At 59.5% G+C, this 115,343-nt stretch carries 95 protein-coding genes and 1 tRNA gene (1 of these 96 running past the window's edge); 68 read left to right on the top strand and 28 right to left on the bottom strand.

What is annotated here, in order from left to right:
• The 3 genes from dnaE to HMPREF2547_RS09125 all read left to right on the top strand — a co-directional run.
• Positions 1 to 2,662, top strand: partial view of a DNA polymerase III subunit alpha gene (gene dnaE / locus HMPREF2547_RS09135; protein ID WP_016422978.1) — the 3' portion only. The gene continues 896 nt to the left of window position 1, outside the view; the window shows 2,662 of its 3,558 coding nt (coding positions 897-3,558); its start codon lies off the left edge, out of view; its stop codon occupies positions 2,660 to 2,662.
• Positions 2,663 to 2,718: 56 nt separating this feature from the next.
• On the top strand, positions 2,719 to 4,014 hold the full coding sequence (ilvA, locus tag HMPREF2547_RS09130; protein WP_049190440.1) for a threonine ammonia-lyase IlvA: 1,296 nt from the start codon (positions 2,719 to 2,721) through the stop codon (positions 4,012 to 4,014).
• A gap of 106 nt (positions 4,015 to 4,120) precedes the next feature.
• A complete protein-coding gene (locus tag HMPREF2547_RS09125; RefSeq protein WP_070566026.1) occupies positions 4,121 to 7,801 on the top strand; it encodes a hypothetical protein in 3,681 nt (1,226 codons plus the stop codon).
• Here HMPREF2547_RS09125 and treZ read toward each other — a convergent pair.
• A complete protein-coding gene (gene treZ, locus HMPREF2547_RS09120; RefSeq protein WP_070605622.1) occupies positions 7,798 to 9,714 on the bottom strand; it encodes a malto-oligosyltrehalose trehalohydrolase in 1,917 nt (638 codons plus the stop codon). The genes HMPREF2547_RS09125 and treZ overlap by 4 nt on opposite strands.
• A gap of 128 nt (positions 9,715 to 9,842) precedes the next feature.
• Between treZ and HMPREF2547_RS09115 the strand changes: the two genes are divergently transcribed.
• Entirely contained in the window at positions 9,843 to 10,544 is a 702-nt protein-coding gene (locus tag HMPREF2547_RS09115) for a YigZ family protein (protein WP_187401577.1), read from the top strand.
• Between the two features lie 6 nt (positions 10,545 to 10,550).
• Here the strand turns inward: HMPREF2547_RS09115 and HMPREF2547_RS09110 are convergent, their stop codons facing one another.
• Positions 10,551 to 11,297, bottom strand: coding sequence for a helix-turn-helix domain-containing protein (locus tag HMPREF2547_RS09110; protein ID WP_048734728.1), 747 nt, complete (start codon positions 11,295 to 11,297; stop codon positions 10,551 to 10,553).
• A 152-nt stretch (positions 11,298 to 11,449) separates the two neighbouring features.
• Here HMPREF2547_RS09110 and HMPREF2547_RS09105 point away from each other — a divergent pair, with 152 nt between their 5' ends.
• Both HMPREF2547_RS09105 and HMPREF2547_RS10655 read left to right on the top strand, forming a co-directional pair.
• The gene (locus HMPREF2547_RS09105) at positions 11,450 to 11,695 is read left to right on the top strand and encodes a hypothetical protein (protein WP_005510313.1); all 246 of its coding nucleotides are present in this window, start codon (positions 11,450 to 11,452) and stop codon (positions 11,693 to 11,695) included.
• Entirely contained in the window at positions 11,696 to 12,088 is a 393-nt protein-coding gene (locus HMPREF2547_RS10655) for an RNA-binding S4 domain-containing protein (RefSeq protein ID WP_016422972.1), read from the top strand. It begins immediately after the preceding gene.
• Here the strand turns inward: HMPREF2547_RS10655 and HMPREF2547_RS09100 are convergent.
• The 3 genes from HMPREF2547_RS09100 to HMPREF2547_RS09090 form a co-directional block, all read right to left on the bottom strand.
• Entirely contained in the window at positions 12,036 to 13,202 is a 1,167-nt protein-coding gene (locus tag HMPREF2547_RS09100) for a GTP pyrophosphokinase (RefSeq protein ID WP_070605620.1), read from the bottom strand. The two genes, HMPREF2547_RS10655 and HMPREF2547_RS09100, sit on opposite strands and share 53 nt — an antisense overlap.
• Complete coding sequence (treY, locus tag HMPREF2547_RS09095; RefSeq protein WP_070605618.1) at positions 13,192 to 15,654, bottom strand: malto-oligosyltrehalose synthase; 2,463 nt, start codon at positions 15,652 to 15,654, stop codon at positions 13,192 to 13,194. The genes HMPREF2547_RS09100 and treY overlap by 11 nt, the downstream gene beginning before the upstream one ends.
• 113 nt (positions 15,655 to 15,767) lie before the next feature.
• Entirely contained in the window at positions 15,768 to 17,417 is a 1,650-nt protein-coding gene (locus HMPREF2547_RS09090; protein ID WP_070605616.1) for an exonuclease domain-containing protein, read from the bottom strand.
• A 323-nt stretch (positions 17,418 to 17,740) separates the two neighbouring features.
• Here HMPREF2547_RS09090 and HMPREF2547_RS09085 point away from each other — a divergent pair, with 323 nt between their 5' ends.
• On the top strand, positions 17,741 to 17,983 hold the full coding sequence (locus HMPREF2547_RS09085) for a HigA family addiction module antitoxin (protein WP_070605614.1): 243 nt from the start codon (positions 17,741 to 17,743) through the stop codon (positions 17,981 to 17,983).
• A 173-nt stretch (positions 17,984 to 18,156) separates the two neighbouring features.
• Here HMPREF2547_RS09085 and glgX read toward each other — a convergent pair whose 3' ends face one another.
• The gene (gene glgX, locus HMPREF2547_RS09080; RefSeq protein WP_048734718.1) at positions 18,157 to 20,298 is read right to left on the bottom strand and encodes a glycogen debranching protein GlgX; all 2,142 of its coding nucleotides are present in this window, start codon (positions 20,296 to 20,298) and stop codon (positions 18,157 to 18,159) included.
• 274 nt (positions 20,299 to 20,572) lie between these two features.
• On the opposite strand from glgX, the gene HMPREF2547_RS09075 reads away from it, so the two are divergent.
• From HMPREF2547_RS09075 to HMPREF2547_RS09055, 5 genes are all read left to right on the top strand, one after another.
• Entirely contained in the window at positions 20,573 to 22,069 is a 1,497-nt protein-coding gene (locus HMPREF2547_RS09075) for a methylmalonyl-CoA carboxytransferase subunit 5S (RefSeq protein WP_042388769.1), read from the top strand.
• Between the two features lie 23 nt (positions 22,070 to 22,092).
• A complete protein-coding gene (locus HMPREF2547_RS09070; protein WP_070545597.1) occupies positions 22,093 to 23,706 on the top strand; it encodes an acyl-CoA carboxylase subunit beta in 1,614 nt (537 codons plus the stop codon).
• The gene (locus HMPREF2547_RS09065; protein WP_016422965.1) at positions 23,706 to 24,011 is read left to right on the top strand and encodes a hypothetical protein; all 306 of its coding nucleotides are present in this window, start codon (positions 23,706 to 23,708) and stop codon (positions 24,009 to 24,011) included. Before HMPREF2547_RS09070 ends, HMPREF2547_RS09065 begins: the two co-directional genes overlap by 1 nt.
• Positions 24,012 to 24,082: 71 nt before the next feature.
• Positions 24,083 to 24,442, top strand: a complete 360-nt coding sequence (locus HMPREF2547_RS09060; protein WP_016422964.1) for a biotin/lipoyl-containing protein — start codon at positions 24,083 to 24,085, stop codon at positions 24,440 to 24,442.
• Between the two features lie 89 nt (positions 24,443 to 24,531).
• A complete protein-coding gene (locus HMPREF2547_RS09055) occupies positions 24,532 to 25,896 on the top strand; it encodes a Na+/H+ antiporter family protein (protein ID WP_016422963.1) in 1,365 nt (454 codons plus the stop codon).
• Between the two features lie 40 nt (positions 25,897 to 25,936).
• On the opposite strand, the gene HMPREF2547_RS09050 is transcribed toward HMPREF2547_RS09055, so the two are convergent.
• Positions 25,937 to 26,605 (bottom strand): TetR family transcriptional regulator, encoded by a 669-nt coding sequence (locus HMPREF2547_RS09050; protein WP_224784224.1) that lies wholly within the window; start codon positions 26,603 to 26,605, stop codon positions 25,937 to 25,939.
• 191 nt (positions 26,606 to 26,796) lie between these two features.
• Between HMPREF2547_RS09050 and bioB the strand changes: the two genes are divergently transcribed.
• The 6 genes from bioB to nadC all read left to right on the top strand — a co-directional run bounded on the left by bioB (position 26,797) and on the right by nadC (position 32,574).
• Entirely contained in the window at positions 26,797 to 27,804 is a 1,008-nt protein-coding gene (bioB, locus tag HMPREF2547_RS09045; protein WP_049190419.1) for a biotin synthase BioB, read from the top strand.
• Positions 27,791 to 28,093 carry a biotin synthase auxiliary protein BsaP gene (locus tag HMPREF2547_RS09040; protein WP_016422960.1) on the top strand — a complete coding sequence of 101 codons (303 nt, stop codon included), beginning with the start codon at positions 27,791 to 27,793 and terminating at the stop codon, positions 28,091 to 28,093. The genes bioB and HMPREF2547_RS09040 overlap by 14 nt, the downstream gene beginning before the upstream one ends.
• A gap of 75 nt (positions 28,094 to 28,168) precedes the next feature.
• Positions 28,169 to 28,747, top strand: a complete 579-nt coding sequence (locus tag HMPREF2547_RS09035) for a hypothetical protein (RefSeq protein ID WP_069359173.1) — start codon at positions 28,169 to 28,171, stop codon at positions 28,745 to 28,747.
• Between the two features lie 292 nt (positions 28,748 to 29,039).
• Positions 29,040 to 30,116 carry a quinolinate synthase NadA gene (nadA, locus tag HMPREF2547_RS09030; protein ID WP_070605612.1) on the top strand — a complete coding sequence of 359 codons (1,077 nt, stop codon included), beginning with the start codon at positions 29,040 to 29,042 and terminating at the stop codon, positions 30,114 to 30,116.
• A 10-nt stretch (positions 30,117 to 30,126) separates the two neighbouring features.
• The gene (gene nadB / locus HMPREF2547_RS09025) at positions 30,127 to 31,686 is read left to right on the top strand and encodes an L-aspartate oxidase (protein WP_083296882.1); all 1,560 of its coding nucleotides are present in this window, start codon (positions 30,127 to 30,129) and stop codon (positions 31,684 to 31,686) included.
• Positions 31,687 to 31,692: 6 nt separating this feature from the next.
• Positions 31,693 to 32,574: a carboxylating nicotinate-nucleotide diphosphorylase gene (nadC, locus tag HMPREF2547_RS09020; protein ID WP_049190033.1), complete on the top strand. Its 882-nt coding sequence runs from the start codon at positions 31,693 to 31,695 to the stop codon at positions 32,572 to 32,574.
• Positions 32,575 to 32,608: 34 nt separating this feature from the next.
• Here nadC and HMPREF2547_RS09015 read toward each other — a convergent pair whose 3' ends face one another.
• From HMPREF2547_RS09015 to HMPREF2547_RS09005, 3 genes are all read right to left on the bottom strand, one after another.
• Positions 32,609 to 33,184: a hypothetical protein gene (locus HMPREF2547_RS09015; protein WP_016422955.1), complete on the bottom strand. Its 576-nt coding sequence runs from the start codon at positions 33,182 to 33,184 to the stop codon at positions 32,609 to 32,611.
• Positions 33,185 to 33,234: 50 nt separating this feature from the next.
• Positions 33,235 to 35,025: a hypothetical protein gene (locus tag HMPREF2547_RS09010; protein ID WP_016422954.1), complete on the bottom strand. Its 1,791-nt coding sequence runs from the start codon at positions 35,023 to 35,025 to the stop codon at positions 33,235 to 33,237.
• A gap of 77 nt (positions 35,026 to 35,102) precedes the next feature.
• A complete protein-coding gene (locus tag HMPREF2547_RS09005) occupies positions 35,103 to 36,809 on the bottom strand; it encodes a hypothetical protein (protein ID WP_016422953.1) in 1,707 nt (568 codons plus the stop codon).
• A gap of 296 nt (positions 36,810 to 37,105) precedes the next feature.
• On the opposite strand from HMPREF2547_RS09005, the gene hisD reads away from it, so the two are divergent.
• From hisD to HMPREF2547_RS08980, 4 genes are all read left to right on the top strand, one after another.
• Positions 37,106 to 38,455: a histidinol dehydrogenase gene (hisD, locus tag HMPREF2547_RS09000; protein WP_016422952.1), complete on the top strand. Its 1,350-nt coding sequence runs from the start codon at positions 37,106 to 37,108 to the stop codon at positions 38,453 to 38,455.
• On the top strand, positions 38,455 to 39,597 hold the full coding sequence (locus tag HMPREF2547_RS08995) for a histidinol-phosphate transaminase (protein WP_070605608.1): 1,143 nt from the start codon (positions 38,455 to 38,457) through the stop codon (positions 39,595 to 39,597). Before hisD ends, HMPREF2547_RS08995 begins: the two co-directional genes overlap by 1 nt.
• Before the next feature lie 45 nt (positions 39,598 to 39,642).
• Entirely contained in the window at positions 39,643 to 40,281 is a 639-nt protein-coding gene (gene hisB / locus HMPREF2547_RS08990; protein WP_005510321.1) for an imidazoleglycerol-phosphate dehydratase HisB, read from the top strand.
• 284 nt (positions 40,282 to 40,565) lie between these two features.
• Positions 40,566 to 41,987, top strand: a complete 1,422-nt coding sequence (locus HMPREF2547_RS08980) for an MFS transporter (protein ID WP_016422949.1) — start codon at positions 40,566 to 40,568, stop codon at positions 41,985 to 41,987.
• 105 nt (positions 41,988 to 42,092) lie between these two features.
• On the opposite strand, the gene HMPREF2547_RS08975 is transcribed toward HMPREF2547_RS08980, so the two are convergent.
• A complete protein-coding gene (locus HMPREF2547_RS08975) occupies positions 42,093 to 42,716 on the bottom strand; it encodes an arsenate-mycothiol transferase ArsC (RefSeq protein WP_016422948.1) in 624 nt (207 codons plus the stop codon).
• A 189-nt stretch (positions 42,717 to 42,905) separates the two neighbouring features.
• Here HMPREF2547_RS08975 and hisH point away from each other — a divergent pair, with 189 nt between their 5' ends.
• From hisH to pyk, 12 genes are all read left to right on the top strand, one after another.
• Entirely contained in the window at positions 42,906 to 43,604 is a 699-nt protein-coding gene (hisH, locus tag HMPREF2547_RS08970; protein ID WP_016422947.1) for an imidazole glycerol phosphate synthase subunit HisH, read from the top strand.
• Between the two features lie 147 nt (positions 43,605 to 43,751).
• The gene (gene priA / locus HMPREF2547_RS08965; protein ID WP_016422946.1) at positions 43,752 to 44,486 is read left to right on the top strand and encodes a bifunctional 1-(5-phosphoribosyl)-5-((5-phosphoribosylamino)methylideneamino)imidazole-4-carboxamide isomerase/phosphoribosylanthranilate isomerase PriA; all 735 of its coding nucleotides are present in this window, start codon (positions 43,752 to 43,754) and stop codon (positions 44,484 to 44,486) included.
• 103 nt (positions 44,487 to 44,589) lie between these two features.
• A complete protein-coding gene (locus HMPREF2547_RS08960) occupies positions 44,590 to 45,402 on the top strand; it encodes an inositol monophosphatase family protein (RefSeq protein WP_049170313.1) in 813 nt (270 codons plus the stop codon).
• Between the two features lie 83 nt (positions 45,403 to 45,485).
• Positions 45,486 to 46,262 carry an imidazole glycerol phosphate synthase subunit HisF gene (gene hisF / locus HMPREF2547_RS08955; RefSeq protein WP_070429588.1) on the top strand — a complete coding sequence of 259 codons (777 nt, stop codon included), beginning with the start codon at positions 45,486 to 45,488 and terminating at the stop codon, positions 46,260 to 46,262.
• Positions 46,259 to 46,657 carry a phosphoribosyl-AMP cyclohydrolase gene (gene hisI, locus HMPREF2547_RS08950; RefSeq protein WP_048734633.1) on the top strand — a complete coding sequence of 133 codons (399 nt, stop codon included), beginning with the start codon at positions 46,259 to 46,261 and terminating at the stop codon, positions 46,655 to 46,657. Before hisF ends, hisI begins: the two co-directional genes overlap by 4 nt.
• Positions 46,658 to 46,768: 111 nt before the next feature.
• Positions 46,769 to 48,313: an anthranilate synthase component I gene (locus HMPREF2547_RS08945; RefSeq protein ID WP_070566043.1), complete on the top strand. Its 1,545-nt coding sequence runs from the start codon at positions 46,769 to 46,771 to the stop codon at positions 48,311 to 48,313.
• Between the two features lie 7 nt (positions 48,314 to 48,320).
• A complete protein-coding gene (locus HMPREF2547_RS08940; protein WP_070600841.1) occupies positions 48,321 to 48,971 on the top strand; it encodes a TIGR02234 family membrane protein in 651 nt (216 codons plus the stop codon).
• Positions 48,972 to 48,975: 4 nt separating this feature from the next.
• Entirely contained in the window at positions 48,976 to 49,782 is an 807-nt protein-coding gene (gene trpC, locus HMPREF2547_RS08935) for an indole-3-glycerol phosphate synthase TrpC (RefSeq protein WP_049170320.1), read from the top strand.
• Between the two features lie 147 nt (positions 49,783 to 49,929).
• A complete protein-coding gene (gene trpB / locus HMPREF2547_RS08930; RefSeq protein ID WP_083296881.1) occupies positions 49,930 to 51,219 on the top strand; it encodes a tryptophan synthase subunit beta in 1,290 nt (429 codons plus the stop codon).
• Positions 51,220 to 51,999 carry a tryptophan synthase subunit alpha gene (gene trpA, locus HMPREF2547_RS08925; protein WP_070600842.1) on the top strand — a complete coding sequence of 260 codons (780 nt, stop codon included), beginning with the start codon at positions 51,220 to 51,222 and terminating at the stop codon, positions 51,997 to 51,999.
• 7 nt (positions 52,000 to 52,006) lie between these two features.
• Positions 52,007 to 52,930, top strand: coding sequence for a prolipoprotein diacylglyceryl transferase (gene lgt / locus HMPREF2547_RS08920; protein ID WP_070605606.1), 924 nt, complete (start codon positions 52,007 to 52,009; stop codon positions 52,928 to 52,930).
• 33 nt (positions 52,931 to 52,963) lie between these two features.
• A complete protein-coding gene (pyk, locus tag HMPREF2547_RS08915) occupies positions 52,964 to 54,379 on the top strand; it encodes a pyruvate kinase (RefSeq protein ID WP_016422938.1) in 1,416 nt (471 codons plus the stop codon).
• 140 nt (positions 54,380 to 54,519) lie between these two features.
• Here pyk and HMPREF2547_RS08910 read toward each other — a convergent pair whose 3' ends face one another.
• Positions 54,520 to 55,797, bottom strand: a complete 1,278-nt coding sequence (locus HMPREF2547_RS08910) for an amidohydrolase (protein WP_070605604.1) — start codon at positions 55,795 to 55,797, stop codon at positions 54,520 to 54,522.
• A gap of 43 nt (positions 55,798 to 55,840) precedes the next feature.
• The gene (locus HMPREF2547_RS08905; RefSeq protein WP_070605602.1) at positions 55,841 to 57,190 is read right to left on the bottom strand and encodes a DUF4921 family protein; all 1,350 of its coding nucleotides are present in this window, start codon (positions 57,188 to 57,190) and stop codon (positions 55,841 to 55,843) included.
• Between the two features lie 110 nt (positions 57,191 to 57,300).
• On the opposite strand from HMPREF2547_RS08905, the gene HMPREF2547_RS08900 reads away from it, so the two are divergent.
• The 3 genes from HMPREF2547_RS08900 (at position 57,301) to HMPREF2547_RS08890 (ending at position 60,130) form a co-directional block, all read left to right on the top strand.
• Positions 57,301 to 57,684 (top strand): hypothetical protein, encoded by a 384-nt coding sequence (locus HMPREF2547_RS08900; RefSeq protein WP_042388759.1) that lies wholly within the window; start codon positions 57,301 to 57,303, stop codon positions 57,682 to 57,684.
• A gap of 255 nt (positions 57,685 to 57,939) precedes the next feature.
• The gene (gdhA, locus tag HMPREF2547_RS08895) at positions 57,940 to 59,283 is read left to right on the top strand and encodes an NADP-specific glutamate dehydrogenase (protein WP_070605600.1); all 1,344 of its coding nucleotides are present in this window, start codon (positions 57,940 to 57,942) and stop codon (positions 59,281 to 59,283) included.
• Positions 59,284 to 59,368: 85 nt separating this feature from the next.
• Entirely contained in the window at positions 59,369 to 60,130 is a 762-nt protein-coding gene (locus HMPREF2547_RS08890) for a sulfite exporter TauE/SafE family protein (RefSeq protein WP_042388756.1), read from the top strand.
• A gap of 8 nt (positions 60,131 to 60,138) precedes the next feature.
• On the opposite strand, the gene ehuA is transcribed toward HMPREF2547_RS08890, so the two are convergent.
• From ehuA to HMPREF2547_RS08870, 4 genes are all read right to left on the bottom strand, one after another.
• Positions 60,139 to 60,912: an ectoine/hydroxyectoine ABC transporter ATP-binding protein EhuA gene (ehuA, locus tag HMPREF2547_RS08885; protein WP_016422932.1), complete on the bottom strand. Its 774-nt coding sequence runs from the start codon at positions 60,910 to 60,912 to the stop codon at positions 60,139 to 60,141.
• Positions 60,913 to 61,830, bottom strand: coding sequence for an amino acid ABC transporter permease (locus tag HMPREF2547_RS08880; RefSeq protein WP_369707174.1), 918 nt, complete (start codon positions 61,828 to 61,830; stop codon positions 60,913 to 60,915).
• 63 nt (positions 61,831 to 61,893) lie between these two features.
• On the bottom strand, positions 61,894 to 62,787 hold the full coding sequence (locus HMPREF2547_RS08875) for an ABC transporter substrate-binding protein (RefSeq protein ID WP_016422930.1): 894 nt from the start codon (positions 62,785 to 62,787) through the stop codon (positions 61,894 to 61,896).
• 126 nt (positions 62,788 to 62,913) lie between these two features.
• The gene (locus HMPREF2547_RS08870; protein ID WP_070605598.1) at positions 62,914 to 64,233 is read right to left on the bottom strand and encodes an NAD(P)-dependent malic enzyme; all 1,320 of its coding nucleotides are present in this window, start codon (positions 64,231 to 64,233) and stop codon (positions 62,914 to 62,916) included.
• Between the two features lie 757 nt (positions 64,234 to 64,990).
• Between HMPREF2547_RS08870 and HMPREF2547_RS08865 the strand changes: the two genes are divergently transcribed.
• Both HMPREF2547_RS08865 and HMPREF2547_RS08860 read left to right on the top strand, forming a co-directional pair.
• Positions 64,991 to 65,749 carry an Ltp family lipoprotein gene (locus tag HMPREF2547_RS08865; protein ID WP_080969583.1) on the top strand — a complete coding sequence of 253 codons (759 nt, stop codon included), beginning with the start codon at positions 64,991 to 64,993 and terminating at the stop codon, positions 65,747 to 65,749.
• Positions 65,750 to 65,897: 148 nt separating this feature from the next.
• Positions 65,898 to 66,107: a hypothetical protein gene (locus HMPREF2547_RS08860; RefSeq protein ID WP_049190013.1), complete on the top strand. Its 210-nt coding sequence runs from the start codon at positions 65,898 to 65,900 to the stop codon at positions 66,105 to 66,107.
• A 366-nt stretch (positions 66,108 to 66,473) separates the two neighbouring features.
• Here HMPREF2547_RS08860 and HMPREF2547_RS08855 read toward each other — a convergent pair.
• The 3 genes from HMPREF2547_RS08855 to HMPREF2547_RS08845 all read right to left on the bottom strand — a co-directional run bounded on the left by HMPREF2547_RS08855 (position 66,474) and on the right by HMPREF2547_RS08845 (position 68,375).
• Positions 66,474 to 66,547, bottom strand: a tRNA-Leu gene (locus HMPREF2547_RS08855).
• Between the two features lie 50 nt (positions 66,548 to 66,597).
• Positions 66,598 to 67,575 carry a DUF368 domain-containing protein gene (locus tag HMPREF2547_RS08850; protein ID WP_049190011.1) on the bottom strand — a complete coding sequence of 326 codons (978 nt, stop codon included), beginning with the start codon at positions 67,573 to 67,575 and terminating at the stop codon, positions 66,598 to 66,600.
• 209 nt (positions 67,576 to 67,784) lie between these two features.
• Positions 67,785 to 68,375 carry a TetR/AcrR family transcriptional regulator gene (locus HMPREF2547_RS08845; protein ID WP_049190009.1) on the bottom strand — a complete coding sequence of 197 codons (591 nt, stop codon included), beginning with the start codon at positions 68,373 to 68,375 and terminating at the stop codon, positions 67,785 to 67,787.
• A gap of 444 nt (positions 68,376 to 68,819) precedes the next feature.
• Here HMPREF2547_RS08845 and polA point away from each other — a divergent pair, with 444 nt between their 5' ends.
• From polA to coaE, 4 genes are all read left to right on the top strand, one after another.
• Positions 68,820 to 71,465: a DNA polymerase I gene (gene polA / locus HMPREF2547_RS08840; RefSeq protein ID WP_070605683.1), complete on the top strand. Its 2,646-nt coding sequence runs from the start codon at positions 68,820 to 68,822 to the stop codon at positions 71,463 to 71,465.
• Positions 71,466 to 71,747: 282 nt separating this feature from the next.
• Positions 71,748 to 73,211, top strand: coding sequence for a 30S ribosomal protein S1 (rpsA, locus tag HMPREF2547_RS08835; RefSeq protein ID WP_005510285.1), 1,464 nt, complete (start codon positions 71,748 to 71,750; stop codon positions 73,209 to 73,211).
• A 378-nt stretch (positions 73,212 to 73,589) separates the two neighbouring features.
• A complete protein-coding gene (locus HMPREF2547_RS08825) occupies positions 73,590 to 74,699 on the top strand; it encodes a glutathione S-transferase family protein (RefSeq protein ID WP_370548613.1) in 1,110 nt (369 codons plus the stop codon).
• 33 nt (positions 74,700 to 74,732) lie between these two features.
• Positions 74,733 to 75,374, top strand: coding sequence for a dephospho-CoA kinase (gene coaE, locus HMPREF2547_RS08820; protein WP_069359775.1), 642 nt, complete (start codon positions 74,733 to 74,735; stop codon positions 75,372 to 75,374).
• Here the strand turns inward: coaE and HMPREF2547_RS08815 are convergent.
• The 3 genes from HMPREF2547_RS08815 to HMPREF2547_RS08805 form a co-directional block, all read right to left on the bottom strand.
• Complete coding sequence (locus HMPREF2547_RS08815) at positions 75,307 to 76,521, bottom strand: aminotransferase class I/II-fold pyridoxal phosphate-dependent enzyme (protein ID WP_070605594.1); 1,215 nt, start codon at positions 76,519 to 76,521, stop codon at positions 75,307 to 75,309. The genes coaE and HMPREF2547_RS08815 overlap by 68 nt on opposite strands.
• A 104-nt stretch (positions 76,522 to 76,625) precedes the next feature.
• Positions 76,626 to 77,315, bottom strand: a complete 690-nt coding sequence (locus tag HMPREF2547_RS08810) for a hypothetical protein (RefSeq protein ID WP_240593373.1) — start codon at positions 77,313 to 77,315, stop codon at positions 76,626 to 76,628.
• Positions 77,316 to 77,409: 94 nt separating this feature from the next.
• Positions 77,410 to 78,294: a DUF559 domain-containing protein gene (locus HMPREF2547_RS08805; protein ID WP_049193954.1), complete on the bottom strand. Its 885-nt coding sequence runs from the start codon at positions 78,292 to 78,294 to the stop codon at positions 77,410 to 77,412.
• Between the two features lie 397 nt (positions 78,295 to 78,691).
• Here HMPREF2547_RS08805 and uvrB point away from each other — a divergent pair, with 397 nt between their 5' ends.
• Positions 78,692 to 80,824: an excinuclease ABC subunit UvrB gene (uvrB, locus tag HMPREF2547_RS08800; protein WP_070605592.1), complete on the top strand. Its 2,133-nt coding sequence runs from the start codon at positions 78,692 to 78,694 to the stop codon at positions 80,822 to 80,824.
• Positions 80,825 to 80,956: 132 nt separating this feature from the next.
• Positions 80,957 to 81,397 carry a universal stress protein gene (locus HMPREF2547_RS08795; RefSeq protein WP_005511992.1) on the top strand — a complete coding sequence of 147 codons (441 nt, stop codon included), beginning with the start codon at positions 80,957 to 80,959 and terminating at the stop codon, positions 81,395 to 81,397.
• 68 nt (positions 81,398 to 81,465) lie between these two features.
• On the opposite strand, the gene HMPREF2547_RS08790 is transcribed toward HMPREF2547_RS08795, so the two are convergent.
• From HMPREF2547_RS08790 to HMPREF2547_RS08775, 4 genes are all read right to left on the bottom strand, one after another.
• Positions 81,466 to 82,560 (bottom strand): DNA glycosylase AlkZ-like family protein, encoded by a 1,095-nt coding sequence (locus HMPREF2547_RS08790; protein WP_070605590.1) that lies wholly within the window; start codon positions 82,558 to 82,560, stop codon positions 81,466 to 81,468.
• A 34-nt stretch (positions 82,561 to 82,594) separates the two neighbouring features.
• A complete protein-coding gene (locus HMPREF2547_RS08785) occupies positions 82,595 to 85,096 on the bottom strand; it encodes a HelD family protein (RefSeq protein WP_070605588.1) in 2,502 nt (833 codons plus the stop codon).
• A gap of 133 nt (positions 85,097 to 85,229) precedes the next feature.
• The gene (locus tag HMPREF2547_RS08780; protein ID WP_070605585.1) at positions 85,230 to 86,099 is read right to left on the bottom strand and encodes a DoxX family protein; all 870 of its coding nucleotides are present in this window, start codon (positions 86,097 to 86,099) and stop codon (positions 85,230 to 85,232) included.
• Positions 86,100 to 86,265: 166 nt separating this feature from the next.
• On the bottom strand, positions 86,266 to 86,973 hold the full coding sequence (locus tag HMPREF2547_RS08775) for an MBL fold metallo-hydrolase (protein WP_070605583.1): 708 nt from the start codon (positions 86,971 to 86,973) through the stop codon (positions 86,266 to 86,268).
• A gap of 139 nt (positions 86,974 to 87,112) precedes the next feature.
• Here HMPREF2547_RS08775 and uvrA point away from each other — a divergent pair, with 139 nt between their 5' ends.
• The gene (gene uvrA / locus HMPREF2547_RS08770) at positions 87,113 to 89,965 is read left to right on the top strand and encodes an excinuclease ABC subunit UvrA (protein WP_070605580.1); all 2,853 of its coding nucleotides are present in this window, start codon (positions 87,113 to 87,115) and stop codon (positions 89,963 to 89,965) included.
• Between the two features lies 1 nt (position 89,966).
• On the opposite strand, the gene HMPREF2547_RS08765 is transcribed toward uvrA, so the two are convergent.
• Positions 89,967 to 92,435, bottom strand: a complete 2,469-nt coding sequence (locus HMPREF2547_RS08765) for a DUF2339 domain-containing protein (RefSeq protein WP_070605579.1) — start codon at positions 92,433 to 92,435, stop codon at positions 89,967 to 89,969.
• A 411-nt stretch (positions 92,436 to 92,846) separates the two neighbouring features.
• Here HMPREF2547_RS08765 and infC point away from each other — a divergent pair, with 411 nt between their 5' ends.
• From infC to HMPREF2547_RS10795, 22 genes are all read left to right on the top strand, one after another.
• Positions 92,847 to 93,398, top strand: a complete 552-nt coding sequence (gene infC / locus HMPREF2547_RS08760; RefSeq protein ID WP_005511730.1) for a translation initiation factor IF-3 — start codon at positions 92,847 to 92,849, stop codon at positions 93,396 to 93,398.
• A 76-nt stretch (positions 93,399 to 93,474) separates the two neighbouring features.
• Complete coding sequence (gene rpmI, locus HMPREF2547_RS08755; RefSeq protein WP_005511726.1) at positions 93,475 to 93,669, top strand: 50S ribosomal protein L35; 195 nt, start codon at positions 93,475 to 93,477, stop codon at positions 93,667 to 93,669.
• Between the two features lie 77 nt (positions 93,670 to 93,746).
• Positions 93,747 to 94,130, top strand: coding sequence for a 50S ribosomal protein L20 (gene rplT / locus HMPREF2547_RS08750; protein WP_016422904.1), 384 nt, complete (start codon positions 93,747 to 93,749; stop codon positions 94,128 to 94,130).
• A gap of 183 nt (positions 94,131 to 94,313) precedes the next feature.
• Positions 94,314 to 95,144, top strand: a complete 831-nt coding sequence (locus HMPREF2547_RS08745; protein ID WP_070605577.1) for a TrmH family RNA methyltransferase — start codon at positions 94,314 to 94,316, stop codon at positions 95,142 to 95,144.
• A 98-nt stretch (positions 95,145 to 95,242) separates the two neighbouring features.
• Positions 95,243 to 96,292 (top strand): phenylalanine--tRNA ligase subunit alpha, encoded by a 1,050-nt coding sequence (pheS, locus tag HMPREF2547_RS08740; protein ID WP_049170371.1) that lies wholly within the window; start codon positions 95,243 to 95,245, stop codon positions 96,290 to 96,292.
• A 32-nt stretch (positions 96,293 to 96,324) separates the two neighbouring features.
• On the top strand, positions 96,325 to 98,817 hold the full coding sequence (gene pheT, locus HMPREF2547_RS08735; RefSeq protein WP_070605575.1) for a phenylalanine--tRNA ligase subunit beta: 2,493 nt from the start codon (positions 96,325 to 96,327) through the stop codon (positions 98,815 to 98,817).
• A 27-nt stretch (positions 98,818 to 98,844) separates the two neighbouring features.
• Positions 98,845 to 99,681 (top strand): trypsin-like serine protease, encoded by an 837-nt coding sequence (locus HMPREF2547_RS08730; protein ID WP_070605574.1) that lies wholly within the window; start codon positions 98,845 to 98,847, stop codon positions 99,679 to 99,681.
• Positions 99,682 to 99,865: 184 nt separating this feature from the next.
• Entirely contained in the window at positions 99,866 to 100,906 is a 1,041-nt protein-coding gene (argC, locus tag HMPREF2547_RS08725) for an N-acetyl-gamma-glutamyl-phosphate reductase (RefSeq protein ID WP_187403959.1), read from the top strand.
• Positions 100,903 to 102,111, top strand: a complete 1,209-nt coding sequence (argJ, locus tag HMPREF2547_RS08720; RefSeq protein ID WP_070605570.1) for a bifunctional glutamate N-acetyltransferase/amino-acid acetyltransferase ArgJ — start codon at positions 100,903 to 100,905, stop codon at positions 102,109 to 102,111. Before argC ends, argJ begins: the two co-directional genes overlap by 4 nt.
• A 21-nt stretch (positions 102,112 to 102,132) precedes the next feature.
• Positions 102,133 to 103,026, top strand: a complete 894-nt coding sequence (gene argB, locus HMPREF2547_RS08715; protein WP_016422897.1) for an acetylglutamate kinase — start codon at positions 102,133 to 102,135, stop codon at positions 103,024 to 103,026.
• Positions 103,027 to 103,084: 58 nt separating this feature from the next.
• A complete protein-coding gene (locus HMPREF2547_RS10805) occupies positions 103,085 to 104,290 on the top strand; it encodes an acetylornithine transaminase (RefSeq protein WP_070605568.1) in 1,206 nt (401 codons plus the stop codon).
• 6 nt (positions 104,291 to 104,296) lie between these two features.
• Positions 104,297 to 105,238 (top strand): ornithine carbamoyltransferase, encoded by a 942-nt coding sequence (gene argF, locus HMPREF2547_RS10800; RefSeq protein ID WP_070595570.1) that lies wholly within the window; start codon positions 104,297 to 104,299, stop codon positions 105,236 to 105,238.
• 4 nt (positions 105,239 to 105,242) lie between these two features.
• The gene (locus HMPREF2547_RS08700) at positions 105,243 to 105,725 is read left to right on the top strand and encodes an arginine repressor (RefSeq protein ID WP_005511719.1); all 483 of its coding nucleotides are present in this window, start codon (positions 105,243 to 105,245) and stop codon (positions 105,723 to 105,725) included.
• Positions 105,726 to 105,774: 49 nt separating this feature from the next.
• The gene (locus HMPREF2547_RS08695) at positions 105,775 to 106,974 is read left to right on the top strand and encodes an argininosuccinate synthase (RefSeq protein ID WP_016422894.1); all 1,200 of its coding nucleotides are present in this window, start codon (positions 105,775 to 105,777) and stop codon (positions 106,972 to 106,974) included.
• Between the two features lie 45 nt (positions 106,975 to 107,019).
• A complete protein-coding gene (argH, locus tag HMPREF2547_RS08690) occupies positions 107,020 to 108,459 on the top strand; it encodes an argininosuccinate lyase (RefSeq protein WP_049170381.1) in 1,440 nt (479 codons plus the stop codon).
• Positions 108,460 to 108,986: 527 nt separating this feature from the next.
• Positions 108,987 to 110,138, top strand: a complete 1,152-nt coding sequence (locus tag HMPREF2547_RS08685) for a hypothetical protein (RefSeq protein WP_069359382.1) — start codon at positions 108,987 to 108,989, stop codon at positions 110,136 to 110,138.
• Positions 110,139 to 110,144: 6 nt separating this feature from the next.
• Positions 110,145 to 111,776 carry a VWA domain-containing protein gene (locus HMPREF2547_RS08680; protein ID WP_083229242.1) on the top strand — a complete coding sequence of 544 codons (1,632 nt, stop codon included), beginning with the start codon at positions 110,145 to 110,147 and terminating at the stop codon, positions 111,774 to 111,776.
• Complete coding sequence (locus HMPREF2547_RS08675) at positions 111,763 to 112,410, top strand: hypothetical protein (RefSeq protein ID WP_049189983.1); 648 nt, start codon at positions 111,763 to 111,765, stop codon at positions 112,408 to 112,410. The genes HMPREF2547_RS08680 and HMPREF2547_RS08675 overlap by 14 nt, the downstream gene beginning before the upstream one ends.
• Positions 112,400 to 112,573 (top strand): Trm112 family protein, encoded by a 174-nt coding sequence (locus tag HMPREF2547_RS08670; RefSeq protein ID WP_016422889.1) that lies wholly within the window; start codon positions 112,400 to 112,402, stop codon positions 112,571 to 112,573. Before HMPREF2547_RS08675 ends, HMPREF2547_RS08670 begins: the two co-directional genes overlap by 11 nt.
• Positions 112,574 to 113,224 carry a DNA-3-methyladenine glycosylase gene (locus tag HMPREF2547_RS08665; RefSeq protein ID WP_049189982.1) on the top strand — a complete coding sequence of 217 codons (651 nt, stop codon included), beginning with the start codon at positions 112,574 to 112,576 and terminating at the stop codon, positions 113,222 to 113,224.
• A 48-nt stretch (positions 113,225 to 113,272) separates the two neighbouring features.
• A complete protein-coding gene (gene tyrS / locus HMPREF2547_RS08660) occupies positions 113,273 to 114,541 on the top strand; it encodes a tyrosine--tRNA ligase (RefSeq protein ID WP_187403960.1) in 1,269 nt (422 codons plus the stop codon).
• A 244-nt stretch (positions 114,542 to 114,785) separates the two neighbouring features.
• Positions 114,786 to 115,160 (top strand): hypothetical protein, encoded by a 375-nt coding sequence (locus HMPREF2547_RS10795; protein ID WP_126108062.1) that lies wholly within the window; start codon positions 114,786 to 114,788, stop codon positions 115,158 to 115,160.
• Positions 115,161 to 115,343: the final 183 nt, after the last annotated feature.

Raw genomic sequence — 115,343 nt, 5'->3', positions numbered from 1 at the left:
CCCGCACGATCGCATGCCGAAGGCGGACGTTCCGGAAGGGGAGACGCCGACGACATGGCTGCATCACAACGTGATGGAGGGGCTGCGCAAGCGCTTTGAAGGGCGCGAGGTACCGGAGGAGTACATCCGGCGCGCGGAGTACGAAATTGAGGTGATTGACGGTAAGGGCTACCCGTCGTACTTCCTTATCGTGGCGGAGTTGATCCGCCATGCCCGTGAGGTGGGCATCAAGGTCGGTCCGGGGCGTGGTTCCGCTGCCGGTTCTTTGGTTGCATACGCGACGTGGATCACCAATATCGACCCGATTGAGCACGGTCTTCTCTTCGAGCGATTCCTGAACCCAGAGCGCCCGTCCGCGCCGGATATCGATATCGACTTCGATGACCGCCGCCGCGATGAAATGATTCGCTACGCCGCCGATCGCTGGGGCGAAGACAAGGTGGCGCAGGTGGTCACCTTCGGTACGGTGAAGACCAAGCAGGCTCTGAAGGACTCGGCGCGTGTGCAGTTCGGTCAGCCGGGTTACCAGATTGCAGACCGCATTACTAAGGCGCTGCCACCTGCGATTATGGCTAAGGACATTCCGCTGAGCGGCATCGTCGACCCGGAGCACCCACGCTACGGCGAGGCCGCCGAGGTTCGTCAGCTTATTGAAACCGACCCGGATGTGGCTCGAATTTACGAGACGGCTCGTGGTCTCGAGGGCGTCGTTAGGCAGACCGGCGTGCACGCCTGTGCCGTGGTGATGGCGTCGGTGCCACTCTTGGATCACATCCCGATGTGGAAGCGACAGGCTGACGGCGCGATTATCACTGGCTGGGACTATCCGGCGTGTGAGGCCATCGGTCTGTTGAAGATGGACTTCCTGGGTCTTCGAAACCTGACGGTTATCGGTGACTGTATTGAGCACATCAAGTCCAACCGAGGCGAGACAGTTCTGCTCGATGACCTTCAGACCGATGATCCGAAGGTCTATGAGCTGCTGTCGCGCGGTGACACCCTCGGTGTGTTCCAGCTCGATGGTGGCGGAATGCGTGAGCTGCTCAAACGCATGCAGCCAACGGGCTTCGACGACATCGTGGCATCGCTGGCGCTGTACCGTCCGGGGCCGATGGGTGTGAACGCGCACTTTGACTACGCGGATATTAAGAATGGTCGCAAGCCTTATAACGCCATCCACGCGGAACTGGATGAGCAGCTGAAAGAAATCCTGGAAGAAACACACGGCCTGATCGTGTACCAGGAGCAGATCATGAAGATCTCGCAGAAGCTGGCGAATTACACCGCGGGCCAAGCAGATGGTTTCCGTAAGGCCATGGGTAAGAAGAAGCCCGAGGTGCTGGCCAAGGAGTTCGTGAACTTCGAAGGCGGCATGTTGGAAAATGGTTTCTCTAAGGATGCTGTCCAGAAGCTGTGGGATATTATTCTGCCCTTCGCCTCGTACGCGTTTAACAAGTCTCACGCGGCGGGCTACGGCCTGGTGTCCTACTGGACCGCGTATCTGAAGGCCAACTACACCGCTGAGTACATGGCGGCGCTGTTGACCTCGGTGGCGGATGATAAGAACAAGCTGGCTATTTATCTGTCGGACTGTCGACACCTTGGCATTAAGGTGCTGCCGCCGGATGTCAATGAGTCGGGTATGGACTTCGAGCCGGTCGGTGAGGATATTCGCTTCGGCCTTGGCGCTATCCGCAACGTCGGCCATGATGTGGTCGCGTCGATTGTGAAGACGCGCGAGGAGAAGGGCAAGTTCACGTCGTTCTCGGACTACCTGGACAAGATTGAGACGCTGCCGTGTAACAAGCGCATCACCGAGTCGTTGATTAAGGCCGGCGCTTTCGACTCGCTGGGGCACCCACGAAAGGGCCTTGCGCTCATTCACGAAGAGGCCATTGACTCGGTGCTGTCGACCAAGAAGGCTGCAGACAAGGGACAGTTCGACCTGTTTGCGGGCTTCGGTGGGGAAGAGGACACCGGATCGGAGAGCATCTTTGAAATCCGTGTGCCGGATGAAAAGTGGGATCGCAAGCACGAGCTGACCCTGGAACGAGAAATGCTGGGCCTCTATGTCTCCGGTCATCCACTCGATGGGTTCGAAGAATCGCTGGCCGCGCAGACCGATACCGCTTTGACCACGGTCGTCGGTGGGGAAGTCGCTAACAACACCGAAATCACTATTGGTGGCATTGTCTCTAGCGTTGACCGTCGCGTGAATAAGAACGGCCAGCCCTGGGCGATTATCGGTATTGAGGACCACAACGGCGCGCGCGTGGAAGTTATGGCTTTTGCGAGAACCTACGCGATGATTGCCACCAGCATTGCTGAAGACGCCATCGTGCTTATTCGTGCCCGCGTTCAGTACCGCGATGACCGCATGAGTGTGGTCTGTGATGACCTGAAGCTGCCGGACCTTGGTCGCAATGGCTCCACTTCGGCGCCGCTGCGTCTGACCATGCGCACTGATCAGTGCACTCCGGAGATGATTGCCAAGCTGAAGTCAGTACTGCTGGACAACCCAGGCGACTCCGACGTTTACCTCAAGCTTGTCGACGGCGATTCCCACACCACTTTGGTTCTCGGCGAGCACTTGCGGGTCGACCGGGACGCCAGCTTGATTGGTGATCTGAAGGCGACGATTGGGGCCAGCATTTTGGGGTAGCTTATCGCGGCCCTGATTGTCGCAACCGGTTGTATGACCGAGTAGAGTCATAGCTCATGAGTGAGAATTCTGTGCCTGCTTCCCAGACCGAACGCCGACTTGTTCACGCGGCCGATATTCAGATTGCGCAGGCACGAATTTCTTCGGTTATTGCGGCCACTCCGCTGCAGTTCAGCCCACGTCTTTCCGAAATCACCGGTGCAAAGGTATTCCTCAAGCGGGAAGACCTCCAGGACGTGCGCTCGTACAAGATTCGCGGTGCCTACAACGCCATGGTTCAGGTTACCGACGAAGAGCGAGCAGCAGGCGTCGTTGCGGCATCTGCAGGAAACCACGCTCAAGGCGTGGCATATGCCTGCCGCCAGCTGGGTATTAAGGGGCGCATCTATGTGCCCAATGCCACGCCGAAGCAGAAGCGCGACCGTATCGCTTACCACGGCCGCGATGCCGTTGAGATTGTCGTTGTCGGGGACTCCTTCGATGAGGCCGCCGCTGCGGCGCGTGCTGACGCACAGCGCACTGGTGCCACCATGGTGGAGCCATTCGACTCCTTCAACACCATCGTCGGACAAGGCACTGTCGCAGCTGAAATTATTGCGCAGCTCTCCGGTCAGGGGTTGACTCTGGATACCATCTGCGTACCGGTCGGTGGCGGTGGTCTGCTCAGCGGTGTCACCTCTTACCTGTCGGATATGTCGCCGAACACCCAGGTCATGGGTGTGGAACCTGCGGGTGCGGCCTGCATGCGCGCAGCCCTGGAGAACAATGGCCCGATTACGCTGGGGCACACCGATCCGTTCGTCGATGGCGCCGCGGTGGCCCGTTTCGGTGACCTGCCATGGCACATCCTGGAGGCCAACCGCAACCGCGTTCATCCGATGATTGCGCCGGAGGGCGCGGTCTGTGAGGCGCAGCTGGATCTCTATCAGAACGAAGGGATCATCGCTGAGCCGGCCGGTGCGCTGTCTGTGGCAGCTCTGGAGCAGATGCAGTTTGAACCGGACGAGGTTGTTGTCTGCATCATCTCGGGCGGTAATAACGACGTGCTGCGCTATGCCGAGATCATGGAGCGCTCGCTGGTCTACCGCGGCCTCAAGCACTACTTCCTGGTCAACTTCCCGCAGAAGCCCGGCCAGCTGCGTATGTTCCTCAGCGATGTTCTCGGCCCGGATGACGACATCTCGCAGTTCGAGTACCTCAAGCGCAACAACCGCGAAACTGGCGCGGCTCTTGTCGGTATTGAGCTACGTCGTGCCTCTGACCTCGAGGAATTGCTGGCACGCATGGATGCCTCGCCGCTGAAGTGCCGCCGACTGGTACCCGGCACACCAGAGTATGACTTTTTGACCTAGACTTGCTGGGTCCAGCTGGGAAACCTCCGAGGAAGTCCTCCCAGCTTCGTTAATTAAATGAATCTTTTCGAGCAAGCTTTGTAGCGAAGGGGAGCGTCCACCCACTATGACTGGGGCAAGCAGTGTCGACCAGGGTGTCCGAGTGGAAAATACCGTGATTGTCGAAATGTGGCTGGCTGCCGCAGAGCAGGACCTGGCCACCCGGATTCCGGGTCTGCTGGAATCCGCCACACAGGCCAAAGTTGAGCCACTGTTTGTCTGGTCAGGGCTGGCGATGGACGAGGTTGAGCGTATCGACCGCTTCCTGGGAACGCTCCTGGCCCATCATCTGGTGGGTGGTACTGCTGCCGATATTGAAGCTGCGAAGAGTGTCGTTGACAATCACCCGCTGGTCACCCTTGCCTCGCTGGTAGGACGCGCCGCGCGTGTTGCGTCGGCAAGCGAAATGTGGCTGGACTGGCCAGCCGCTCTGCAGCTGGATCCAGACGCTGACACTACCGGCGCGCTCATCGAGCACCTCGCCGCCGCAGTGCCGACAATGCTGGCCAATGCTGGTTTGCCTAACGACGTCGACAGCAGCCAGGCCGACGCGGATCCGCTGCAGCGGGCAGCGCAGGTGCTTCTTCTGCACGCGGGTGTGCAGCTATCAGTGATGCCACTGATTATCGAGCGCTGTGAGGAGCTTGCGGGCGTATCGGAGCTATCCGACCCTTCATCAAATGACCTGGTACAGGCGCTGTCGAAGGTTCATCCGCTGCTCGAGGAGCTGCTGACCGAAATCGCAGAGGCGGAAGATGGTGTCTACCCACTGGCGCTGCGTCAGTTGGCCAGGACGGCACCTCGTCAGGCGCACAAGTTGTTTAAGGCAACCCTCGGCTATGCCATTGCCACCGCCGCTGATCCGGCCAACTGGGAGGCTCGGGAAGAACTCGGCCAGCTCGATGCGGGGCTGCCGCCTATTCTGGTGGCCGCTGCGCGTGAAGAGCTGCGTATGCGTCCGGCGGGTACTGCGAATCGTCGTGAAGCCGTGGGCGTGGTGGCAACGACCGGCCGCCCGCAGCTGTACTTCGATGAGCTGACGCAGACCGTTGGCGTACAGCTACCGACGCCGCTGGATCCGGCGGGACGGACCTGGCGTGTCACCTTCGGCGGCACGGTAGCAACGACGCCGGTGGTGGGCCTGCAGGATTCGCTGCCGCGTCCAGTGGTGACCATCGATGAGCCGGTGCGCGATGTGCTGGTGGAAATCGGCGATGAGAAGCACTGGCGAGTCCCCGCGATTAGCACTGAGGACCCGATTCTCATTTTCGGTGCCGACGGTCAGTCAGTCACAGACAAGGTCTCGCTACACTCGACGTCCGCTACGGTGGTCTACCCGGTTGATGCCACACTCGTTGACCCCGTCACAGGCGCTGAGGTGCCATTGCTATCGGACCCGCGCCCATTTAACTGGGAGCTGTGGCAAGTCGCTGAGATCGACCTTCGCGATGTTCATGCAGTTCAGGTTCGTCGGTCCGGGGCGGCTGGCGAGGTTCGCTCGGCATCACCGCAGCGGCAACCGCGAATGACCATGCCCCACGCACGTCTCGACGGCACGGTGTCTGCCTACGGCACCCCGGTTTACGCCGGTGGGCCGGTCGCTGTGTTCCCGCCGACGCTGTCCGGTAAGGACGAGTCCTGGCGCGCCATTGTCACCGATTTTGGTGGCTATGGTGCGTTTACCACGGATTCCGTCATGGTCTATGACCTCGAGGTGCCCGCCGCGGGTGGCGAGGTTGAGATCCTTACCGATGATGATTATCCGTGGGTCGGCGAGTTCGTGGTTCGCCTGGTCAATCCGCGTGGCCGCAGCTTCCAGAAGCACTTCGCCATTGCCGAGCAGGCAGACCTCACGATTACTTACAGCGGTGGTGGCGACGGCTTCCGCATCCCAACCATCGACGGGCTGAGCCCCGCCGACATCCGCGTTGTCTCGGGTGACAAGCCGCTTGACGCCGAGCCCGCTATCGTACGCCTCGGGGCAGACGAAGTCACAGGTACCGTCGAGCTTTCCACCGAAGAAGGCGCATGGCTGCAGTTGCAGGTCACGCCAGGCACGCTGCAGTTTGAGGTTCCGCTTGCCGACGAATCCGTCGCCCGCCGCACCACTACATTGGTCACCCGCCCGAAGCGTGTCGATGCCTTCGGCAAGATTGTCGTCAATGCCCCGGGCGAGTTGCGCCATGCGCATGTTGCAGTTTCCAGCGGTGAGCGCGACATCTGTCGTGTCCCCATCAAGCGTTTCGGCGATACTGGCTACGCGGAGTTCGGCAAGTTTGCCGACCGTATCTCCCTGCTGAAGGCCCTGCGCATCAGTTTGGACTGGACACGTGTGACGGGACGGAAGCGCCTGTCTGTACCACTGGTGGAGGCTTCCTCCCGCGATGCCATCCGCCAGATTGCCTTCAACGATGAAGCCACTGACATCATCGAGGTTGATGTCGCTGACGACGTTTCGCACTTGCCGATGACCCTGTGGCTCTGGGCCGCCGGTCAGCCGTGGCGCGAACCCGTCGCCCTGGAAGTCGTAGAGGGCGAATGCGAGCTTCCCGCCGAACTCCGCGGCCTTGGCCCATTTGTCGCGCAGGTGACTCTCGGTGTGGAAAAGGAACGCCACCCGCAGTGGCCGGCGGCCGGGTCGACCATTCTGAATCATGTCGATGATGCAGAGGCTATCGACCTCGATGGCGAGGACACCGATCCCGTTGCTCGCGCGCAGGAACTGTGGGGCGAGCTAAATCAGGATCAGCTCGCACGTTTGTGGACACTACTGGCGACCTTGCGGGCTGGTCGTGCAACCGACATGGTGCAGGCGAATCCGCTGCTGGCCGCACCTAGGTTGGGTGCGATCTTGTGTGCCGAACCACGCGCCGGTCTGGCAGCGTTGAACCGTTCAGTCATCGCGCTCGACGATCAGCCGGGTATGTTTATCGCCTCCGGACTCGTGCTGGGAGACTTCAGCGCTACTAAGCCAGTGCCGGGGCGTCGCCGTGTGCCGTGGCTCGGTGCATTGGCAGCATTGGCGGATCTCACTGATGAGAGCGTGGACCGTTCTCGTCAGCTGGATTACCTGCGCACAACTGGTGGCCAGGGACTGCTGGACATTGCTGCCAGCGGCCAGGACACCACCCTGGAGTCCGCTACTATCGACCAGAGCTCGGTGCAGATTACCTCGCTGCCGGAAGCACAGGCCAGCGCTATTCTGTCGCAGGTCTTTGATCCTTACCGCATGGTCCCGGGTCCGCTGACCGACGATGACGCTCGCTTCACCGCAATCTACGAAGTGGTACGCAATCGTGCTGAGATTGTGGAATCCGGTGTCATGACCCAGCTTGCCGCCGCCTCTCGGGTGTTGTTTAAGACGGTATCGAAGGCGTCTCCACGACTGCGCAAGGCGGTCAATGTGCGCTTCCACAAGCTCGACGGCATCGATGCGGATGATCCTTCGCTGCACTGGACTCTGGTGCCGGGAACGTCACTGCTTATTGCAGTGGCTGCCCGCGTATTGGCTCGTACTCAGGCTGAGAACTCTGATGCCAGTGTCGCCGCTGTCCGTGAGCTGATTCCGATGTGGGCTCAGCTGGCGGACCTGGTTCCGACGTTGGTGATGAGCGATATTCTCATCGCAGACGCGTTGGTGGCTCACGTCCTCCACGGTGATGTCACCGAGTTGCCGTGGCCAGCACCCGAGTCGGGTGCAGCGGATGAGGAAGAGTCCGACACCGAGGCTGAAAATCCGGCTGACTAGCTGAGCGAGACGACAGCGTAGCCCCACGCTGGAAGCGAGATTTCGGGACCGGCAGCTTCGTCATTGACGATGCTGGCTGCTGCGTCTTCAAAAGTGTGCAGCAGGTGGGCGGAACCGAACTCGGAATCCAGGCTGACGCTGGTTTCGGCGTCGGAGAAATTCGCCACCAAAGCGACAGTTTCAAAGGCATCCGAGTTTCGGGCACCCATTTCGCGCTCATCCTGGCTGCGCACAACGACGAGGCAACGATTGTCCTCGTCATACTCAGTCACCACAGATGCCGACCAGGGAGTGCGAAGCGACGGGTGGGACTTCCGCAGCGCGAAGAGATCGCGGTAGGCCGCCAGAATAGTGGCGTGCGAGCCCTCCGAGACCTCCTGCCAATTGAGCTTCGAGTGGTGGAAGGTCTCTGGATCCGATGGGTCGGATACCTCCTTCGGATCCCACCCGGCACGGGCAAACTCACGTAGGCGTCCCTCGCGCGTGAGCCGTTGCAGCTCCGGATCTTCATGGGAACAGAAGAAAGCAAACGGGGTAGAGGCGCCCCATTCCTCACCTTGGAAGAGCATCGGGGTGAAAGGACTGCAGGCGATAACTGCTGCCTTTAAAACCTGCTGCGCCGGAGTGAGGTTCATCGACGGACGGTCACCGACAGCGCGGTTTCCCGTTTGATCATGTGTGGTCGTGTACGTTACGAAAGCATGCATGGGCTGTACAGACAGGTCGAAGAGACGACCATGAGTGCGACCACGGAACGTCGACATTGTGCCCGTATGCCAGAAGCCAGTTTCCAAAGCACTAGCTAGCGCTTCCACCGACCCAAAGTCTGAGTAGTAGGCGTGGTCCTCGCCAGAGACCAGCGTGTGCAGTGCATGGTGGACGTCATCATCCCACTGAGCGTTGAGGCCAAAGCCACCTGCAGCGCGCGGGCGGACCAAACGCGGATCATTCTGGTCGGACTCTGCAATCAAAGAACGCGGAATACCAGTCTCGGCTGCGACAGTGTCTGCGACAACCTGCATCTGCTCCAGAATGTGGAATGCCCCCTCGTCATGCAGGGCATGGACCGCGTCCAGACGAAGACCGTCGACGTGGTAATCCACCAGCCATTGGCGCACTGCATCCAAAATATACGCACGCACCTCATCAGAGTTGTCGCCAGTGAGATTGACAACCTCACCCCAACCCGTCGAACCACCAGCGGTGTAGGGGCCGAAAAATCCCACATAGTTGCCGTCTGGACCAAAGTGGTTAAAGACCACATCCAAGATGACAGCCAAACCCTTTCGGTGACACGTATCAATCAGCTTCTGTAGACCCCGCGGGCCACCGTAGCCCTCGTGCACGCTGTGCCAGGACACACCGTCATAGCCCCAATTACGGTCACCACCGAAAGGCTGCACTGGCATCAGCTCAATATGTGTTACCCCCAGCTCAATCAGATGGTCTAGATGTTCCACCAAACCTTCGAAATCACCAGAATCGCTGAAGGTGCCCACATGCAGCTCATAAATCAGACCTCCTGGCAGAATCCGGCCCGACCAGGCCGAGTCCTTCCACTTATAGGCACCCAGGTCAACGACCTCGGAGAAACCATGCGGACCATCCGGCTGGGACTGTGAACGCGGATCCGGCAGCGGTATTGTCCAGTCACCGACAGCGGGGGAGGAGCCGTCCCCCGATTCGCCATCAGGCGCGCCGTATCCCGCATGTGCCCGCAGCGAAAAGGCGTAGCGATCCCCCGGTGTGCGAGCCACGTCAGCTTCGAACCAACCGGAGTTGGCGCCGTAGCCATTGGTGGCATCAGCGATTGGATGCATATCAAAAATCGCAGGCGCGTCAGGATTACCCAACAGCAGACGGACTTCGGAAGCGTACGGGGCCCAGACTCGGTAGTTGCTCATGAGCACCATGGTAGGTCAGTCAGCGGATTGACACAGTGAAACTTTTTCGACCACTGCGGATTTGAGGTGAGCCCAAGGTGAGGTCGAGATAGTAGCGACCGACGGTGATTGGGTGTGCACGAAGCCCATACGCAACAATGGACACTATGACCACCGAGCCATCCACTTCGACCGAAGCGACGCAGAATCAGCGTGACATCGAGCTGATTGTCCCCGCCGACGGTGACATCGTCACGAATGAAATCGAGATTAAGAAATCGCGCTTCATTACGTGGATTGCGCGTGCCGACGACGAAGATAGCGCCCGAGAGGTCATTAATTTGGCCAAGGCGGAGTACCCGGATGCTCGCCACCACTGCAGCGCATACATTCATGAGGTCGTCGGAGGAAATCGGGTGGAGCGATCCTCAGATGACGGTGAACCTGGTGGCACGGCAGGGCGCCCGATGCTCGATGTGCTCCAAGGCTCTGGAATGACGAATGTCACCGCCGTAGTAATCCGCTATTTTGGCGGCATCAAATTGGGCACGGGCGGGCTTGTAAGGGCTTATTCGGATTCGGTCTCAGAGTGTCTAGAAAAAGTCACGCGCATGCGTCGAGTGCAAAGAGCCCTGAGAGTAGTGAGTGTCTCCGCTGCAGATGCCGGTCGCATCGAGGCAGAATTGCGTGCTCGCGGCTATGAGATTGTGGAAACGCGGTGGGGGCAGCACGTGGAGTTTTCCATCGCAGTGACTGCCGATGGGATTGCCCAGCTTGACGGCGAAATGCAGGCGCTGACTAAGGGAGCTAGCGAGCCGTCTACGGACGGTGGCGAAATCTGGTGGGAGCTGCGCGCCTAACAGCCACTAACCCTGGTTCGGGGACTCCTCGCCGTTGTGTGCGCCGCGATGACGCTTGAGAATTTCCACCAGTTCGTCCTTGTTTTCCGCAATCTTTTCCGGCCGACCGAAGACACAGACCGCTGCCACAGTAGCGCCGTCTTCCTCCACTGCGATAGAGACACCATCGACGCCACCGCCTTCGGCAATACCCGGGGCAGCACAGACGCCGGTCTCTGCGATTTCCCCAGCCTGGCGGAGGAAATCATCCACATAAACCTGGTCTTCCGGTCGCGCGGAGTTCAGGTAGGACCACAGTTCGCGCTTTTCAAACCGACTCATCAAAACCCAACCTGCAGAGGTGCGCAGCAGCGAGCGTGGCAGGAAGTTCTCCGTCAGGTACTGGTAGCGCATGGATTCACCGACGGTTTTGAGGTAGAAAAGCTTGCCACCAACCGGCAGTGCCAGCACGGTAATCAAGCCAGTTTCGTTGTGAATCGCCTCAAGCTCGGCCGTCGGAACGTGGACCATGCGACGACCGGCCATGACATTGAGCAGAAACGGCGCCATGCCGAGCGTGTAACGCTTGTTGGACTCGTCAAGGTAACCTGTCACAGTCAGACCGTTGACAAGGCCCTGCGTGGTACTGAGCGGATAGTTCAACGTGTGGGCGATGTCTGTGAGGGTTAGACCTTCGTTAGAGCGCGCAACGAGTTCGAGGATCGCCGCAACGCGGTCGACCATACGGTGGCGGGGGCGGACAGTTTCTGTCATAGCGCTAACTCTAGCAACCTAGCTACGCCATTGTATTAATTACCTACTCAAATAGGAATATTTAGCAGGCTTGCTATATCTGTCGGGATTTTTCCCGAATTGTACGCCCTATCGACCTATGCGATGCGTCAGGGTGACCAGAACGCTCTAATATGTACTCCATGAGCTATCTTCAGCCCCAACCTCAGAACCCCATTGAGCTCCGCAAGAACGCGGTGCGAAAGTACTCCCGCAATGCCGTTGTATGGGCAGGCAGCGGTGTCGTCGGCGGTGCAGTGCTCGGACTTCTAGCCGGAAGCATGTCGCTATTCCTCATCCTGGCAGTAGTCGGCCTGGTCGGTGGTTTTCTCAATTGGCAAAAGGTTCAGCGGATCGTCAACTACAAGGATCCGCAGTAAGTGCCTGCTCAGCAGCAATTGTCTACCGAACCAGTGCGTATCGATGCCTGGATCTGGGCGGTCAGGTTGCTGAAAACTCGCTCATTGGCCGCAGATGCGTGCCGTGGCGGCCACGTCAAAGTCAACGGCGAGGCCGTGAAACCCTCAGTTCTAGTCGTCCCAGGGGACAGAGTGCGATTGTGGGCAAACCACCGCGAACACATTGTTGAGGTCACCAAGACTGTGAAGAAGCGGGTCGGAGCTCCGGTGGCCAGGCAGTGCTATATCGACCACTCTCCGCCACCGCCTCCGAGGGAGATTCTCGCATCGATGCCGATGCGCGACCGCGGTGCCGGGCGGCCTACGAAGCGCGATCGCCGTCAGCTCGATCGTCTTCGGGGACGTCGCTCATAGGCATCCCGGCCTCAGCTAGTTGCTGCAATCGTGCGCGCAAACGAGCTGGTCGGCGCTTCGGGTTATGGCTGGTATCCGCAGTGGCCTTGATGTGCTTGTCGCCGCGAGCCGCTAGTAGCAGGTCATCGATAACACGCACATGACCTGGGTTAAAGCGGTACTTCATGGCCTTGCTTACCGCGCTGAGACGCTGCGGATTAAGTAGCTCTCGCAGCTGCCCGACAGTGCGAATGCCATTGCGCTCCAGCAGTTCTTCTGCCCAGCCGTAATGCTCTGATTTCGAGCGGGGTGCATCGGGAAGCAACATCGTCAGCACTCCGGGTAGGGTTTCCTCAGTCACCACAATGTCATCGGCTGTGGTCTTTGCCGGAACTGAGGGCTGTTCGCCCTCTCCTTGCGCGGAATCGTCTGGCGTAGATTCCTCCAGCACGGCAACGACTTGGTCGAACTGCTGATCCGCGAGCTCAATAAGGCCAGCGGCCAGCGCAAAAGCTCTATCAATCCGCGGGTCTGTCGCTCCCTCAGGGGCCTTGTAACGAATATCGTGCTCAAACTCCGCCCACGCATGCTGCAGCACAGTGCGCAGTTGCACCTCAAACTGCATATCCGCATATGGAGCTAGCTCTGACGGCGCCGCCGTCGACACCTTGCAGATCAAGTGCTGGGAGCCGTATCCCAACCGGCCGCTGATTCGTGTCTCCGCGGTCTTGTCGATCGTGCGCAGCACAGTCAGCGAATCTCCCAGCGCATCCATAATCGCGGGAATCTCCGTCGAATGGTACGTGGTTACACGCACACCGATGATGTCGTGGATATCGTGCCACGGGTCAGGGTAGACGTAGCTGCCATCCGCTTCACGACGCAGGGCCTTCTGCCGCAATGAGCGGAAAGACTTCACCCGCGCCGTGACATTGTCAAAGGCCAAACCGGCATCGGAGAGAATCTCTTTAATCGCATCGACAAAGTCCTGCGCGGCGGTGGGGTGCCGAGTTGCCCACGAGTCGTACTTCGACTGCAGCGCACGTGTAACCTCTCGATCCTCCGCCAACTGAGCCTTGCGGGTTTGGTCGCGGGAATCGTCGGGAAGCGAATCCTTCATGCGCTTAGTCGTCATCGTCCTCGCGTACCAGCAGTGCTACTGGGAAGGAGCTGAACAGAGAAGCCACGGCGATGGTGCCTGACCAAGTATGGCCGGTGAAACGGTCGGTCCAGAATCCCTTGGGAAGTGTCACTGTAGTGTCGCCCCAACCGCCTTCGCGTTGCAGCCCCAGCGGACGCCGCGTCACCAGCGCGATAACATCTTCCGGCTCGCCCTTCGGTCCACGTGCTGCACCGACCAAATGACGCTCGCCGACACCCACGGCGAATACTGGCTGGTAGGCGCCGCCGACGAAGGACTCCGGGCGTTCCGCACGCAGCTTCACTCCGTGGTGAGTCACCATCAGCTTTGCGACGTCCGCATCGGCATCCGTAAAGTCCTCCGGCAGCTCAGCTGGGTGCTCTGGACTCTTAGTTACCGACGTGACCTCATCGCGAGCAACCTTATCCAGCGCCGCGACGCGCGCATCGTAGTCGACGAACCGGCGGTTGTCAGGATCAACCAGGGAGTCCTCTGTGAACTCCGTCCCCTGGTAGGTATCGGGGATGCCGGGGCCGACAAGCTGGAGGAGTTTGCGCGACAGTGACGTGGTCAGGGCAGCTGGCGCAATGGAGCGGACGAACTCTGTGATGGAGTCGGTCAGGGGGCCGTCGAGAAGCGCGTCGATCCAGCTGCGAATGCCGAGTTCGAACTCCTCGACCGGCTCCGTCCAGGAGGTGTGCACATCTGCCTCGCGGATGGCCTTAATGGCGTAGTCGTGGAGGCGTTCACGCAGTTCATCGGTAATTACGCCGTCGGTCGGCCAGACTCCGATGATGTTCTGCAACAGGAAGTAGCCGGTGGCATCGTCCGGGGCGGGGGTGATGGCCATCCAGTTGCGGACATTTTCAGCCCAGTCGCCGGAGACATCGGAGAGCTGGAGAATGCGGGCTCGGACATCTTCGCCGCGCTTGGTGTCGTGCGTGGACAGCGTGGTCATGGTTCGTGGCCAGAGGCGAGCACGTTCCGACTGCAACAGGTGGAACTCCGCCGCCGACATGCCGTAGCGACCCAAATCACCGCCGACTTCGTTCAGGCTGATCAGGCGGCAGGCGCGGTAGAAGGTGGTGTCTTCGACACCCTTTGCCATGACCGCACCACAGACCTGCGCGAACCGCGTGGCGGCCTCACCACCGGCTACCAAACCTGCCGAAATGAGGTCGAGGGCAAAGACACGAGAGGGGAAACGCGCTGCCATTTCACCAATGACCGTGGAAGCCACTCGTGACAGGGAGACATAGTCCGAACGATAGACAGGCATGGCAGCGACCAGCTTGCAGATGGTGTCGATAAGTACCTCATCGCTGACGCTGGTACCGCTGATAGACCAGTTATCGCGGCGCAGGGCACGTGCTAGACGACGGACCTCCGCAGCCAGCTCGTGAGCCGCGACATCGTGCTTGAGGGCCTGCGCAGTTGCCTGCACGGCAGTCTTGTCCCAGGTTGAGCCGGACTGCTGCAGAGCCAACATACTCATGGCGTCTCGGGAGTCGCGGTTGACGAAGACATTGTCGAACTCACGCAGGGCGTCGTAACCCGTGGTGCCGTCAACCTGGAGCCTCGGATCCAGTGGCTCTTCGGCACCCAGAATCTTCTCGATAACCAGCCACTTGTCATCGCCGAGTAGACGGCGCAGCTCACTGAGATATCCGAATGGGTTGCTGAGGCCATCTGGGTGGTCAATGCGGACACCGTCAATGATGTCCGCAGCTAGCAGCTCGCGGATGATGCGGTGTGTGTGCTCGAATACCACCGGGTTTTCCTGGCGGATGCCGGCCAGGCCGTTGACGCTGAAGAATCGACGGTAGCCAATGACCCCGTCCTTCCAGTACATCAGGCGATAGGCCTGGCGATCATGTACTTCCTGCGGGGTGCCGTCCTCGGTGCCCGGGCGCACCGGGAATGTGTTGTCGTAGTAGCGCAGAAGTGGCTCGTCGCCAGAGGTGTCGAGCTCCAGCTTGTCGATATCCTCCGGGGAGCCCAGAATCGGCAACCCCATCTTGCCGTTGGCACCGTTGTCCTCGTGCCAGTCGATATCGAAGTATGGCTCGAACTGAGAATCCTTGCCATAGGTCAGAACGTCCCACCACCAGGCATTGAGCTTGGGCTCCTCAACACCGAGGTGGTTCGGTACCAGGTCGATAATGATGCCCAGACCGGCCTTGTGCGCCACCTGCGCGAGCTTCTGCAGCTCTTCCATGCCGCCGAGCTCCGGGTTCACCGTCGTCGGATCGATGACATCGTAGCCATGGTTAGACTCCGGTACGGAGGTGAGGATAGGCGACAGATACAGGTGTGAAATTCCGAGGTCTGCCAAGTAGCCGACCTGTTCAGCCGCGTCAGCGAACGTGAAAGCGCGCCCGTTTGGGTCGGCCTTGGGGCCACGGAGTTGGAGACGGTAGGTGGACGTAATTGGTCGGCGACTCATGTTCCCCTTTATACCGCCCACCAGGAAAAGCTGCTGCCTGACCGCTGTGGCAGCAGCTAGCCCCAGAGTCTGCGCCCGCCGTCCGAATGCGAATTTCTTCTCGTGAACGTGGCCTAGAAGGGTGGCATTCCGTCATCGCCGGGCAGGGAAGTAGAACCGAACAACGGAACCGACTCACTGGAGTTGTTTCCGGCGCTGGCGCTAGGTGTCCCTTCCGCAGTGTCTCCTGCTTCGGACGCGCCATCCTCTTCCGGATTCAGCCCGAGTGCGGTGAAGAGCTCCTTCTCAGTCCAAATCTGGATTTCCTGGCCTTCGGCCTGCAGCTGTCGAGCCCTCTTCTCCTTCGACGTCGCCGAATCCCACGGACCGGCGACCAAAATTGTCGTCTTCTTCGTGACACCCTTATTGATATTCGCACCTGCAAAGGCAATCTTGTCCCACAGAAAGCCCTTGTCATACGGGGCAAAATCACCGGTCAGTGTCACCCGCTGCTGGTACAGCAGGCCGCTTGGATCCGCGTCCGGATTCGGGTCTGGAATGGTGTCCGGTGTCTTTGCCGCATCCCATTTCGCATTGCGACGCGGCCGACGTGACGGCGCGGAACTGCCGGACTGCGCACCAGCACCAGCACCAGCACCAGTTCCCGCGTTGGTCCCGGCACCAGTGCTGGCGACACCAGACGGGTCATAGCGCACCATCCGCACTCGTCCACTGCCAATCTGGCCCAAGCTCAGCGAGACCTTCTGGCTCAAATCAGCCACCGATGTCGCGCGCTGCTGCTCCATCAACCACAGCGCTACCTCAGCACATGCGACCGCATCTGCCGTCGCATCATGATGATTCTCCAGCGACGCCCCCGCGGCCTCCGCCAACGTCGGCAGCTTCAAGTTGGGCAGCCCCAACTGCATCTGCCGAGCCCACATATAAGTACACGCAAAATTCAACTTCGGTGCTGGAATGCCTTCCGCCCGGCACGCCCGCGACAGGGCTGTGAAATCAAACCGCGCATTGTGAGCAACTACGTCCAAATCCCCAACGACGTCAACAAACTTCGCCAGCTGCTCCGGAAATGACGGCTCACCGGCCACATCCGCCGCCGTGATGCCATGAATCGCGACATTGGCTTCATCAAAATACTCCAGACCCTTTGGCGGACGGCACATCCAGGAATAACGATCCGTCACCTTCCCGCCACGCACGACCGCAACACCAAGCTGAATAATCGAGCCGGTGTCTTCGTTCGCTGTCTCTACATCGAACGCTGCAAACGGTGCGATGTCCGACGCCGCAACCTCATCCCCAGTAGGAAGCGGTGCAAAAGGCACAGACTGCTTTACGACGTCGCCCGCGCCCTCAACCACACTCACGCCTTCGGTGACTGCCGCGCGCTGTGCCACCCACGGCATCAACGTGGAAGTAAAAGCATCTGCTGAATTGTAGAACTCCGGATTCTTGGCCATCTCCGCCATGAGGTCAGCCAGCAACTGCGCTGCTGCCTGACGATGAGACATCACACGGGCCTTTGGCAAAGCTACTCCGAGGTCTACCGTGCCGGGGAAGAAGCGGTTGGCCGGAGTGTAGACACCGTTTTTACTTGCCGATGCGACCTCGGCAACGTCGGCAAGCGGGAGGGGCTTCGCGGGGTCGGTGCTAGCCGTGTTGATGGTGTGGGTAAGGCGGAGCCCATCTGCGGTAATAGTCACCGTGTCGCCGGTGAGCTCGAAGACGACGGCGGGCTCGGAGGATGGCGTGGTCGTAGTCATGCACTAGATGGTAGCGCCGATGGCGGATTGAGCCCCATAGAGGCTGCGGTACCTGCGGTTCTCGCCGAGTACACATGGCTTCCGACAATGTGGAAATGTCCACAGAAATAGGAATATTTATGGAGTGTTCGGACAGTGGGGGTGTCTGTACCCCTGAAAACCACATGTTTTGGGAGGTTAAATGTCCGGATGCATTTTGAGCGGGCGCTCCTTATACTTTTCGACGAACGGCGGTAACTGGTCGTTCGAGCTTTCGAGCTCAAGCGAAGGGCAAAGCGGAAACAACGTATGCCAGTGAAGCGATGAAATAAGGAGTAAACATTTTGAGCACGCATTCTGTGCACCCTGGTTCTATCTTGAACGATAATTTCCTCGAGCCGCGACACCTCTCTATCTACCGACTGGCTCTTGCCATCGGCGTGCCAAGCTCAACTCTGGAGCGCTTTCGCACCGGCCGCACTGCGGTCACCACTGACCTCGCAAATCGACTGTCCGACTACTTTGACACCGAGCCGGAGTACTGGTTGAACTCTCAGGCGGAGTTTAATATGCGCGCATCTGCGTAAGAAGACTTCACGCCAGCTCGGCTCCCGCAGTGCTGTGTTGACCCAAACCCTGTTTTGAGTTGAACTCAGAGCCGAAAATCCCCTGTCAGTGGAAGAAAAGTCTTCCGCCGACAGGGGATTTTTTGTGTAGGATCCAACCCAGGCCCAGGCCCCTACACCCAACGCGGACGCGGCTAGTGTCGCTCGATCAGCACGATGGTAGAACGGGCTGGCACGCGGAGCTCGCCTTCTGGCTCAACGATGCGCTCGCGGGTCGGGCGACCCGTGATCTCTGTGGTGTCGATGATGACTTCCCAGCTGTGTGCGTATTCGGTGCCCGGAATTTGGAACATGATGTCCTCGTGGTGGGCGTTGAAGCACAGCAGGAAGGAGTCATCCTCAATCCTGTGACCTCGGCGATCAGGCTCAGTGATGGCATCGCCGTTGAGCCAGACCATCAACGACTTGCCGAAGTCGAAGTTCCAGTCATCGGTCGTCATGACACGACCCTCATAGGTCAGCCAGGCAATGTCACGATCGTCGGTTTCCGCACCGAGCGGGCCACCGCGCAGGAAGCGGCGGCGTCGGAAGACTGGGTGTTCCGCACGCAGCTCAGTCAGGAACTGGGTGTATTCGACCAGTTCAGAGTTGGTACGAGTCTGATTCCAGTCGACCCAGGCCAAACGGTTGTCCTGGCAGTAGACGTTGTTGTTGCCCTTCTGGCCACGTCCCATTTCGTCACCGTGGCTAATCATCGGAGTGCCCTGGGACAGCAGGAGAGTGGTCAGGAAGTTACGATGCTGGCGAGCGCGCAGCGAAATGATGCGCTCGTCGTCGGTCGGGCCTTCCACACCGCAGTTCCACGAACGGTTGTGGGACTCGCCATCGCGGTTGTCCTCGCCGTTGGCCATATTGTGCTTCTCGTTGTAGCTGACCAAGTCATTGAGAGTAAAACCGTCATGCGCGGTCACGAAGTTAATCGACGCAGTTGGGCGGCGGTCATTGTTTGCATACAGGTCCGAGGAACCGGTGATACGTGAAGCGAACTCGCCGAGCGTGGATGGCTCACCGCGCCAGAAGTCGCGGATAGTGTCGCGGTACTTACCGTTCCATTCAGTCCACTGCGGTGGGAAGTTACCGACCTGGTAGCCACCTTCGCCGACATCCCACGGTTCTGCGATGAGCTTGACCTGGCTGACAATCGGATCCTGCTGCACCAAGTCAAAGAAGGCAGAGAGGCGATCCACATCGTGGAATTCTCGAGCCAGGGTGGATGCCAAATCGAAGCGGAAGCCGTCGACATGCATCTCGGAGACCCAGTAGCGCAGCGAATCCATGATGAGCTGCAGCGAGTGCGGGTGGCGCACATTCAGGGAGTTACCGGTGCCGGTGTAGTCCATGTAGTGCTGGCGATCGCCTTCGACCAGGCGGTAGTAGGCCTCGTTGTCGATGCCTCGGAAGCAGATGGTTGGGCCCATGTGGTTGCCCTCGGCGGTGTGGTTGTAGACCACGTCGAGGATAACCTCAATGCCGGCATCGTGAAATGCGCGCACCATGCCCTTGAACTCGCTGACTGCTCCGCCTGGCTTTTGGGAAGCCGAGTAGTCCTGATGTGGTGCTAGGAAACCGAAGGTGTTGTAGCCCCAGTAGTTGCGTAGCCCCTTTTCGCGCAGGTGGTCGTCCTGGAGGAACTGGTGGACCGGCATCAGTTCGATAGCCGTGACACCAAGGTCCTTGAGGTAGTCAATAATCGCCGGATGCGCGAGACCGGCATAGGTACCACGTAGCTCCTCCGGAATATCCGGGTGAGTCATGGTCATGCCCTTGACGTGGGCCTCGTAAATCACGGTCTCGTTGTACGGCGTGCGAGGTGCGCGGTCAGCGCCCCAGTCGAAGAATGGGTTGATGACCACGGAGGTCATGGTGTGTCCCAGGCTGTCCTCGGTGTTGCGCTTCGAGTGGTCATGAATGTCATAGTTGAACAGTGATGGGTGACCGTCGAATTCGCCGTCGAAAGCCTTGGCGTATGGGTCGACCAGCAGCTTGTTGGGGTCGCAACGCTTACCGTTGGCCGGATCGAATGGGCCGTGTACGCGGTAGGCGTAGCGCTGGCCCGGCATGATGGACGGGATGTAGCAGTGCCAGATATGCGCATCGACTTCTTCCAACTCAATGCGTGTTTCTTCGCCTTCGGCGCTAATCAGACAAAGCTCAACCTTTTCCGCAACGTCGGAAAAGAGTGCAAAGTTGGTGCCAGCGCCGTCGTAGGTAGATCCGAGCGGGTAAGGCTCACCCGGCCATACTTGATAATCGCCGACTGTATTTGCTTGGTTCATGTGACTACCTTAACCGTTTTGTAAAAAACATGAGCCTTTTTCGGTCCCGTGTGGGCGCGCCATCCGTCCCATCTGTCGAGCGCAATTCGCAAAAACGACCCCCAAGGAAAAATTCGAGTCGAACGATTAAGAGCATAAACTTCGCGTGAAAATAAGTATTTAACCCTGCAAGTGGGCAATTTGACACTCTAAACGCACCTTGGCGGGCGCCGAATCCCCAATATTCGCGGTCACCAACGCGCGAAGATCCCCAAAGGCCTTTACTTTTGGAGTTATGAGTCCACGAACCATTGGTGTAACGGAAGTAGCGTTCCGAGACGCTCATCAGAGCCTCATGGCAACGCGAATGGCTATGGAAGACATGGTCGATGTCTGTGAAGAAATGGACAAGGCCGGTTTTTGGAGTGTGGAGTGCTGGGGCGGCGCAACCTTTGACGCCTGCATCCGCTTCCTTAATGAAGATCCCTGGGAGCGCCTGCGGACATTCCGCAAGCTGATGCCGAACAGTCGCCTGCAGATGCTGCTGCGCGGCCAGAATCTTCTCGGTTACCGGCACTACGAGGACATGGTGGTTGACAAGTTCGTCGAGAAGTCCGCTGAAAACGGTATGGACGTATTCCGTGTTTTCGACGCGCTCAACGACCCACGCAATCTCGAGCACGCCATGCGCGCGGTCAAGAACGTCGACAAGCATGCGCAGGGCACGATCTGCTATACGACGTCTCCGCTTCACGACGTCGACGGGTACGTTAAGCTCGCTGGTCGTCTACTGGATATGGGGGCGGACTCCATTGCGTTGAAGGACATGGCAGCGCTGCTGAAACCTCAGCCGGCTTACGACATCATCCGCGGCATCAAGGAAACTTACGGCGAGGACACCCAGATTAACGTCCACTGTCACTCGACCACCGGTGTCACGATGGTGACTTTGATGAAAGCCATCGAAGCTGGTGCGGATGTCGTGGACACGGCAATTTCGTCGATGTCGCTGGGCCCGGGGCACAACCCGACCGAGTCGCTGGTGGAAATGTTGGAGGGAACCGACTACACCACCGACCTGAACATGGATAACCTGATCACCATTCGTGACCACTTCCGCAAGGTGCGTCCGAAGTACGCAGAGTTCGAGTCGAAAACCCTGGTCAATACCGACATTTTCATGTCGCAGATTCCTGGTGGCATGTTGTCGAACATGGAAAACCAGCTCAAGGCCCAAGGCGCGGGTGACCGCGTCGAAGAGGTTATGCGTGAGGTACCGATTGTCCGAAAGGACGCCGGTTACCCGCCGCTGGTGACTCCGAGCTCGCAGATCGTCGGCACGCAAGCTGTGTTTAACGTGCTGATGGGACGCTACAAGGTTATGACGGCTGAGTTCGCTGACCTCATGCTCGGCTATTACGGGCAGTGCCCGGGTGAGCGCAACCCAGAGCTGATTAAGCAGGCAGCGGAACAGACTAAGAAGGAAGAAATCACTGTTCGTCCGGCTGATCTCCTCGAGCCAGAGTGGGACGACCTGGTCGAGCAGGCCAAGGAGCTCGACGGTTACAACGGCACCGCCGAGGACGTCCTGACCAACGCACTGTTCCCATCCGTCGCACCGGGATTCTTCACCACGCGCGGCGAAGGGCCGAAGAACGTCGGTAAGACTGCCGAACAGCTCAAGCGCGAGGCGGAGCAGGCCTCAGGTGCTGCCAATGCCATTCGCGAGCCAATTCGCTACAAGGTCACCGTTGGCGGTCGTTCGCAGACCGTCCAGGTGGAACCCGCCTAGGAACATCGGGAGAAGAGATAGCAATGTCGCAAAGTTCAGCAAACCAGCCGAATTCGGCGGATGCCGTCGCGCCGGGCGTCGATGCCTCGATGGCGGAGCGCCTGGATTATTTGGATGCTCAGCGTCGCCGTGTTGAGTCCGGTGGCGGTGAAGCCCGCCAGGCCAAGCAGCACGAACGTGGGAAGATGACTGCCCGCGAGCGTATCGACAACTTCGTCGACGAGGGCACTTTCCGTGAAACCGGGATGTTCATGACTCACCGCACCACCGACTTCGGCATGGATACTGCCGACGCGCCTGCCGACGGCGTGGTCACCGGCACTGCCGCGGTTCTCGGCCGGGCAGTACACGTGGCCTCCCAGGACTTCACGGTCATGGGTGGCTCCGCTGGTGAAACGCAGTCCCGCAAGGTTGCGGCCACCATGCGCTCTGCTGCCGACAACGGCACTCCGTTCGTTTTCATCAACGACTCCGGTGGCGCTCGCATTCAAGAGGGAATTGACTCTCTGTCGGGCTATGGCCAGGTCTTCTACAACAATGTCTGGCTATCCGGTCTGGTGCCGCAGATTTCCATCATTGCAGGTCCATGTGCTGGAGGCGCTGCCTACTCGCCAGCTCTGACCGACTTCATCATTCAGACGCGCAAGGCGCAGATGTTCATCACTGGTCCGGGTGTTATTAAGTCTGTGACCGGCGAGGAAGTCACCTCCGAGCAGCTCGGTGGCGCTGATGCGCACATGGCCAAGGCCGGCAATATTGACTTCGTTGCCGACGATGACGAGCAGGCCATCCTGATTGCGCAGAAGCTCTTAAGCTTCCTGCCACAGAACAACACGGAAGAGCCGCCAATCGTGGATCCGGTATTCGACGCCGAGCCGGATCCAGAGCTCCGCGACATCGTCCCCGTCGATGGCAAGAAGGGCTACGACGTCCGCGAGGTCATCATCCGTATCGCCGACAATGGCGATTTCCTCGAGTGCCAGGCGGGTTTTGCCACCAACCTGGTTGTCGGCTTTGGTCGAGTTTTGGGCCGTACCGTGGGCTTTGTCGCCAACCAACCGAACGTGATGTCCGGTGTGCTGGACATCAATTCCTCGGACAAGGGCGCAAAGTTCATCCGCTTCTGCAATGCCTTTAACATCCCGCTGGTCACCCTGGTTGACGTTCCTGGCTTCATGCCGGGCGTCACCCAGGAGCATGGCGGCATCATCCGCCACGGCGCAAAGATGCTCTACGCATACTCCGCAGCGTCTGTGCCTAAGGTGACCGTCGTCATGCGTAAGGCCTACGGCGGTGCGTACCTGGCGATGTGCTCGAAGGACCTCGGCGCGGACTACGTATTCGCATGGCCGACCGCGGAAATTGCGGTGATGGGCGCAGAGGGTGCGGTCAACGTGGTCTTCCGAAAGGAAATTGCCGCCGCGGGCGACGAGGAAGAGCAGGCGCGCGTGCGCGACGAGCGTATCGCCGAATACAAGACACGCTTCTCGACGCCGTATGTCGCCGCCTCGCGCGGACTGGTCGACGACGTGATTGACCCGGCGGAAACCCGCCTGCGTGTGGCTGACGCACTGTCGGTTCTGCGTAACAAGCGGGAGGTTCGCCCGGCCAAGAAGCACGGATTGGGGCCACAGTAATGTCTGACGGCATCGGTGAGATTAAGGAGCTGCGAGCGCTCGTCGCTGAACTGACCGACCGGTTGGATGCGACCTCGACAAGCTTGCAGAAGGCCACGGCACGACTGAATCAGGCAGAGAGCGAGTTGGCTGAACTGCGCAAACGCGTGGACGCAGATATCCCCGAGGATACTGTCATCGCCATTTCGGCAGCAGTGTCTGCGTACCTGGGCAATCGCGGCAAGGTGAAGGCAATTCGATACAACCGCCATAAGACGTGGGCTGCGCAGGGACGCCAGATCCAGCAGCAGCGCAACCTGCGTTAGTTGGAAATTTTCGATACCCGACTTAATTGAGTCTGACTCATTGACTTTTGCTACGTGAGGATTGTTGAGCCATGAAATTGAAAGTGACTGTCGGCGGCATTGCCTACGATGTCGACGTTGAAGTAGTTGAGGAGCCCAAGCGTCTTTCGCCCATCGTGTTGGGTGGATCGTCGAGCGCTTCCGTTGAGCCGGCCACCGCTAGTGTCTCGGGTGTCTCCGCCAATTCGGTGGTGGCGCCACTGGCAGGTTCGGTCAGCAAGATTTTGGTCGAGGAAGGCCAGAAGATTGAGGCTGGGGAGGTGCTGCTCATTCTCGAGGCAATGAAGATGGAAACCGAGATTACGGCCCCGGCTGCAGGCACCGTCGGCTCTATTCATGTCGAAGTCGGCGACGCAGTGCAGGGCGGCCAGGGACTCGTCTCGATTGATTAGCCGCATTAGCCGGGGTGTAAAGATTTTGGGGTGAAATCTTTCTAGCCCCGGTTGCTGGAAATACTTAAGGTTGCCTTAATATTTTCCTTATGAATGCCGTTCTTCTCGCCGTTTTGGTGATGCTAATCCTGGCGGTCTGCCGGGTACACGTTGTGCTAGCGCTGTTTATTGGCGCCTTAGTCGGTGGTCTTTCCGCCGGTATGGGGCTCGATGCCACAATGGTTGCCTTCCAGGAAGGCCTCTCTGGTGGTGCGAAGATTGCCCTGAGCTATGCCATGCTGGGTGCCTTTGCCATGGCAGTGGCATCCTCTGGGTTGCCCAAATTGCTGGCCGATTGGCTGATTGCCAAGATCGGTACGGAGGATGAAGGCGCTAAATCTAAGGCAGAGGCATGGACCAAGTGGGGTATGGTCGCCGGCATTTTGGCCATGGCGATTATGTCGCAGAACCTCATCCCAGTTCACATTGCGTTTATCCCGCTGATTATTCCGCCGCTGTTGCCGGTATTTAACCGCCTCAACATCGACCGTCGAATGATTACCAGTGTGATGACCTTCGGTTTGGTCACCACCTACATGTGGGTTCCGGTCGGATTCGGTTCTATCTTCCTGAACGACATCCTGCTGGGGAACATCGAGAATGCTGGCCTTGATGTTTCCAATATCAACATCATGATGACGATGGGCATCCCGGCTCTCGGCATGCTGGCCGGTCTGGCCATTGCCGTATTTTTCTCCTACCGGAAGCCACGGCATTACGAAGATCGGCCGATTGCCCAGTCCTCACACGCAGAAACCCAGTCTGACGAACCGGTGTCGAAGTACCGAGTTATCGTCGCTCTCGTTGCAATCGTGGTGACTTTCGTCGTCCAGATTGTGATGAATTCTATGGAGACCGATGCCGATCCGTTGCTGATTGGTGCACTCACTGGTCTGGCAATCTTCATGCTCACCGGCGCCGTGCGCTGGCGTGAGGCGGACGACGTGTTCACCGCCGGTATGAAGATGATGGCCCTGATTGGTTTCATCATGATTTCTGCACAGGGCTTCGCCTCGGTGATGTCGGAGTCCGGCCAGATCGAGCCGCTGGTGACCGCTACTGCAGAGCTGTTTGCGGGCAACAAGCCTGCCGCTGCATTCGCCATGCTGGTCGTTGGTCTGGTGGTCACGATGGGTATTGGTTCGTCCTTCTCGACGCTGCCGATTATCGCCATCATCTATGTGCCGTTGTGTGTATCGCTGGGCTTCTCGCCGATGGCTACCGTCGCCATCATTGGTACTGCAGGTGCTCTGGGCGATGCTGGTTCGCCGGCATCGGACTCGACGCTCGGCCCGACGATGGGTCTCAATGCCGACGGGCAGCACGACCACATTCGCGATTCGGTTATTCCGACCTTCCTGCACTTCAACCTGCCGCTGCTGGCAGCTGGTTGGGTAGCAGCTCTGGTGCTCTAGCGCCGGGGCGTGACCGTGAGCGTGATTGTTTCAGCGGGGCTTAGTGACCTGCAATTCCCTTAGTCCCCGCAACCCCCGCAATTCCGGCGATAAAGAGCTCGGTTCCCAGTGCAATGCGCTGGCGGCCGAGCTCTTTTGTCTGTGTAGCCGTATCTTCAGGGGAAGTCGCGACCTCAGCGTCCTTACCGGCGGTGTTCTCGCCACTGGCATCACCATTGTCGGAAACGCCCTTGGCGCCATTTAGATTAAGCGCGATGGCTGTCTGCTGGTCGACTGTCGCACCGAGAATGAAGTACACGAGGACAGACGCGGTATCACCCGCTGATGGGGTGCTGATGGAGGTTTCGGATGCATTCTCCAGGACGTCGGCAAGCAGTTGTTCGGGGCGAATCGTGGCGGTGCCCGTAGCGAGCGCGGCCGAGACGACCTCGGCGCCATCCCGATGAGCGGTGAGGCAGGAGTAGAGCAGCTCGGCGACGGCTTCGATGTCGGCACGCCAATCGCCTGTGGCGGAAAACTCTGTGCAGGGAGCCAAGATGCGGTCAGCGACGGCGCCCAGCAGTGCCTGCTTGGAAGGGTAGTGCCAGTACATTGCGCCAGCGGCGGTACCCAAGTGGCGAGTCAGGCGGCGGATCGTGAGATCGCCGAGTCCGTACTCGTTGAGAATGGTGAGAGCTGCGTCGACAATGATGTCCTTGGTCAATTGCACACTGCCTACCGTAGACGAAAGAAGAATCATCTGGAAGATGTCTCAAGGCTGAAATGGGGAGCGTAAATCCGCGACACGACGGGAATTGAACCCTGTTCGACATTCTGTAGCTGCGGTATTAAGTTTGATAACTGAACAACTTCTGAAACGGTGTTCAAGTTTTATCCCCAGCCTCAAGGAGCATCACCCCCATGACTCAACAGCAGCAGGACATTTTGGAACTCGCCCGAGAAAAGGTGCTCGGCCGCGGTGAGGGGCTGAACTATGAGGAGACCCTGGCAGTTCTGAACCTCGATGACGACAGCATCGAGGATCTGCTGGCACTGGCGCATGAGGTGCGCTTGAAGTGGTGCGGCGAAGAGGTCGAGGTTGAAGGCATTATCTCGCTGAAGACTGGCGGCTGCCCAGAGGACTGCCACTTCTGTTCGCAGTCGGGTCTGTTCGAGTCCCCGGTGCGTTCGGCATGGCTGGATATCCCGGCGCTGGTGGACGCCGCTAAGCAGACCGCAAAGTCGGGTGCGACTGAGTTCTGCATCGTTGCTGCAGTAAAGGGGCCGGACGAGCGACTGCTCAGCCAGATGGAACAGGCTGTCGCCGCCATTCAGGCAGAGGTGGACATTAATGTGGCCGCCTCTATGGGCATTCTGACGCAGGAGCAGGTGGATCGCCTGGCCAAGGCTGGTATTCACCGCTACAACCACAACCTCGAGACCGCCAAGAGCTACTTCCCGCAGGTCGTGACCACCCACACTTGGGAAGAACGTCATGACACCCTGCGTATGGTCGGCGAAGCCGGTATGGAGGTCTGCTGTGGCGGCATCCTGGGTATGGGAGAGACCCTTGAGCAGCGTGCCGAGTTTGCTCAGGACCTGGCGGCGCTCAACCCGACCGAGGTGCCGATGAACTTCCTCGACCCGCGCCCGGGCACTCCGTTCGCCGGTCGCGAGCCGATGCCAGCCAAGGACGCACTGCGTGCCATCGGTGCCTTCCGTCTGGCACTGCCGAAGACCATCCTGCGTTTTGCTGGCGGTCGTGAGCTCACCCTGGGCGACCTGGGCGCAGAAAAGGGGCTGCTCGGCGGTATCAACGCTGTCATTGTCGGTAATTACCTGACCACTCTGGGCCGTCCGGCGGAGCAGGACCTGGACATGCTTGGCAAGGTACGACTCCCAATTAAGGCCCTCAATGCAACTGTCTAAGCCGCGGACATCTAGCCCGCGCTCGCCGCGGAGTAAGAAAGTCGACTCCACAGAGCTGCTCCAGGCCATGGTGCTGGGAGATGAGCCCAAGTTCGATCCTTTTACCGGCGCCGACCTCGAAGCTGGTGAAGTGCGCGAACGCTCCTATGGTGCAAAAGCTGGACTGGAGGCGCCTCGGTTCTGCCAGCTCTGTGGGCGTCGGATGGTGGTGCAGGTGCGTCCGGACGGCTGGACTGCAAAGTGCTCGCGCCACGGCGAAGTGGACTCCGTTATGTTGGAGCAGCGATAAAAGGCGCTGATTGTGCTAGTGCGCCATTCGGGCACGCTAGTACTGGACGTGCGCCGTGAGGTAAGTTAGTCAACTATGACTATGAAAAATACCCGAGTCCCACACGTTGAAAAGCAGAGCGTGGCAATGGCCTCGGGTATTGTTCTCTTCTCCGTCGTAACGGGAACGATAGCCGGAGTGGCCTGGGCATTCCTACGCCCCAAGCAGCAAGTGCAAATGCTCCCGGATAACCAACTAGCGATTATTCAAGAAACCGTTGACGCTGGTTTTATTGGGCTGCTCTGGTTTGTTGCTGTCACTGCCATCAGCGGCCTGGTGCTGGGAATTACTACGTTCCGAAATCGTGCCATCACGACCCCTGTGCAGATGCTCACAGCAATTGGCTGGGCAGGTTTCTCCGCGTTGATGAGCGCAGCAGTGACGTACCTCGTCGGTCAGTCGGTTGCGGCATTGCTCCAGCCGGATCTGGCGGGAATGCAGCCGGGCGATAAGTTCTCGGTGATTCCGGACTTCAAGACCTATGTAGCGCTGCTGGTCGCGCCACTGGTTGCCATGCTCGCACTGTGGTCCCGGGTGTTGTTCCAAACGGACTTCACGGAAGGCAACGAGAGCGCTGCAGACAATGCTACGGGCGCAGATTCGGTCACTAAGTGAGACAGTGAGGTTCTGCGCGGGGTCCGTCGTAAAGCACTATTTCCTACTGAACAGGGGTAGTTATTGGGAAATAGGCTTATACAAGCCTTACAATTTTGGGAAATAGGTTCGTCTTCGATGTCAGTATTCGCCCCGATTTAGGGGCTTTTTCGATATTGTGTGGCGAGCTTAGGTCTCTTGCACTTGCCCGTTTGAGTCCGCTGCGAATGCCTCCGGGGACCGTTGCCGGTAACGGTGACGGCGTTTTCTCCGGTCGTAGCCACAGCCCATTGAAGTAAGGACGTAGTTTTCCGTGAATACCAGCCTTGCGGCCAATGCTTCCAGCCTGCCGCGCCTTGAATCGGATCTGTACGAATCGGTAGTCGATAAAGATGGCCGCTACGGTGGCGTAGTTGCAGATGAGCGCTGGGCCCAGGAGATTAAGCGCCTCGCCCGCGAACGCAATGCCGTAATTCTTGCGCACAACTACCAGCTGCCGGAGATTCAGGATATTGCCGATTACACAGGCGACTCCCTCGGACTTTCCCGCATCGCTGCGGAAACCGATGCCGACGTCATCGTCTTCTGTGGTGTCCACTTCATGGCGGAAACCGCCAAAATTCTGAGCCCAGAGAAGACCGTCCTCATCCCGGATGAGCGCGCCGGCTGCTCCCTGGCGGACTCCATCACTGCAGACGAACTGGCCGAGTGGAAGGCTGAGAATCCCGGCGCACTGGTGGTCAGCTACGTCAACACCACGGCAGACGTAAAGGCTCTGACCGACATCTGCTGTACTTCCTCCAACGCCGTCGACGTGGTCAAGTCCATCCCGGAAGACCAGGAGATCCTGTTCAACCCGGATCAGTTCCTCGGCGCACACGTCCGCCGTGAGACCGGCCGCGACAACATCAAGGTATGGGCTGGTGAGTGCCACGTCCACGCCAACATCAATGGTGAGGAACTCGCGCACCGCGCGGAGGAGAACGCCGATTCGCAGCTGTTCATTCACCCGGAGTGCGGTTGCGCGAACTCTGCGATTTACCTCGCAGGTGAAGGCACCATCGAGCCCGAGCGCGTGCAGATGCTCTCCACCGGCGAGATGCTGACCGAGGCGCAGAAGCTGAAGGAGAACAAGCCCAACGGCAAGGTGCTCGTGGCCACTGAGGTGGGCATGCTCCACCAGCTGCGCAAGGCCGCACCGGATGTTGACTTTGAGCCGGTCAACGACCGCGCTTCCTGCTCGTACATGAAGCTCATCACTCCGGCGGCTCTGCTGCGCTGCCTCGTTGAGGGCACTGATGAAGTCGATGTCGAGCCGGATGTCGCCGACAAGGCGCGCGCTTCGGTCGAGCGCATGATCGCTATCGGTAACCCAGGCGGAGGCGAGTAACACGTTTGGTCTGCGCCCATCATTCGACAGTTGGACACTGACGTGTGACTTCCTCGTCATCGGCGGGGGAGTCGCAGGGCTCAGTGCTGCGCGTCGGGCCCTTGAGCTCGGCCTCGACGTGCTGGTTATCGACAGCGTCGAGTGGCGCGTCGGTGCCCGCAAACAGCTACGTTTCGCCGATGCGGCCACGAATCTCGCACAGGGCGGGCTCGCGGTCGTCGGGCTTGACGACGACCCCAGCGGCCATGTGGCCAACGGGTTCGACGACACCATTGATTACCACATCGCGGATACTCTCGATGCCGGTGCCGGACACTGCGATGAAGAGGCTGTGGCTTCCATCATCCGCGCCGGCGCTGCGGCGACCGAGTGGCTAATCGGGCTAGGCGCTACATTCGACCCGGCACCGGATAACCCGGCCGTTTATTCCCGCACTAAAGAGGGTGGACACCACGCGCGGCGCATCATTCATGCCGGCGGTGACGCCACTGGTGCTGAAATCGAGCGCGCCCTAGAAGCCTCAGTTACCGGCGTGCGAGTACTGCAAAACGCCACAGCGCGCCAGCTCATCGTCGGCAAAGACGGCCGCGTGCTGGGGGCGCTGGTAGCGGATCCCCGTGGCGGTGGCGCTATTCGCGCTAGCGCCACTCTGCTGGCTACCGGTGGCGTGGGCCATATTTACCGTGCGACCACGGCCCCCTCGGGCGCCCGCGGCGAGGCTATCGGCATGGCCTCCGATGCTGGCGCGGAGATTCGGGACATGGAGTTTATCCAGTTCCACCCGACGGTGCTCTATGACGAGCGCTCGGCATCAGATGGCACCGGCCGACGCCATCTCATCAGCGAGGCGGTCCGTGGTGAAGGAGCCATTCTCGTCGACTCCCGGGGCAACAGTGTGACCGCCGGCGTTGACCCTCGCGGGGACCTGGCTCCGCGCGATATCGTCTCGCGCGCCATCGCGACTCGCATGCGCGAGCTCGGCGAGGACCACGTCTTCCTCGACGCACGTCACATCGACAACTTCGCCGCCCGCTTTCCGACGATCACAGCGGGCCTAACCGCAGCGGAGATTGATCCGACCAAGGACCTCATACCCGTGGCCCCGGCGGTCCACTACACCTGTGGTGGTATTGCCGTCGACCCATTCGGTGCAACTAGCGTGCTGGGTCTCTTTGCGGCCGGCGAATGCTCCGCAACAGGGCTCCACGGTGCCAACAGGTTGGCCTCCAATTCGTTGCTGGAGGGACTGGTCGTCGGCAAGCGGGTGGCCGAAAAAGTCGCTGAAACACACGCTGTGCCGGTCGGGGACGAGGAATTCGCAGCGGCAGTTGAAAGCCTGCCGCAGCCACGGCCAGAACTGGAACCACGGCAGCTTTTCCGGTTGCAGACGGCGATGCAGGAAGGCGCTGGTGTAAGGCGCAATGAGCAGAGTTTGCGGCAGGCGTTGGCGGTTATCGATCGGCTCCCGCAATCGGTTCAGGTCGTAGCCGCAAGGAAAGTCGTCGAAGCGGCATTGGTACGACCATATACTTTGGGGTGCCACACTTGGTTTGAAAAGGACGGGGATTAGCTAACCATGACTCTTGAGAAGGACACTCTGCGCGGGGTGCTGAACGAAAACATCACCCGTGGCCTCATTCGGACGGCACTACAGGAAGACATGAGCTTCGGGCCGGATGTGACCTCGCTGTCGACAGTCTCGGCATCTGCGCAGGCACGCGCCCGCCTGGTGGCCCGGCAAGAGGGCGTTATCGCGGCTATTGATGCGGTGGAGTGGACGCTGCAGGAGGTCATCTCGGGTGAGTTCACCGTCGAAAAGCACGTTGAAGATGGCACCCTGGTGCGTCCTGGCACAGTGCTGGCAACGATTTCTGCACCGACTCGGGGGTTGCTGACTGCTGAGCGGACAATGCTGAATATCCTCACGCACGCCAGTGGTGTAGCTACTGCGACGCGCCAGTGGGCTGACGCGATTGTCGGCACCGGTGCGCGGGTGCGCGATTCCCGAAAGACGCTGCCGGGGCTGCGCAACCTGGAAAAGTATGCTGTGACCTGCGGCGGCGGAATTAACCACCGCTACGCTTTGGGCGATGAAGCACTGATTAAGGACAATCACGTGGTGGCTGTCGGTTCCGTGTCCGGTGCGTTGAAGAGGGTGCGGGATCAGTACCCGGAGCTGCCGTGTGAGGTGGAAGTCGATACCCTCGCACAGCTCGATGAAATCCTGCCGATGAAGCCGGACATCGTCATGCTGGACAACTTCGAGGTCTGGGAGACCCAGATTGCGGTGCAGCGCCGCTCGCAGATTTCTCCGGCCACCCAGCTGGAGTCCTCTGGTGGACTGACCATCGATGTGGCTCGTGAGTACGCGTCCTGTGGTGTCGATTACCTGGCTGTGGGCGCGCTGACCCACTCGGCCAAGGTGTTCGATGTCGGACTCGACTTCGACGAGCAGTAGCTGAATCAGCCCCGGTTTCGCCTCGTAGCTTCGCCTACAGGCGACGGGCGATCTCTGCCCCAATCTCGCTTAGTGCCGACCCCCAGCGCTCCCGTGATTGCTCATCACAGGTTTCCTGTGCGCGGTAAAGCGCCTTCTCTGCAGCAGCGACATCGCCCAAATGCAGGTGGCACTGTGCAATTTGTGCAAGCAGAGGCACGGCCTGGATATTGAGGTTATCGGACTGGAAAAGTCCCGCCGCCAACTCCAGGTGATCAATGGCGCGCCCTTGATGTCCTCGACGAATCTCTGCCTGGCCGTTCAAGGTGTGCCACATCGCCCAGCGCAAGTGGCGCGGAGGGGTGTCCGCAGTCGGCTCGAAGCCGTCTTTCTCCAGGTTATCCAGCAAATCCAACCAGTCCGCGGCCTTGTCCATCAGCTTCGGTGCAGAGCCACGGATGGGGCGCCCCAGACTGTCGGTCTGCGGAGCATCCGCCTCGTCGCCGAGCTCCTCGAACCCCTGCATCAGAGTTAGGGCTGCTTCCCAGAGGTTGTTTTCCTCAGCCAATGCCGTGGCGGCGTCGAAAAGCTGCTGCGGGCTAGAAGTCGCGGAATCACCAGAAGTAGTCATGACCTAACACTCTACTTTGTGCCACCGCCAGCACCGAAGTGGGCGGGGCGCTAGTATTCGTCGTCAAGCGATTGAATGATGATGACGTCAAGGGCATCGAGAACAGGATGGCCTTCCCACACGTCGCGGGGCAGAAGCTCTTCGACGCGCCGGGCGTAGGCGGCGGCACCGTCGGAATCACCCGCGTCGAGACGGTATCGAACCCCCGCCAGCAGCGCGCGGGCGGCTTCCTCGCCATCGCCGGACTGCAGGTAGCCCTTCGCGGCGGCTTCCACATGGTTGATGGCCAAAGTGTCGCGGCCAGCGGAGTAGAAGACGTAGGCGGCATCGTCGTGCCAGTCGGCGAGTGACCAGTCGTCGGAGATGAGCTTCTGAGAACGCAGCAGAAGGTCCTCAGCCTCGTTGAGCGTGTGGTCAATGACGGCGGAAGCGTCCTCGGAGACGATCTCGGCGGTGAATTCGGAGCCCTCTTCGGAAATGACCAGGTCAATGACATGAATGATGGAACGTGCAGCCTGGCGGTAGGCCTTGGCAGCGCCCTTGGTATCGCCGTTGCGTTCAAGGTGCTCGCCGTGTTCGATGAGCAGCTTTGCCGCCTGGCGGGGATTATTGCCGAGACCCGCGGCTGCGGAGGCAATAGAAAAAGCCGCGTCGGTGCGTTCTTCATCGGCGGTAAATGCTGACCAGTGCGCAACTGGTTCGGCAAAGCGCAGCGCCTCGTCAACCTCGTCGGCGTCGAGGAGACTGCGGGCCAGAACGAGCTGGATATCCATGGTGATGGGGTTGACCGGAATGCCTTCGGCGCTGGCGAGCGCGCGGCGGGCAATTGCGGCGGATTCCGCGAAATCGCCGTGGGCGTTGAGAAGCGCACAGAGCAGACGCACGCTGCGAAGCACCGCGACCGTGAGTCCTGCATCGAGACCAGCCTGCACGATTGGGCGTAGCTGGCGGATTGCCTCCGCTTCCTCACCAGCTTCCAGAGAGAGGAAAGCCAGGAATTGGCGAGCTTCAATCGTCGTGGTGACGGGTTCCGACTGAGGGGCTGCCGCGACGCTGGCTGCGATGCGGGCGGCCCTGCGCAGCTCACCACGGCTGTGCGCGAGCTGCGCCTCCAATAGCTTGCGGTCATCAAAACTGCTTCGCTTTGGTGCCCAGCGTGCGGACCATTCAGAGAGTTGACCGGCGATTTCCGCCCGGCGCGCCAGCGATGCTGCGGCACCAGCAACAGCCGCGCTGACCAGGTAGTAATAGGCCTCCCCGGGCTGTGGAGTGGTGGCGACGATGTCCTTAGTAAGCCTGATCAGCTCGGGGATTTCGGAGTCCTCGGGGCGCCGGCCGGTGATGGCATCACCTGGGTTGGCGTCGATGAAGGCCTCTGCCTCGGCGAATGCTCCGTAGGAGCGTGCGTGCAAGATCGCGGGGCGGATGTTGGCCTCAGTTGCCCAGCGCAGCCACTCGGCGCGTGCAGCAGCGGCTTCTTCTACTAATTCCAGTTGGTCGGCGACTGCGTGCCTGAGTGCGTGGAATTCGCCAACGACATCGGGGGAGTTGGTAGGCGCGTCGGCTAACCAGTGCGTGTGGGCGAACTTGGTGACAGCGCGCCAACTGGTGACGTGGTCGAGCGTGGCACCGGCCCTGCGGGAAATAACCAGCAGCTCCGGAAGTGAGTCCGGTAATGCCTTTAGCGGATTGGGCAGGGGAGGAAAGTCCAGGGGTTCGGACGAGTTCTCCGTTGCTGATGCGTTTTCTGAATTCCCTGACGCGTAGTCGGCCGCGATGCCGGTATCCCAATCGCCAACTTGAATTCCAGACTCAGAGTTTTCTTCTTCCCACCAGACCATTGGACTATCTTCGCCCGTGGCATCGGGAAGATGCAAAAACTGCTTTGTTTTTCAGACCTGTGCAGTCGGGTGCGCTGTTAAGCCGGGTTTGAAAAGCTACGCATTAGTCCACGAACTTCATCGCGCACCGGGTGATCCGGGCCGACTAGGTCGCCGATGCGAACCGCGAACCGGCGGGCGCGTTCCTCATTGTTATCACTAGCAGCAGCACGCACCGCGATGGTCAGTGTGCGGGCGGCGTCGGCAGGGGCGTGGGCTTCTAAGAAAAGCTCGGCAGCTTCGTCGGCGTACTTGTACACGCCGTCGTTGTCCCACACAGACCAGCACAACAGCGCCTGTGCTTCATGCCACTTGGCCGATTCCCAGGACCCAACCACGTAGCCACGTGAGCGTTCCATCAGGTGGTCAGTCAGTTCACTTGTAGCGCCCACGTTACTGAGTGATAGTGCGGCATCCATCAGAGTTTCCGCAGGCGAAATCGGGGACGAGTATCCGGCACGAATATCGGCCAGTGCGTCGAAGAGTACTGCGGCATGCTCAGTATTGCCCTCTTGGACTGCCGATTCCGCCGCAATGGCACAGGAAAAATCAGTACGTGCGGAATCCTGGGTAGGCTCAGACCACTTTGCAACCGACTCCGCTTCCTGGCCGGCATGGTGGAAATCTCCGAGCTCGTACAGTGCCGTTGCCTTCAGCAGCGCGATTTCCATGGTGACTTCACAGTTGGGGTAGTCTGCCGACACATCCTGGGCGCGCTGAGTTAGCTTCAGCATCTCCCCGGCATCGGGCTTGTTGTGTGCCACCTCGAAGTTGATGTCTGCCATCTCACGAACCGCGAGAATATAGTCAGTGTCCAGTCTGTGCTGGTCCGCGACTGCCACGTTGTTTGACAGCATTCGGAACGCGGTATCGCTATTACCTGTCTCTATCGAGTACCGTGCCAAATTCTGCCTCAGCTCAAGGCCCGCGATTACGGAGCGGTTACCGATTGCATTGAGCTGTGAGGCGCAAAGTCGCGCTGCGTCGACGACTTTCCCGGCTCGGTGCAGCAGTGATGCCTCCGTCAGAGTCTTCGCCAGCGCAATCGACTCAAACTTATCCTCATTTGGCAGTGCACGAATCATCTCGTGCAGCTCCCGTGCCAAGTCCTCGCGGTTGACCTTTCGCAGGGCGCTTGCAATCCGAATCAGCGCGTCAGTCAGTGCCGCCCGCTTCTTCCACTGGCGTGGGCTAAACGGCTCCTCCGCTTCTTCGCTTGCCGACGATTCCTGCGGCCGCGGCCCATCCGCATCCGTGGTCACCGCGCTGTGACTGCTGGTTGGGGCATCCAGATCGTCGGCAAGCACGAGTGCCCGGTACGAGGTGATCTCCCTGCTCATGCGTGCGATGAGTGGGATTTCGGTCTCTGCGGCAGCAGAGGTGGGGCCATCGGCGATAAAGGTGGTGTAGCGGCGGGCTTCATCCGCCGCTAGCCGTGCCCGGGCGCGCCAGTACTCCGGGACGTTGTCGTTATCGGATGCCCATACCATCCAGTTCAGGGCGGCATCGTGCGCAGCCGTCATCATGCCGAGCGATTCGGTGACCTCGCGGACTATGCGGTAAAACGCGCCGACGTGTTCGGTAACGCCGTGGGCTTCCGGGTCAGAAAAGAGCTGTGGGTTGTAGAAATGATGCGCGAAAACTGATTCCAGTTGGCGCGTGGCCAGGGAATTGTCGGCTGCGGTCGCGTCTGCATAGGCTGCGACGAGCTCCGGCAAATCCGGGCTGTTTCCTTCCTGGTTCAACAGCTGACCTTTCTACGACTGGTTACTACTTTCCTTAACACTGTAATGGGTCACTGTGGCGGAGCTAACTTGCGCCACAGTATGAGGGGTTAAATGGGGCAATCGGTATGAACCTAACGTGAGAAAGATATGCTTAGTTCATACTCAAGGGTGCCTTTAAGGGCGAATAGTAGCGAAAACCGTGGATAAAGTCTTTGGCTTTGACCCAGATTTTCAATACTTTGTTGTCATTTCTTTGTCACTCTGAAGTGCTCACGTATGAATCCATCGTGCGAATAGGCGGTTACTAATTAATTATGTTGTCCACTATTGATCTTCGCGGTCAGACTCCCACCACCGCCACTCTGCGTCGAGTGTTGCCGCGTGGTGCGGCAGACGTTGATTCGATGATTCCCACGGTCAAGCCCGTTGTCGATGACGTGGCAGTCCGTGGTGTGGAAGCGGCGATGGAGTACTCCGAGAAGTTTGACCGTATTCGTCCGGCATCCATGCGCGTTCCAGCGGAGGTTATCGATGCCGCGGAAGCTGCGCTGGAAGACGATGTCCGCTCTGCTCTGCAGGAGTCCATCGGGCGCGTGCGCGCGTTCCACGCTGCTCAGAAGCCGAATGATAAGACTGTTGAAATTCTGCCCGGCGGCATTGTCCGCGAGAAGTGGATTCCGGTTTCGCGCGTCGGTCTTTACGTCCCCGGGGGCAACGCCGTCTACCCGTCGTCCGTATTGATGAACGTCATCCCAGCTCAGGAAGCTGGTGTGGAGTCCCTCGTCGTCGCCTCTCCGCCGCAGGCCGACAACGACGGCTGGCCGCACCCGACCATCCTGGCTGCCTGCAAGCTGCTTGGCGTGACCGAGGTGTGGGCCGTCGGTGGTGCACAGGCCGTCGCACTGCTCGCATACGGCGATGAAAACGAGAGCCTCGAGCCGGTCGACATGGTCACCGGTCCGGGCAACATCTTCGTTACCGCCGCCAAACGCCTGTGCCGCTCGGTCGTCGGTATCGACGCCGAAGCTGGCCCGACCGAAATTGCCATTCTCGCAGATAACACCGCTGATCCTGTCTCCGTCGCCTACGACCTGATTTCCCAGGCTGAGCACGACGTCATGGCCGCCAGCGTGCTTATCACCGACGACGCCGATTTCGCCGCCACCGTCGACCGCGAGGTCGAAAACCGCTACGAGGTCACCATGAACGCCGACCGCGTTCGCGAGGCGCTCACCGGCGATCAGTCTGGCATCGTGCTTGTCGACGACATGAATATCGGCATCCAGGTTGCAGACGCCTACGCCGCTGAGCACCTGGAGATCCACACCGAAAACGCGCAGGCCGATGCCGAACGCATTACCAATGCCGGCGCAATCTTCATCGGTCGCTTCTCGCCGGTGCCACTGGGCGATTACTCGGCCGGCTCTAACCACGTGTTGCCGACCTCCGGCACCGCCCGCCACGCCTCGGGCCTGTCAACGCACACCTTCCTCAAGTCGGTCCACATGATTGACTACAACGAGGCCGCGTTGAAGGAAGTTGCCGACAGCGTAGTAGTCCTGGCCAACGAAGAACGACTGCCAGCGCACGGCGAGGCCATCCGTGCCCGCTTTGAGACGCTTCTCGGCTCTGAGGACAATGGCGCAGAAAAGGGGAACAACTAATGAGCAACCAGCCTGAGAATCAGCCACAGCCGTCGGTAGCCAAGTTGGCGCTGGCAGATTTGCCACTGCGCGACGAACTGCGCGGCGAGGAAGCCTACGGTGCCCCGCAGCTCGACGTCGATGTTCGCCTGAACACCAACGAAAACCCGTACCCGCCATCCGATGACCTCATCGCCGACCTGGTGGCGCAAGTGGAGAAGGTCGCCTCTGACCTCAACCGCTACCCGGACCGTGACGCAGTAGCACTGCGCAGCGCACTCGCCGATTATGTCACCCGCCAGACCGGCGTGGACATCACCGTCGACCAGGTATGGGCCGCCAACGGCTCCAATGAGATTCTCCAGCAGCTGCTGCAGGCATTTGGCGGGCCGGGGCGCAGCGCAATGGGCTTTGTGCCCAGCTACTCGATGCACCCGATCCTCTCGTCCGGCACGCAGACGGAGTTCATCGGCATCGCCCGCGACCCGGAGACCTTCGACATCGACATGGATAGTGCGCTCGTGGCCATTGCCGAGCACCGTCCTGACGTCATCTTCATCACGACTCCGAACAACCCGACTGGCAATCTGACCACGCTCGCTGACCTGCGCCGCATTATTGAAGCCGCGCCGGGCATCGTCATTGTCGATGAGGCCTACGCCGAGTTCACTGAGGAGCCGTCGGCGACAACGCTGCTGGCTGAGTTCCCGTCGAAGCTGGTTGTCTCCCGTACGATGAGCAAGGCTTTCGACTTCGCCGGAGGCCGCCTCGGCTACTTCGTTGCTAACCCGGCATTTATTGATGCTGTGATGCTCGTACGTCTGCCATACCACCTGTCGACGTTGACGCAGGCCGCTGCCACGGTTGCACTTCGCCACTCGGATGCGACGCTGTCGACCGTCGCAAAGCTTGCCGACGAGCGTGATCGCGTCGTAGCCGCCCTGAACAGCTATGGCTACGACGTGATTGACTCGTACTCGAACTTCGTCTTCTTTGGGCGCTTCGCCGATGCCGCCACGGCATGGCAGAGCTTCTTGGACGAGGGAGTACTCATCCGCGATGTTGGCGTGCCCGGTCGTCTCCGTGCCACTATTGGTCTGCCCAGCGAAAATGATGCGCTGCTGGCGGCGGCCAAGAAATTGGCAGCGACCGCGCTGGCTTAAGCGAAATGCTGCCGGTACATCCCACTACAAGGAGAGATCTGACTTATGCACTTCAGTGATAAGGACCATCTGGAGGCAGAGCGCACTGAGCGCGTTGGCCGTGTCGAGCGCGCCACCCGCGAATCGAGCATCGTCTGCTCGGTGAATCTCGATGGCACCGGCAAGACCGATATTTCGACCGGTCTGCCGTTCTTCGACCACATGTTGACCGCTTTCGGCTCCCACGGCAGCTTCGACCTGACTGTGCACGCCAACGGCGACACCGAGGTCGATGCGCACCACACGGTGGAGGATACCGGCATTGTGATGGGGCAGGCCTTCGCCCAGGCGTTGGGGGACAAGTCTGGTATTCGTCGCTTTGGTGACTGCTATATCCCGATGGATGAAACGCTGGCACACGCAGTGGTTGATGTGTCTGGTCGCCCGTACTTCGTTGGCACTGGCGAACCAGAGCAGATGTTGACTGCCGTCATTGGTGGTCACTACGCAACGGTTATCAACGAGCATTTCTTTGAGTCCTTCGCCCTAAATGCCCGTATTGCGCTGCATGTTCGCTGTCTCTACGGGCGCGATCCGCACCACATCACCGAGGCTGAGTACAAGGCTGTGGCCCGTGCCCTGCGTGCTGCCGTCGAGGACGACCCGCGCGTCCACGGTGTGCCGTCGACCAAGGGCACTCTGTAGGTCGCAGCTGAAGTAGACGGCCACTGTAGGAAACCGGAAAATCCGCCTTAGCTGGCATTTTAGGGGAATCGATGGTAACAACGTCTGTAGACGTGCTTTTAGCGCAGGTGTCTACCGCATCGACGCTGAGCACTTATTTTTTGTTCATTGTCGCTGGTCTGCTGGTGGGCGGAACATGGTCACTCTATAAATCCGGATCGAGGGTCGGAACAATTGTCCTTGGTCTCTTATCTGTGATCGCGCTCGCCGGCGCAATTTTGTGGTTGATAGGAGTGATGGAGTAAATGGCGTCCCGGGTGATGGACCGCAGGCAGTTGGACGAACTGGACAGCATGTGGAAAGCGCCCGGACTAGTACCTACGCTAGTCGCCGTGATGGCCGCCTTCGGTGGCTGGTCACTCCTCATGCCTGTCATTCCGCAGGCAATTCTTGACGATGGCGGTGGAACCTCGCTCGCCGGTGCCTACACCGGTGTTTTTATGGCCGCTACCGTTCTCACACAGACGCAGACTCCACGTATGTGTCGCCGTCTTGGCTACGGCATGACCATGCTGATTTCAGGTCTGTTTCTGGGCTTGCCGACGATTCTGCACATCTTTGGCACCGATGCTGCTTTGGTGCTCATCATTGCGGTTCTCCGCGGTATGGGCTTCGGTGCGTTGACTGTCGCCGAGTCCGCATTGATTGCCGAGCTAGTGCCAATGAAATTTCTGGGTAAGGCCTCTGGCGTTCTCGGTGTGGCAGTTGGTTTATCTGAGCTCATTTTCTTGCCACTAGGACTAATCATTGCGGACAAGACGGGTTCTTACACCCCTGTTTATGTCTTGGGCGCCGTCATCTCGCTTGTCGGTTCGTTGATGGCACTCTTTATCCCGAAGATTAAGCCAGCGCCGAAGGAGGGCAAGGGCGGCAAGGAAGACGTCGGCGATCCTGTGCCCGGATCTGCAGCAACTCAGCCGAGCCCCGTTGAGCACGTTGCCACATGGAAGCTGGTGGCCATTCCCGCGCTCGCAATTTGCACGATTGCGATGGGCTTTGGTGGTATTTCCGCATTCCTTGCCCCGGCAGCTCGCGAAATCGATCTGGTCTCCGGTGCGGTTGTGGCTGGCCTGTCGCTGTCTGTTCTCGGTGGCGCGCAGATGGTGTTCCGTTATTTCGCAGGAATCTACGCCGACCGGAAGTCGGAGGCTGGAATTCTGCTGATTCCGGCATTGATCAGTGGTTTTATTGGTCTGCTGATGATGTCCGGCGTGGTTCTCTTTGATTTGTCGGCCTGGCTGCTGCTGGTTGCGGCCGTTTTCTACGGCGCGGGCTTCGGCATAGTGCAAAATGAGGCTCTGCTGCTGATGTTTGCCCGCCTGCCGCGTGACCGTACTGCTGAGGCCAGTGCCTTCTGGAACATGTCCTTTGACTCGGGCACTGGTATCGGCTCGTTCGTTCTGGGAGCCGTAGCCGCGGCTGCACTCCGTCCGTACCCGGCTGTCTTTGCCTTTGCGGCAGCTCTGCTGGCAGTTGGCCTCATTGGTGCGGTGCTCGACCGAATCATCGGAAAGCACCGCGTGGCGGAGTACCAGAACACCCGCGCTACGCTGCGTCGTCTGGGGGATGCCGTGAAGCGTCGTACGCCGGAGGCCGCTGTGCGTGTTGCCCGCCCGGCAAAGAATGCAGTGACGCGTTTGACGGTTCGGGACCGCAAGAAGAAGTAACTACATACAAAGAGACGTTTGAAAAAGAGTGGCTGCGCAAGTTCTTGCGCAGCCACTCTTTTGGTTATTAGATGCAACCCCCGGTGTGGGGTCAGCCGTGCCTGTTTATGCGACGGCGACGTCCATCTCGGTGAAGAGAGCCCGCAGGCGGGTTTCGATATCGTCGATAAGCGACTGCAGCTCATCGTCTGTGAGACTGTCCGGATCTGCGACATCCCATTCCACGTAGCGGTCGCCGGGGACTGCTGGTGTCTCGTCGATGCCCATGAGCACGACAACATCGGCGCGGTGGGAAACGCGGGGAGTAATCGCCTTTTGGGTGAGGCGTGAGGTGTCCACGCCACGGTCGTGAAGAGCCGCGACGACGCGAGGGTTCAGGCCATCCTCTGGATTGAGGCCGATAGTGCGGATAAAGACTTCGTCACCAACCAGGTGGTAGGCCAGGGCAGTGGCAATCTGGCTACGGCCGGAACCGCGACTATCGGCAAAGAGAATCTCTTGGCGCGGGGCGAAGTCCTTGCATCCGCTCGCGGCCTTGATGCGTTCGGTGGCCTCGCGTTCGGCGAGGACGGGGAGGAAGTTAGTCACCTTCGCAGAGTTGGACAGCTCTGCAATGACATCGTCGAGGATGGAATCGATGGTCGCAGCATCGCAGGCTGCACCGTAGAGCCGGTGAAGGTCCTCGCGGACAATGGCAAATGATTTACTAAGAACGGATGCGGTAGTCATGGCGTCGGAGCCTCTCTGTGAAAAAGTAATCAGGGGTATTAGGGATAAATCAATAACTTAGTTAACCTGTTGTTAACCTGGAGTTTACCAAAGTATTCGGTAGTTGTATACCAGTGCTTCTGCCTATCCAGGCAGTTTTCTTGGGGTAAGTGGCAAACATCGATTCCCAGCGCCTTAAAATGTCCAACTATGGAACAAGTCTCACCTTCGACGAAGACCCCGACCGTTGCCATCCTTGATTACGGCTCCGGTAATTTGCGTTCAGCTGAGCGCGCTGTGGCCACCACGGGTGCCGAGGTTATTGTGACCGCCGATCCGAAGACCGTGATGGAGGCCGATGGTCTGCTCGTTCCCGGCGTCGGCGCCTATGCCGCATGCATGGAGGGTTTGCATCGAGTACAAGGGCCGCGCCTGATCGGCTCTCGACTCGCAGGTGGTCGACCAGTGATGGGAATCTGCGTCGGTATGCAGGTGCTCTTTGACCGCGGCGTCGAGTACGCCGACGGCATCCACGCAGCGGAGACCGACGCATCCGCAGCTGTCACCGGCACCCCGGGTTGTGGTGAATGGCCCGGTACTGTCGAGCGTCTCGAGGCGTCGATTCTGCCGCACATGGGCTGGAACACGGTTGAAGTACCGGAAGGCTCAAAGATGTTTAAGGGACTGGAAGATCAGCGTTTTTACTTCGTCCACTCCTACGGTGTGCGCAAGTGGGACCTTAATACGGATTCTCGCATCGCTCCGCCGCTGGTGACGTGGTCTGCCCACGAATCCGATCGGTTTATCGCAGCCGTGGAAAACGGTCCGCTGTGGGCCACGCAGTTCCACCCTGAGAAGTCTGGTGAAGCAGGGTTGAAGCTGCTGCAGAACTGGGTGGACACGCTGTAGTTGCCCAATCGGTAGTATCTGCCCTAACCGCACTACCTGGTAGGTGGCGGAATTTCGCCACCTAGACCACCTATACTGAGATAACTAGCAACAAGCGTCGTGGTGACTATGGCCACAACGCCCAAAGTCGAAGAGAGTAGAGCCCCCATGAGTTTGACCCTGCTGCCCGCTGTAGACGTAGCCGATGGCCAGGCTGTGCGCCTTGTTCAGGGTGCTGCTGGAACCGAGACTTCCTACGGTGCACCGCTGGAAGCTGCCATGAATTGGCAGAACGCAGGCGCTGAGTGGATCCACCTGGTCGACCTCGACGCCGCGTTTGGTCGCGGTTCGAACTACGACCTGCTTGCCGACGTTGTGGGCAAGCTCGACGTGAAGGTAGAGCTCTCCGGCGGTATCCGTGACAACGCTTCGCTCGAAGCTGCGCTGGCCACCGGCTGCGCCCGTGTCAATATTGGCACCGCCGCACTGGAGAATCCGGAGTGGTGCCGCGAGGTTATCGCCAACTACGGCGACCGTGTAGCCATTGGTCTGGATGTTCTTAACGAAGAGGGGCAGTGGCGCTTGCGCGGCCGCGGCTGGGTCTCCGACGGCGGTGACCTCTGGGAGGTGCTGGAGCGCCTGGATGCTCAGGGTGCATCCCGTTTCGTGGTGACTGACGTCTCCAAGGACGGCACCCTGCAGGGGCCGAATGTGGAACTGCTGCGCGAGGTCGCTGCTGCTACCGATGCTCCAATCGTCGCTTCCGGCGGTGTCAGCAGCCTGGACGACATTGCAGCTATTGCCACACTGGTCGATGAGGGCGTTGACTCCGCAATTGTGGGTAAGGCGCTCTACGCAGGGCGTTTCACCCTGGAAGAGGCCCTGGCAGTAGCTCGCGGCTAAAAAGAACACTTTCGTGGCCGGACCGGGGAGACGTCGTCAAGCGAAAGCGTTAACGAGCAAACGGCACCCCGGCTGAGACGGCGGATGAAGGACTTAGAAAAGTATGGATGCCCTGGAACCGCGGGCGATGCTCGCTATTGCTGAAGCGGCGCTCGATGAGGTTGAAGGCCTGTTCACGCAGCAGGTGGGCGCGGACCCGGTTGTCATGAAGCCGCGCGGAGATTTCGCGACGGAGACTGACCTGGAAATTGAGCGTCGTCTGCGCAAGCTCCTCACGCAGTATTCTGGGCTGCCCGTCTACGGCGAGGAATTCGGTGGCAAAGTCCCCGAGGAACATACCGCCTGGGTCATCGATCCGATTGACGGCACCACGAACTATTCCAACGGCTTTCCGCTGTGTGCCATGCTGCTCACACTCATGCATGAGGGGGAGCCGGTGGTTGGTATTACCTCCATGCCTCTGCTACGCCGGCGTATTACCGCAGCTAAAGGTAGCGGCACGTTCGTCAACGGCCGTCGCGTCAACATCGACGCCGAGGCCGGCCGCCCGGTTTCGATTGCCTTCGGGTCCGTCATCGCGAGTACCGACGGCACACTCCCGCGCAAGTGGCGCCAACTGCTGCTGTCAAAGGTGGGCGAACGCTATCCGACGATCCGAATTACTGGCTCTGTCGGAGTGGACTTGGGTTCCACCGCGATGGGGGCATTCGGCGGCACCGTGACTTTCTCACCGCATGTGTGGGATAACGCAGCTGGTGTACTTCAGATTTCCGAAGCTGGTGGCGTGGTCACAGACTTGGCGGGCAATCCTTGGCGGCATGATTCCGTAGGCGTGCTGGCGGGAACTCGCGATGTTCATGCCACGCTGCGGTCGATTATTGACCAACTGGGTCGTCCGGAGACTTTCCGGAGCTAAACCGTGGGCGACGTCCCGAGCTGGGTGGTTGCGCAAACCGTCGAGCCACAACTTTGAGCTAACACGAGGAGAACTTAAAAACTATGTCTCTGGCAGTACGCGTGATTCCTTGCCTGGATGTCAACAATGGGCGGGTCGTCAAGGGGGTTAACTTTGAGAATCTCCGTGATGCCGGCGATCCGGTGGAGCTGGCTCGCCGCTATGGCGAGGAGGGCGCTGATGAGCTGACCTTCCTGGATGTCACGGCTTCCAAGGATGGCCGTGGCACCATGCTCGACGTGGTGCGTCGCACCGCAAGTGAGGTCTTCATTCCGCTGACGGTCGGCGGTGGTGTGCGCAGCGTCGAGGATGTCGACCAACTGCTTCGCGCCGGAGCCGACAAGGTCAGTGTCAATACCGCTGCGATTGCACGTCCGGAACTGCTCAGCGAGCTGTCGCGCCGCTTCGGTGCGCAGTGTGTCGTCCTGTCGGTGGATGCCCGCCGCGTTCCCGAGGGAGGCACGCCGCAGCCGTCGGGCTTCGAGGTGACGACGCACGGTGGTTCACGCTCGGCCGGGATTGACGCCGTCGAGTGGGCACGCCGTGGCGAGGAGCTCGGGGTCGGCGAGATTCTGCTGAACTCCATGGATGGCGACGGCACCAAGGATGGCTTCGACCTGGAGCTGCTGGAGAGAGTCCGCGCTGCCGTCGACGTCCCGGTGATCGCCTCTGGCGGTGCGGGCAAGGCAGAGCACTTCCCCCCGGCAGTGCGCGCCGGTGCCAACGCGGTTTTGGCCGCATCCATTTTCCACTTCGGCGAGGTCAGCATTGCTGAGGTTAAGGAAGAGATGGCCCGCGAGGGGATCGAGGTGCGCCAGTGACTGGTCTAGCCCCGGGCGCTGCAGCTCACGGCGCCGGAGACGATCCGCGTGAGTACACGCTCCCAGCAGATATCGCGAACATCGCCAAGTTCAACGCTGACGGCTTGATTCCGGCCATTGTGCAGGAAGAATCCACTGGTCGCGTGCTCATGATGGCATGGATGGATTCCCACGCGCTGGCGTACACCATCGCTACCAAGCGCGGCACTTACTGGTCGCGCTCCCGGTCCGAGTACTGGATTAAGGGGCTTACTAGTGGCCATTTCCAGACCGTGACATCGCTGGCGTTGGACTGTGATGGCGATACCGTGCTGATGCAGGTAGTGCAGGACGGCGCGGCATGCCACACTGGCTCGCATAGCTGCTTTGACGTGCATCCCGTGTTCGAGGGCTAATCAGTCGATCCGGGTTGCCGAGGTGGGGATTTCGTCGTCAAGCGCGCCCACCTCCGGTGAAGTCCGGGGTTAAGTGATGTGCAATCCGGGGTGCGTGGCACAATAGCGGCTATGACTCGTATCACCATGACCACGCGTGAGCGCTTTCGTGAACTGGCTGCACACCATCGGGTCGTGCCCGTGGTTCGCAAGGTTTTGGCGGACGGCGAAACGGCGCTGTCGGCCTACCGTAAGCTCGCGGCCGATCGTCCCGGCACTTTCTTGCTGGAGTCCTCCGATGTGGGGCAGTCGTGGTCGCGCTGGTCATTTATCGGTTGCGGCAGTCGTGCTGCGCTGACGGTGGATGATGCGGGGGAGGCAACCTGGATTGGCAATGCGCCGTCGGGTGCGCCAGAGGGCGGAAATCCGTTGGATGCTCTGCGTCGCACGCTGGAGCTGCTGCACACGGAGCTTCCGCTTGCCGACGATGCCTCGGTACCCAAGCTCACCTCTGGTCTCGTTGGCTACTTCGGGCATGACATTGTCCGCTACATCGAGCCACAGCTGCCGGATACCACTGACAATGATTTGCAGATTCCTGAGCTCATGCAGTTGCTGGTGGAGGACCTGGCTGCTTTTGACCACCACGAGGGCGTGCTGTGGCTGATTTCTAATGCAGTGAACTGGGACGGCTCGGATGAGCGGATTGACCAGGCGTATGACACCGCCTGTGATCGGGTCAATGCGATGGTGGAGCGGCTGTCGGGGTCCTCTGATCTGCGTCCGGCGGAAATTAGCTTCCCAGAGCCGGTGATTCGTCGCCAGCGCGCCGCCGACGACCACATGGATCGTATTGAGCGTTGCAAGGACCACATCCGAGCTGGTGATGCGTTCCAGATTGTGCTCTCGCAGCGGTTCGAGATGGACACGCAGGCGTCAGCATTTGATATCTACCGCATCCTGCGGGTTTCCAATCCGTCGCCCTACATGTTCCTGGTCAACGTTCCAACCAAGGACTTCTCCGCTACCGCTTTTCAAATTGTCGGTTCCTCCCCGGAATCACTCGTGGCAGTTCAGGGCAGTGAGGTCATCACCAATCCCATCGCGGGCACACGTCCGCGCGGTGCCACGGTGGAGCAGGACAATGCGCTGGAAGCTGATTTGCTGGCAGACGAGAAGGAAAATAGTGAGCATCTGATGCTCGTTGATCTTGGCCGCAATGACCTCGGACGTGTCTGCCGCCCGGGCAGTGTAGTTGTGCACGACTTCCGTCATATTGAGCGCTACAGTCACGTTATGCATCTGGTCTCTACGGTCACCGGCGAGCTTTCCAGCGACGCCACTGCCGTCGACGCGTTCGCGGCCACCTTCCCAGCGGGAACGCTGTCGGGTGCGCCGAAGCCTTCCGCGCTGAGCATTATCGACAAGTTCGAAGACACGCGTCGGGGTGTTTACGGCGGCACTGTTGGATACTTTGACTTCCGGGGCAATACCGATCAGGCAATTGCCATCCGCACAGGTGTGAAGAAGGGCGATACGGTCTATGTTCAGGCTGGCGGCGGAATTGTCAGTGACTCTGACCCGGTGGCAGAGGATGAGGAGACCCGCAACAAGGCCGCGGCCGTGCTGCGAGCTGTCGCGGCAGCTGAGACACTAGTCCCAGCGGAAAGGAGCTAGGTTTTCGATGAAGTCGACAACGATGCTCTCCGGTGGCCTCATTGGTGTGGCCGCAGCGGGAATGTGGTTGTGCAGCCGTAGTGCGTGGCTGACGGTCGATACTGTTGATGACAAGTCCGGTCCGGCGACCACTGATTTGGTGGGCGCTGTCTGGGCTCCAGAGTTGACGTCGATTGCGCTGGCAATGGTGGCTGCACTGTTTGCCACCACCATTTTGGGCGCACTCGGCCGCCGTATCGTCGGTGGTCTCGCGGCGCTGCTCGCAGTTGCGGCGTCGTGGACTCCGATGACTCTGCTTGCCAGCGGAGAAGACGGGGTGGATTCCCAGCGGGCACTGGATTTGTTGACGTCGGGAAGCGCCTCACAGCGCGCCAGTGATGCGGTGACTGTGGCAGACTGGGCGCAGATCTCAGCGATTGAAGTGCATGCGATGGGGCCATCCCTGGCCTTGCTGTGCTGCGCATTGGCGCTGGTCGGGGCGGTATTGTTGGTGCGTCGACCGGGTACTGTGAAGAAGCAGAAGTCCAGCGCGTATGAGACCCCGGAGGTACGCCGTCAGCGTATCGCCGAGGACCTGGAGGAAGACCCGCAGTCGGGTCGAGTTCTGTGGGATGCTTTGGATGCCGGTGTAGATCCTACGGATCTGGATAAGGAGTAAGGCCGTGGCTAACGTTCTGGACAAGATTATTGAGGGCGTGCGGGAAGATCTCGCTGCTCGGGAAGCCAAGATTTCCTACGGTGAAATCAAGGAGCTCTCGCTGAAGGCGCCGTCGCCGATTGATGCCGTGGCGGCACTGGCTAAGCCCGGGGTGCAGGTGATTGCAGAGGTCAAGCGTGCCTCTCCGTCGAAGGGAGAGCTGGCTGACATCCCTTCGCCGGAGGTCTTGGCGGCAGAGTACGAGCAGGGTGGCGCGGCTGTCATTTCCTGTCTGACTGAGGAGCGCCGCTTCCGCGGTTCGCTCGCCGACCTCGATGCCGTGCGCCGCGCGGTCAACATTCCAGTGCTGCGCAAGGATTTCATCGTCACTCCGTACCAGGTCCATGAGGCCCGCGCACACGGTGCCGACCTGGTGCTGCTGATGTGCTCCGCTTTGGATCAGCCGACGCTGGAATCCCTGCTGGATCGCACCGAGTCGCTTGGCATGAACGCTCTGGTTGAGGCGCACACCGCCGAAGAGGTCGAGCGTGCCGAGGCCGCTGGTGCCAAGATCCTCGGCATCAACGCCCGCAATCTAAAGACCCTCGACGTGGATCTCTCCGTGTACGAACGCCTTGCGCCGATGTTGCCGGATCATGTTGTGAAGGTGGCAGAGTCCGGTGTCAAGGGGCCGGAGGAACTGCGCTACTACGCCTCCCACGGCGCCGACGCGGTACTGGTGGGCGAGGGCCTGGTTACCGCGGGCAAGCCGGGTGAGGCTTGCCGACGTCTCGTTGCCGCCGGTGTCCACCCGACACTCCGCAGCGAGTAGTGATAGACCGCAGTTGCGATAAGCAGCTGTACCGCGCTGCGAACTGCGCCTCTTTGGGTTGCCAGCCACACCTGTTGTGTTGGCACGCCACAGTTTCTTAGGCCTTATGTCCCCGCAACGGGTGGGGATAGTCCACAATAGATAACTGTGAGTGACCAAGATTTCAAGAATCATGATGCCCGCGGTGACCGCCTGCCCACGATGGGTGAGGTAATCGCGGAGCCAACGAACCACGAGTCAGATGCCATTGGGCACTGGGGTAAGTGGGGCGGCCAGTTTGTGCCGGAGGCGCTGATGGCCGTTATCGGTGAGGTCACCGATGGCTACGCGAAGGCCCGCGTTGATCAGGATTTTCTCGATGAGCTTGACCGGCTGCAGCGTACTTATGTCGGACGTCCCTCGCCGCTGTACTATGCGGAGAAGTTTTCCGCTGATATCGGCGCTGACGTCTGGCTTAAGCGCGAGGATTTGAATCACACCGGTAGCCACAAGATTAATAACGTCTTGGGTCAGGTTCTGCTTGCTAAGCGCATGGGTAAGAAGAACATTATTGCCGAGACCGGTGCCGGCCAGCACGGTGTCGCAACCGCGACTGCCTGTGCGCTGCTCGGCCTTAACTGCCGTATCTACATGGGCAAGGTCGACGCAATCCGCCAGCGCCTCAATATCGCCCGCATGCGCCTGCTTGGTGCCGAGGTTATCGAGGTCGAGATTGGCTCGAAGACTCTCAAGGACGCAATCAATGAGGCCATGCGTTTTTGGGTTTCACACGCCGATGACACCTACTACTGCTTCGGCACTGCAGCCGGCCCGCACCCGTTCCCAACAATGGTGCGCGACTTCCAGCGCATCATCAGCGCCGAGGCACGCCAGCAGATCCTTGCGGAAACCGGCTCGCTTCCCGACGCTGTCGTGGCCTGTGTCGGCGGCGGTTCTAATGCGATCGGCGCGTTCCACCACTTCATCGATGATGAATCGGTTCGACTGATTGGCGCTGAAGCTGGCGGTGACGGTGTTGAGACCGGTCGCCATGCAGCACCGATTTCGGCCGCCGGTAATCCGGGTGTGTTCCAGGGCTCCTTCGCCGCCCTGATGCAGAACGAGGACGGTCAGATTACGGAGTCCCACTCGATTTCCGCGGGTCTGGATTACCCGGGCGTGGGCCCGGAGCACTCGTACCTGGCCGATATTGATCGCGCGTCCTACCTGCCGGTGACCGATACCCAGGCGATGCAGGCATTCCAGGACCTGACTCGGATGGAGGGCATCCTGCCCGCTATCGAGTCCGCACACGCGGTGGCTGCCGCCCGACTCATCAGCGATGATCTGAATGAAGAGCTGGGCCGTAAGCCGCTGATTATTGTCAATGTTTCCGGTCGCGGTGACAAGGATGTCGACACCGCTGCTAAGTGGTTTGATCTGATGGAGGAGTCCTAAATGAGTCTGAGTGACGTCTTTGACAAGGTCCGTGAGGAAAACCGCGCAGCATTCATCGGCTACTACCCAGCGGGTTTCCCGACCACCGATAAGTCGATTGAGAACATCAAGGCGATTGTCGACGCTGGCGCCGACATCATCGAGGTCGGCCTGCCTTTCTCCGACCCGATGATGGATGGCCCAACCATTCAGGATGCTGCCAACGTGGCTCTGGATGCGGGCTTCCGCACCCGTGAGATTATGTGCGTGGTTCGCGAAGTCACCGAGTACGGCGGTACCTGTGTGGTCATGAGCTACTGGAATCCGATTCTCCAGTATGGTCCGGAGCGTTTCGCCAAGGACTTGGCCGCCGCTGGTGGTCGTGGCACCATCATCCCGGATCTTATCCCCGAGGAGGCCGGCCAATGGCAGCGTGCGGCAGAGGCCAATGGTCTATCCAACATCATGCTGGTGGCCCCGTCATCGACCAATGAGCGTCTGCAGCTAACTGCCACCGCGTCGACCGGCTTCGTTTACGCCACCAGCCACATGGGTGTCACAGGTGCCCAGGCCAGCGTCGACTCGGCCGCCGGCAAGTTGGTTGCCCGCACTCGCGAGGTCACCGATACACCGGTGTGCGTCGGTTTGGGTGTCTCCAATGGGGAACAGGCCGCGGAGATTGCCGAGTTTGCAGATGGCGTAATCGTTGGCTCGGCACTGATCAAGGCCGCGATGAAGAGCACCGATGACCTGGTAACGCTCGCCCGCGAACTCGCCGCGGGCGTACGAGGAGAGAGCTAGCGCATTTATGAGTTCCACCCTTGTTCTCGCTGAGACTGCAACGACGTATCTGGCCAACATTCCCTCTCCGCCGCAGGGGGTGTGGCAGTTAGGGCCGTTACCACTGCGTGGTTACGCGATTTCCATCTTGATTGGCGTACTCGTCGGCATTTACTGGATGCAGCGCCGCTACGCGGCCAGGGGTGGAGACCCGGAGTTGGTCCTCGACATTGCCATTGCGGTTATTCCTGCGGGCATTATCGGCGGCCGTCTCTACCACGTCGCCACCGACTGGGAGAAGTACTTTGGCCCCGGCGCCAATCCCGCCGATGCACTGAAGATCACCAATGGCGGTCTCGGTATTTGGGGAGCAGTGGCGCTGGGGGTGCTGGCCGCGTGGGCGGTCGCTAAGTGGCGGAAGGTGCCGTTTGCGCCAGTTCTTGACGCGGCCGCCCCCGCAATCATCCTTGGTCAGGCCATTGGGCGTCTGGGCAATTGGTTCAACCAGGAACTCTACGGTGGCCCAACGTCACTTCCGTGGGGTCTGGAAATTTACCAACGAGTTGATGAGTTTGGTCGGGTTACCCCTGTCACCGGAACGTCGACAGGCGAAGTGCTGGCCGTGGTGCATCCAACGTTTCTCTACGAGATGGTGTGGAACGTCCTCGCCTGTCTGGTCATTGTGTGGGCGGACCGAAAGTTCAAGATGGGCGGCGGGCGCGTCTTTGCGCTCTATGTCGCGGCCTACACTTTGGGGCGTTTCTTCATTGAACTCATGCGCGTCGATGACGCAACGCTGATATTCGGTGTGCGTATTAATAACATCACGTCGCTCGTGGTCTTTTTCTGCGCTGTCATTGCTTTGTGGATTCTGCGGGCCAAGAGCCGCGAAACCGCAGCTGAAGTCAGGGGAGAGCGCGAGGCTGCTGAAGCTCACAGTGCTTCCAACTGACGCATAGCCCGTTAAGGGACTAGGCTGGAGGCCGTGCTTAGACGAACGAAGATTGTATGTACCCTCGGTCCAGCAGTTGCTTCGCTGGAGGGGATTACCGGGCTGGTCAACGCCGGCATGGATGTTGCCCGCCTGAATTTCTCTCACGGTGAGCATGAGGACCACGCTCAGAACTACCACTGGGTGCGTGAAGCATCCGACGCTACGGGACATGCCGTCGGTATTCTCGCCGACTTGCAGGGACCAAAGATTCGCCTCGGTCGTTTTAAGGAAGGCTCGACGTATTGGGCTGACGGCGAGATTGTCCGCATCACCGTCGACGATGTCGAAGGCACGCACGACCGCGTCTCCACCACGTACAAGAATCTCGCTGACGATGCCCGTCCGGGCGATCGCCTGCTTGTCGACGATGGCAAGGTGGGCCTGGAGTGCATCGAGGTAGATGGCAACGATGTGGTGTGCCGTGTCATCGAGGGCGGTCCGGTCTCGAACAACAAGGGTGTTTCCCTGCCGGGGATGAACATCTCGGTGCCGGCTCTGTCGGAGAAGGATATCGCCGACCTGCGCTTCGCTCTGAAGCTGGGAGTCGACTTCATCGCGCTGTCCTTCGTCCGTTCGCCTTCCGACGTCGAACTGGTCCATGCGGTCATGGATGAGGTTGGCCGTCGTGTCCCGATTATCGCCAAGCTGGAGAAGCCAGAGGCAGTCGAGTCTCTCGAGGCCATCATCCTGGCTTTCGATGCCGTGATGGTCGCCCGTGGTGACCTTGGTGTTGAGGTGCCGTTGGAAGATGTTCCGCTGGTTCAGAAGCGCGCTATTCAGATTGCCCGCGAGAACGCCAAGCCGGTCATCGTCGCCACCCAGATGCTCGACTCCATGATTTCGAACTCGCGCCCGACTCGTGCGGAGGCCTCCGACGTGGCCAACGCTGTGCTCGATGGCGCAGATGCCGTGATGCTCTCGGGTGAGACCTCGGTTGGTAAGTACCCGCAGTCCACGGTTAAGACCATGGCTCGCATCGTCACCGCCGCTGAGCGCGAGGGGGAAGTTCCTGCGCTGACCCACATGCCTCGCACGAAGCGTGGTGTGATTTCCTACGCAGCTCGCGATATCGGTGAGCGCTTGAATGCCCGCGCTATGGTTGCTTTCACCACCTCGGGTGATACCGCTCGCCGTGTGGCACGCTTGCACTCTCGCCTGCCGCTGCTGGTATTCACTCCGAATCAGCAGGTTCGTTCGCAGCTTGCGCTGACGTGGGGTGCGGAGACCTTCTTGGTGCGCGAGGTTAACAGCACGGATGAGATTATGCAGGTCATCGATGAGCAGCTCTTGACCATGGAAAACTACAACGCTGGCGACACGCTGGTCGTTGTTGCTGGTACCCCTCCAGGAAATGAGGGCAATACCAATATGATTCATGTCCACGTCATTGGTGAGGACGCACGCTAGCTCTCTGGCGCGTTTGAAAAAGCCGGTAAGTCCTTTTGGGGCTTACCGGCTTTTTGTAAGAGCCTTTCGACCTGGGCTGTTGGGCTGTTCGGTGAGGATCTTTGCGCGGTGCGCGGTGGAATGCGGCCGGCAAACGACCCTTACTTTGCCAAGTAGGACAGCACGGCGGCAGCGGCGGCAGAAGTTGCGGAGGTAGCCGTCGGCTTGAAATCCGGGAGGAATGTCGGCATGTGGTTCGACGGTACGTCTTCGACCACGCGGTCGGCAGCAACGGCGGCTTCCCACGTATCCCGAGGTGTGGCGCCAACGGTCCAGTAGACATATGGGCAGTTCAGTCCACGCGGCAGGTCTGAGAAGTCCTCCGATGCGGTCCACGGCACAGCGTCGGTGGAATCGTCGCCGAGCACAGCGTCCATGACCGGGCGAATCGTGGCAAACGCCTCCGGATCATTGTCAGTGACTTCGCCGTGATCGGAGTACTCAATCACAGGCTCAATCTCAGTGCCGGAAGCCAGGCATTCGCCACGAACAACGCGCTCAATGCCCGCAATGAGCTTCGCGCGCACATCGTTGGAGTAGTAGCGAATGTTCAGCACAATCTTGGCCTGGCCAGGGATTGTGTTATTCGAATTGCCGGACTGCAGCGTGCCGACGGACAAAACACCAAACTCGTGGGGAGGAATCTCGCGCCCTACAATTCCTTGCAAGCGCAGAACGACTGCGGCAGCCAAGTATGTCGGGTCAATGGCGTTGTGCGGCATAGACCCATGTGCGGAGCGACCTGTCAGCGTGATGCTAATAGTGTCACAACCAGCAAGTGCCGGGCCGGGCATGGTCATTACCTGACCTGCGGGGCCGGGAACAATGTGCTGGCCGAAGCACACATCTGGGGTGGGGATGAGGTCTGCCAGGCCGTCGTCAATCATGGCCTGTGCACCGCAGGCCAGTTCCTCGGCGGGCTGGAACAGGGCAATGTAAGTACCCGACCACTCAGACTTAGTTGCTGCCATCAGGCTAGCCAGACCAAGACCGGCCGTCATGTGCATGTCATGGCCACAGGCGTGCATGACGGCGGTGGCAGAACCATCGCGGGCGGTACCGGTAGCAGAGGAAGCGAAGTCCACACCTGTTTCCTCGAACACCGGAAGCGCATCGATATCAGCGCGGAACAGCACGGTAGGGCCGGGGCCATTTTCCATGACACCAACGAGGCCGTGACCACCGATTCCCTCATGCACTGTGTAAGTGCCCATGTCGCGAAGAGCACCGGCCAGATACGCGGCAGTTTTCTCCTCCGCCTGAGATAGCTCCGGGTGCTGGTGCAGGTAGCGGTAGATTTCCCACTGCCGGTCCAATGGCACTCGATGGGCGGCGATGAGGTCGCGAATGCGGCTCAGTCGTGCTTCATTGTTGCTCACCTGGTTTAAGACTCCTAACTTCTCTCTACTCTGTGCCAGAGAACTACAGCCGCGGCCCGTCTTCAACGAGCGGGTTGTACTTCAGCGAGTTGGGCTGGCACTGGCACTCGGTCGCAATGTGGATGCTGTCCGAGATCTTTCCGGTCTCCCGTAAACGGTACATCTCCGGGACAACGCGGTCGCGCAAATCCCATGGGGAGATGGTGTTCAGATAAATCTTGGTGCCACCCTCAAAGCCGGCCAAGTTCGAGGTGCGCCACTTAATCATTACGCGCCACGGCATGCGGGCATCCAAATCGACAGGGCGGTGGTGCCATTCCTCGTTACACGGAATGGTGGGCCCGGCAGCGGCATGACATGCGTGAATCAGGTCCGACATTGCGTCTATCTCAGCCCGGGTTTGCAGCCACGGTTCGCAGACATCCGACTTCGAGAAGATCTCCAGCGTCGGGTAGCGGTGTCCGAATCCTGCGAAAGCCACCGCGTGCTCGTTTTCCGCAATAACCAGGTTGTGGCGGGCCGCATAGTCCACTGCGTATTCGTTGTAGATATTCGGGTTCTTGCGCACCGCCTGCACTTCGCGCTTGAGCTGCTCGCCGTGCTCATCGATGGCCACAAGCTGCTTGTGCAAGTGATCGAAGCTTGCGCCTGCCGGTTTCAGCCAGTTTTGGAAAGCGGCCACATAACGCACGTAGCGGTTCCGTCGGTACAGGTCAGCAATCGACTCGACGGTAAACGCAATGAGTGCGCGGTGCTCGGCAACGCTCAATGTGCCAGAAGAAGCCAGCTGGTTATCGTGGGTAGCGGCGTCGACAAAGTGGCGACGGGCAACAATCACATCGTGGCCGCCGGCGAAATAGCTTGGGGCGCGGCGCAGCAATTCCTCGTCGGAAAGCGCGTTGATTTCCTCTTCACTGCGTCCAGCGGCGCGGTATCGCGTGCGAATGATGTTGAGCACGTGCTCGCGGCCCTTCGGGTCATCGAGGTAGGCCTCCATACGTTGCTGAGTTTCGCGGTCGGGCTCGAAGCCATAGTTTTCCGACCAATAGTCATAGGAGACGATCTCGAACAGGTTGGGCACGCGGCGGAACTCCGCAGTGGTGTCGAAAAGCTGGTCGGGCAGCACTCCCGTCACCGTGCTGTAGCCGCCGAATACCGATTCGTCGAGGACAACGCGGGCCTTCTCCGGCGGGGTTTGCAGCAGGTTGTTCCAGCCAAAGGAGTCGCGGGATCCAAAATCCTCCTCGCTCAATGGCTGCGGATCCGTGTGCTTAATTCCCAACGGCCGATTGCCACGACCTGGGACTGTCCACACCTGGGTACCGGAAAAAGGATTGACTTGCTTCACCGTGCCGTCGGCAAGCGTGATGAGGGGATTGCTGAAAGCCTGCATAAGTCCAACACTACGTCTTTGCTGCCGGTCGGCGCGCCAACGTAGGGGGACAGGGCTTGACGACGGTTAGCTATTGTCTGGCCGTCTCGCGTGGCTTAGCCTGTGAAGTTATGTCGAAGATTGTTTTTCACTGCCTGGTGAAGCCGACCGAATCGGAGGCGCTGGCCGAGGCATTTCGTACCAAGTTGAGTGAGTTTGACCGCGCCGGGCGAATTAGTGACGTGGATGTTTCGGTGGCGTCGGCGGACACGGACGCGCAGTTGGTGGAGCAGTGGGAGCGTGAGAACCCGAAGGAGCCGTTGGGGGATAGGAAGGTATTCCGTTATCTCTTGAGCTTCGATCAGCACGGCGGTTCTCTCAATGAACTCGCTATGGACCTCTCTGAGCTACTGACTCCGCGTGCAGAATTGCCCCCGGACCCAGTGCTGCGTGAGTTCGACGAAATGCTCGAATCTGTTGCGACGTATCCCTGGAATGTTGCCGTATTTAGGTAATATCCTACCTAATTCGTGAAAAGTGTAAGCCTCCACAGAGTCAGTGATTGGCTTGGCCAACGGGTGTAGCGCGAATCGCTACGAGTTTTCCCAGCAATATGCCGTTGTATAATTATGTCCGCTTCAATATCTACAGTTGCCCAGTCCTTGTGCACACAACCTGTGCCACCGAGTTACGGCAACCGGGAAGTGGTTTACAACCGCTGACGGTTTGTTCTTCGTGGGCGCCATAATGGTTTCGCAGAGAGGTTTATTTTGAATATCGAGCAGAAGGTTTCGGGACTCTATGACCAGATTCTCACCCGAAACGCCGGTGAGCCGGAGTTCCACCAGGCAGTGGCAGAAGTTCTGGAGTCGCTGAAGGTCGTCCTGGAAAAGGACCCACACTACGGTGACTACGGCTTGGTTCAGCGTCTGTGTGAGCCGGAGCGTCAGATCATTTTCCGCGTGCCGTGGGTCGATGACCAGGGGAAGGTCCAGGTCAACCGTGGCTTCCGTGTTCAATTCAACTCTGTGCTGGGCCCGTACAAGGGTGGTCTGCGCTTCCACCCGAGCGTGAACCTCGGCATCATTAAGTTCCTGGGCTTCGAGCAGATCTTCAAGAACTCCCTGACCGGCCTGCCGATCGGTGGCGGCAAGGGTGGCTCCGACTTTGATCCGAAGGGCAAGTCCGAGCTGGAAATCATGCGCTTCTGCCAGTCGTTCATGACAGAGCTGCACCGCCACATCGGTGAGTACCGTGACGTCCCGGCCGGTGACATCGGCGTCGGCGGCCGCGAGATTGGCTACCTGTTCGGTCAGTACCGCCGTATGGCCAACCAGCACGAGTCCGGCGTTCTCACCGGTAAGGGCCTGACCTGGGGCGGTTCCCTGGTTCGTACCGAGGCCACCGGTTACGGCTGTGTCTACTTCACTGAAGAGATGATGAAGGCCAACGGTGCCGACATCAACGGTGCCAAGGTCATCGTTTCCGGTTCCGGTAACGTCGCCATCTACGCCATTAGGAAGGCTCAGGAGCTCGGCGCTACCGTCGTCGGTTTCTCTGACTCCTCCGGTTACGTCTCCACTCCGAACGGTGTCGACGTCGAGCTGCTGAAGGAGATCAAGGAAGTTCGTCGTGCTCGCGTCTCCGAGTACGTCGCTGAGGCTGAGGGCGCTGAGTTCCACGAGGGTGGCAACATCTGGGAGCTCAAGGCTGATGTCGCACTGCCGTGTGCAACTCAGAATGAGCTCAATGGCGAGTCCGCCAAGCTGCTGGTCGACAACGGCTGCCGCTTCGTTGCTGAGGGCGCAAACATGCCGTCCACCCCGGAGGCTATCGAGGTCTTCAAGGCCAACGGTGTCCACTTTGCGCCGGGCAAGGCTGCCAATGCCGGTGGTGTTGCTACCTCCGCTCTGGAGATGCAGCAGAACGCTACCCGCGATTCCTGGTCCTTCTCCTACACCGATGAGCGCCTGAAGCGCATCATGACCAACATCTTCAAGAACTGCGAAACCACCGCCGCTGAGTACGATCACGAGGGTAACTACGTGCTCGGTGCCAACATCGCAGGCTTCAAGAAGGTCGCTAACGCAATGCTGGCTCAGGGCGTCATCTAGTCTGCTAACGTTTCCGCTTTACGACGGATCCTCGGCGACCCCGCCCGTCGAAAAGCCAAAAAGCCCACGCTGTAAACTCCCTCCTATGGAGTTATCAGTGTGGGCTTTTGTCTTTATCGTGGCAACGATTTTCATCGGGGCTCTGATGCAGCGAATAGCCGGTATGGGACTCGGACTGTTGGGAGGTCCGGTCCTCTCACTGGTTGCAGGTCCCGTAGCAGGAATTTTGATTATTAACGTGCTCGCATCGGTCAATGCGATCATGCAGACCATCTCGGTGCGAGAGAACGTCGATTGGAAGAAGTTCTGGCTGATTGGCCCGGTGATGGCCTTAGGTGCGCTGCCAGGCGCCTGGGTGGTTCACAACACGCCCAGCGGGCCACTCCAGGTTCTGGTCGGCGGGCTCGTGCTACTCGCGCTGCTAGTGACATCCTTTATGCCTCAGCGCATGCGTGTCGACGGCCCACAATACGCCGTTGCCTCAGGCGTGGCCGGCGGTTTTATGAATACCCTGGCCGGCATTGCGGGCCCAGCCATTACCGTTTACGCACAGGCTTCCCGTTGGCCAGCGCAGACATTTGCAGCCACCCTGCAACCGCTCTTCTTTGTTTCCGGCGCGTTGTCCTTGCTGTTCAAGGAAATCAGCGGTGACGTATCTGTCTTCGCCACCACACCGGTTATCCTCTGGCCGCTGTGTTTGGTTGCCATGATTGTGGGTATATTTTTGGGCACTCGCGTTTCCCGACGAGTGCCCATTGTGCAAGCCCGAAAGCTCGCGGTCATTCTGGCGACTACCGGCGCGGCAGTCACTATGTTTCGCGGAATCTCCGCAACTTTTGGCGCTTAGGCTTGCTGTTACTTCAACAGCGAAGACAGGAAGTTGCGGGTGCGCTCGTGCTGCGGATTACCCAGCACCTCATCCGGGGTGCCTTTCTCCACGACCACGCCGTCAGCCATAAACACGACCTGGTCGGCGACTTCGCGGGCAAAGCCCATCTCGTGCGTCACGACGACCATGGTCATGCCCTTATCGGCCAGACCACGCATGACGTTGAGAACCTCACCGACGAGCTCGGGGTCAAGAGCGGAAGTCGGCTCATCGAAGAGCATTAGCTTCGGCTCCATGGCCAGGGCTCGAGCAATGGCAACACGCTGCTGCTGACCGCCCGAGAGCTGAACAGGGTAGGCATCGGCCTTGTGAGCCAGACCAACAGTCTCCAGCAGCTCCATGGCACGCTTTTCAGCCTGCTCCTGAGAGACGCCCTTTACCAGCACTGGTGCCTCGGTGATATTTCCCAGCACCGTGCGGTGCGGGAACAGGTTGAAGTTCTGGAACACCATGCCGATATCGCGACGCTGACGGGCAGCTTCTGCGGCGGAAATTTCGTAGAGGCTGCCGTTCTTTTCGCGGTAGCCAATCAGGGAACCGTCGACGTAGAGACGGCCGGCATTGACCTTCTCCAGGTGGTTGATGCAGCGCAGCAGTGTGGACTTACCGGAGCCCGAAGGCCCAATGAGGCAGGTAACCGTACCGCGTGGAACTTCCAGGTCGATGCCCTTGAGGACCTCGAGACGGCCGAAGTTCTTCCGAACCTTTTGCGCCTCAACCATCAAATCTTTGGTAGTCATTTACTGCGGATCCTCTCGGTAGAAGTGCTCTTCGTCCTTATCGACAACGCGAGCATTTGCAAGCGGCACACCTTCGGCGTCGGCAAGCGCGGCCAGCTGGCGGGCGGTGAGCTGACGGGTAGCGCCGCGGGCGAAGTAGCGCTCAAGGTAGAACTGTCCGACCATCAGAATTGATGTGATGACCAAGTACCAGGTGGCGGCGACAAGCAGCATCGGCACCGGCAGGAACAGCGCATTGGCGATGTCCGTGGAGCGGCCGTAGAGTTCCAGCGAGAACGGCACTGCGATGACCAGCGAAGTGGTCTTCAGCAGGGAGATGAACTCGTTGCCCGTCGGCGGGATGATGATGCGCATAGCCTGTGGCAAGATGGTGCGGCGGACAGTCTGCCACCAGCTCATACCCAGTGCCTTCGATGCTTCGGTCTGGCCCTCCGGGACAGCCTGGATGCCGGCACGGACAATTTCAGCCATGTATGCGGACTCATTCAAGCCGAGACCGACGAACGCTAACACAAAGGTATTGGACAGGACAGTGCTGAGATCAACCTCGGCAACGCCCAGGTCAATCGTCGAGTAGATAGTGCCGAGGAGGCCCCAAAAGACCAGCTGCACGTAGACCGGAGTTCCTCGGAAAACCCACAGGTAGAACCAAGCAACAGTGGACAGCACGGGGTTGTCCGACATTCGGAGTACGGCGACGATGGCACCGCCGACGATACCGATGAGCATGGCCAGGACCGTTAGTGCAATGGTCCAGCCAGCGGCAGCGGCGATTCGTGTGTCGAACAGGTACTGGAAGTAAACATCCCAGTGGTAGGCCTCGTTGCGGGCGGCACCGATGATGAACCACAGGAAGAGCACAAGCAGCACTGCTGCGGTGATCCAGCGACCCGGGTGCGGCAGCGGTTTGGCCTTAATTTCTTCGTTGAGTTCCGCCTGTGTGGCCTCGTAGCGGGCGCCAGACGCAGATGAGTCGCTCACTTAAAGTTCCTCTCCGTTAATAGTGGCGCGTTCCAAAGCACCGTCTTCCAAACCCCATGTGGTCAGGATTTGCTTGTACTGGCCGTTGTCGATGAGGTACTGCAGCGCCTGCTGGAGTACTGGGCCGAGTTCTGAATCCTTCGGAATAGCGAAGCCGAACGGGGCACCATCGTAGATATCTCCGGCAAGTTCGAGTTTGCCCTCAGAACGATTGACCGCGTAGGCACTGACTGGTGAGTCAGCTGCCAGCGCGTCAGCACGCCCCAGCACCACGGTGGTAGCTGCGGTACCAGCATCCTGGTAGGCCAATTTGTTAATTGGTGGCAAACCGCGATCCAGACAATCCTGATTCTTTACCGGCAGGTCCTCCATGTCAGCGACGGTATTGCGCTGAACAGCGACAGTTTTGCCACAGTAGTTGTCGGAGCTGGCGTCGCTGCCCGGGCGACGTGCCCACTGCAGGCCGGTATCCAGGTAGTCGACGAAGTCGTAGGTCTTGCGGCGCTCCTCGTTTGAGGTGAAGCCGGAGGCACCAACATCAACTGCGCCGGCCGACAGGGCCGGCAGAATCAGTGCGAAATCCTGTTCTTGGATTTCCAGCCGCAGATCCAGGACGCTGGCCATGGCCCGCATGAGGTCAATGTCGAATCCGATGATGGAACCGGCGGAATCCTTAAACTCTGCCGGGGCGAATGTTGGGTTGGTGCCGATGCGCAATACTTCGCGCTTACGAAGATCTGCTGGGACCTGTTTCGCCAGTTCGGGGACCGCTGCCGGTTTGATCTCTGACCAGCCCTCGGGGTTACCGCTTTCGTCATTGGTGACGCAGCCTGTAAGCCCTAAGAACAAGGTCGCAGTCAGCGTGGCAGCCGCCAATGCGATGGGTCTTTTCATATCTGAATATGTTACCTAGGCACAGGAATACCTTAAATTCGGTACCCCTATTCAGCTGCGTCTTAGGCTGGTGCAGGAAAACCGCACACTTTTCAGACTTCCCGGGGAATAGTCAGCGCCGGTTTTCTAGTTCGCTTCAACTGCAGCAAAGCCATTGCCAGTGACGTCGAGCGGGCCGACCGCGCCGGAGGCCGGGTCGCTCAGCGCAGCATCGCGGACAGCCTTCGCCACGGCCGGCATGACGCGCGAATCCAGCGCCGACGGGATAATGCGGTCGGCACTCAGGTCTTCTACGCCAACATTTGCAATGGCCTGAGTAGCAGCCAGCTTCATGGCCTCGGTGATCCGTTTGGCACCCGCCTCCAGTGCGCCACGGAACAGACCCGGGAAGGCCAGCACATTATTAATCTGGTTCGGATGATCCGAGCGGCCAGTGGCCACGACGGCTCCGTACTTGCGGGCGACTTCCATCGGAATCTCCGGAATCGGGTTGGCCAGCGAGAACAGAATAGGGTCAGCAGCCATCTGGCTAATCGCATCCTCGCCGATACGGCCGGCAGAGACGCCGATGAACACGTTAGCGTCGACAAGCGCATCGTTGATCGAGCCGGTGATACCGCGCGGGTTAGTCATGCCGGCGACCCACTGCTTGATGTCGCTTAGTGGCTCGCGATCCGGGTGGATGATGCCGCGCGAATCGACGACGACGATGTCGGACACGCCAGCGGACAGCAGCATCTTCGTCGCAGCGACACCAGCGGCACCGGCGCCGGAGATGACCACGCGGAGATCCTGGAAGCTGCGGCCGGTCAGCTTGCAGGCGTTGATCAAGCCGGCGGCGATGACGATGGCGGTGCCGTGCTGGTCGTCGTGGAAGATGGGGATGTCGAGCTCTTGATCGAGACGCTGCTCGATCTCGAAGCAGCGAGGCGCGGAGATGTCTTCGAGGTTCACTCCGCCAAACGACGGTGCCAGCGCCTTGACCGTCTGGATGATTTCCTCCGTGTCGAGGGTATCCAGGACGATTGGCACTGCGGAGATACCGGCGAACTGCTCGAAGAGCTGGGCCTTTCCTTCCATCACAGGCAGTGCGGCCTTGGGGCCGATGTCGCCGAGGCCAAGCACTGCGGTGCCGTCGGAGACTACTGCGACGTTCTGGCCGGTCCAGGTGTAGGTGCGTGCCAGGGCCGGATCTTCGTGGATGGCCTCACAGACGCGAGCGACACCTGGGGTGTAGCCGATGGAGAGGTCGCGAATTGTCTCGAGCTTCATGGTGGAGTGGGAGCGGAGCTTGCCGCCTCGGTGTGCCTCAAAGATTTCCGCATCGGTGATGGTCGACGGATCTGTGGGGGCGGTGTCCTCCGGTACTGCGTGAAGTGGCGTCTTAGCGGAGTTCGCGTTCGCAGTGTGGGCGGAGGAGCTAGAGGGGGAATTCGCAGCAGGCATGATGACAGTCCAAAACGTGTTGAGTACTGAGTACTTTGTACTTTGAGAAAACTCGACCGCGGCGTGAGCTGCTGGTGGGCAGTGCGTAAAGCCGGGAGCAAAGCTTGGCAGGTGATACGTAGTGGTGTGCGTAAAAACTAAACCAGTCTTGCTATGCGGGATTGGTATCTCATTATATGGACAGTGGGGTGGAAAATAAAATCTTTGCGGTTGGGGGAGCGGGGATTTGGGAAGTGTCGTGGGGCTGGCGGCCGCGGGCGTGATGCCGGAACCCCGGCTTTTGCCGAGTTCGACGAGTCCTGCCATGGCATCGTTTGTGTTAAGGGCTACTCAGCTGCGTCGTTTGTGATGAAGGTGTGCATCGAGCTTGCTCGGAAGCATCTTTGTTAGGAAGTGCCTTCGGTGGGGTGTCTATGTGCTGTCGGGTTCCATATGGGCGGCTGTCGTTGGAGGGGCTCCATGCCTTGGCCGCTTTTGGCCTTCTATTGGTTTGGAAAATGTTGGCGATATTATTTGCCGATATTGAGTAAGCGCTGGCCGGGGTTGAAGGTTAGTTTTTAAAGAGATTAACCAGTTCCAAGCCCTGTTCTATGGGGTAGAGGCCTGGTTTTTTCTTACCTTCAGTGGTGCCTTATGGTTCGCGAATCGAAAATATTTGTGTAGTGCGGAAAGTTGAATCCGGAGTTCCTGGGATAGTTCCAACTGACGACAGAGAGCTGTTCGTTTATTGCAACTTCTACGCAGGAGGCTTCTTACGATGTCCGATTCCACTTTCCCCCAGAACCCGCAGAGTCCACAGAACCCGTATGGCTCCCAGAATCCGTATGGCTCCCAGAATCCGCAGGATTCGCTGGGGCAGCAGTCCTACCAGCACAGCCCGCAGGATCCGCTCGGCCAGCAGCCCTACCCGCAGGGTCCGTCGGCAGCGGGGCAGATGCCTCCGGCTCCGAAAGAAAAGAAGAAGGGTGGCTGCTTCAAATGGGGTGGTATTGCCGCGGGCGCTGTCGTGGTCCTCGCTGTGGCGGCCAGCTTGACTGGTGGCGGTGACACTGAGTCGGGTTCCGATTCTGAAGCTGCATCTCTCTTTGGTTCGGAGACTGCCGTTGCGGCTGATTCTGGGACTGTTGAGAATGCCGATTTCGCTGAGTCTTCCGAGGCAGGTGTAGATGAGCAGCAAGGTCAGACGGGGGAGCAGCAAAAGCAGGATGAGAAGGTCCCGACCGAATACAAGAATGCTCTCCGCAAGGCAGAGATTTACGCGAATCGCATGCACATGTCGAAGGCCGGTATTTATGATCAGCTGACCTCGGAGTACGGCGAGAAGTTCTCACCGGAGGCAGCCCAGTATGCAATGGACAATCTCGATGCGGACTGGAATAAGAACGCACTGGAAAAGGCGAGAATCTACCAGGATTCGATGGCGATGTCCCCGGATGCGGTTTACGAGCAGCTGACGTCGGAATACGGCGAGCAGTTTACTCCGGAGGAAGCTCAGTACGCGGTGGATAACCTGTAGCAGCGGGCTTCGTTTGTTGATGACGCCAATTGGCCAGAGTCCAGTTGGATGCCTGCTGCAAAAGAACGGCTTCCGCTTCACCAGAATGCATTTGCTGCACACTGAACGGCTGCTGGTGAAGCGGAAACCGTCTCGGCAGTTTTAATGCGTGACCGGGCAGTTGAGCGAGTGTCTGCAGCACAACTTCGGCGCGGTACAATTCGTGCCGTTTATCAACCGCGCCCGCATCGGCGACCGCGGCGGCAAATCAGAAGTAACCGCGACACTGCGCCGCTACGCAGTCGCAGCACCTATCTTGCAGAAGACATCGCTGAGTTTCGAGTCTCCATCACAGAAGAGCAGCGGCAAGCTTTGTTGAGCGGGATTTCCGAGTACTCCGATGGCGATGAAGAAGTTTTCAGAGCGTATGCTCGCCTGTTGAAATCATCGGACTCAAAAGCCATGGAGTAGCCACATTCGCGGGGTGCGAGTCCCCGCCATGGCACTGCCCCGTTCACTCAATCGATAGTGGCGGGGTTTTCTTATGCCCAAAAACAGATTCACCCAGGAGTTAACGCAGGATTCAACGTGCAATAAGTGGCTCTTTTTTGGCTCATTTTTGGCGCAAAATACCCGTGAAAGTACGTGAAAGTGCGTGAAAAAGAGTGAAAGATAGTGAATACTCAGACAAGTAAAACCCGCTCCCACCAGGCTAAAAGCCAGGTGAAAGCGGGTTTTAAAATCGTGCCCCCGGTGAGACTCGAACTCACACTGGACGGGTTTTGAATCCGTTGCCTCTGCCAATTGGGCTACAGGGGCGCAAAGCCGTCGATAAGCGAAAATGCTCTATCGAAGCGACTTTGACTAGTTTAGTCCATCGACCCCGAATTAGAAAAACGGCGCTGCGCATAAGCGACGACGCTGACGATTGCGGCGCCGAGAATGAACAGTCCGAGGGCGAGTCCCCAGTCGGAGCCGATGCCCTGGAGCTCGTTGTTTTCGGTCTGCCACGGCCAGAGAGCGCGCAGTGAACCGAGCATGAGGCCGGACATGGCGACCAACGTGAGCGCCTGGTGCGTACTCAGCAGCCATTCGAGGAGGCGGATGAACAGGACGATGCCAATCAGCGCGCCGACGAAGAACGTGCCGATGTAGGCGAAGTCACGGTCGTGAATTGCGCCCATGGTCGGTGCGTAGAGTCCGATGACCAGCAGGAAGAAAGAGCCCGAAACGCCCGGCAGAACCAGTGCGCACACGGCAATCGAGGCGGCGATGAGTACGAGCCAGAGAGGCGGCTGCGTCGGTGCGGCCTGGGGGAGGGAGGTCAGCGCGAACAGGGCGATGCTGAAGAACAGGAAGACTGCGATGGCCTTGCCGCGCATGCCCGGCTGACGCAGAGCGCCTGGCTGTAGCTCGTTCAGCGGCATGGTGATCGAGGCGGCGATCATGCCCATGAACAGTGCTCGGGAAGCGACTGGTTGGTTGGTGACGAAGTTCTCCATGATGCCTGCCATGGAGAAGACCACGGCAACCATGCCGATAGCCACCGGGATGAGCAGCCACCAGTCGATTCTGCGAAGGTCCTCCTTGAAGGTGCCCTTCGAAGTTGCCCGCGGCAGGTCGGTGATGCGCTTTGCCGATTCAATCAGGCGTCCGTAGATGCCCGTGATCAGCGCAAGGGTGCCGCCGGAGACCCCCGGAATCGTCTCGGCGAGACCAATGAGGCCACCGCGAACTGCGTTGGCGATGACACCCAGCGGGGTCGGCTTCGGGATTTCAGAGTAGGGGCTCGTGGTCGGCAGCGTGGTCGACTCTGCGCCAGGAGCGCTCGTATTTTCAGTAGACATCGCAGGCCATTGTATGTCTTCCACCTGAGAAGAAGCGTATTTCCGTGTGTGTATTAGTAGCTTCGGGGTGCGATTAAAGACACAAAACAAAAAAGCAGCGCCTGGGGTGGCGCTGCTGATTCAGTGAGTTACGCAGGAGTAGTCGGTGGCAGTGGGGGGGGGCAGTAGGCGGTGGGCAGTGGAGCTGCTTTCTTAGCCGTGCTCGGTTCTTAGCCGTGTTCGATGATTTGCTGCAGGCAGCTGCCCAGGGCCTCAACCGAAATCCTCGGCGCGTTGGCCTCATCGATTAGGCCGGTGTCGGAAAGAACTAGGTATCCGACGCAGAGGGAAATAGCCATCTGGCTGCGGTGCACAGCAGTGTCGTAGCTAACGTCTTCCGGTCCGTCCGCTTCGACGCGGCGAATTAGGTCATCTGCAACAGCTTCATTGAACCGCTCGGCAATGACTTTTGCGGTTTCCTCGGAGTCGAGGGATCCGACAATCAGTGGAATCATGGACTGTCCGGCCATTCCTTGACCAGTCAAAATAGCGCTGGCCATCCGCTGGCCAAGTTCATTGAAGGGAGCTCGGCTGAGTGTGCCTTTGAACTGGCTGAAGTCAATCAGTTCGGCCATGAGACCTTCTTTGGAGCCGAAGTACTTGATGATGAGCGGCGCGCTAACGCCCGCATCGCTGGCAATTTCCTTCAGCGGCACGCTTCGCAAAGGCTTGCGCGCGAAGTGCCGAGCTGCAGCCGCGATGATGCGCTCGCGGGTGGACTGGGCGCTCCGTTGGAAATCGGTCGAATCGAACTCACTCATGCTGAAGAGTCTAAAGCCATGAAAGCGTAACTACGCCAATTGATTTCAGAGGCATGCGCAGGACGTGGTGATATGTTTTCGCGGCCACCTCAAAGAGGGGGTAATTTCTAGGTGCCTCATTTGGGGCAGGTTCCGTGCATGCTGTTGAACAATCGCTGGAAAATATGGAAAAACTCCAGGAAAATAAGGCGAATATTAAAGTTGGATTACAGCATTTCGGAAACTGAAACCAGGTGCCAAGCGACGCTCGAGAGGCTCACTCTTGCGAATCACTGTTCAGGTGGACTAAGGGGCTGCTGAATCCGTTTCAAAATGCAGCCTGATTACCGTAATTATTGTTCACTGAAGCTGACCGGCCAACAGCTCATCCTCCGCAGCTCGCGATTCCTCAGCGCGCATCTCAGTTTTCCTACGCTGTTCAATATTTTCCTACACTGGGATGTCATGAAGAAGACCCTCATGCTTATCGACGGTCATTCCATGGCCTTCCGCGCGTTCTTTGCCCTTCCGGTGGATAGTTTCTCAACCACCGGTGGTCAGACAACGAACGCGGTGTACGGCTTCCTTTCTATGCTGTCCAATATCCTCAGCGAGGAAAAGCCCACGCACGTGGCGGTCGCCTTCGATGTCGCCCGCGAGACCTTCCGCAACGAGATCTTCCCGGAGTATAAGGCTCAGCGTGAGAAGACTCCTGAGGAATTCCGTGGTCAGGTGCCGCTTATTCAGCAGGTGCTGAAAGAGATGGGCATCGTCACGCTGGAAAAGGACAACTACGAGGCCGACGACATTATCGCGACGTTGGCTACCCAAGCCAAGCCTGAGGGCTTCGAAACGCTCATCGTCACTGGTGACCGTGACTCGTTCCAGTTGGTCAACGACACCACGACGGTGCTTTATCCAATGCGCGGCGTCACCACGCTGCATCGCTTCACGCCTGCTGCTATCGAGAAGAAGTACGGTCTGACGCCGACTCAGTACCCGGATTTCGCGGCTCTCCGCGGCGACCCCTCCGACAATCTCCCGGGCATTCCGGGGGTCGGCGAGAAGACCGCGACGAAGTGGATTGTTCAGTACGGCACGCTGGCAAACCTCATCGACCACGCTGACGAAATCCGCGGCAAAGTCGGCGATAACTTCCGCGAGCGCGTCGCAAACGTCCAGCTGAACCGCGACATCACCGAAATGGTCAAGGATCTGCCCTTGCCGTACGGTCCGAACGAGCTCGAGCTCCGTCCCGCCGACGCCCAGGGAATCATCGACTTCTTCGACCGCCTCGAATTCGGCGACAACCTTCGCGAACGCGTCTTCCGCACCCTTTCCATCGAAGGCGCGGGCGTCACCGCCTCCACCAGCGACAGTGCGACAAAGCTCGAGGCTGTTTCGCTTGACGACGGCGCCCTGGCTGCCTGGCTCGATAATCTGCACGAGCCGGCCGCGTTGCAGGTCGGGGAGCACACCCTGATGATTGGCTCCGCAGATGAGAAGGGCAAGACCTCCGGCCAGGCTGTTTCTCTCGACTTGGGTGATCTTTCCGCCGAAGATGCCGACGCACTGCGCGAGTGGCTCGCTGGCGACCATCCGAAGCTGGTGCATGACTCTAAAACGGCCATGCATGCACTCTGGAACTACGACTTCGAGCTGGCCGGGGTCATCCACGACACCTTCCTGGCTGCGTATCTGCTGCGCCCAAGCCAGCGCAGCTACAGCTTGGACAACGTCGTCCAGCGTCACCTGGGCCAGACTCTTTCGCAGGCCGAGGGCCAGATGACCCTGCTCGATGGCCCGGCCGAAGACGCTTCCCATGTCGCCGCCGTCATCGACCTGGCTGAGCGATTGGCTGTCGAACTCGACGAGGCCGGGCTCTACAGTGTGTACGCCGACCTGGAAGTCCCGCTCGCCCCAGTGCTGGGTCGGATGGAGCGTGCCGGTATCGCTGTCGATGTTGATGCGCTCGAGGAGCTCCGAAAGCAGGCGCAGGCGGCTACCGATGAGGCGGAGAGTGAGGCTCGCAACCTCGTCGATAAGCCTGAGCTGAATCTCGGATCGCCGAAGCAGTTGCAAGAGGTCCTGTTTGACCAGCTGGGAATGCCCAAGACAAAGAAGACGAAGACGGGCTATTCCACGGCGGCGAAGGAAATTGAGGGGCTGGCGAAGGTCAACCCGCATCCGTTCCTGGATTACCTGTTGAAGTTCCGCGAGTCGCAGAAGATGAAGTCGACCGTGGAGGGGCTGATTAAGGCTGTCGCTGATGATGGCCGTATTCATACGACTTTTAATCAGGCGGTCGCGGCGACGGGGCGTCTGTCGTCGACGGAGCCGAATCTGCAGAACATCCCGGTGCGCACGGAGTTCGGGCGACGGATTCGTGAGGCGTTCGTGGTCGGCGATGGCTATGAGCAGCTGATCACCGCGGACTACTCGCAGATTGAGATGCGCGTGATGGCGCACCTATCGCAGGATCCGGGGCTGATTGAGGCCTACCGCCAGGGCGAGGACCTGCATAACTACGTCGGCTCGAAGGTCTTCGGCGTCGGCATCGATGAGGTTACGCCTGAGCTGCGTCGTCGTGTAAAGGCGATGAGCTACGGATTGGCTTATGGTCTGAGCGCTTTTGGTCTGGCTCAGCAGCTCGACATTCCGCAGCGCGAGGCGAAGAAGCTCATGGAGGACTTCTTCGAGCGCTTCGGTGGTGTGCGCGATTATCTGCACAAGGTTGTTGAGCGGGCGCGCAAGGACGGCTTTACGGCCACGATGTTCGATCGTCGTCGCTACCTGCCGGAACTCAACGCCGACAACCGCATCGCTCGCGATAACGCGGAACGCGCGGCATTGAACTCGCCGATCCAGGGCTCGGCGGCAGACATTATTAAGATTGCAATGCTCCGGGTCGACGATGCTTTACGACGGGGCGGGTTGCGCTCACGTGTCCTCCTGCAGGTTCATGACGAACTGGTTGTTGAAGTTGCAGATGGGGAAGAGGGAGCCATCAAGGAGCTGTTGCATCGCGAGATGGACTCGGCGGCTGAATTGCTGGTGCCGTTGGATGTTTCCATCGGTGCTGGTGTGAACTGGGATACTGCTGCGCATTAGTGGTGCGAAGGTCGGGCCGTAGTGCTGGTCGGCGGACTTGATGCGGGCTTGCCGCGGATGTGTTGCGGACTTGAATGTCGCAGCTCAAATCGGTATTGTTCGCTAGGTATGCATTAGCGTGCCGACTTTGCAGCCTCGAGCTTCATGGACATCGGGTTAACTAATTGCCAATGGTGAGATTCGCCGAAAGCGGATTTGGCCCGGTTGTCCAGGGGTTTCTTTGAGAGGCAAGGCCGAAATTGTCCGTTTTTCGATTTCTATCCGCTTCGGAGCACATCTTATATGTCCACTTCTAACGTCCCTCAGGTTGCCATCAACGACATTGGCACCGCTGAGGATTTCCTGGCCGCTGTCGACTCGACGATGAAGTACTTCAACGATGGTGACATCGTTGAAGGCACCGTCGTTAAGGTTGACCGCGACGAGGTTCTTCTCGACATCGGCTACAAGACTGAAGGTGTCATTCCTTCCCGCGAACTGTCCATCAAGCACGATGTCGACCCTGACGAAGTGGTCGAAGTTGGCGATGAGATCGACGCGCTGGTCCTGACCAAGGAAGACAAGGAAGGCCGCCTCATCCTGTCCAAGAAGCGCGCTCAGTACGAGCGTGCTTGGGGCACCATCGAGCAGCTCAAGGAGAACGACGAACCGGTTACCGGTACCGTCATCGAGGTCGTCAAGGGCGGCCTGATCCTCGACATCGGCCTGCGCGGCTTCCTGCCGGCTTCCCTCGTCGAGATGCGTCGTGTCCGCGACCTCCAGCCGTACATCGGCCAGGAGATCGAGGCCAAGATCATCGAGCTCGACAAGAACCGCAACAACGTCGTTCTGTCCCGCCGTGCATGGCTCGAGCAGACCCAGTCTGAGGTCCGCTCCGAGTTCCTGCACCAGCTGCAGAAGGGCCAGGTCCGCAAGGGTGTCGTTTCCTCCATCGTCAACTTCGGCGCATTCGTCGATCTCGGCGGTGTTGACGGCCTGGTTCACGTTTCCGAGCTGTCCTGGAAGCACATCGACCACCCGTCCGAGGTTGTCCAGGTTGGCGACGAGGTCACCGTCGAGGTTCTCGAGGTCGACCTGAACCGCGAGCGCGTTTCCCTGTCCCTGAAGGCTACTCAGGAAGATCCGTGGCGCGTCTTCGCCCGCACTCACGCAATCGGCCAGATTGTTCCGGGCAAGGTCACCAAGCTGGTTCCGTTCGGTGCGTTCGTCCGCGTCGAGGAGGGCATCGAGGGCCTGGTTCACATCTCCGAGCTGGCTTCCCGCCACATCGACGTTCCGGACCAGATCGTCTCCGTCGACGAGCAGGTCATGGTCAAGGTCATCGACATCGACCTCGAGCGTCGTCGTATCTCCCTGTCCCTCAAGCAGGCTGACGAGGACTTCACCGAAGAGTTCGACCCGACCAAGTACGGCATGGGCGACTCCTACGACGAGCAGGGCAACTACATCTTCCCGGAGGGCTTCGACCCGGAGACCAACGAGTGGATGGAGGGCTTCGAGACTCAGCGCGCCGAGTGGGAGGCTCGCTACGCAGAGGCAGAGCGTCACCACCAGCTGCACGCTGCCCAGATCGAGCGTCACCGCGCTGCAGCTGCCGAGGCTGCAGAGACCGCTTCGAACTACTCCTCCGAGTCCGGCGAGGCAGCTCCGGCTGCTCCGGCCGCACCGGCTGCAGACAATGCAGGCGGCACCCTGGCTTCCGACGAGCAGCTCGCTGCTCTGCGCGAGAAGCTGGCTGGCAACTAAGCTAGACCGCTAAGGGCTTACACGTCCCTTTGAGAAATTGCCCCGGCGAGGTTTTCCTCGCTGGGGCTTTTTCGTGCCTTCTTTGCTTTACGACGGGCACCTGCTCGGCCTTGTTCTTATAGCGGCGGCTTGGGGGCTTGCTGCATTTTTGGTCCTGGTGTTGGGGCTTTGGGCCATAAAGGTGGCGCCGCTGTTGCCTAAAGCGGGCTTGCGCTTCACCAGAAGTGGCTTGCTGCACAGTAACGGGCTGCTGGCGAAGCGCAAACCGTCCTATTGGCCCTAAGGGCCCTAATGTCCTGGTGGCCTTGTCGATTTTGGTGGCTCTGGCTGCCCTTACTGCCGTTGACAGCCCGTCTCTCTACCCATATGAATGGTGACATGACAACAAAGGACGAAGCCAAACAGGTAGATAACGCTAATCACGTAGAGGATTCCTCCCACTCCACAGGCGGTGTGTACTCGCAGGAGGGTAAGGACTTTAACCGCGACACCCGCTATATCAACGACCGCATTGTTAAGAACGGTCGCGAGGTAGGCGACGGAATTAAGACGTGGCCCGTTGAAGCCGGTCACTACCGCCTCATCGCGGCTCGCGCGTGCCCATGGGCACACCGCACGCTTATTGTTCGCAGGTTGCTCGGCTTGGAAGATGCAATTTCAGTCGGAATTCCAGGGCCAGTGCACGATGCCCGCTCCTGGACATTCGACAAAGGCCCAGGTGGCCGCGATGAAGTACTCGGCTACGAGCGCCTGCAGGAGGCATTCCTCAAGCGTTTCCCGGACTACCAGCGTGGCATTACTGTTCCGGCCATCGTCGAGATCGAGTCGGGCGAGGTCGTGACCAATGACTTTCCCTGGATCACCTTGGACTTCATTACCGAGTGGACCGAGTTCCACCGCGAAGGCGCCCCGGATCTTTACCCGGTGGAGATGCGCGAGGAAATGGATGAGCTTATGCAGTTCATCTACACCGAGATCAACAACGGCGTCTACCGCTGTGGTTTCGCAGGCTCGCAGGACTCCTACGACAAGGCTTACGACCGGCTGTTCGATGCCCTAGACAAGGTTTCTGAGCGCTTAGAGACCCGCCGTTACCTCATGGGCGACCACATCACTGAGGCCGACATTCGCCTTTACACGACCCTGATCCGCTTCGATGCCGTCTACCACGGCCACTTCAAGTGCAACCGGAGCAAGATTTCCGAGATGCCGGTTCTATACAACTACCTGCGTGATCTCTTCCAGACTCCGGGCTTCGGCGACACCACTGACCTCGTCGATATCAAGCGCCATTACTACGAGGTCCACCGCGACCTCAATCCTTTAGGGATTGTCCCGAAGGGGCCGGAGCTCTCTGACCTGCTCCAGCCGCACGGCCGTGAGGCCCTTGGTGGCAGCCCATTCGGTAACGGCACCGCCCCGGCCCCAGTCAACCCAGATCCCGTTGAAGAGGGTCACCGCATCGAGGATCTCGTCGTAAAGCACTAACGTGCGGGGGCGTGTCCACGTACCCTTAGAGACATGCTCAAAGTAGGACTAACCGGTGGCATGGGCAGTGGGAAATCTACGGTCGCCCGTAGGTTTGCCGAGCTCGGTGCTGTCATCATCGACGCTGATCAGATCGCTCGCGATGTCGTCGAACCCGGGGAACCGGCGCTGGCCGAACTCGCCGAAGCTTTCGGCGAGGGCATTTTGCTTGACGACGGCTCCCTCAACCGCGGCGAACTTGCGAAGCGGGCCTTCGTATCCGCGGAGAAGACGGAGCTGCTGAACTCCATCACCCATCCGCGTATTGAGCAGCGCACCGAAGAGCAGTTCAACGCGGCAGGTGACGCCATCATTGTTTTTGACTCTCCGCTGTTGATTGAAATGGGGCAGTCGGAAGCACAGGACCTCGTCGTAGTTGTGCATACCCCGGTGGAGGTCCGTCTCGACCGTCTGGTGGAAAGCCGCGGTGTAGACCGAGAGGATGCGAAGCAGCGCATCGCTAAGCAAATCAGCGATGACAAGCGCCTGCAGTTCGCCGACGTGGTTCTGGAAAACTCAGGCACCGAGGAGGACCTCGTGCGCCAGGTCGACCGGATTTGGGAGCGGATTATTCAGCCGCTGAATCAGATTCGCCAGCTGCAGGCCGGGCAGCAAGATAATCCCGCAGCCGGATGATAGCCTCCTCAATCACCTCGGCGCGCTTGCAGAAAGCGAACCGCACCAGGTAGCGGTACTTTTCTGACTCCGGGTCATCCACAAAAGCGGTGACGGGGATGGCTGCGACGCGGCATTCCTTGACCAGCAGGGTGCAGGTCTCCAGGGCGTCGCCAAGCCCCCAGCTCGAGACATCAGCGACGACAAAATACCCTGCCTGCGGCGTGAAGACGTCGGCGCCAAGGCCCTCCAACCCATCGGCGAGGAGCCGCATGTTGCCCTCGAGCTGACCCGCCAGCTCGTCCACCCATGGGGCACATTCCTGCAGGCCACGGGCGACTGCGGGCTGAAGGGGAGTGGCGCCGACATAGCTCAAGAACTGCTTGGCCTTGACGACGCCATCGAGTAGTTCGGTCGGGGCCAGCGCCCAGCCGATCTTCCATCCGGTGACGTTGAAGGTTTTTGCGGCGCTGGACACGACAATGGTTCGCTCGCGCATGCCGGGCAGAGCGCTGATGGAAGAGTGTGACAATCCGTTGAAGTACAGGCGTTCGTAGACTTCGTCGGCAAGCACAAGTAGATTGTTTGCGATGGCGACATCGGCGATGGCCTGCAAGTCCTCGTCCGTGAGGACGGTGCCGGTGGGGTTGTGCGGCGAATTGATGATGATCATGGCCGTTTTAGCGGTGACGGCATCGGCAAGCGCGCTGCGGTCGAGCGACCAGGAGCGCGCCGTACTGGAAGCTGCGGGGATGAGCGGCACCGCGGTATATGTGCAGTTAGCCAGTGCGATGGCGGCTTTGTACGAGTCGTAGTACGGCTCGATGACGATGACGTGGCTGCCGGGTTCGAGATGCCCCAAGGCGGTGGCGGCAATCGACTCCGTGGCGCCGACCGTGACGAGGCATTCGGCGTCGGCGTCGTAGACCTGCCCCGTGCGGCGGGCGCGATCGGCGACGATGGCATCACGGAGCACCTTCATACCGCGGCCGGGGCCGTACTGGTTGTTTCCTCCAGCTATCTGATGTCGCGCCTCCGCGAGCACCTCGTCCGGCCCATCCCAATCCGGGAAGCCCTGCCCAAGATTGATTGCCTCGTGCTCGGTAGCGAGGCGGGACATGGTGGCGAAGATGGTCTCGCCGAAGGGGCGCAAGCGGGAAACTGTCATGGTTTCACTGTAGGCGGGAGTTTGCGGGCTTGTTGCGATTCCCCATCGGCGAATCGCGGCTGGCGGCCAGCAGTTGCACCGACTGCCGACCGCCACCTGGTGCGCTAGTACATGTAAATCTTCGCGTTGTTGCCGCCGGTGCACACGACAACGTCGTCTTGTGTGCTGCAGCTGAGGTCGTAGGTCTTCCCGGTCGCGGGACTCTTGGCCTTGATGTTTGGCTGCAGGTGGTCGCGGATATTGTCCTCCGAGGCGTTAAGCCCCTCGGTCTGCTGGTTGAAAACGGCCTTCGCAAAGTCGCAGCTGGTATTCGGGCCCGCCGCGATGAGGTTGAGGCCGTACCCATCGCCGTAGATGCAGGTGGTTGCCTGTTCGCCGGCCGCCATGAAGGTAGATCCCGGCGAGGGGTTGTTGTAGATTTCAGCGGTCATGTCCTGACGAAGCCGGCTCCCGTCGCCGTTGTCGCCTCTTTCGCTTGACGACGTCGACGCGCCACCAGTCTCCGCCGTCGATGTATCGCCTCCCTGGTCCGGTGCAGAACCGGTTGGGTTTGGCGTGTTGCCCGAACTCTTGTCAGACACGCCATCCTCGGTCTGAGTAACGGTAGTGGTTTCAACCGGAGCAGCAGATTCGGGCGCTGCTTCAGTTTCCTGTGTTGAGCAGGCGGTGAAAGCCAATGCGGTGGTAGCGAGGATGCCGGCCACAAGGGCTCGGTGTGAGGTTGCTTTTCGAGTGGTGGAACCTGGGCGAGTCGTAGCGGGCGTGTGGACTGGTGTGCGGCGCGAAGTGTTCATAGGCGCCAGGCTAGTTGCTGTTCGGTCAGTTTTCATTACAAAATAAATAACAATTTGGCAAGTGGATGGCTGTTTATCTCGCGATATCGGCTGTTTATCGCTGCTTATTGGCGTAGCCAACCGTTGGATTCCATTCCCAAACTTTCTGACAGGCAGGCCATCCTGGTTTATAGTCCACGCGGGGACGGCGCTTTTGCACCCATCGAATTGCCTGCTCGATTTCGTCGAGGACACTGTCGAGATTCCAATTGATGCATGAGTCTGTGAACCGCAGGACTATCCAGCCGTGCAGCGTGCCGGAGTTGGCCTTCCAGCGATCTGCGATGAACGAGTCCTCGTTAGCGTGGTACGTCTCTGAGTCGACTTCGATAGCTATTTTCCACTGGTCAAGCAGGATGTCGAAGCAGTAGGGGCCGATGTACTGGTTCATTCGGATGCGGTACCCGCGCTTGATTAGTGGACGGGCCAGCTTGCGCTCGAGTTCGCTGCATGAGCCGATTGGCGTGGTGGCGATGGTTTCACGCAGCCAGGCGGGAACTTTCCGCATCCGGCTGAGGTCGTGGTTGAGTCGCTTCTCGCCGTCCCGGCCGGCGTAGTGTGTTTCCAGGATTCTGCGTGCATAGTCTTTTGAAGCTCGTGCTGCCCAGAGTGCTTCGACAACTGGGAGGCCATTGATGCTGGTGTAGGACGGTAGGCGGCTGTGCCTAATGGAGAAGGTCTCGGCCTGAACTGATCCCGCGCCTTCTGCCTGGATAGGAAGTGTCAGGGGAAGTCTCAAGTGGATTTGAGCTGCGCTTTTACCGGTTAGCGCAATGCTTTTGTAATGCCCCGTGATTGCTCGGGCGACTGAGGCGGGAGAGTGGTCGTCAATGTAGAGGCCACGTACCAATTTAATTAGCCTGCCTTGTTGTAGGAGGGCTCTGGTCTTTTTCTCTCCGATGCCGAGTGCACGCAACTCGGCCGTGGTGAAACTTCCCATGGTCGGGACTCTAAGCTTTTTCGGCCCAGGGGATTTTCTGTGAGAGAGGCTCCACGTCCAATCTGTGGACAACTTTCAGGGTGTGGATAACCCAGGCCTCCCGCAGCCTTGCAGCCTTGCAGCCTCGCAGCCGCAGCCGCGGACCATCGATAAGACGGCTTGCGCTTCACCAGGAGTCAGTCCATGCGCACTAAGGGCCAGCTGGTGAAGCGGAACCCGCCTTTGCTGGCCTGGCACCGACTTTATGCCAGCCTTGTCCAAATCTGTACCGATTTTAATGTTGGTCCGGAACTCGACAGCCGCTCCTAGGCTCTGGACCCTAGCCCTGGACAGCCCAAAGCCCCAGGAAGTAACGTAACCAGCCGCTTTCAAGACAGCCTTCGCTACGCTGGGAACTATGGCATTTGCAGCAGAGCAACCCGTCCTCGCACACTCGGAGTTCCGTCCCGTCGGTGAAGTCGAGCGCGCTGAGGGAACCTTCGAGGTCATCAGCGAGTTCGAGCCCTCGGGCGACCAGCCGCAGGCAATCGCGGAACTGTCGGAGCGCCTAGATAGAGGCGAGCGCGAGGTAGTCCTGATGGGTGCCACGGGCACCGGTAAGTCAGCCACCGCAGCGTGGTTGATCGAAAAGGTGCAGCGGCCAACCCTCGTCATGGCACCGAACAAGACGCTTGCGGCCCAGCTGGCCAATGAGCTCCGCAGCCTGCTGCCAAACAACGCGGTCGAGTACTTCGTTTCGTACTACGACTACTACCAACCCGAGGCCTACATCGCGCAGACCGATACCTATATTGAAAAGGATTCCTCCATCAACGAGGACGTGGAGCGCCTGCGCCACTCGGCTACTTCAGCGCTGCTGTCGCGTCGCGACGTAGTCGTCGTCAGCTCTGTTTCTTGCATCTATGGCCTGGGTACCCCGCAGTCATACCTCGACCGTTCGGTGTGGCTGAAGGAGGGCGAGGAAGTCGACCGCGACCAGTTCCTGCGCCTTTTGGTGGACATTCAGTACGCCCGCAATGACATTGCCTTTACCCGCGGCACCTTCCGAGTAAAAGGTGACGTGGTCGATATCATCCCGGCCTACGAAGAAAAGGCCGTGCGGGTGGAGTTCTTCGGCGACGAGATTGATTCGCTGTACTACCTCAATCCAGTCACAGGCGACGTCATCGACCAAGTCCCTGAGCTGCGCATCTTCCCAGCTACGCACTACGTCGCAGGCCCGGAGCGGATGGAACGGGCCGTCGCGGACATCAAGGCCGAACTCGCCGAACGCCTGGCGGATCTGGAAAACCGGGGCAAGTTGCTGGAAGCACAGCGTCTGCGCATGCGCACGGAGTACGACCTCGAAATGATTGAACAGGTCGGCTTCTGCTCCGGCATTGAGAACTACTCGCGCCACATCGATGGTCGCGCGCCGGGCTCGGCCCCCGCGACGCTCATTGACTATTTCCCGGAGGACTTCCTCACCATCATCGATGAGTCGCACGTCACCGTGCCGCAGATTGGCGGCATGTTCGAGGGCGATGCCTCCCGTAAGCGCAACCTCGTCGACTTCGGTTTCCGCCTCCCATCGGCGTTGGATAACCGCCCGCTGACGTTCGACGAATTCGATGCCCGCGTGGGCCAGGTCGTGTTCATGTCCGCAACGCCGGGTGACTATGAGCTCGAAAAGACCGGTGGCGAGTATGTGGAGCAGGTTATTCGTCCGACTGGGCTGGTGGACCCCAAGATCGTCGTTAAGCCTACTGAGGGGCAGATCGATGATTTGATCGGCGAGATCCGAAAGCGCACCGAGCGTGACGAGCGCGTTCTCGTCACAACCCTGACGAAGAAGATGGCGGAGGATCTGACCGACTACCTGCTCGAAAATGGCGTGCAGGTGCGGTACATGCATTCGGATGTGGATACGCTCAAACGCGTTGAGCTGCTGCGGCAGTTGCGTCTCGGCGAGTACGACGTGCTGGTCGGTATTAACCTGCTGCGCGAGGGGCTGGACTTGCCCGAGGTTTCGCTGGTGGCAATCCTCGACGCCGACAAGGAGGGGTTCCTGCGTTCGGAGCGCTCGTTGATTCAGACGATTGGTCGTGCCGCGCGAAACGTCTCCGGCGAGGTGCACATGTACGCCGACAAGATCACCGATTCCATGCGGTTCGCCATCGACGAGACGGAGCGCCGCCGCGAAAAGCAGATTGCTTACAACACTGAGCATGGCATCGATCCGCAGCCGCTGCGCAAGAAGATCGCGGACATTCTGGATCAGGTCTACGACAACGCTGACACCGATTACGAAGGCAAGACCGGTGCGGCCGCTGATGCGCTGCTCTCGCGTGCCGACGGCTCGGGCGCGGCCGATGGTGCCAGCGGTAAGCAGATGCCGAGGGCGGAGCTCGAGGCGCTTATCGCGGACCTGTCGGAGCAGATGGCCGCGGCTGCGCGAGAGTTGAAGTTCGAGCTCGCGGGGCGCTTGCGCGATGAGATTTTCGACCTCAAGAAGGAACTTAAGGGGATGATTGAGGCCGGTGTCGAGTAGTTTTTTGCTACTGTTGTGGGAAGTAAAACAGTGTATTCGCGAAAGTGGCTCTGGCCAGTGGGTTCGGGGCAACGACGGCGTTACGCACGATGAACTGTTTTAATGCAACTTCCACAGTGAGGGATAGTTTTCATGAGTGATTACAAGACCATTGTTGTCGGCACGGATGGTTCTAAGTCGTCGCTGCTCGCAGTAGAGCGCGCTGCCTCGATTGCCGCGGCTTTCGATGCCACCCTGGTTATCGGCTGCGCTTACTACGAGACTGCAGAGGATGCGTCCAAGACCCTGCGCCAGGATTCGGTTCAGGTCCTCGGTGATGACCCGGCTCAGAAGAACCTGGCTGCTGCTAAGGAGGCCGCAGAGGCCGTCGGCGCTACCAAGGTTGAGACCGAGGTTCGTTCCGGCTCCCCGGTTGAGGCTCTGATGTCTCTGGTCACTGACCGTCGCGCTGACCTGCTGGTGGTTGGCAACCGCGGTATTAACTCGCTGACTGGTCGTCTGCTGGGCTCCGTGCCGGCTGATGTTGCTCGTCAGTCGGACTGTGACGTCATGATTGTTCACACTGTGAGCTAACAAAACGGTGAGCTAGTAGTTTAGCTTTCGCTTTAAACCGGCATCTCTTAGTTGAGGTGCCGGTTTTTCTATTGCCGGCCGGTGATAATCCCTTCTTCAACTACAAAAGGCCAGCTAATTCCGTTTCTGGTTAAGACCTGGTTGCGAAGGGATTCAGGAAGAATTTCGGTGCGGCTGCCGTAGCCCATGAGGTACTCGTCAAAAGCGGGCAGTCGAAGCGTCAGTGAAAGCGCGGCTTCAAGCTCGGCTTCAGTTACGTTCTGCTGCCATGTCGGCATGAAGTACTCATTTTGCGCGAGATTTTCGCCGATGAATTCTGTGCCAGTTGGCGCGTCCGGAGAGGCAGAGGAATCGAGGGAGAAAGGAACTATTAAGTGATCGATAAGCTTAAGGGCCTTTTTCGCTTGAGTTTTCGTCAGCCCCAGCCACCACGCGAAGTCAGCTACACAGATAGGTCCGCGGGAATTAACATAGCGCCAGGCAATGTCGGCCAGCGTGGATTCAGCTGAGTGTTCTGTGCTGGAGCCCTCTGTGGTATTTGCTGAGAGGCCGTCTTTGGACGTTACGTCGGCAAGCAGGACGAAGGTACCTTCGGATCCTTTTCGTGGCCCTTGGACGACAGCGCCTTCGCCGCCGAATGTGCGCAGTAGGTGAGGACCTCTTTGTTCCGTGGGGTCTATTCCATGATCTGCGAAAACCTCATAGGCTTCAGTCCGAGTCAGCGGGTCGGACAGGCCACGTGAGCGCAATTCGGAATGAAATGCTGCCCTTGCGGTCTGCACATCATCTTGAGAAAGCCCGAGTGTCGTACGACGTCTTGCTGCTGCCTTTTCGATGCGCGGATTCGTCAACCTCATAATTGCTCGCGCGTCTTGCGCTGAAACAAAGTGCAGGGTGCCTCGTTGCGACCAACAGCGAACGATGTCGTAAGAAGAAATGGCTGCTAAAACATCGTCGGTGGTGCTGCCACTGCGCAAGGCGATGGCATCAACACCGTTCGAATAATTCTGTCCTTGCAGAGCAACCATGCCATGCGTTGCTGATAATGCAGGCGACTTGAGGTTTGTATTCCAATCGCTGCGTGCTTGACTTGCAGCTAACCCCTGGGCAATGAGACGGCGTGCGCGAAGTTCAGCTAGCTGAGGTAGATAGTTTTGGGACATTATGTCTCACTCATTCTGTACGGCACTATCCTCGTCATTCTAACCACTGCAGCTCCGGCAAAACGCCTGACTGCTGAGGCGCCACAACAATTAGCCCCTGGGTCGCACGAGTCAGTGCAACGTACAGGTCCTGTAGCCCCTGTGGGGATTGCGCCACAATCTGGTCGGGCGCAACGACGATGACCTCGTCGAATTCCAGGCCTTTTGAGGTCGTGATGTCGTAGACCGCGCAGTTGGTGAGTTTGCTGGGGCGAGTAGCAGGTGCGTCATCGGCGGCACTAGCCCCGCCAGCACCATCAGGGTCACCATCTCCATCAGCTCCACCACCGAGAAAATCCCGCACCTCCGCGCGCGTGGCTTCGAGCAACTCGGCGGGCGCGATCACAGCGACCAGGCGGTCCGGCTGCGCAACCTGCTCCACATGCGCCAGAGCCTCCGTCACGGTGCGAGCCTGGACAGGCTTGCGGCCGGTCGCGCGGATCGACTGCGGTGCCTCCAGCTCCGGATCAATCTCGGCCAGGACGCTGGCGGCGACCTCCATCACCTCAGCTGGGGTGCGGTAGTTGACGGTCAGCTCGTGGAGATGCCACCTCGAGCCGATGATGGGTTCCAGCACATCATCCCAGGTCGCGGCACCTGCGGGGGAGCCCGTCTGGGCCACGTCGCCGACGAGGGTCATCCAGCCGTTGGGGCTGCGGCGGCGCAGCATTCGCCAGGCCATCGCGGAGAGTTCCTGAGCCTCGTCGACGATGACATGGCCGTAGGCCCACAGGCGATCCGCCGCCGCCCGCTCGGCGGTGGATCGCAGGTCGCGCTCACGGTGGCGTTCGGCCAGTGCCTCGGCATCGATGACGTCATACGCTGACAAGATCTCGGCCTCGAAGCCGTCGTCAAGATCCTGGGACGCAGAACTGGACAGGGTATCCAACGCGCCCTGCGCTTCCTCGACGCGGGCCTGCCAATCCTCTTCATCGGCCTCCGCGTCACCAACTGGGCCGAGGAGTTCCGCCAGCTCGTCGAGAAGCGGGGCGTCGGAAGGCATCCAGTCGGTGCCTTCCGGCCGGTAGAGAGCCTCGCGCGTCAGCTCGTCGTAATCGGTGGCGGCGTAGTCGATGGCCTCGCGAGAGCTCAGCAGCTCCGACAGCACCCGCTCGGGCGTAAGCGCAGGCCACAGCTCATCGAGGATGTCGGCAACTGCTCCGGATTCGTCGATTTCGTCGCGTAGATCGGCAATGTCGGTCACGGACAGGAGGTTTTCGCCGCCCAGCGGATCGGCACCGATGACCTCGGCCATCTGTGCGGCCAGCAGTTCCACCACGTGATCGCGGAAAATCGGGCGAGCCAGATTGTGGGGTTTACGAGTCCTCCGCGCACGCGTCCGCGCGGCTTTCACCATCTCCGGCGTGATGGTCAGAGTGATGTTGTCGTTCCGGACCTCAAGAGGTTCCGCGGGCAGCTCCTGGTAGGCCCGCACGGCCTCACGCAGGATCGTGAGCATCTCAATCGAGCCCTTAACTTCCTGCGCAACCAAGGGTTCGGGGTTGTGTCCGTCGATAAGCGCGTCGGAACCGCGCACGCCGGGGTAGAGATCGGCGATGGTGGTCAGCACCACGCCCGTTTCGCCGAGGCTCGGCAGCACGCGGGAGATGTAGTCGAGGAAGGTTGTGTTCGGGCCGATGATGAGGACACCGGTTTTCGCCAGCTGATCGCGGTAGGTGTAGAGAAGCCATGCGACGCGATGCAGCGCCACCGCCGTCTTGCCCGTGCCGGGGCCGCCCTGGACGACCAGAGTGCCGCGGGTGGAGTCGCGGATGATGAGGTCCTGCTCGCGCTGAATGGTCTCCACAATGCCGCGCATATGGCCGGTGCGCGCTTGATTCATGACCTCCCGCAGCACCGATTCGCCACCGACGCCCGCTTCAACTTCGGTCTCGTGTGCGCTGTCGGCTTCCTCGCCGGAGAGCCATTCGTCGTCAATGCTGCGGACCTTCCGGCCGTGCGTGCGCAGGTGTCGGCGCAGGCTGACTCCCTCGGGATGCGCGGTCGTGGCCAGGTAAAACGGGCGCGCGCCGTCGGCACGCCAATCCATGATGACCGTGCGGTAGTCGTCGTTTTCATCGGACAGGCCGATTCGCCCGATGTATCGCTTATCGACGGTCGCCCCCGGCCCTTCCTCTGCCAAAGGATTGTCGGGATCTGTGTCATCGATATCGATTCGACCAAAGACCAGGCCGATCTCGGCTGAGCGGTAGCGGTCCAGATTAGCCTGTAGTCGGTGGTATTCCACCTCGCGTTCAACGCGGGCTTGCGGGTCTGGGTCGTCGATGAGCATGACCTGGCGCAGGTACTCTTGGTCGCGCTCGCGTGCCCGGTCGAGGAAGCTGAACGCACGGTCGACGTAGGCCTGTTCGGCAGCAAGGATGCTTTCTTCTTCTCGCTGTGGTGCTGAACTTGCCTGGTCCGGCAGACCTGCCTGGCCAGTGTGGCCAATGCGGCCTGTCTGGTCCTGCCCGGGCTCGGATGCGCGCGACGCCAACCTGGTCTCCTCAACGAATCGCAAAATTAGTGCTAACTGATGTGCTGAATGAATATAAAAATATGAAAACGCTCCCGCACGCGTAGTGGCGTGGGGAGCGTTTAAGTATACCGCTTTAACTGCGGCAGCAAACTTACTGCAGGCGCTTCTGCGCCTTCTTTGCGGACTTCTTGGCCTCCTTGGAAGCCTTGGCTGCGCGCTTGCGCAGTTCCTTGCGCTGCTTGCGAGTGTCCTTCTTGAGATCCTTGCCCAGGTCCTCGGCATAGTCGCGCGCTTCCTCAGCGAGCTCGGTGGCCTTGGCAATCCAGTCGTCCTTGTTGTCCTCGACGTAGCTCTTAGCGGTGTCGAAGGCGTCGGTGAGCTGCTCGCGCCAGCCGTCCTTGTTGTCCTCGACGTATTCACGAGCGCCATCGGTGGCCTCAGAAGCGCGGTCGCGGAGCAGGCCGGCCTTTTCGCGGACGTTCTCGCCGGCGGAAGCGAAGGCTGCGCTGATTTCCTCAGTGCGCTGCTCGGTTTCAGACTTGGTCGGCAGGGCAGCCTGAACCTTCTTGTTCAGCTGCTTGCCTGCCTTCTCAGCGCGCCAAGCGACACCCGGCTTGCCGTCGGTGTCAGCAGTAGCCAGGAAGAGGCCGCCCAGCAAACCGATGTCGGTCAGGAAACCAGTGCGGCGAGCCGCCTTCTCCTTCGAATCCTGGGTTTCCCAGAATGCGTGGCGAGCGAGCATCGTCGGAACTTGTGCAGCGACCAGAGCGGTGGCGGACAGGCGTGGGGCCTTACCCAGAGCGTAGAGGGAACCCGCAGCAACCTTGGTGCCAGCGACGACCTGGACAACCAGCTTCTCGCTATTTGGCACGTACTTGTTGTACTGGTTCGGGGTTACGGAGCGGACGCGGGCAATCAGGTCGCGTGCGCCCTCTTCATGATCCTTCTGGTTCATCAGCGTGTCGACACCGTCGGCAACGAAAACCGAGGCCAGCATTGGTCGGGCAAACTTGCGAATCATCTAAATTCCATCTCCTTTGTCGTCCAGGTGAAACCGTGTTTTTGGCCATCTGGTCGCTGTAATTCACTATTAATCCTACGCAGCCCGGCCTATTTATGTCGCGGGAATGACAAGTTTTTCAGAAGCTGCGGCACCATCCAGCACTACCAGCCGCGCTCATCCAGCACTACCAACCACGCTCGCGCCAGTTCTCCACCTCGGGGCTCTCGACTCCGATCGTGGTGTCCTTGCCGTGGCCGGGGTGAATCACCGAGTCGGCGGGGTAGACGTGGAAGACACGGCTCTCGACATCGTCGATAAGCTGCGAAAAATCCTCGGGCGAGTACGTTTTACCGACGCCGCCGGGGAAGATGCTGTCACCGACGAAGAGGTGGTGTGACGGGGTGTCGTCGGAAAGCGCGCCGGTTTCCTTGGCGGACAGGTCGAGACAGAGGCCGCCTTTGGTGTGCCCGCGCAGGATGAACATGGGAAGCGTGATGCCCTGGCCGAAAGTAATGGTCTCGCCGCCGTCGAGTTGCTGGTCGGCGGGTTCGGGAATGTCTGCAGCGTCGAGGCTTGACGTGATGTGGCGGGCAGGGAATGCCTGCAGGAGCTCGCCGAGCGCCTGGACGTGATCGCCGTGGGAGTGCGTGGTGACAATCGTGCGCACCTGCGCGCCGACGTGCTCAACCAGGCGGATTAGGTGCTCGGCGTCGGTGGCGGCGTCGATAAGTAGAGAACTGTCGGGCTCGCGGGAGTCGACCAAAAGGTAGACGTTGTTGTCCATCGGTCCGACGGAGGTCTTATAAATAGTGACATTGCCGTAGTCAATGCGCTCAACGCCGCGCGTGCTCGGCGAGTTGGAGTAGGGGCTGATTGTAATGTCGTCGTTCATGCGCCCCAGGGTAATGAGGTGTCCGTCGGCGCGCTAGGAGCGCAACGTAACCACGAGTCTCTGAACACATGTGCGAAAAATTGGTTATGGGCTGTAGACTAGTCGGCAGTGAATCGTCGACGAATTGAGGTTTCCCACTGTGGCTGAACGTCTAGTGGTCAGAGGCGCCCGCGAGCATAACCTGCAGGGTGTTGACATCGATTTGCCCAGAGACAAGATGGTGGTTTTCACCGGTCTGTCGGGGTCGGGTAAATCGTCACTGGCATTTGACACAATTTTCGCCGAGGGCCAGCGCCGTTACGTGGAGTCGCTGAGCTCCTATGCGCGCATGTTCCTGGGGCAGATGGAAAAGCCCGATGTAGAGATGATTGAGGGGCTCTCGCCGGCGGTGTCGATCGACCAGAAGTCGACGAACCGCAACCCGCGCTCGACCGTCGGAACCATCACTGAAGTGTATGACTACCTGCGTCTTCTCTACGCGCGCACCGGTACTCCGCACTGTCCGACCTGTGGGGAAGTAATCTCCTCACAGACTCCACAGCAGATCGTCGATCAGGTCATGGAAATGCCGGAGGGCACCAAATTCCAGGTCCTCGCACCCGTCGTGCGCACGCGCAAGGGTGAATTCGTCGACCTATTTGAACGCCTCGCATCTGAGGGCTACGCGCGTGTCATCGTCGACGGCGAAATGCATCGCCTAACGGATCCGCCGAAGCTGAAGAAGCAGGTCAAGCATGACATTGACGTGGTTATTGACCGCCTCCAGGTGAAGGAGTCGCAGCAGCGCAGGCTCACCGATTCCGTCGAAACGGCGCTTCTGCTTGCCGACGGCGTCGTGGTCATCGACGCAGTCGGGCTAGAGGCAGATGACCCGCGTCGTACCCAGCGATTCTCGGAAAAGATGGCCTGCCCGAATGGGCACCGCATTGCTATCGATGAGCTGGAACCACGGTCGTTTTCCTTTAACTCGCCGTACGGTGCCTGCCCGGAGTGCGACGGCATTGGCACCAAGCTGGAGGTGGACACGGACCTGGTCATTCCAGATCCGTCACTGCCGACGATCGAGGCTATTGCGCCGTGGCGACAGACGCTGAACAAGAAGTACTTTGAAAAGTTGGTCGAAGGGCTCGCTACCGAGATGAGCTTCGACCCGACCACGCCTTTCGAAGATCTCACAGCGCCGCAGCGCAAGGCCCTGCTGCATGGTTCCAGCCACAAGGTCACGGTGCGGTACCGAAATCGCTACGGCCGTACTCGCCAGTACACCGCACCGTTTGAAGGCGTGATGCCGTACCTGCACCGCAAGCTGTCGCAGGCAGAGAGTGACTCTCAGAAGGATCGCTTCCAGGGGTACATGCGTGAGGTGCCGTGCCCGGCATGTAGCGGTACTCGTTTGCGTCCGGAGATTCTTTCGGTGACGTTGGATTCGGCGGAGTTCGGGCAGAAGAATATTGCCGAGCTGACAGAGCTATCGGTTCACGATGGCTCGGCATTCCTGAATTCGCTGACTCTGGGCAAGCGCGAGGAAATGATTGCCGGGCGTGTTCTGCGTGAGGTGCAGGCTCGTCTGAAATTCCTGCTTGACGTTGGCCTGGATTATCTGTCCCTGTCTCGTTCGGCAGGCACGCTGTCCGGTGGTGAAGCGCAGCGAATTCGTCTGGCCACACAGATTGGTTCGGGGCTCGCTGGCGTGCTCTACGTCTTGGATGAGCCCTCGATTGGTCTTCACCAGCGTGATAACAACCGTCTAATCAAGACTCTGAAAAACCTGCGCGACCTGGGCAATACCCTGATTGTGGTCGAGCATGATGAGGACACGATTCGCGAGGCCGATTGGCTGGTCGACATTGGGCCAAAGGCCGGTGAATACGGTGGACAAATCGTCTACCAGGGTGAACCGTCTGGCATCGTTGACTGCGAGGAATCACTGACAGGTGCGTATCTCTCGGGTCGTCGGGTATTGGCGGTGCCGGAGAACCGTCGTGCGATTGATAAGTCGCGCATGGTGACGGTCAAGGGCGCTCGCGAAAACAACCTGAAGAAGATTGACGTGAAGTTCCCCCTCGGCGTGTTGACCTGCGTTACGGGTGTTTCCGGGTCCGGCAAGTCCACCTTGGTCAACGAAATCCTGGCCAAGGTGATGAGCAACGAGCTCAACGGTGCTCGTCAGGTGCCGGGTCGACACAGCCGCGTGGAGGGGTTGGATCAGCTGGACAAGCTGGTGCAAGTTGATCAGTCGCCGATTGGTCGCACCCCGCGTTCCAACCCAGCGACGTACACCGGTGTGTTCGACAAGATCCGCAACCTCTTCGCCGAGACGCAAGAGGCCAAGGTTCGTGGCTATAAGCCCGGTCGATTCAGCTTCAACGTCAAGGGCGGCCGCTGTGAGGCGTGTAAGGGCGACGGCACCATCAAGATTGAGATGAACTTCCTGCCGGACGTCTATGTGCCTTGCGAGGTTTGCCACGGCGCGCGCTACAACCGCGAAACGCTGGAGGTTCGTTACAAGGGCAAGACCATCGCTGAGGTTCTGGACATGCCCATCTCCGAGGCAGCGGAGTTCTTCGAGCCGATTCAGTCGATTGCGCGTTATCTCAATACGCTTGTCGACGTCGGCCTGGGCTATGTCCGTCTCGGGCAGGCGGCAACCACGCTCTCGGGTGGTGAGGCTCAGCGCGTGAAGTTGGCCAGTGAGCTGCAGAAGCGCTCCAATGGCCGGACGGTCTACATCTTGGATGAGCCGACCACGGGGCTGCATTTTGAGGACATCCGCAAGCTCATGTTGGTGTTGCAGGGCCTGGTGGACAAGGGCAACACCGTCATTGTCATTGAGCACAATTTGGATGTCATCAAGTCTGCGGATTGGATCATCGACATGGGGCCGGAAGGCGGCTCCGGCGGTGGCACCGTGGTTGTAGAGGGCACGCCGGAGGATGTCGCGAACTGTTCCGGCTCCCACACCGGGCAGTACCTGAAGCCGCTGCTTAAGTAGCTTAGGTAGTCGGCTCGTTTCCGTCGGAAATTCCAGGACCGTCGGTGCGGGTGATGCCTTCCATTCTGTCAGCAGCGGGGTCGGCATCTGCTGCGCCGCTCGCACCGGCAGCGTCGGCAGCGTCAGTATCGCTGGCGGTGCCGTCACGCTCCGGTGCCGCCGGCTCCTCGGCACTCTTCTGCTTCGCCCCGGAGACCGCCATGGCCAGCAGAATCAGACCACAGCCGAGGAACGCCAAGGCGCGGATAACGCCATCGAGCGTTGCCATGTCGTAGAAGATCAGCTTGACGATAGACAGCGCCGCAATCGTCAAACCCGCTGCCAGTCGCGCCGGAATGTGGTGGAACCTCTTCGATAGCACCAGCATGCCGGCAATCGTGGCCCAGAAAATACTCAGCAACATGTGTGCGGCGTTGAAGCTCACGCCAATAGTCGTGAGCAGCACGATAAATGGCATACCCAGTGCAGCCAGGCCAATCAGTGCAAAAGCTGGCGGTAGCTGCGACCTCGCTGCCGTCACGGCCAGGCCGACATCGGCGCACAGCAGGAACAACAGCGAAAGCGTTTCTGCCCACGTTGCCGAGTAATCAGCTGCGGCACCGGCATTCAACGCTGCGGGCAGGATGTAGAGGTGTACTACCGTTGCGCCGAGCAGCCAGGTCAGTGCCGCAATCTTTGTATATGGTGCCACGGCATCCTGGGTTGGTTCAGGAGCCTGTAGTCGTGCGCCAATCGCGCCGTGCTTCGGTGCTGTGGCCAGCGCCCAGACAAAGAGCGCGGCACCGATGGAGATTGGGATGAGACCCCAAGTGTGGGTTCCAGTATCGGCTCCTGAGCTCCTTTCCGGGCCTGCCACCGCGAGCGCTAGCCAGGGCAGAATTGCCGTGGCCAAGGCCATTGGGGTGAGATAGCGGAAGATGGCACGGTTCCAAAGGAATACTGCAGCAATTGCGATGAACAGCACGAATCCGCCGTAGAACAGCAGCCAGAGGCTGGAGGCGGACTGTGTGGCGTTGACCATTGGGACTGCAGCTACAACCGGAGTCGAGAAGGCAACTACTGACGTGATGGTGACCAGATCGTCTTCCCAGGTGCTGGTTTCCGAAGGCTCGTCGTCAAGCTCGGGAGTGAGTTGGCGAGCCATCGCCAGCGGGCCGAACTGGGCAAACACGAAAAGGGCAATGGTGAGTGCGGCGATTGCGGGCATCACCAGTGCATTGTTGGTCGTGATTACGCCGATGAGAACGTTTGCGCCGAGCAGGAATGCGACTACGTACTTCCGGAAGGGGACGTTCAGGAGGCAGACGATAGCGGCGATGACCATCAGTTGAAGGGTGATTTGCGCGAGCGAGGAGCTCAGCGGGCGGGCGTGGAAGTCGAGGCCGATCGTCGCCCACAGCATTAATCCGGTGTTGATTGTGATTGTCCACGCCGCGGTTGCACTCGACTTCGTCCACCGCGCGCCGTATAGACCGACTGCAGCGAAAGGCAACATGATGACCAGCGTCGCCGCCACCGGAATCCAGTCGAGGAGGTAGGACATCGACATCGTTGTCAGGTGCGCAGCGGCTAGTGATGTCGCAATCAACGCCGTCACGCCAGCAGGCGGTGCTTGACGACGGTGCGCTCGCACAGCCGCGACCGCGAGCACGGTGGCCAACAAGTAAGCCAGAACCACACGACCGGCCGGTCCAATCAGACCGGATTGGATTGCAACCGCGACGAAGAACGCGATACCGGCAGCGGTAATGAGACCACCGAAGATGGCAATAATCTTGATGATCGCCTTCTCGTTGCGCCACCAGGGTTCGCGGGGCTCGCGAGGTTCGCGCGATGCCTCTGGCAGCTTCGGTGGCGGGGTGGAGTCTGTGGGAGAAGACTGTGGCGAGGGAGAAGACTGTGGCGACTTCGAATCCCGCCGCCATTGGTGGGCAGAGGGGAAGCCAAACATCGGCTGCGCAGCTGCGTCGCTCTGTGGCAGGGGAGCTGGTTGATTCCGCCAGTCCGCTTGTGTTGGCGGTGGTGGCACCTGTATCTGCTGAGACTGCTGGGGATACTGCGGTGTGGCGAGCGTCTGCTCAGCCTGCGGTTCCCAACGGGGAGGAGGTGCCTGCTCTAGTGGCGGACTGGGCGCTGGCGGCGGTTGCGGATTGTGTTGATGTGCCCCTTGAGGTGCAGCATGGGGCGGCGCTTGAGGTACCGGCGCAGATTCCGCTCCCGTAGTGTGAGGCGCGTGCGGTCCAGTCGGCGCTTGCCCGCTTGCCTGAGAAAGGCGCACCTGCCAAGTACGGGTGAGCTGAGCCAGCCGAAGCGAGCTGGCCTCCAAATCTGCCAGAGCATGGGAAAGCTCTGAGACGGAGTCGCCGGTCAGGACAAAATCGCCGGTCGGTGGCTTGTCGTATCGGGCGGAATGCTGATTAGGATCGGTGTTCTCGGCTTTAGGGCCAAAGCCGTTGGAGCCAGTATTCATGGTGACGACTTTAATCGTGTTTGGCCTAAAAACTATGGAGAGAATCTACCAATCTGATTACAATTCGGATTGCACTTTTTTGACGCTTGGTATCGCGTCGGGTGCCGATGGTGAATAACCCGGAGTGAGAGCCGGTTTTGGTATGCGAGAACAGCTGTGTTAACATCTCGTCTACGACCGCCAGAATGCGATGCTTGCTGCCTTCGGGGAGCATTTAGTTGCATTCGGCAGCGAAGAGGATTTAAGTCCCACCCTAGGTGCGCCAAAGAATTACGGTAGCGCCGGGGTCCACCCTAATCGGTGATGTCACATCGCACGATTGGAAGGCGTCCTTATACAGTGTGTAGTAATCCGCTGTAGACGCGTGGCTTTTCTTCCTTTCCCGCTTGCTATCGCGGTTTGAAACGAAGATTGTTCAGGTTCAACCTAGGAGGCCACATCAGCGCTGAAGCTCGTATTAACGAGGATATTCGAGTACCGGAAGTCCGCCTTGTAGGACCGAATGGTGAGCAGGTGGGCGTTGTCCGCACCGGTGACGCACTCAAGCTCGCTTACGAAGCAGACCTTGACCTGGTTGAGGTTGCTCCGCGAGCAAAGCCGCCGGTCGCCAAGATTATGGACTACGGCAAGTTCAAGTACGAACAAGCCCAGAAGGCACGCGAGGCTCGAAAGAACCAGCAGCAGACTGTGGTCAAGGAGCAGAAGTTCCGTCCGAAGATTGATGACCACGACTACGAAACCAAGAAGAACAACGTTGTTCGTTTCTTGGAGAAGGGTTCGAAGGTCAAGGTCACGATTATGTTCCGTGGCCGTGAACAGTCTCGTCCAGAACTGGGATTCCGCCTGTTGGAGCGTCTGGCCGCCGATGTCGAAGAGTACGGCACCGTCGAGTCTCGCCCGAAGCAGGACGGTCGCAACATGACTATGGTCCTGGGGCCGGTTCGGAATAAGGGTAAGAAGTAACCGACCTGACCAGAAATGGTTGTAAACGAGATTTTTGCGCCACGAGCGTCAAAGATCGGTAGGGGAGAGTTTTAACATGAAGCAGAAGACCCACAAGGGCACCGCAAAGCGCATCAAGGTTACCGGTTCCGGCAAGCTGCGCCGCGAGCAGGCTAATCGCCGCCACCTCCTGGAGGGCAAGCCGTCCACTCGTACCCGTCGCCTGAAGGGCACCACGGACGTTGCTAAGTCGGACGTCAAGCGCGTCAAGCGTCTGCTGGGCAAGGCTTAGTTTTTCAAGCCTCGTCCCAGGGCAATCGCCCTCTTAATTTCACTAGTTCTTAAAGACAACGAAAAGGAAGTATCACCGTGGCACGTGTGAAGCGGTCTGTTAACGCTAAGAAGAAGCGTCGCGAAGTTCTCGATTCCGCAAAGGGCTACCGTGGTCAGCGCTCCCGCCTGTACCGCAAGGCCAAGGAGCAGATGCTCCACTCCAAGACCTACGAGTTCCGCGATCGCCGCCACCGTAAGGGTCAGTTCCGTCGTCTGTGGATTCAGCGTATCAACGCTGCTGCCCGCGCTAACGACATCACCTACAACCGCTTCGTCCAGGGCCTGAACCTGGCTGGCGTTGAGGTTGACCGTAAGAACCTGGCTGAGATGGCTGTCAACGACCCACAGGCATTCGCTGCTCTGGTCAAGGTCGCTAAGGATGCTCTGCCGGAGGACGTCAACGCTCCTGCTGCTAAGTAAAGCAGCTACGAGGTAACTCGTACGTAGCGTCGGCAAGCGCCTGCGACCGGCAGTGCGCCTGCCAACATCTTTGAAAAACCACCGTCGATTGGGTTAACGAATAACCTCGACGGTGGTTTTTCGTATCCGCATTGGCCTGCTGGCGGTTATGAATCCCGAGCCGCATCACTAGGATTAATCACTATGAACTCTGCGCTGTACTTCAACGACGAGCCGTTTACTCCTCGCACTCCGCGAGTCTCGGCGGCTATTCAGCTCCACCGTGCGGCCAAGCGGAAGAAGACCGGTCGCTTCCTCATTGAGGGCTTCAATTCCGTCGATGCAGCTATCCGCGCAGAGGCTGTCGTGGAAGTTTTCGTCACGGCAGCCGCCGCCGAGCAGTTCCGCGAGCTGCTCACGGGGTATCTCGAATCTGGGACGCAGCGCAAGTCTGTTTCGCTTATCGACGACTCCGCTGCCCGCTCTTTGAGCGAAACTGTCACCACCACCGGACTCTTCGCCGTCTGCGACACCAATGCGGTGTCCACTTCGTTGGAAGAGGCCATTGAGGTTGGAAAGCAGTCCGGCTGTTTGGTGATTCCGGTGGAGTGCAATGACCCGGGTAATGTCGGCACGATTGTGCGTATGACTGACGCCCTCGGAGCTGGCGCGGTTATCCTTGCTGGCGATTCGGTTGACCCGTTGAATTCTAAGGCCGTGCGTTCCTCGGCAGGTTCTGTTTTTCATACCCCTGTCGCACGCGAGCGCGATATTGACTTCGTTATGGAGAAAGTCAGGGAAGCGGGCTTTACCGCCCTCGCCACGGCGATGGATGGCGCTCTCACTCTCGGCGTTGATGCGCTTCCCGACGGTCCCGTCGCCTGGCTTTTCGGCAACGAAGCACATGGCCTGTCGGAGGAGATTACGGCCTCGGCGGGGGCAAGTGTGTCCATCCCTATTAAGGGCGAGGCGGAGTCGTTGAACCTCGCCACCGCAGCGGCCATGTGCCTGTGGGAGACGGTTCGGGGTAAGTAGGAAACCTCGATGGTGAGGTGCATGCACGTGTGCAGTTATCCTCGACTATGATTGTTCCATCACAAGAACTGATAGTCCTATATAGAAGTGGTTGACACGTGAGCGATTCGCCAAATCCTATCGATCTTTCCGAGGAAGCCCTCCAGGCGGCTGCGCAGAAGGCCACGGGTGCCTTTGATGCTGCCGGCAACCTGGATGAGCTTTCTGCCGCCCGCCGTGAGCACTTGGGGGATGAAGGCTACATTCCGCAGGCTCGCCGCGCGCTGGGCTCCATTCCGAAGGCTGAGCGCAAGGATGCTGGTCGTCGCGTAAATGTTGTTCGCGGAGCCGTCGAAAAGCACTATGCTGAGCGTCTTGCAGTGCTGGAGGAAGAGGAAAACGCGCGTCGCCTGGTCGCGGAGCGTATCGACGTGTCGGTGGACACCACGCAGAGTCAGCGTGGCGGTATGCACCCAATTACCATCCTGTCCGAGCAGATTGGTGACATCTTCGTGGGCATGGGCTGGGAAATCGCCGAGGGCCCAGAGGTCGAAGCCGAGTACTTCAACTTTGACGCGCTGAACTTCCTGCCGGATCACCCGGCTCGTACTCTGCAGGATACTTTCCACATTGCGCCGGAAGGATCCAAGCAGGTGCTGCGTACGCACACCTCGCCGGTCCAGGTTCGCACTCTGCAGTCACGTGACCTGCCGATTTACGTTATCTGCCCGGGCCGTACCTTCCGCACCGATGAGCTCGACGCCACCCACACCCCGGTCTTCCACCAGGTGGAGGGACTCGCTGTGGACAAGGGGCTGACCATGGGGCACCTGCGCGGCACGCTGGATCACATGGCAAAGGCGCTGTTCGGTCCGGAGACCAAGACCCGCATGCGCACCAACTACTTCCCGTTCACTGAGCCGTCCGCTGAGGTTGACGTCTGGTTCCCGAATAAGAAGGGCGGCGCAGGCTGGATCGAGTGGGGTGGCTGCGGCATGGTCAACCCGAACGTGCTGCGTGCCTCCGGTATTGACCCGGAGGTGTACTCGGGCTTCGCGTTCGGCATGGGCCTGGAGCGCACCCTGCAGTTCCGCAACGGCCTGACCGACATGCGCGACATGGTCGAAGGCGACGTCCGCTTCACGCAGCCGTTCGGTATCCGCGGCTAATTCACTGACCTACAGATAGGAGTTTTACTTACATGTTCATTCCACAGTCGTGGGTCACTGAAATCGTTCGCGGCCCAGAGAACACCATCAACCCGGACTGGTCCGTTACCCCGGACGAGTTGGATGAGGGCTTTGTCCGCGTTGGTTTTGAAACCGAGGGGCACGAGCCGCTGGAGAAGGTCGAGGGGCCGCTGGTTTTCGGTCGCGTCGACCACATTGAGGAGCTCGAGGGCTTTAAGAAGCCAATTCGCTTCTGTCAGGTCAATGTCGGTGATGTCAATGGCACCGGCGAGCTGCAGGAGATCATCTGTGGTGCCCGCAACTTTGAAGAGGGCTCCATTGTTATCGTCGCACTGCCGGGCTGCGTGCTGCCGGGTGGGTTCGAGATTTCCGCACGGAAGACTTACGGCAAGATTTCCAACGGCATGCTCTGCTCCGAAGCTGAGCTGGGTATGACCGATTCCTCCGCCGGTATTCTGACGCTGCCGTCGGCCCCAGCTGAGCTGGGTTCGTGCGCCAAGGAATTCATCGGTCTCGATGACGAGAAGTTCGAGGTCAACATCACCCCGGACCGCGGTTACGCGCTGTCGGCCCGCGGTCTGGGCCGCGAGATCTGCTCCGCCTTCAACCTCGACTTCGCCGATCCAGCCAAGGTCAACGAGCTGCCGGTCGAAGGTGAGGTCCTGAACGTCACTATCGACGAGGACACCGACACCCGCCGCTTTGGTCTGCGCCGAGTCACCGGCATCGACCCGAACGCCGAGACCCCGTGGTGGATGCGTCGCCGCCTGCTGCTGGCTGGTCAGCGTCCGGTCAACGTGGCCACGGACGTCACCAACTATGTGATGCTACTGCTCGGTCAGCCGATGCACGCTTTCGACGGTTCCAAGATCGCTGGTGGCCTGCACATCCGCAACGCTAAGGCCGGCGAGACTCTGACCACCCTCGACCACGTGGACCGCAAGCTCGACCCGGCAGACGTTGTCATCTGCGACGACAATGGTATTCAGTCGCTGGCCGGCATCATGGGTGGTCTCACCTCCGAGATCGCCGACGACACCACCGATGTGGTCTTCGAGGCCGCCAACTGGTCGCCGCTGCATGTCTTCCGCAGTGGTCGCCGCCACAAGCTGAGCTCCGAGGCTTCACGACGTTTCGAGCGCGGCGTGGACACCGCTCTGGTCGAGCCGGCTCTGGATCTGGCCTGCCAGCTGCTCGCTGACATCGCCGGCGGCACTATCGACACTGGTCGCACCCTGCTCGGTGAGGTTGCCACCATGCCGACTATTGACTTTGCTGTCAACCGCGCCAGCGAAGTTGCGGGCGTTGATTACCCGCGTGAGACCGTCATTGGACGCCTGCGCGAGGTCGGTTGCGAGGTCGTCGACAACGGTGACCGCCTGGCTGTCACTCCGCCAACCTGGCGCTCGGACCTGACCATGTCCGCTGACCTGGTTGAGGAGATCCTACGTCTGGAGGGCCTGGAAGACATTCCGGTTATCCTCCCAATCGCCCCGGCCGGTCGCGGTCTGACCGAGCGTCAGCTGCGTCGCCGCTTCGTCGGCCACGCGCTGGCTCACAATGGCTACCTGGAGATTCTGCCGACACCGTTCATTGCCAACGATGTCTTCGACGTCTGGGGCCTGGACGCTGATGACCCGCGTCGTAACACCGTCAAGGTCATCAACCCGTTGGAGTCCGACCACGCTCAGCTGGGCACGACTCTGCTGCCGTCCATGCTTGAATCGCTGAAGCGCAATGTTGCTCGCGGCCAGGTCGACCTGTCGCTCTACGGTGTGGAGCAGGTATCCATCGAGCGCGGTAACGGTGTCTCGCCGATGCCGTCTACCGCGGGTCTGCCGAGCGAGGCCGAGCGCGCCGAGCTGCTGGAGTCGCTGCCGGAGCAGCCGCTGCACGTCGCCACTGTCGCCTGCGGTCGTATCCGCCTGGATAGCCCGTGGGGTGACGAGGCCGCGTACACCGTCGCCGACGCCATCGAAGCCGCGCGCATTGTTGCCCGCGCTGCCAACGTCGAGCTGGAGATCCGTAACGCTGAGGTGCTGCCGTGGCACCCGGGCCGCTGCGCTGAGCTGCTTGTCGACGGCGAGGTCGTCGGCCACGCCGGTGAGCTGCACCCGAAGGTGTGCAAGGACGCTGGTCTGCCGGAGCGCACCTGCGCTATGGAGATCAATCTCGATGCACTGCCAGTGACGGAGCACCTGCCGGCGCCGGTACTCAGCCCGTTCCCGGCCGTCCACCAGGACGTCGCGCTTGTTGTCAGCGATGAGGTCTCTGCCGCAGAGGTGGAGAAGACTCTGGTGGAAGGTGCCGGTGAGCTCCTCGAATCCATCCGTGTCTTCGATGTTTACCGTTCCGAGCAGATGGGCGAAGGCGTTCGCTCACTGGCGTACTCCCTGCGTTTCCGCGCACCGGACCGTACGCTGAAGGAAGAGGAAGCTTCCGCAGCTCGCGAGGCGGCCATTGAGTTGGCCACTACCCGTCACGGCGCTCAGCTGCGCGGCTAAAAGGGGAGGCCCCAGGGAGAGATACCCATGATTGGCATCTTGCGGCACCGCGACAACAGGCTGAATAGCGCAGAGGCACGAGAGCAGCGCGTCGGAGCGCGCGCTGTGAGCAGTGCGAAGCCTGCGGCGACTGTGGCTGCAGCTGCTGTCACGGCAGGTCTATTGCTCACCGGCGCGCCGAGTGCGGCTGCGCTGGTTGGTGGGGAGGCTGCTGCGCCCAGTGCGGCGGCGGACTCCGTGGTGTCGGTCATGGTCCGGACCAGTCCCCATACCGGAAACTTTTGCACGGGAACTGCAATCGCCCCGCAGTGGGTAATGACCGCAGCTCACTGCGTGCGTGATGTCCCGCAGCAGGTTGGGGAAGTCGAGGTCGGTTCCGGCCCGGATGCCCGGCGTGTACCGATTGATCGCTGGGAGATTGCGCCCAGCGGTGACGTAGTGCTTATTCACCTTGCGGGCGATGCAGCTCTTCGGGAGTATCCCGCAATGGAACGTCGTCAAGCGTTTTCGGAGCAAGAAACGGCAGGCACGGTCTATGGGCGATCGCTGCTCGGCGATGTTGCGGATGGCACGCTGCCGTCGGCGACCGTCACCGCTTCGATGTGTCCAGTGAAGTATCAACAATGCGTGCGGGAAGACTCGGTGTTGGCGCGCATGGAGCGCCCCGCGGCGTTGCAGGTGGGCGATTCGGGCGGACCGCTTTTTATCGACGGCCAGCTAGCGGCGGTATTCTCGGGCGCGGTGGCTTTTGATGGCAGCGTCGCACCGGAGGAGTCGGGTTACTATCTTTACACCACGACGTCATCGGTGGCGCAGTGGGCAGATGGCGTGATGAGTCAGGAGCCAAGCGTCGTAGTTGAATAGTCCGGCGTTGAGTAATCCGGCGTGCTGATTGAATGACCGGCGCGCTCAGTGAACGAAGAGTATGTACCGATGACGGCGTTATATTCATAATTCACTCCAGTCACATCGGTAGAGTTCCAGCACTTTGACAACGAATTCTATGAATATCTTGCAACACGGTGAATAAAAGTGTTGAATGTTTGGCATGAGTATTTCCGTTGCCATTGCCGGTGCGACCGGTTACGCAGGAGGAGAGATCCTCCGCCTCCTGTTGTCGCACCCGGCGTATCTTTCCGGCGAACTGACCATCGGCGCACTAACGGGAGCATCCAACGCGGGTGCTCGTGTGGGCGATATTATGCCTCATGTGGCACCTTTGGCTGACCGCCGTATTGAGCCGACTAATGGTGACACACTCGCTGGGCATGACGTGGTGTTCCTCGGTCTGCCCCACGGTCATTCGGCTGCGATTGCAGAGCAGTTGGGGGATGACACAGTGATTATTGACTGCGGCGCGGATTTCCGCCTGCAGGACGCCGCTGAGTGGGAGCACTACTACGGCTCGGAGCACGCCGGTACCTGGACTTACGGTATTCCGGAGCTGCCGGGCAACAGGGAAGTAGTGGCTGCTTCCAAGCGTATTGCTGTGCCGGGTTGTTTCCCCACTGGCGGGACTATTACGGCACTGCCGGCAGTTGCAAAGGGTCTGGTCAAGCCGGATCTGTCCGTTGTTTCCGTCACCGGTACCTCCGGTGCGGGCAAGAAGGCAGCTGTGCCCCTGCTCGGGTCCGAGGTTATGGGCAATCTCCGCGCCTACAACACTGCGGGCAAGCACCGCCACACCGCAGAGTTCCTACAAAACCTCAAGCCGTACGCAGAGGATCTCACCGTCAGCTTCACGCCGGTGCTCGCCCCGACGTCGCGCGGCATTCTCACCACCATCACCGCCCCGCTTGTCGACGGGGTGACGGAGGCAGCCGCACGGGAGGCCTACCTCGAGTTCTACAAGGGTGAGCCGTTTGTGCAGGTGTTGGCCGAAGGGCTGCAGCCGCAGACGCAGTCGGTAATTGGCTCTAACTTGGTTCAGATTCAGGTTGAGGTAGATGAACGCGCCAAGCGTCTGGTGTTGACCTCGTCGATTGACAATCTGACAAAGGGCACCGGTGGTGCCGCAGTTCAGTGCATGAATTTGGTTACTGGACAGAATGAAACTGCAGGACTTCCACTGGTAGGAGTTGCCCCATGATGAAGGAAGAAAAAGAAGGTCTCGTCAACGTCGCTGGTGACGAAGGCGGCGTATGTGCACCTCAGGGGTTCGCGGCCAGTGGTGTCATTGCAGGCATCAAGGTCAGCGGAAACCCGGACATGGCGCTCATCGTAAACCAGGGGCCGGAGAAGACCGCGGCGGCTGTCTTTACTACCAACCGTGTCCAGGCTGCGCCGGTGACGGTATCCAAGAAGCATATCGCTGACGGCAAGCTGTCAGCTGTGGTGCTGAACTCGGGCAACGCCAATGCCTGCAATGGTCAGCCGGGTATTTCCGACGCCCTCGAAGTCTGTCAAAAGGTCGCAGATGAGCTCGGCGTCGACGTTACCGAGATTGGCACCTGTTCCACCGGCTTGATTGGTGACCGGCTGCCGATGGACATTGTGCTGGCAGGTGTGCCGAAGCTGTGTGAGAATCTGGGCAGCGATGCCGCCGCAGGTACGGCTGCAGCAGAAGCCATCTTGACCACTGACTTGGTGGCAAAGCAGGCCGTTGCGCATGGTGACGGATTCACTGTCGGCGCTATGGGCAAGGGTGTTGGCATGATTAGCCCGTCGATGGCCACGATGCTCGGTGTGATTACGACGGATGCGTCGGTAAGCGCAGAAATGGCGCACGAGGCTATTGCCAAGGCTAGTGAGGTTACGTTTAACCGCCTAGATATTGATGGCTCCACATCCACCAATGACACCGTCATCATCTTGGCTAACGGCGCCTCTGGTGTGAAGCCCTCGCAGGAGGAGCTCGACCAGGCAGTGCTCAGTGTGTGTGATTCCATCGCACGCCAGATGCAGTCGGACGCCGAAGGTGTGACCAAGCGTGTGTCCGTGACCGTGCGTGGCACCGGTGGCGCGGAAGATGCCCTGGTAGCTGCTCGAATTATCGGCCGCGACAACCTCTTCAAGTGTGCGATGTTCGGTTCGGACCCGAACTGGGGTCGTGTGCTGGCGGCTGTCGGCACCGCGCCGGTGGATATGGATCCGGAGCACATCACGGTTTCCTTCAATGGTCACGTAGTCTGTCGCGATACCGGTGGTACGCCTGATGCTCGTGAAGTGGATCTGTCCGGCAAGGACATTGCCGTTGAGGTTGACCTCGGTACGGGTAATCCGGAAGAGGCCACGATTCGTACGACTGACCTTTCCCACGACTACGTTCACATCAACTCGGCTTATTCGTCGTAAAGGTTTTGAGGAGACTCTGCAATGGTTCACCAGTTGACCGAAGGGCTGTCCTTCGAGCAGCGGGCACATGTGCTGGCGGAAGCACTGCCGTGGCTGCAGCACCACCGCGACAAGATTGTGGTGGTCAAGTACGGCGGTAACGCGATGACCGACCTGAAACTGAAGAAGGCCTTCGCGCAGGACATGGTTTTTCTGCGCACCGTGGGGGTGAAGCCGGTGGTTGTCCACGGTGGCGGCCCTCAGATTTCGTCGATGCTCAAGCGCCTGGGGCTGGAGGGAGAGTTCCGAGGCGGTTTCCGTGTCACGACTCCGGAGGTCATGGAAATTGTCCGCATGGTGCTCTTCGGGCAGGTCGGCCGCGAACTGGTGAACCTCATCAACGCCTACGGCCCCTATGCAGTGGGTACCTCTGGTGAGGACGGTGGCCTGTTCACTGGTACTCGACGAACGGTAAACGTCGGCGGCAAGGAAACAGATATCGGGCTGGTCGGCAATATCACCGAGGTGCACTCGGAAACGCTATTGGACCTGATTGATGCCGGACGTATTCCGGTGGTCTCTACGATTGCGCCGTCCGCTGATGGCAAAGAGGTCTACAACATCAACGCCGACACGGCAGCAGGTGCACTGGCATCGGCAATTAACGCGAACCGTTTGGTGATTCTGACTAATGTCGAGGGTCTCTACACGGATTGGCCGAACCGCGATTCGCTGGTGTCAAGGATTTCCACTTCGCATCTGCGAGAAATCCTCCCGACGCTGGATTCCGGAATGATTCCGAAGATGGAGTCCTGCCTGAACGCAGTGGATCAGGGAGTGCCTGCGGCCCACGTTATCGACGGCCGCCAGCCACACTCGGTGCTGCTGGAGCTGATGACTTCCGGCGGTATCGGCACAATGGTAGAGCCCGGATAAGGCAGAAAAGACGGACAAGAATTTACCGACATACATGTTAGGCAGGTCGAAAGACGACATGAGCGACTTCAAGCAGCAGTGGCAACACACGATGATGAACAATTACGGCACGCCGCGCATTGAGCTTGTGCAGGGTAAGGGCGCTATTGTCACGGATTCCGAGGGCAAGGAATACCTGGACCTGCTCGCCGGTATTGCAGTCAACGCGTTGGGTCACGCACATCCGGCCATCGTGGAAGCTGTGTCCAAGCAGATTTCCACGATGGGGCACGTGTCCAACATCTTCGCCTCTGAGCCACCGTTGGCACTGGGCGAGAAGCTCATTGAGCTCACTGGCTGGGACACTGATGACACCCGGATTATGTTCTGCAATTCCGGCACCGAGGCCAATGAGGCGGCGTTCAAGCTGGCACGTTTGACGGGACGCAACCGCATTATCGCGACCCACCACGGGTTCCATGGCCGCACCATGGGCGCACTTGCCATGACCGGTCAGCCGGACAAGCGCACCCCGTTCGAACCGATGCCGGGTGGAGTCGAGTTCGTGCCGTACGGTGACATTGACTTCCTCACCAAGACCATCGAATCCGATCCGTTGGGTGTCGCTGCGGTGATTCTGGAACCAATTCAGGGTGAGACCGGTGTGGTCGCACCGCCAGAGGGATACCTCGCTGCCGTCCGCGAACTGACCAAGCGCTTCGACGTTCTCATGATTGTCGACGAAGTACAGACCGGCATCGGCCGTACCGGCCAGTGGTTTGCCCACCAGCACGATGGCATCGTGCCGGATGTCATGACGTTGGCCAAGGGCCTCGGCGGCGGCCTGCCGCTCGGTGCTGTCATCGCCAACGGCCGCGCAGCGGAACTGTTTACTCCTGGTGCGCACGGTACCACCTTTGGTGGCAATCCGGTCTGTGCCGCTGCCGGCCTGGCCGTCATCGAGACGCTGGAAGAAGAAAAGCTGCTCAATCGAGTCACCGAGAAGGGCAAGGTCCTGGCTCGCAAGCTCGCGTCGTTAAGCCATGTCGATCACGTGCGTGGTCGCGGCTTCATGCTTGGACTGGTGCTGCGCGAGAACCTGGCGAAGGAAGCGGTTAACGCCGGTTATGAACGTGGTGTCATTCTGAACGCTCCGCAGGCGAATGTGCTGCGTATTGTGCCGCCGTTGAACCTCAGCGATGAGGAAGTCAACCGCGCCGTCGAGTTGATTGATGCCTGCCTGAACGACGCCGTTGAGGCTGTCGCCAACAAAGGAAGGAATTAGAAACTGATGCTCCGTCATTTTCTCGCCGATGATGACCTGACTCCACAGGAGCAGGCTGAGGTGCTGCAGTTGGCTGCAGAGCTGAAGGTAGCGCCGTACTCCCGACGTCCGTTTGAGGGGCCACAGTCGGTTGCGGTGCTGTTCGACAAGACGTCGACTCGTACCCGTTTCTCCTTCGACGCTGGTATCGCAGCTCTGGGCGGCAACGCGATTGTGGTCGAAACCGGTAACTCGCAGATGGGCAAGGGCGAAACCTACCAGGACACCGCTGCTGTGCTCAGCCGCTTTGTCTCGGCAATTGTCTGGCGCACCTACGCGCAGTCAGGGCTGGAGGCCATGTCTGAGACCGCGACGGTGCCGATTGTCAATGCGCTTTCCGACGAGTTCCACCCGTGCCAGATTCTCGCTGACCTGCAGACCATCATCGAGCACAAGTGCCCGGAGGAAGGCCAGACGGGACTGCGTGGCAAGAAGGCTGTGTACTTCGGCGATGGTGCCAACAACATGGCCAACTCCTACCTTGTGGGCTTCGCCACCGCAGGTCTGGACGTCACCATCTGTGCACCGGAGGACTTCCAGCCGGAGCAGGTCTACGTCGACCGTGCCAAGAAGGTCGCGGAACAGACCGGAGCGGTCGTGTCCGTGACCGCGGACGTCGATGAGGCCATTGCCGGTGCCGACGTTGTCATCACCGATACCTGGGTCAGCATGGGGCAGGAGAACGACGGCTTGGATCGTCGTACTCCGTTCCTGCCGTACCAGGTCAACGCTGAGCTGATGGCCAAGGCAAATGAGGATGCCATCTTCCTGCACTGCCTGCCGGCATACCGCGGCAACGAAGTTACCGCCGAGGTCATCGATGGCCCGCAGTCGGTAGTCTTCGACGAGGCGGAAAACCGCATGCACGCTCAGAAGGCGTTGCTGACCTGGCTGGTGGAGAGGCAGTAAGGTCATGACCGCAGCACAACCAGGTTCTCGCACAGCTAGGCAGACGCGCATCGCTGACCTGCTGGCGCAGCATCACGTGTCCAGTCAGGTTCAGCTCGTCGAGCTGCTTGCCGACGAAGGCATTGAGATTGCGCAGGCGACGTTGTCCAGAGACCTCGATGAGCTGGGAGCCCGAAAGATTCGCGATGGAGCCAACGGTTCGCGGTATTCCATCGTCGAAGATGCACTCGCTGTCTCCAGCGGGGCAGTGGCCAGGATGCGGCGCGTTTTAGACGAGCTGCTGGTCTCCATTGATCATTCGGGCACCATCGCGGTTGTGCGTACACCACCGGGAGCCGCACAGTATCTAGCCAGTGTGATTGACCGTGCGGGACTCAAAGAAATCGTTGGCACAATTGCGGGAGATGACACCGTAATGTGCCTGGCTAGAGAACCACTTTCCGGCGCTGACCTAGCCCAGCGTCTAGCCGCCGGAACGAACCAGTAAACTATTCCACGAAATGCTTTAAAGCACCGATTAAAGGAGCGCTTACCCTATGACCAACCGGGTTATTCTTGCTTACTCTGGTGGCCTCGACACCACCGTTGCTATTCCGTACCTCAAGGAAATGACCGACGGCGAGGTCGTCGCAGTTTCCATCGATGTCGGACAGGGCGGCGAGGACATGGAGTCCGTGCGTCAGCGCGCTCTGGACGCCGGCGCTGTCGAAGCTGTCGTTGTCGACGCTAAGGACGAGTTCGCCGAGGAGTACTGCCTGCCGACCATTAAGGCCAATGGTCTCTACATGAAGCAGTACCCGCTGGTTTCTGCACTGTCTCGCCCGCTGATTGTTAAGCACATGGCGAAGGCCGCAGAGGAGTTCGGTGGCACTCACGTCGCACACGGCTGCACCGGTAAGGGCAATGACCAGGTCCGTTTCGAGGTTGGTTTCGCCAACACCGCCCCGGATCTGAAGATTATTGCACCGGCTCGTGACTTCGCTTGGACCCGCGACAAGGCTATTGCCTTCGCTGAGGAGAAGGGTCTGCCAATTGAGCAGTCCAAGTCCTCTCCGTTCTCCATTGACCAGAACCTCTTCGGTCGCGCCATTGAGACCGGCTACCTGGAGGACCTGTGGAACGCACCAACCAAGGATGTCTACGCGTACACCGAGGATCCGACCCTGAACTTCAGCTCCCCGGACGAGGTCATCATCTCCTTCGAGGACGGTAAGCCGACTGCCATCGACGGCAAGAAGGTTTCCGTGCTTGAGGCCATCGAAGAGATGAACCGCCGCGCTGGTGCTCAGGGCATCGGTCGTCTGGACATGGTTGAAGACCGCCTGGTCGGCATTAAGTCCCGCGAGATTTACGAGGCTCCGGGCGCAATTGCCATCATGACCGCACACGCAGCGCTCGAGGACGTCACCGTTGAGCGTGAGCTGGCTCGTTACAAGCGTCAGGTCGAGGGCGAGTGGGCCAACCTGGTCTACGACGGCCTGTGGTTCTCGCCGCTGAAGCGCGCGCTGGATGCCTTCATCGAGGAGTCCCAGAAGGGCGTTTCCGGTGACATCCGCATGGTCATGCACGCAGGTCACTGCAACGTCAACGGTCGTCGTTCGAACACCTCGCTGTACGACTTCAACCTGGCTACCTACGACGAGGGCGACACCTTCGACCAGACCCTGGCTCGCGGTTTTGTCGAGCTGCACGGCCTGTCCTCGAAGATGGCCGCAAAGCGCGACTTCAAACTGTAAAGCTTCTCCAGAGCGACTAGAGCGAAAGGCCTATTGGAAAAGACAATGGTCGAAAAGCACGGTACCAACGAAGGCTCCCTGTGGGGCGGCCGCTTTGCCGGTGGCCCGTCCGAGGCGATGGCCGCATTGAGCAAGTCCACCCATTTTGACTGGGTGCTCGCGCCTTACGACGTTCTTGCGTCCAAGGCCCACGCCCGAGTGCTGCATGCCCGTGGGCTGCTCAGCGATGCCGACTTTGACACCATGATCGAAGGCCTTGATCAGCTCGGTCGCGACGTTGCCTCCGGCGAATTTGGTCCAGAGCCGACAGATGAGGACGTCCACGGTGCCATGGAGCGCGGTCTGATTGATCGCGTCGGCCCGGAGGTCGGCGGTCGCCTGCGCGCTGGTCGTTCCCGCAATGACCAGGTGGCAACTCTGTTCCGCATGTGGCTGCGCGATGCCGTGCGCGGCGTTGCACTGGATGTCACTGACCTGGTTGCCGCCCTGGTGGCTCAGTCCAAGGCACATCCGGATGCCATCATGCCGGGCAAGACCCACTCCCAGGCAGCGCAGCCGGTATTGCTGGCCCACCAGTTGCTGGCTCACGCGCATCCGCTGCTGCGCGATCTGGACCGCATCCGCGATCTCGACCGTCGACTGGCTGTGTCCCCGTACGGTTCCGGTGCGCTCGCGGGATCTTCGCTGCACCTGGATCCGGAGGCCATCGCGGAGGAGCTCGGCTTCGACTCTGCCACGGACAACTCCATTGACGGCACTTCTTCGCGTGACTTCGCCTCTGAGGCGGCTTTTGTCTTCGCCCAGATTGCTGTGGACATGTCTCGCCTGGCAGAGGAAATCATCTACTGGGCCACCCCGGAGTACGGCTACGTCACTCTGGCTGATGCCTGGTCGACTGGATCCTCCATCATGCCGCAGAAGAAGAACCCGGACGTGGCAGAGCTGACCCGCGGTAAGACCGGTCGCCTGATCGGTAACCTCGCTGGTCTTATGGCCACGCTGAAAGCGCAGCCGCTGGCCTACAACCGTGACCTCCAGGAGGACAAGGAGCCTTTGGTGGACTCGGTTGAGCAGCTAACCTTGCTGCTGCCGGCCCTGACCGGCCTGGTGGCAACGCTGACCTTCCACGAAGACCGTCTGCGCGAGCTCGCTCCGGCGGGCTACACCCTGGCCACGGACTTGGCTGAGTGGCTGGTCCGCGAGGGCGTACCGTTCCGCGACGCTCACGAGGCATCCGGCCAGTGTGTCCGCATCGCAGAGTCCAAGGGCGGTATCGGTCTGGACGAGCTTTCCGACGAGGACCTCGCCGGTATCCACCCGGCACTGACTCCGAAGGTCCGTGAAGTGCTGACTATTGACGGTGCTGTCGCTTCCCGCGATACTCGCGGCGGCACCGCGGGTGTCCGTGTTGCAGAGCAGCTCGCTCGCGTTGACGAGAAGAATACCGAGCTGAAGCAGTGGGCTGAAAAGCCGGTTCGCGGCTAAAGCTGCTAGAGCTAGCAAACCTGCTAGCCCAGCTAACGCAGCTAATTAATCGGTGTGCGGTCAATCGACCGCACGCCGATTTTTTACAGCCCGGGGGGGGAGGAGAAAAACCAGCAACCCGACAACTGATGACCCGGTAACTATCAACCCGATAACTGGCCACCCGAAAAATTACGGGCTCCACGTGCGAATACGGGCTGCAAATGTGAAACTGTGTAAGTTTATGACACTTTCAGGCCATTTTTCGGGCCATTTTTGTCATAAACGTAGTCAGTAACTCGGCTCGACCCGCCGCCGCCAGTCATAAACGCAGTCAGTAACTCGGATCGATCCGACGCCACCAGTAACCTTGTAATGCCAGGGTGCCCCCCCCGAAGTGACGCAGATTACTGATTATTTCTATATCTGTTGCCAGGTTTGGCCGGGTCTCTTACCATAATTTCATGGCGGAAAGTACGCGGTCGAGCGGTGGAAATCGCAGCTCACGAGATAAAAATAAAAATCAGAGTGGTAGCAAGAAAGGGTGCATGGGCCCGGGGGCAATTCTTGCAGTCATTTTGATTGTCATCGCGGCTGTTGCAGTCTATGTCGGTCGCGGCGGTAGTATTCCAGGTTTTTCTGGTGGCAGCTCCGGAGGAAACCGTGATTTCTTCGGTGGTGAAAAGACCGTCGTCAAGGCGATTGTTGGCTCTGAGAAAAAGCCCTTCTTCGAAGACAAAGAGGTCCAGAAGGCTCTTGCCTCTCACGGCTATGTGGTGGAAGTAAAGACGGCGGGTTCGCGTCGGATGGCCACGGATGTGGATCTGGATTCCTTCGACTTGGCATTCCCGTCGTCGGCACCGGCAGCGGAGAAAATTGCCGAGAAAATGAGCGGCGCTGAGCGGTACGACGTCTTCTACACACCGATGGCGATCGCTACTTTCGACAACATCTTGCAGGCATTGGCGCGGGAAAATGTTGCTCGCCAACAGGGCACTACGTGGCAGGTAGATATGGCAGCGCTGGCCACGATGCAGCACGACAATGTCCGCTGGCGTGACTTCGCGGAGAGCGATTATCCGTCGCCGCGCACGGTGCAGATGTCCACAACGGACATTCGTTCGTCGAACTCGGCCGCAATGTACTTGTCGCTCATGTCTTGGATTACCAATGAAGGCCGGATTGTGTCTGACAATGGGCAGGTCAATGCGGTCTTGCCGGAGCTCACCCCTCTGTTCACCGGCCAGGGGTACACGGAATCCTCGTCGGCTGGTCCATTTTCGGACTACCTCTCGCAGGGTGTCGGTTCGAAGCCAATGGTGATGGTTTACGAGTCGCAGTTCCTGGGGGAGAACAGTGCCCCGAACAGCCGGTTGAAGTCGGAAATGCGCCTGGCGTATCCATCGCCGACGATTCTGAGTACTCACGTGGCGCTGGGTTTTAACGACAATGGAGCTGCGGTCGCACGGCTCCTCGCCGAAGACCCTGAGCTTCAGAAGCTGGCGGCCAAGCACGGTTACCGCTCCAGCCAGCCTGAGGCGATGGAGGAATTCCAGACGCAGTTGAAGACGGGCCAGGAGGTCTCCACCGATTTTGTGGACTCCATTGATCCGCCGAGTTTCGACATCCTCGAGCAGCTTATTGAGGGTGTGTCCCGTGGATACCAGAGCCCACCGAGGCCGGAAACAGAAGAGGGGTAAAGCCGAATGAACATGGATAAGGCACTAACTGCCCTCCGCAAAATGCTTCTTGGCCTCGTCGGTGTGCTCGGCATCTTCGCTGCCGCGGCCTGCTCCGACGGTGGCCTGAACCTGCCGCTGGGCTCCGACGGGGAGAAGACCAACAAAGTCGACGTCGATTCTGACCTCAAGGGCTCGACTATGCGCATCGCCGGGGCCACGGAGCTTGCAGAGCTCCAGCCACTGATGCAAAAGGCCTCCGACGACCTCGGTTTTACTATTAACCTTGAGCTTCTCGACGGCACCGTGAAGAACAGCCACGCGCTTGTCTCAGGCGAATTCGACAACCAATTTGACGCCACTTGGTTTGCTACCAACCGGTACGTTGATCTGCTCGGTGGGGCTGACAAGCTGGGCGAAGCCAAGAAAGTCGCCACCTCACCCGTAGCGTTCGGTATCCATTCGGCGAAGGCTCGGGAGCTCGGTTGGGATACCAAGCAGCCGACGTGGGCTGAGATCGCGGAGGCTGCGTCGTCAGGCAAATTGGCCTACGGCATGACCAACCCCGCGGAATCGAACTCGGGCTTTTCCGGTGTGGTGTCGGTTGCGACCGCGTTCGCCGACACCGGATCGGCGCTGACTACGGGGGATATCAACCGCACCACGCCTGAACTGCAGAAGTTCTTCGAGGGGCAGAAGATGACCTCGGGTTCGTCGGGGTGGCTGCGCGACAAGTTCCTGGATGAGCCGGACTCCGTCGACGCGCTCATCAACTATGAAGCTGTGTTGCAGCAGATGAATAAAGAGGGCGCTGACCTGGAAGTTGTTGTTCCGAGCGACGGTGTCATCAGTGCGGATTACCCGCTGACGCCACTAGCTCAGCCGGCTAACGACCTTGCCGCGCGGCAGACGGAGGCACTCGGGCAGTGGCTGGAAGCGAACTCGCAGGTTCTCGCCGACCACTTCCTTCGCCCGGTCTCCGATGACGCCAACCTGCCGGAAAGCATGACCAACAGCGTCATTATCGAGCTGCCGTTCCCGGGTGATCGCGCAGTCACGGATCGTCTCATCGAGGCGTACGACAATGACCTGCGCGTGCCCGGAGAGTCGGTCTTTGTTCTCGACACTTCCGGTTCAATGTTCGGGGAGCGCATCGCTGATCTACAGGCGACAATGCGCGCAATCGTCGACGGCAGTGCACGCACCGAAACGGGAAGCGTGGGATTGCGAAACCGTGAGATCGCGACGATTCTGCCGTTCAGTACGAGCGTCGGCGAGCCCACGACCACGACAATTGACGGCCCGGAATCGCGCGCGCAGCTCACCGCCGCCGTCGATGGTCTGTACGCAGAGGGCGAGACGGCGCTTTACGACGCACTGATTCAGGCCTTCGACCTTCTCGGCAGCTCGGATAAGAACTCCATCCCGTCTATCGTGGTGTTGACCGATGGTCAGGTGACGTCGGGCAAGAGCTTTGCGGAATTCCGTGATTTCTACCAGTCCAAGGGCGGGAATCTGCCGCCGGTATTCGTCATCCGCTATGGAGAGGCGGATCCGGGAGAAATGCAGGAACTTGCGAACCTGACTGGTGGTAAGGTCTTTGAATCCCGTGAGACCGAGCTTGCTGATGTGTTCAAGGAGATTCGTGGCTACCAGTAAATCCTCCGGCACTTCTTCTGGCGGTGGCTTTCTCAACAGTCCCGCCAACATTGTCGGGCTCATCCTTGCCATCGCCGTCGTGCTGCTGCACCTGACCGTGGGGCTTGGTTTCCTGTGGCCGGTTGTTGCGATTGCCGCCTGGGGCGCGTCGGTTGCTTTGTTGCCGAGGCAGAGCAAAGGGGCTCAGAAGTCCGTTAGCTCGGCGCCGAAGCCTGAGGTCCCACAGCGTCGCCCGCTCAATCCATCTGAGCTGCGTAGGAATCTTCACCGGACATTGGGCAGGCTTTTCGATGCCCAGCCTGGCGAAGCTCTTGGCAACGCCGCAAATGACCTGGGTGCGACGCTGGAATCCGTCCTGAGCGAGTGGAAGTACCTCAAAGATTATCCCGAGCAGAAGGTGGTCATCGGCGGCATTATCCAGGAGTACTTGCCGCAGACAGTCAACTCCTACCTCGCGGTCCCGGAGCGTCTGCGTCACAAGGCCGAGAATCCGGCGCGGGAGTCCATCGACCTGTTGCATTCCGCGGTTCAGAAGATCCAGGATGCAATCGGTCAGGACAACCTGATTGCTTTGGAAGGTCAGCGTGACACCCTGGCAATTCAGTTCGGTAAGGTAGTGGACTATGAGCCTTGATCCGAAACTCCTTGAAATCCTCGCTTGCCCGCGTGACAAGGGGCCGCTTGAATACCTCGAAGACGAGCAGGTGCTGGTCAATCCTCGCCTAAAGATCGCCTACCGCATCGACGAAGGCATTCCGGTCATGCTTTCCGACGAAGCTATCGCCTGGGACAAGTAATTGCCTTTCCCGCTTCCCGACGGCTACAGCGTCCTCGACCGCACTGTGCTGTCGGGAGCTCCGATTGAGGCTGCGAAGACGCTGCTCGGCTGCGTAATTGTCATCCCCGCCGAGCATGTTATCGCCACCATCACGGAGGTCGAGGCCTATGGTGGCCCAGTTGACCAGCGCTATCCTGACCCGGCCGCGCACTGCTTCATGGGGCCAACCGCACGCAATCGCGCCATGTTTGGCCCGGCGGGGCATTGGTATATCTACCGCTCCTATGGCATCCACTTTTGCGCCAACATCACCAGCGCTACGGACGGCACGGGCGGGGGAGTATTAGTCCGCTCCGTACGCATTGAGCAGGGCCTGGATGCGGTGCGCCGTCGCCGCGGTGAAAAACCTGCGGTTGCGGGTCTCGGACGTGGTCCGGGCAATGTTGGTCAGGCGCTTGGCCTTGACTTAAATGACTATGGGGCAGATGCGCTGGATCCGTCGTCACGCGTGTTCGTGGCGCAGCCAGAGAGCATCAACCCGGATAAAGACATCCACGCGGGCCCGCGTGTGGGCGTTCGGCGAGCGGCGAATCGGCCTTGGCGGCTGTGGCTTCCGGACGATTCCGTCTCAGCCTATCGGCGCCACAAGAAGGCCGTTGAGGAGTTCTAGGTCACCCTCGCGGTGAACGTCGGCAAGCGAGACGTTACGATAGGGGACGTGACTGAACAGAACATTATCGACGAACTACAGTGGCGTGGCCTGATTAATCAGTCCACCGATGTTGACGCGCTGCGTGAGGCGTGCGAAAACCCCATTACTCTGTATTGCGGTTTTGACCCAACGGGCGATTCGCTGCACGCGGGCCACCTGGTTCCGATGATTATGTTGCGTCGTTTCCAGCTGGCCGGTCACCACCCAATTGCACTGGCAGGCGGTGCTACGGGCTTCATCGGCGATCCGCGTGATGTCGGTGAGCGTTCGATGCTTAGCCAGGACGCCATTGAGCACAACCTGGAGGCTATCAAGGGCCAGCTGCGTCGTTTCATTGACTTTGAGGGCGAGGCCCCGGCGACGATGGTCAATAATGCTGACTGGACTATGAACATGTCCGTCATTGACTTCCTTCGCGATGTCGGCAAGAACTTCTCCCTCAACACGATGCTCGATCGCGACACTGTGAAGCGTCGCCTCGAGTCTGACGGTATCTCCTACACCGAGTTTTCCTACATGCTGCTGCAGTCCAACGACTACGTGCAGCTGCGCCGCAACTACGATTGCGTGCTGCAGATTGGCGGCGGTGATCAGTGGGGCAACATCGTCTCTGGTGTCGATTTGAACAGGCGTATCGACGGCGCCAAGGTGCACGGCCTGACCGTGCCGCTGGTGACCGATGCGCAGGGTCAGAAGTTCGGTAAGTCTACCGGTGGCGGCAAGCTGTGGCTGGACGCTGAAAAGACCTCGCCGTACTCCTGGTACCAGTACTTCCTCAACGCTGGTGACTCGGTTGTTATTGACTACCTGCGTTGGTTCACCTTCCTGTCTCAGGAAGAGATTGCTGAGTACGAGGTCGCTGTTGCGGAGCGTCCGTTCAAGCGTGAGGCGCAGCGTCGTCTGGCGCAGGAGATGACCAACCTGGTTCACGGCGAAGAGGCCACCAAGGCTGTCGAGTTGGCGGCGCAGGCGCTGTTTGGACGCGCGGAGCTGACCGAGTTGGATGAGGCCACTCTGGCAGGTGCCGTTTCCGAGACCGAGGTTGCGGAGATTGCCGAAGGCGAGCCACGTACTGCTGTTGACCTTCTCGTCGCTGCGGGTCTTGCCAAGTCGAAGGGCGAGGCACGCCGCACCATTAAGGAAGGTGGCGCGTACGCTAATAACCAGCGCATCGAGGACGAAGCGTGGGAGCCAGCTGCCGAGGACCTGCTGCACGGCAAGTGGATCGTGCTGCGCCGCGGTAAGAAGAACTTCGCTGGTGTGAAGTTCGTGTAGGTGCTGGTTGGTCTTTGTGTAGGCGCGCTGCTAATCTCTCGATTAATTGGTGTTTATGCAGCTTGATTCCTTTTAGGTAGCTGGGCTAGGGCTCCGGGCAGGCTAGGGGATTGATGATTTCAGAATCATCTGCTCCTGGTCAGCTTGGAGCCTTAGTTGTTTTAAAGGGAGCGTAGAAGCCGAAGCAAAGGTGGTAGCGATGAGTCCAAGACATGAAAACCGTGCTGGACGGGGAGGCTCGTTGATGGGTCGGATTATCGCGCGTTTCTCGAAGAAGTCTCAGCGTGCGTCAGAAACGGGCTCCGAACAAGCCCACGATTTTCAGGGTGAGGTTGCTTCTCGGCGGGTGAGCCCGCAGAGCACGCCAGGCCGATTGACGGTTGAAAACCCAAATGTGTTCTACACCGTTGAAGATAGGCAAAACGAAATCGTTATCCGTGAATATGATGCCTTCATCGGTGGCCTTTCCGACATGGTCGGACTGGAGGATGAATTCCAGCGGAATTTTTACGACCGTGAAGTCATTGTCAGGAAAACCACGGACAGTCAGCGAAAGGAGCGAATACATTCTTCCAGAGAAGCCTTCGAGGATTATCACCGAAGACTTCGTGGACAGTAGCTGTAGCTCTTCTTGGGTTTCATCAAAGGAGAGGACTGGCAGCTTCTGGTAAGTCGCTCTACTGCACAGGAAAACCCTAGATCAGATCTATCTACCTGGGGTTTTGTGTCTTTGGGTGGTGTGTGTGTAATGTATTCGGAGGTCAGCGTGGCCAGGCAGTTTATGTGTTTGGTTGGCTGATGT

The organism is Corynebacterium sp. HMSC055G02, assembly GCF_001809065.1.
Taxonomy (GTDB): Bacteria; Actinomycetota; Actinomycetes; order Mycobacteriales; family Mycobacteriaceae; genus Corynebacterium; species Corynebacterium jeikeium_D.
Note: the sequence above shows the minus strand (reverse complement) of the source record. Positions and strands in the feature narration are given on the sequence as shown.

Bases quoted from the DNA above. Each gene is read 5' to 3' on its own strand.
- HMPREF2547_RS09070 (WP_070545597.1), top strand. From the start codon at position 22,093: ATGTCGCAAAGTTCAGCAAACCAGCCGAATTCGGCGGATGCCGTCGCG.
- HMPREF2547_RS09010 (WP_016422954.1), bottom strand. From the start codon at position 35,025: ATGGTCTGGTGGGAAGAAGAAAACTCTGAGTCTGGAATTCAAGTTGGC.
- treY (WP_070605618.1), bottom strand. From the start codon at position 15,654: ATGAGTCGCCGACCAATTACGTCCACCTACCGTCTCCAACTCCGTGGC.
- lgt (WP_070605606.1), top strand. From the start codon at position 52,007: ATGAGTTCCACCCTTGTTCTCGCTGAGACTGCAACGACGTATCTGGCC.
- HMPREF2547_RS09105 (WP_005510313.1), top strand. From the start codon at position 11,450: ATGTACTCCATGAGCTATCTTCAGCCCCAACCTCAGAACCCCATTGAG.
- HMPREF2547_RS10805 (WP_070605568.1), top strand. From the start codon at position 103,085: ATGAGCGACTTCAAGCAGCAGTGGCAACACACGATGATGAACAATTAC.
- HMPREF2547_RS08790 (WP_070605590.1), bottom strand. From the start codon at position 82,560: ATGTCCCAAAACTATCTACCTCAGCTAGCTGAACTTCGCGCACGCCGT.
- treZ (WP_070605622.1), bottom strand. From the start codon at position 9,714: ATGGTGCTCATGAGCAACTACCGAGTCTGGGCCCCGTACGCTTCCGAA.
- argH (WP_049170381.1), top strand. From the start codon at position 107,020: ATGGTCGAAAAGCACGGTACCAACGAAGGCTCCCTGTGGGGCGGCCGC.
- polA (WP_070605683.1), top strand. From the start codon at position 68,820: ATGAAGAAGACCCTCATGCTTATCGACGGTCATTCCATGGCCTTCCGC.
- HMPREF2547_RS08805 (WP_049193954.1), bottom strand. From the start codon at position 78,294: ATGGGAAGTTTCACCACGGCCGAGTTGCGTGCACTCGGCATCGGAGAG.
- HMPREF2547_RS08670 (WP_016422889.1), top strand. From the start codon at position 112,400: ATGAGCCTTGATCCGAAACTCCTTGAAATCCTCGCTTGCCCGCGTGAC.
- HMPREF2547_RS08695 (WP_016422894.1), top strand. From the start codon at position 105,775: ATGACCAACCGGGTTATTCTTGCTTACTCTGGTGGCCTCGACACCACC.
- HMPREF2547_RS08765 (WP_070605579.1), bottom strand. From the start codon at position 92,435: ATGAATACTGGCTCCAACGGCTTTGGCCCTAAAGCCGAGAACACCGAT.
- HMPREF2547_RS09125 (WP_070566026.1), top strand. From the start codon at position 4,121: ATGACTGGGGCAAGCAGTGTCGACCAGGGTGTCCGAGTGGAAAATACC.
- priA (WP_016422946.1), top strand. From the start codon at position 43,752: ATGAGTTTGACCCTGCTGCCCGCTGTAGACGTAGCCGATGGCCAGGCT.
- HMPREF2547_RS10795 (WP_126108062.1), top strand. From the start codon at position 114,786: ATGGGTCGGATTATCGCGCGTTTCTCGAAGAAGTCTCAGCGTGCGTCA.
- HMPREF2547_RS09075 (WP_042388769.1), top strand. From the start codon at position 20,573: ATGAGTCCACGAACCATTGGTGTAACGGAAGTAGCGTTCCGAGACGCT.
- HMPREF2547_RS09115 (WP_187401577.1), top strand. From the start codon at position 9,843: ATGGACACTATGACCACCGAGCCATCCACTTCGACCGAAGCGACGCAG.
- HMPREF2547_RS08780 (WP_070605585.1), bottom strand. From the start codon at position 86,099: ATGATTCGCAAGTTTGCCCGACCAATGCTGGCCTCGGTTTTCGTTGCC.
- argF (WP_070595570.1), top strand. From the start codon at position 104,297: ATGCTCCGTCATTTTCTCGCCGATGATGACCTGACTCCACAGGAGCAG.
- HMPREF2547_RS09055 (WP_016422963.1), top strand. From the start codon at position 24,532: ATGAATGCCGTTCTTCTCGCCGTTTTGGTGATGCTAATCCTGGCGGTC.
- HMPREF2547_RS08900 (WP_042388759.1), top strand. From the start codon at position 57,301: ATGTCGAAGATTGTTTTTCACTGCCTGGTGAAGCCGACCGAATCGGAG.
- HMPREF2547_RS09015 (WP_016422955.1), bottom strand. From the start codon at position 33,184: ATGACTACTTCTGGTGATTCCGCGACTTCTAGCCCGCAGCAGCTTTTC.
- HMPREF2547_RS09090 (WP_070605616.1), bottom strand. From the start codon at position 17,417: ATGACTACGACCACGCCATCCTCCGAGCCCGCCGTCGTCTTCGAGCTC.
- coaE (WP_069359775.1), top strand. From the start codon at position 74,733: ATGCTCAAAGTAGGACTAACCGGTGGCATGGGCAGTGGGAAATCTACG.
- rpmI (WP_005511726.1), top strand. From the start codon at position 93,475: ATGAAGCAGAAGACCCACAAGGGCACCGCAAAGCGCATCAAGGTTACC.
- HMPREF2547_RS08870 (WP_070605598.1), bottom strand. From the start codon at position 64,233: ATGCCTGCTGCGAATTCCCCCTCTAGCTCCTCCGCCCACACTGCGAAC.
- trpA (WP_070600842.1), top strand. From the start codon at position 51,220: ATGAGTCTGAGTGACGTCTTTGACAAGGTCCGTGAGGAAAACCGCGCA.
- HMPREF2547_RS08865 (WP_080969583.1), top strand. From the start codon at position 64,991: ATGTCCGATTCCACTTTCCCCCAGAACCCGCAGAGTCCACAGAACCCG.
- HMPREF2547_RS08905 (WP_070605602.1), bottom strand. From the start codon at position 57,190: ATGCAGGCTTTCAGCAATCCCCTCATCACGCTTGCCGACGGCACGGTG.
- argB (WP_016422897.1), top strand. From the start codon at position 102,133: ATGGTTCACCAGTTGACCGAAGGGCTGTCCTTCGAGCAGCGGGCACAT.
- glgX (WP_048734718.1), bottom strand. From the start codon at position 20,298: ATGAACCAAGCAAATACAGTCGGCGATTATCAAGTATGGCCGGGTGAG.
- HMPREF2547_RS09065 (WP_016422965.1), top strand. From the start codon at position 23,706: ATGTCTGACGGCATCGGTGAGATTAAGGAGCTGCGAGCGCTCGTCGCT.
- HMPREF2547_RS08875 (WP_016422930.1), bottom strand. From the start codon at position 62,787: ATGAAAAGACCCATCGCATTGGCGGCTGCCACGCTGACTGCGACCTTG.
- ehuA (WP_016422932.1), bottom strand. From the start codon at position 60,912: ATGACTACCAAAGATTTGATGGTTGAGGCGCAAAAGGTTCGGAAGAAC.
- hisH (WP_016422947.1), top strand. From the start codon at position 42,906: ATGGAACAAGTCTCACCTTCGACGAAGACCCCGACCGTTGCCATCCTT.
- uvrB (WP_070605592.1), top strand. From the start codon at position 78,692: ATGGCATTTGCAGCAGAGCAACCCGTCCTCGCACACTCGGAGTTCCGT.
- HMPREF2547_RS08980 (WP_016422949.1), top strand. From the start codon at position 40,566: ATGGCGTCCCGGGTGATGGACCGCAGGCAGTTGGACGAACTGGACAGC.
- HMPREF2547_RS08745 (WP_070605577.1), top strand. From the start codon at position 94,314: ATGAACTCTGCGCTGTACTTCAACGACGAGCCGTTTACTCCTCGCACT.
- pheT (WP_070605575.1), top strand. From the start codon at position 96,325: ATGTTCATTCCACAGTCGTGGGTCACTGAAATCGTTCGCGGCCCAGAG.
- argC (WP_187403959.1), top strand. From the start codon at position 99,866: ATGAGTATTTCCGTTGCCATTGCCGGTGCGACCGGTTACGCAGGAGGA.
- rpsA (WP_005510285.1), top strand. From the start codon at position 71,748: ATGTCCACTTCTAACGTCCCTCAGGTTGCCATCAACGACATTGGCACC.
- hisB (WP_005510321.1), top strand. From the start codon at position 39,643: ATGCACTTCAGTGATAAGGACCATCTGGAGGCAGAGCGCACTGAGCGC.
- HMPREF2547_RS08680 (WP_083229242.1), top strand. From the start codon at position 110,145: ATGAACATGGATAAGGCACTAACTGCCCTCCGCAAAATGCTTCTTGGC.
- HMPREF2547_RS08825 (WP_370548613.1), top strand. From the start codon at position 73,590: ATGACAACAAAGGACGAAGCCAAACAGGTAGATAACGCTAATCACGTA.
- hisF (WP_070429588.1), top strand. From the start codon at position 45,486: ATGTCTCTGGCAGTACGCGTGATTCCTTGCCTGGATGTCAACAATGGG.
- HMPREF2547_RS08940 (WP_070600841.1), top strand. From the start codon at position 48,321: ATGAAGTCGACAACGATGCTCTCCGGTGGCCTCATTGGTGTGGCCGCA.
- HMPREF2547_RS08775 (WP_070605583.1), bottom strand. From the start codon at position 86,973: ATGAACGACGACATTACAATCAGCCCCTACTCCAACTCGCCGAGCACG.
- HMPREF2547_RS09035 (WP_069359173.1), top strand. From the start codon at position 28,169: ATGACTATGAAAAATACCCGAGTCCCACACGTTGAAAAGCAGAGCGTG.
- HMPREF2547_RS08845 (WP_049190009.1), bottom strand. From the start codon at position 68,375: ATGAGTGAGTTCGATTCGACCGATTTCCAACGGAGCGCCCAGTCCACC.
- nadC (WP_049190033.1), top strand. From the start codon at position 31,693: ATGACTCTTGAGAAGGACACTCTGCGCGGGGTGCTGAACGAAAACATC.
- ilvA (WP_049190440.1), top strand. From the start codon at position 2,719: ATGAGTGAGAATTCTGTGCCTGCTTCCCAGACCGAACGCCGACTTGTT.
- HMPREF2547_RS09060 (WP_016422964.1), top strand. From the start codon at position 24,083: ATGAAATTGAAAGTGACTGTCGGCGGCATTGCCTACGATGTCGACGTT.
- HMPREF2547_RS08815 (WP_070605594.1), bottom strand. From the start codon at position 76,521: ATGACAGTTTCCCGCTTGCGCCCCTTCGGCGAGACCATCTTCGCCACC.
- hisD (WP_016422952.1), top strand. From the start codon at position 37,106: ATGTTGTCCACTATTGATCTTCGCGGTCAGACTCCCACCACCGCCACT.
- bioB (WP_049190419.1), top strand. From the start codon at position 26,797: ATGACTCAACAGCAGCAGGACATTTTGGAACTCGCCCGAGAAAAGGTG.
- HMPREF2547_RS08700 (WP_005511719.1), top strand. From the start codon at position 105,243: ATGACCGCAGCACAACCAGGTTCTCGCACAGCTAGGCAGACGCGCATC.
- HMPREF2547_RS08730 (WP_070605574.1), top strand. From the start codon at position 98,845: ATGATTGGCATCTTGCGGCACCGCGACAACAGGCTGAATAGCGCAGAG.
- HMPREF2547_RS08795 (WP_005511992.1), top strand. From the start codon at position 80,957: ATGAGTGATTACAAGACCATTGTTGTCGGCACGGATGGTTCTAAGTCG.
- HMPREF2547_RS08810 (WP_240593373.1), bottom strand. From the start codon at position 77,315: ATGAACACTTCGCGCCGCACACCAGTCCACACGCCCGCTACGACTCGC.
- HMPREF2547_RS09100 (WP_070605620.1), bottom strand. From the start codon at position 13,202: ATGACGACTAAGCGCATGAAGGATTCGCTTCCCGACGATTCCCGCGAC.
- HMPREF2547_RS08945 (WP_070566043.1), top strand. From the start codon at position 46,769: ATGACTCGTATCACCATGACCACGCGTGAGCGCTTTCGTGAACTGGCT.
- HMPREF2547_RS08685 (WP_069359382.1), top strand. From the start codon at position 108,987: ATGGGCCCGGGGGCAATTCTTGCAGTCATTTTGATTGTCATCGCGGCT.
- HMPREF2547_RS08960 (WP_049170313.1), top strand. From the start codon at position 44,590: ATGGATGCCCTGGAACCGCGGGCGATGCTCGCTATTGCTGAAGCGGCG.
- argJ (WP_070605570.1), top strand. From the start codon at position 100,903: ATGATGAAGGAAGAAAAAGAAGGTCTCGTCAACGTCGCTGGTGACGAA.
- HMPREF2547_RS08975 (WP_016422948.1), bottom strand. From the start codon at position 42,716: ATGACTACCGCATCCGTTCTTAGTAAATCATTTGCCATTGTCCGCGAG.
- HMPREF2547_RS08850 (WP_049190011.1), bottom strand. From the start codon at position 67,575: ATGTCTACTGAAAATACGAGCGCTCCTGGCGCAGAGTCGACCACGCTG.
- HMPREF2547_RS08890 (WP_042388756.1), top strand. From the start codon at position 59,369: ATGGAGTTATCAGTGTGGGCTTTTGTCTTTATCGTGGCAACGATTTTC.
- HMPREF2547_RS09110 (WP_048734728.1), bottom strand. From the start codon at position 11,297: ATGACAGAAACTGTCCGCCCCCGCCACCGTATGGTCGACCGCGTTGCG.
- HMPREF2547_RS09040 (WP_016422960.1), top strand. From the start codon at position 27,791: ATGCAACTGTCTAAGCCGCGGACATCTAGCCCGCGCTCGCCGCGGAGT.
- HMPREF2547_RS08995 (WP_070605608.1), top strand. From the start codon at position 38,455: ATGAGCAACCAGCCTGAGAATCAGCCACAGCCGTCGGTAGCCAAGTTG.